General features: G+C 68.5%; 112 protein-coding genes, 1 tRNA gene, 1 other RNA gene and 1 riboswitch (2 of these 115 cut by a window edge). Of the genes, 77 read left to right on the top strand and 37 right to left on the bottom strand.

Annotated features, from left to right (window positions below; translation table 11 throughout):
- The 3 genes in view from sigE to AB7I40_RS01665 are tightly spaced (each overlapping or abutting the next) and all read left to right on the top strand, a layout consistent with a single transcriptional unit that may run on beyond the window.
- On the top strand, positions 1 to 302 hold the 3' portion of the coding sequence (gene sigE, locus AB7I40_RS01675; RefSeq protein WP_428346662.1) for an RNA polymerase sigma factor SigE. 289 nt of this gene lie to the left of the window's left edge; only the last 302 of its 591 coding nucleotides appear in the window; its start codon lies off the left edge, out of view; its stop codon occupies positions 300 to 302.
- Positions 299 to 799 carry a hypothetical protein gene (locus AB7I40_RS01670; RefSeq protein WP_428346663.1) on the top strand — a complete coding sequence of 167 codons (501 nt, stop codon included), beginning with the start codon at positions 299 to 301 and terminating at the stop codon, positions 797 to 799. The genes sigE and AB7I40_RS01670 overlap by 4 nt, the downstream gene beginning before the upstream one ends.
- Complete coding sequence (locus AB7I40_RS01665; RefSeq protein WP_428346664.1) at positions 796 to 2214, top strand: S1C family serine protease; 1419 nt, start codon at positions 796 to 798, stop codon at positions 2212 to 2214. The genes AB7I40_RS01670 and AB7I40_RS01665 overlap by 4 nt, the downstream gene beginning before the upstream one ends.
- Before the next feature lie 12 nt (positions 2215 to 2226).
- Here AB7I40_RS01665 and AB7I40_RS01660 read toward each other — a convergent pair whose 3' ends face one another.
- Complete coding sequence (locus AB7I40_RS01660; RefSeq protein ID WP_428346665.1) at positions 2227 to 2469, bottom strand: helix-turn-helix domain-containing protein; 243 nt, start codon at positions 2467 to 2469, stop codon at positions 2227 to 2229.
- 125 nt (positions 2470 to 2594) lie between these two features.
- On the opposite strand from AB7I40_RS01660, the gene AB7I40_RS01655 reads away from it, so the two are divergent.
- Both AB7I40_RS01655 and AB7I40_RS01650 read left to right on the top strand, forming a co-directional pair.
- Positions 2595 to 3263, top strand: coding sequence for a hypothetical protein (locus AB7I40_RS01655; protein ID WP_428346666.1), 669 nt, complete (start codon positions 2595 to 2597; stop codon positions 3261 to 3263).
- Between the two features lie 28 nt (positions 3264 to 3291).
- Complete coding sequence (locus tag AB7I40_RS01650; protein ID WP_428346667.1) at positions 3292 to 4536, top strand: AAA family ATPase; 1245 nt, start codon at positions 3292 to 3294, stop codon at positions 4534 to 4536.
- Here AB7I40_RS01650 and AB7I40_RS01645 read toward each other — a convergent pair.
- Positions 4499 to 5830 (bottom strand): hypothetical protein, encoded by a 1332-nt coding sequence (locus AB7I40_RS01645; protein ID WP_428346668.1) that lies wholly within the window; start codon positions 5828 to 5830, stop codon positions 4499 to 4501. The genes AB7I40_RS01650 and AB7I40_RS01645 overlap by 38 nt on opposite strands.
- On the bottom strand, positions 5827 to 6195 hold the full coding sequence (locus tag AB7I40_RS01640) for a hypothetical protein (protein ID WP_428346669.1): 369 nt from the start codon (positions 6193 to 6195) through the stop codon (positions 5827 to 5829). The genes AB7I40_RS01645 and AB7I40_RS01640 overlap by 4 nt, the downstream gene beginning before the upstream one ends.
- Positions 6196 to 6276: 81 nt before the next feature.
- Between AB7I40_RS01640 and AB7I40_RS01635 the strand changes: the two genes are divergently transcribed.
- The 4 genes from AB7I40_RS01635 to AB7I40_RS01620 are packed head-to-tail and all read left to right on the top strand — an operon-like array spanning position 6277 to position 9914.
- Complete coding sequence (locus AB7I40_RS01635) at positions 6277 to 7704, top strand: WS/DGAT/MGAT family O-acyltransferase (protein ID WP_428346670.1); 1428 nt, start codon at positions 6277 to 6279, stop codon at positions 7702 to 7704.
- Positions 7701 to 8051: a DUF6912 family protein gene (locus AB7I40_RS01630; RefSeq protein ID WP_428346671.1), complete on the top strand. Its 351-nt coding sequence runs from the start codon at positions 7701 to 7703 to the stop codon at positions 8049 to 8051. Before AB7I40_RS01635 ends, AB7I40_RS01630 begins: the two co-directional genes overlap by 4 nt.
- A gap of 31 nt (positions 8052 to 8082) precedes the next feature.
- A complete protein-coding gene (gene pruA / locus AB7I40_RS01625) occupies positions 8083 to 9729 on the top strand; it encodes an L-glutamate gamma-semialdehyde dehydrogenase (RefSeq protein ID WP_428346672.1) in 1647 nt (548 codons plus the stop codon).
- Positions 9726 to 9914 carry a hypothetical protein gene (locus tag AB7I40_RS01620; RefSeq protein WP_428346673.1) on the top strand — a complete coding sequence of 63 codons (189 nt, stop codon included), beginning with the start codon at positions 9726 to 9728 and terminating at the stop codon, positions 9912 to 9914. Before pruA ends, AB7I40_RS01620 begins: the two co-directional genes overlap by 4 nt.
- On the opposite strand, the gene AB7I40_RS01615 is transcribed toward AB7I40_RS01620, so the two are convergent.
- Positions 9907 to 10389 carry a DUF2505 domain-containing protein gene (locus tag AB7I40_RS01615; RefSeq protein WP_428346674.1) on the bottom strand — a complete coding sequence of 161 codons (483 nt, stop codon included), beginning with the start codon at positions 10387 to 10389 and terminating at the stop codon, positions 9907 to 9909. The genes AB7I40_RS01620 and AB7I40_RS01615 overlap by 8 nt on opposite strands.
- A 58-nt stretch (positions 10390 to 10447) precedes the next feature.
- On the opposite strand from AB7I40_RS01615, the gene AB7I40_RS01610 reads away from it, so the two are divergent.
- Genes AB7I40_RS01610 through AB7I40_RS01590 form a run of 5 tightly spaced genes read left to right on the top strand, consistent with a single transcriptional unit; the run spans position 10448 to position 19410 of the window.
- Positions 10448 to 11263, top strand: coding sequence for a tryptophan 2,3-dioxygenase (locus AB7I40_RS01610; protein WP_428346675.1), 816 nt, complete (start codon positions 10448 to 10450; stop codon positions 11261 to 11263).
- Between the two features lie 59 nt (positions 11264 to 11322).
- Positions 11323 to 16158, top strand: a complete 4836-nt coding sequence (locus AB7I40_RS01605; RefSeq protein WP_428346676.1) for an NAD-glutamate dehydrogenase — start codon at positions 11323 to 11325, stop codon at positions 16156 to 16158.
- A gap of 17 nt (positions 16159 to 16175) precedes the next feature.
- Positions 16176 to 17075 carry an ATP-binding cassette domain-containing protein gene (locus tag AB7I40_RS01600; RefSeq protein ID WP_428346677.1) on the top strand — a complete coding sequence of 300 codons (900 nt, stop codon included), beginning with the start codon at positions 16176 to 16178 and terminating at the stop codon, positions 17073 to 17075.
- Positions 17072 to 18133 (top strand): ABC transporter permease, encoded by a 1062-nt coding sequence (locus AB7I40_RS01595; RefSeq protein WP_428346678.1) that lies wholly within the window; start codon positions 17072 to 17074, stop codon positions 18131 to 18133. Before AB7I40_RS01600 ends, AB7I40_RS01595 begins: the two co-directional genes overlap by 4 nt.
- On the top strand, positions 18130 to 19410 hold the full coding sequence (locus AB7I40_RS01590; RefSeq protein WP_428346679.1) for an ArgE/DapE family deacylase: 1281 nt from the start codon (positions 18130 to 18132) through the stop codon (positions 19408 to 19410). The genes AB7I40_RS01595 and AB7I40_RS01590 overlap by 4 nt, the downstream gene beginning before the upstream one ends.
- A 3-nt stretch (positions 19411 to 19413) precedes the next feature.
- Here the strand turns inward: AB7I40_RS01590 and AB7I40_RS01585 are convergent, their stop codons facing one another.
- A complete protein-coding gene (locus AB7I40_RS01585; protein ID WP_428346680.1) occupies positions 19414 to 20172 on the bottom strand; it encodes a VOC family protein in 759 nt (252 codons plus the stop codon).
- 96 nt (positions 20173 to 20268) lie between these two features.
- Positions 20269 to 21174: a Ku protein gene (locus AB7I40_RS01580; protein WP_428346681.1), complete on the bottom strand. Its 906-nt coding sequence runs from the start codon at positions 21172 to 21174 to the stop codon at positions 20269 to 20271.
- 102 nt (positions 21175 to 21276) lie between these two features.
- Here AB7I40_RS01580 and AB7I40_RS01575 point away from each other — a divergent pair, with 102 nt between their 5' ends.
- The 7 genes from AB7I40_RS01575 to AB7I40_RS01545 all read left to right on the top strand — a co-directional run bounded on the left by AB7I40_RS01575 (position 21277) and on the right by AB7I40_RS01545 (position 26589).
- On the top strand, positions 21277 to 22230 hold the full coding sequence (locus AB7I40_RS01575; RefSeq protein WP_428346682.1) for a DNA ligase: 954 nt from the start codon (positions 21277 to 21279) through the stop codon (positions 22228 to 22230).
- Positions 22227 to 22991 carry a L,D-transpeptidase family protein gene (locus AB7I40_RS01570; protein ID WP_428346683.1) on the top strand — a complete coding sequence of 255 codons (765 nt, stop codon included), beginning with the start codon at positions 22227 to 22229 and terminating at the stop codon, positions 22989 to 22991. The genes AB7I40_RS01575 and AB7I40_RS01570 overlap by 4 nt, the downstream gene beginning before the upstream one ends.
- Positions 22992 to 22995: 4 nt before the next feature.
- A complete protein-coding gene (gene ligD / locus AB7I40_RS01565) occupies positions 22996 to 23892 on the top strand; it encodes a non-homologous end-joining DNA ligase (RefSeq protein ID WP_428346684.1) in 897 nt (298 codons plus the stop codon).
- A gap of 18 nt (positions 23893 to 23910) precedes the next feature.
- Positions 23911 to 24705 carry an HAD-IIA family hydrolase gene (locus AB7I40_RS01560; protein WP_428346685.1) on the top strand — a complete coding sequence of 265 codons (795 nt, stop codon included), beginning with the start codon at positions 23911 to 23913 and terminating at the stop codon, positions 24703 to 24705.
- Positions 24706 to 24750: 45 nt separating this feature from the next.
- On the top strand, positions 24751 to 25044 hold the full coding sequence (locus tag AB7I40_RS01555; RefSeq protein ID WP_428346686.1) for a putative quinol monooxygenase: 294 nt from the start codon (positions 24751 to 24753) through the stop codon (positions 25042 to 25044).
- A gap of 86 nt (positions 25045 to 25130) precedes the next feature.
- Positions 25131 to 25481, top strand: a complete 351-nt coding sequence (locus AB7I40_RS01550) for a UBP-type zinc finger domain-containing protein (protein ID WP_428346687.1) — start codon at positions 25131 to 25133, stop codon at positions 25479 to 25481.
- A gap of 19 nt (positions 25482 to 25500) precedes the next feature.
- Positions 25501 to 26589, top strand: coding sequence for an alkaline phosphatase family protein (locus AB7I40_RS01545; RefSeq protein ID WP_428346688.1), 1089 nt, complete (start codon positions 25501 to 25503; stop codon positions 26587 to 26589).
- A 27-nt stretch (positions 26590 to 26616) separates the two neighbouring features.
- Here the strand turns inward: AB7I40_RS01545 and AB7I40_RS01540 are convergent, their stop codons facing one another.
- Positions 26617 to 27171 (bottom strand): CGNR zinc finger domain-containing protein, encoded by a 555-nt coding sequence (locus AB7I40_RS01540; protein ID WP_428346689.1) that lies wholly within the window; start codon positions 27169 to 27171, stop codon positions 26617 to 26619.
- Positions 27172 to 27263: 92 nt separating this feature from the next.
- Here AB7I40_RS01540 and AB7I40_RS01535 point away from each other — a divergent pair, with 92 nt between their 5' ends.
- From AB7I40_RS01535 to AB7I40_RS01495, 9 genes are all read left to right on the top strand, one after another.
- Positions 27264 to 27431 carry a hypothetical protein gene (locus tag AB7I40_RS01535; RefSeq protein WP_428346690.1) on the top strand — a complete coding sequence of 56 codons (168 nt, stop codon included), beginning with the start codon at positions 27264 to 27266 and terminating at the stop codon, positions 27429 to 27431.
- On the top strand, positions 27428 to 27811 hold the full coding sequence (locus AB7I40_RS01530) for a VOC family protein (RefSeq protein WP_428346691.1): 384 nt from the start codon (positions 27428 to 27430) through the stop codon (positions 27809 to 27811). The genes AB7I40_RS01535 and AB7I40_RS01530 overlap by 4 nt, the downstream gene beginning before the upstream one ends.
- Positions 27812 to 28462: 651 nt before the next feature.
- Positions 28463 to 28621, top strand: coding sequence for a hypothetical protein (locus AB7I40_RS01525; RefSeq protein ID WP_428346692.1), 159 nt, complete (start codon positions 28463 to 28465; stop codon positions 28619 to 28621).
- Entirely contained in the window at positions 28591 to 28797 is a 207-nt protein-coding gene (locus AB7I40_RS01520; protein WP_428347910.1) for a hypothetical protein, read from the top strand. The genes AB7I40_RS01525 and AB7I40_RS01520 overlap by 31 nt, the downstream gene beginning before the upstream one ends.
- A gap of 27 nt (positions 28798 to 28824) precedes the next feature.
- On the top strand, positions 28825 to 29559 hold the full coding sequence (locus tag AB7I40_RS01515; RefSeq protein ID WP_428346694.1) for a hypothetical protein: 735 nt from the start codon (positions 28825 to 28827) through the stop codon (positions 29557 to 29559).
- Between the two features lie 89 nt (positions 29560 to 29648).
- Positions 29649 to 32459: a hypothetical protein gene (locus AB7I40_RS01510; protein WP_428346695.1), complete on the top strand. Its 2811-nt coding sequence runs from the start codon at positions 29649 to 29651 to the stop codon at positions 32457 to 32459.
- 202 nt (positions 32460 to 32661) lie between these two features.
- Positions 32662 to 33405 (top strand): hypothetical protein, encoded by a 744-nt coding sequence (locus AB7I40_RS01505; protein ID WP_428346696.1) that lies wholly within the window; start codon positions 32662 to 32664, stop codon positions 33403 to 33405.
- A complete protein-coding gene (locus AB7I40_RS01500; RefSeq protein WP_428346698.1) occupies positions 33402 to 33902 on the top strand; it encodes a Pycsar system effector family protein in 501 nt (166 codons plus the stop codon). The genes AB7I40_RS01505 and AB7I40_RS01500 overlap by 4 nt, the downstream gene beginning before the upstream one ends.
- Positions 33903 to 34001: 99 nt before the next feature.
- Entirely contained in the window at positions 34002 to 34358 is a 357-nt protein-coding gene (locus tag AB7I40_RS01495; protein ID WP_428346699.1) for a TIGR02391 family protein, read from the top strand.
- Between the two features lie 1222 nt (positions 34359 to 35580).
- Here AB7I40_RS01495 and AB7I40_RS01490 read toward each other — a convergent pair.
- A tRNA-Ser gene (locus AB7I40_RS01490) sits at positions 35581 to 35650 on the bottom strand.
- Between the two features lie 621 nt (positions 35651 to 36271).
- Between AB7I40_RS01490 and AB7I40_RS01485 the strand changes: the two genes are divergently transcribed.
- The gene (locus AB7I40_RS01485) at positions 36272 to 38200 is read left to right on the top strand and encodes an AAA family ATPase (RefSeq protein ID WP_428346700.1); all 1929 of its coding nucleotides are present in this window, start codon (positions 36272 to 36274) and stop codon (positions 38198 to 38200) included.
- 227 nt (positions 38201 to 38427) lie between these two features.
- Here AB7I40_RS01485 and AB7I40_RS01480 read toward each other — a convergent pair whose 3' ends face one another.
- Together AB7I40_RS01480 and AB7I40_RS01475 are read right to left on the bottom strand one after the other, a co-directional pair.
- A complete protein-coding gene (locus tag AB7I40_RS01480) occupies positions 38428 to 38673 on the bottom strand; it encodes a recombinase family protein (protein ID WP_428346701.1) in 246 nt (81 codons plus the stop codon).
- Positions 38674 to 38680: 7 nt separating this feature from the next.
- Positions 38681 to 39745, bottom strand: a complete 1065-nt coding sequence (locus AB7I40_RS01475) for a hypothetical protein (protein WP_428346702.1) — start codon at positions 39743 to 39745, stop codon at positions 38681 to 38683.
- A 111-nt stretch (positions 39746 to 39856) separates the two neighbouring features.
- Between AB7I40_RS01475 and AB7I40_RS01470 the strand changes: the two genes are divergently transcribed.
- From AB7I40_RS01470 to prfB, 3 genes are all read left to right on the top strand, one after another.
- Complete coding sequence (locus AB7I40_RS01470; RefSeq protein ID WP_428346703.1) at positions 39857 to 41755, top strand: alpha-amylase family protein; 1899 nt, start codon at positions 39857 to 39859, stop codon at positions 41753 to 41755.
- A 64-nt stretch (positions 41756 to 41819) separates the two neighbouring features.
- Complete coding sequence (locus AB7I40_RS01465) at positions 41820 to 42299, top strand: CAP domain-containing protein (RefSeq protein WP_428346704.1); 480 nt, start codon at positions 41820 to 41822, stop codon at positions 42297 to 42299.
- Positions 42300 to 42356: 57 nt separating this feature from the next.
- Positions 42357 to 43469: a peptide chain release factor 2 gene (gene prfB / locus AB7I40_RS01460; protein ID WP_428346705.1), complete on the top strand. Its 1113-nt coding sequence runs from the start codon at positions 42357 to 42359 to the stop codon at positions 43467 to 43469.
- A 3-nt stretch (positions 43470 to 43472) separates the two neighbouring features.
- Here the strand turns inward: prfB and AB7I40_RS01455 are convergent, their stop codons facing one another.
- The 5 genes from AB7I40_RS01455 to AB7I40_RS01435 are packed head-to-tail and all read right to left on the bottom strand — an operon-like array spanning position 43473 to position 52013.
- Positions 43473 to 44543: a zinc-binding metallopeptidase family protein gene (locus tag AB7I40_RS01455; RefSeq protein ID WP_428346706.1), complete on the bottom strand. Its 1071-nt coding sequence runs from the start codon at positions 44541 to 44543 to the stop codon at positions 43473 to 43475.
- Between the two features lies 1 nt (position 44544).
- A complete protein-coding gene (locus tag AB7I40_RS01450) occupies positions 44545 to 45459 on the bottom strand; it encodes a transglutaminase family protein (RefSeq protein ID WP_428346707.1) in 915 nt (304 codons plus the stop codon).
- Positions 45456 to 47975 (bottom strand): circularly permuted type 2 ATP-grasp protein, encoded by a 2520-nt coding sequence (locus AB7I40_RS01445; protein ID WP_428346708.1) that lies wholly within the window; start codon positions 47973 to 47975, stop codon positions 45456 to 45458. Before AB7I40_RS01445 ends, AB7I40_RS01450 begins: the two co-directional genes overlap by 4 nt.
- Positions 47972 to 51319, bottom strand: coding sequence for a DUF2126 domain-containing protein (locus tag AB7I40_RS01440; protein WP_428346709.1), 3348 nt, complete (start codon positions 51317 to 51319; stop codon positions 47972 to 47974). The genes AB7I40_RS01445 and AB7I40_RS01440 overlap by 4 nt, the downstream gene beginning before the upstream one ends.
- A 52-nt stretch (positions 51320 to 51371) precedes the next feature.
- Positions 51372 to 52013 carry a hypothetical protein gene (locus AB7I40_RS01435; protein ID WP_428346710.1) on the bottom strand — a complete coding sequence of 214 codons (642 nt, stop codon included), beginning with the start codon at positions 52011 to 52013 and terminating at the stop codon, positions 51372 to 51374.
- An 86-nt stretch (positions 52014 to 52099) separates the two neighbouring features.
- Here AB7I40_RS01435 and ftsE point away from each other — a divergent pair, with 86 nt between their 5' ends.
- The 7 genes from ftsE to ssrA all read left to right on the top strand — a co-directional run bounded on the left by ftsE (position 52100) and on the right by ssrA (position 58422).
- Positions 52100 to 52789 (top strand): cell division ATP-binding protein FtsE, encoded by a 690-nt coding sequence (ftsE, locus tag AB7I40_RS01430; RefSeq protein WP_428346711.1) that lies wholly within the window; start codon positions 52100 to 52102, stop codon positions 52787 to 52789.
- 29 nt (positions 52790 to 52818) lie between these two features.
- Positions 52819 to 53730 (top strand): permease-like cell division protein FtsX, encoded by a 912-nt coding sequence (gene ftsX, locus AB7I40_RS01425; protein WP_428346712.1) that lies wholly within the window; start codon positions 52819 to 52821, stop codon positions 53728 to 53730.
- A gap of 110 nt (positions 53731 to 53840) precedes the next feature.
- Positions 53841 to 55115, top strand: a complete 1275-nt coding sequence (locus tag AB7I40_RS01420) for a murein hydrolase activator EnvC family protein (RefSeq protein WP_428346713.1) — start codon at positions 53841 to 53843, stop codon at positions 55113 to 55115.
- 44 nt (positions 55116 to 55159) lie between these two features.
- Positions 55160 to 55636: an SsrA-binding protein SmpB gene (gene smpB / locus AB7I40_RS01415; protein ID WP_428346714.1), complete on the top strand. Its 477-nt coding sequence runs from the start codon at positions 55160 to 55162 to the stop codon at positions 55634 to 55636.
- Positions 55637 to 55678: 42 nt separating this feature from the next.
- The gene (locus AB7I40_RS01410; protein ID WP_428346715.1) at positions 55679 to 57064 is read left to right on the top strand and encodes a M15 family metallopeptidase; all 1386 of its coding nucleotides are present in this window, start codon (positions 55679 to 55681) and stop codon (positions 57062 to 57064) included.
- The gene (locus tag AB7I40_RS01405; RefSeq protein WP_428346716.1) at positions 57064 to 57924 is read left to right on the top strand and encodes an amidohydrolase family protein; all 861 of its coding nucleotides are present in this window, start codon (positions 57064 to 57066) and stop codon (positions 57922 to 57924) included. The genes AB7I40_RS01410 and AB7I40_RS01405 overlap by 1 nt, the downstream gene beginning before the upstream one ends.
- Positions 57925 to 58052: 128 nt before the next feature.
- Positions 58053 to 58422: a transfer-messenger RNA gene (ssrA, locus tag AB7I40_RS01400) on the top strand.
- Between the two features lie 79 nt (positions 58423 to 58501).
- On the opposite strand, the gene AB7I40_RS01395 is transcribed toward ssrA, so the two are convergent.
- Positions 58502 to 59581, bottom strand: coding sequence for a TDT family transporter (locus AB7I40_RS01395; RefSeq protein ID WP_428346717.1), 1080 nt, complete (start codon positions 59579 to 59581; stop codon positions 58502 to 58504).
- Between the two features lie 93 nt (positions 59582 to 59674).
- Here AB7I40_RS01395 and AB7I40_RS01390 point away from each other — a divergent pair, with 93 nt between their 5' ends.
- Both AB7I40_RS01390 and AB7I40_RS01385 read left to right on the top strand, forming a co-directional pair.
- Positions 59675 to 60613 carry a LysR family transcriptional regulator gene (locus AB7I40_RS01390; protein WP_428346718.1) on the top strand — a complete coding sequence of 313 codons (939 nt, stop codon included), beginning with the start codon at positions 59675 to 59677 and terminating at the stop codon, positions 60611 to 60613.
- Positions 60610 to 61020, top strand: coding sequence for an HIT family protein (locus AB7I40_RS01385; protein WP_428346720.1), 411 nt, complete (start codon positions 60610 to 60612; stop codon positions 61018 to 61020). Before AB7I40_RS01390 ends, AB7I40_RS01385 begins: the two co-directional genes overlap by 4 nt.
- Here AB7I40_RS01385 and AB7I40_RS01380 read toward each other — a convergent pair.
- Complete coding sequence (locus AB7I40_RS01380; RefSeq protein WP_428346721.1) at positions 60987 to 62054, bottom strand: phosphatase PAP2 family protein; 1068 nt, start codon at positions 62052 to 62054, stop codon at positions 60987 to 60989. The genes AB7I40_RS01385 and AB7I40_RS01380 overlap by 34 nt on opposite strands.
- A gap of 117 nt (positions 62055 to 62171) precedes the next feature.
- Here AB7I40_RS01380 and AB7I40_RS01375 point away from each other — a divergent pair, with 117 nt between their 5' ends.
- The 7 genes from AB7I40_RS01375 to AB7I40_RS01345 all read left to right on the top strand — a co-directional run bounded on the left by AB7I40_RS01375 (position 62172) and on the right by AB7I40_RS01345 (position 68161).
- A complete protein-coding gene (locus AB7I40_RS01375; RefSeq protein WP_428346722.1) occupies positions 62172 to 62924 on the top strand; it encodes an SDR family NAD(P)-dependent oxidoreductase in 753 nt (250 codons plus the stop codon).
- A gap of 89 nt (positions 62925 to 63013) precedes the next feature.
- Positions 63014 to 63169, top strand: a riboswitch (cyclic di-AMP (ydaO/yuaA leader).
- A gap of 5 nt (positions 63170 to 63174) precedes the next feature.
- Entirely contained in the window at positions 63175 to 63693 is a 519-nt protein-coding gene (locus tag AB7I40_RS01370) for a C40 family peptidase (protein WP_428346723.1), read from the top strand.
- Positions 63694 to 63811: 118 nt separating this feature from the next.
- Positions 63812 to 64813 carry a DUF3048 domain-containing protein gene (locus AB7I40_RS01365; RefSeq protein ID WP_428346724.1) on the top strand — a complete coding sequence of 334 codons (1002 nt, stop codon included), beginning with the start codon at positions 63812 to 63814 and terminating at the stop codon, positions 64811 to 64813.
- A 30-nt stretch (positions 64814 to 64843) separates the two neighbouring features.
- Positions 64844 to 65413 carry a YqgE/AlgH family protein gene (locus tag AB7I40_RS01360; protein ID WP_428346725.1) on the top strand — a complete coding sequence of 190 codons (570 nt, stop codon included), beginning with the start codon at positions 64844 to 64846 and terminating at the stop codon, positions 65411 to 65413.
- A gap of 29 nt (positions 65414 to 65442) precedes the next feature.
- A complete protein-coding gene (locus AB7I40_RS01355; protein ID WP_428346726.1) occupies positions 65443 to 65712 on the top strand; it encodes a DUF3039 domain-containing protein in 270 nt (89 codons plus the stop codon).
- A complete protein-coding gene (locus AB7I40_RS01350; protein ID WP_428346727.1) occupies positions 65709 to 67505 on the top strand; it encodes a DEAD/DEAH box helicase in 1797 nt (598 codons plus the stop codon). The genes AB7I40_RS01355 and AB7I40_RS01350 overlap by 4 nt, the downstream gene beginning before the upstream one ends.
- Before the next feature lie 20 nt (positions 67506 to 67525).
- Positions 67526 to 68161, top strand: a complete 636-nt coding sequence (locus tag AB7I40_RS01345) for an IclR family transcriptional regulator (protein WP_428346728.1) — start codon at positions 67526 to 67528, stop codon at positions 68159 to 68161.
- Here AB7I40_RS01345 and AB7I40_RS01340 read toward each other — a convergent pair.
- Positions 68137 to 68634 carry an Lrp/AsnC family transcriptional regulator gene (locus AB7I40_RS01340; RefSeq protein WP_428346729.1) on the bottom strand — a complete coding sequence of 166 codons (498 nt, stop codon included), beginning with the start codon at positions 68632 to 68634 and terminating at the stop codon, positions 68137 to 68139. The two genes, AB7I40_RS01345 and AB7I40_RS01340, sit on opposite strands and share 25 nt — an antisense overlap.
- Before the next feature lie 80 nt (positions 68635 to 68714).
- Between AB7I40_RS01340 and hppD the strand changes: the two genes are divergently transcribed.
- Complete coding sequence (hppD, locus tag AB7I40_RS01335; protein WP_428346731.1) at positions 68715 to 69944, top strand: 4-hydroxyphenylpyruvate dioxygenase; 1230 nt, start codon at positions 68715 to 68717, stop codon at positions 69942 to 69944.
- A gap of 40 nt (positions 69945 to 69984) precedes the next feature.
- Positions 69985 to 70767: an RDD family protein gene (locus tag AB7I40_RS01330; RefSeq protein WP_428346732.1), complete on the top strand. Its 783-nt coding sequence runs from the start codon at positions 69985 to 69987 to the stop codon at positions 70765 to 70767.
- Between the two features lie 7 nt (positions 70768 to 70774).
- On the opposite strand, the gene AB7I40_RS01325 is transcribed toward AB7I40_RS01330, so the two are convergent.
- From AB7I40_RS01325 to AB7I40_RS01305, 5 genes are all read right to left on the bottom strand, one after another.
- Positions 70775 to 71998, bottom strand: coding sequence for an MFS transporter (locus AB7I40_RS01325; protein ID WP_428346733.1), 1224 nt, complete (start codon positions 71996 to 71998; stop codon positions 70775 to 70777).
- Positions 71995 to 72429 carry a MarR family winged helix-turn-helix transcriptional regulator gene (locus AB7I40_RS01320; protein ID WP_428346734.1) on the bottom strand — a complete coding sequence of 145 codons (435 nt, stop codon included), beginning with the start codon at positions 72427 to 72429 and terminating at the stop codon, positions 71995 to 71997. Before AB7I40_RS01320 ends, AB7I40_RS01325 begins: the two co-directional genes overlap by 4 nt.
- A 92-nt stretch (positions 72430 to 72521) precedes the next feature.
- Positions 72522 to 73277 (bottom strand): amino acid ABC transporter ATP-binding protein, encoded by a 756-nt coding sequence (locus AB7I40_RS01315; protein WP_428346735.1) that lies wholly within the window; start codon positions 73275 to 73277, stop codon positions 72522 to 72524.
- Positions 73277 to 74071 carry an amino acid ABC transporter permease gene (locus tag AB7I40_RS01310; RefSeq protein ID WP_428346736.1) on the bottom strand — a complete coding sequence of 265 codons (795 nt, stop codon included), beginning with the start codon at positions 74069 to 74071 and terminating at the stop codon, positions 73277 to 73279. The genes AB7I40_RS01315 and AB7I40_RS01310 overlap by 1 nt, the downstream gene beginning before the upstream one ends.
- A 55-nt stretch (positions 74072 to 74126) precedes the next feature.
- Positions 74127 to 74918, bottom strand: coding sequence for a transporter substrate-binding domain-containing protein (locus AB7I40_RS01305; protein WP_428346737.1), 792 nt, complete (start codon positions 74916 to 74918; stop codon positions 74127 to 74129).
- Between the two features lie 93 nt (positions 74919 to 75011).
- Between AB7I40_RS01305 and AB7I40_RS01300 the strand changes: the two genes are divergently transcribed.
- The gene (locus AB7I40_RS01300; protein ID WP_428346738.1) at positions 75012 to 75551 is read left to right on the top strand and encodes a DUF1697 domain-containing protein; all 540 of its coding nucleotides are present in this window, start codon (positions 75012 to 75014) and stop codon (positions 75549 to 75551) included.
- 49 nt (positions 75552 to 75600) lie between these two features.
- Positions 75601 to 77451 carry a bifunctional metallophosphatase/5'-nucleotidase gene (locus AB7I40_RS01295; protein WP_428346739.1) on the top strand — a complete coding sequence of 617 codons (1851 nt, stop codon included), beginning with the start codon at positions 75601 to 75603 and terminating at the stop codon, positions 77449 to 77451.
- On the opposite strand, the gene AB7I40_RS01290 is transcribed toward AB7I40_RS01295, so the two are convergent.
- The 4 genes from AB7I40_RS01290 to AB7I40_RS01275 all read right to left on the bottom strand — a co-directional run bounded on the left by AB7I40_RS01290 (position 77438) and on the right by AB7I40_RS01275 (position 83254).
- Complete coding sequence (locus tag AB7I40_RS01290; protein ID WP_428347909.1) at positions 77438 to 79339, bottom strand: glycoside hydrolase family 13 protein; 1902 nt, start codon at positions 79337 to 79339, stop codon at positions 77438 to 77440. The two genes, AB7I40_RS01295 and AB7I40_RS01290, sit on opposite strands and share 14 nt — an antisense overlap.
- Positions 79336 to 80259, bottom strand: a complete 924-nt coding sequence (locus AB7I40_RS01285) for a sugar ABC transporter permease (RefSeq protein ID WP_428346576.1) — start codon at positions 80257 to 80259, stop codon at positions 79336 to 79338. The genes AB7I40_RS01290 and AB7I40_RS01285 overlap by 4 nt, the downstream gene beginning before the upstream one ends.
- A gap of 13 nt (positions 80260 to 80272) precedes the next feature.
- Positions 80273 to 81892 carry an ABC transporter permease subunit gene (locus tag AB7I40_RS01280; RefSeq protein WP_428346575.1) on the bottom strand — a complete coding sequence of 540 codons (1620 nt, stop codon included), beginning with the start codon at positions 81890 to 81892 and terminating at the stop codon, positions 80273 to 80275.
- 78 nt (positions 81893 to 81970) lie between these two features.
- Positions 81971 to 83254: a sugar ABC transporter substrate-binding protein gene (locus tag AB7I40_RS01275; protein ID WP_428346574.1), complete on the bottom strand. Its 1284-nt coding sequence runs from the start codon at positions 83252 to 83254 to the stop codon at positions 81971 to 81973.
- Positions 83255 to 83455: 201 nt separating this feature from the next.
- Between AB7I40_RS01275 and AB7I40_RS01270 the strand changes: the two genes are divergently transcribed.
- Both AB7I40_RS01270 and AB7I40_RS01265 read left to right on the top strand, forming a co-directional pair.
- A complete protein-coding gene (locus AB7I40_RS01270; RefSeq protein WP_428346573.1) occupies positions 83456 to 84484 on the top strand; it encodes a LacI family DNA-binding transcriptional regulator in 1029 nt (342 codons plus the stop codon).
- A 32-nt stretch (positions 84485 to 84516) separates the two neighbouring features.
- Complete coding sequence (locus AB7I40_RS01265) at positions 84517 to 85800, top strand: alpha-amylase family glycosyl hydrolase (RefSeq protein WP_428346572.1); 1284 nt, start codon at positions 84517 to 84519, stop codon at positions 85798 to 85800.
- Positions 85801 to 85806: 6 nt separating this feature from the next.
- On the opposite strand, the gene AB7I40_RS01260 is transcribed toward AB7I40_RS01265, so the two are convergent.
- Genes AB7I40_RS01260 through AB7I40_RS01245 form a run of 4 tightly spaced genes read right to left on the bottom strand, consistent with a single transcriptional unit; the run spans position 85807 to position 89229 of the window.
- On the bottom strand, positions 85807 to 86574 hold the full coding sequence (locus tag AB7I40_RS01260; RefSeq protein ID WP_428346571.1) for an enoyl-CoA hydratase-related protein: 768 nt from the start codon (positions 86572 to 86574) through the stop codon (positions 85807 to 85809).
- Positions 86567 to 87142, bottom strand: coding sequence for an isochorismatase family protein (locus tag AB7I40_RS01255; protein ID WP_428346570.1), 576 nt, complete (start codon positions 87140 to 87142; stop codon positions 86567 to 86569). The genes AB7I40_RS01260 and AB7I40_RS01255 overlap by 8 nt, the downstream gene beginning before the upstream one ends.
- Positions 87143 to 87152: 10 nt before the next feature.
- Positions 87153 to 87929 (bottom strand): alpha/beta hydrolase, encoded by a 777-nt coding sequence (locus AB7I40_RS01250; protein WP_428346569.1) that lies wholly within the window; start codon positions 87927 to 87929, stop codon positions 87153 to 87155.
- Between the two features lies 1 nt (position 87930).
- Positions 87931 to 89229 carry a nicotinate phosphoribosyltransferase gene (locus AB7I40_RS01245; protein WP_428346568.1) on the bottom strand — a complete coding sequence of 433 codons (1299 nt, stop codon included), beginning with the start codon at positions 89227 to 89229 and terminating at the stop codon, positions 87931 to 87933.
- Between the two features lie 26 nt (positions 89230 to 89255).
- On the opposite strand from AB7I40_RS01245, the gene clpS reads away from it, so the two are divergent.
- Genes clpS through AB7I40_RS01205 form a run of 8 tightly spaced genes read left to right on the top strand, consistent with a single transcriptional unit; the run spans position 89256 to position 94092 of the window.
- Complete coding sequence (gene clpS / locus AB7I40_RS01240) at positions 89256 to 89552, top strand: ATP-dependent Clp protease adapter ClpS (RefSeq protein ID WP_428346567.1); 297 nt, start codon at positions 89256 to 89258, stop codon at positions 89550 to 89552.
- A complete protein-coding gene (locus tag AB7I40_RS01235) occupies positions 89549 to 90133 on the top strand; it encodes a DUF2017 domain-containing protein (protein WP_428346566.1) in 585 nt (194 codons plus the stop codon). Before clpS ends, AB7I40_RS01235 begins: the two co-directional genes overlap by 4 nt.
- 60 nt (positions 90134 to 90193) lie before the next feature.
- Positions 90194 to 90634 (top strand): Mov34/MPN/PAD-1 family protein, encoded by a 441-nt coding sequence (locus AB7I40_RS01230; RefSeq protein ID WP_428346565.1) that lies wholly within the window; start codon positions 90194 to 90196, stop codon positions 90632 to 90634.
- The gene (locus tag AB7I40_RS01225) at positions 90634 to 90909 is read left to right on the top strand and encodes a MoaD/ThiS family protein (protein WP_428346564.1); all 276 of its coding nucleotides are present in this window, start codon (positions 90634 to 90636) and stop codon (positions 90907 to 90909) included. The genes AB7I40_RS01230 and AB7I40_RS01225 overlap by 1 nt, the downstream gene beginning before the upstream one ends.
- 3 nt (positions 90910 to 90912) lie before the next feature.
- Entirely contained in the window at positions 90913 to 91860 is a 948-nt protein-coding gene (locus tag AB7I40_RS01220) for a PLP-dependent cysteine synthase family protein (RefSeq protein WP_428346563.1), read from the top strand.
- On the top strand, positions 91857 to 92525 hold the full coding sequence (locus AB7I40_RS01215) for a lysophospholipid acyltransferase family protein (RefSeq protein ID WP_428346562.1): 669 nt from the start codon (positions 91857 to 91859) through the stop codon (positions 92523 to 92525). Before AB7I40_RS01220 ends, AB7I40_RS01215 begins: the two co-directional genes overlap by 4 nt.
- 11 nt (positions 92526 to 92536) lie before the next feature.
- Positions 92537 to 93337 carry a glutamate racemase gene (gene murI, locus AB7I40_RS01210; RefSeq protein WP_428346561.1) on the top strand — a complete coding sequence of 267 codons (801 nt, stop codon included), beginning with the start codon at positions 92537 to 92539 and terminating at the stop codon, positions 93335 to 93337.
- The gene (locus AB7I40_RS01205; RefSeq protein WP_428346560.1) at positions 93334 to 94092 is read left to right on the top strand and encodes an MBL fold metallo-hydrolase; all 759 of its coding nucleotides are present in this window, start codon (positions 93334 to 93336) and stop codon (positions 94090 to 94092) included. Before murI ends, AB7I40_RS01205 begins: the two co-directional genes overlap by 4 nt.
- A gap of 16 nt (positions 94093 to 94108) precedes the next feature.
- On the opposite strand, the gene AB7I40_RS01200 is transcribed toward AB7I40_RS01205, so the two are convergent.
- On the bottom strand, positions 94109 to 94774 hold the full coding sequence (locus AB7I40_RS01200; RefSeq protein WP_428346559.1) for a response regulator: 666 nt from the start codon (positions 94772 to 94774) through the stop codon (positions 94109 to 94111).
- The gene (locus AB7I40_RS01195; protein ID WP_428346558.1) at positions 94771 to 95934 is read right to left on the bottom strand and encodes a sensor histidine kinase; all 1164 of its coding nucleotides are present in this window, start codon (positions 95932 to 95934) and stop codon (positions 94771 to 94773) included. The genes AB7I40_RS01200 and AB7I40_RS01195 overlap by 4 nt, the downstream gene beginning before the upstream one ends.
- Positions 95935 to 96062: 128 nt before the next feature.
- On the opposite strand from AB7I40_RS01195, the gene AB7I40_RS01190 reads away from it, so the two are divergent.
- From AB7I40_RS01190 to rdgB, 5 genes are all read left to right on the top strand, one after another.
- Positions 96063 to 96980, top strand: coding sequence for an ABC transporter ATP-binding protein (locus AB7I40_RS01190; RefSeq protein WP_428346557.1), 918 nt, complete (start codon positions 96063 to 96065; stop codon positions 96978 to 96980).
- A complete protein-coding gene (locus AB7I40_RS01185) occupies positions 96977 to 97789 on the top strand; it encodes an ABC transporter permease (RefSeq protein ID WP_428346556.1) in 813 nt (270 codons plus the stop codon). The genes AB7I40_RS01190 and AB7I40_RS01185 overlap by 4 nt, the downstream gene beginning before the upstream one ends.
- On the top strand, positions 97789 to 98604 hold the full coding sequence (locus tag AB7I40_RS01180) for an ABC transporter permease (RefSeq protein ID WP_428346555.1): 816 nt from the start codon (positions 97789 to 97791) through the stop codon (positions 98602 to 98604). Before AB7I40_RS01185 ends, AB7I40_RS01180 begins: the two co-directional genes overlap by 1 nt.
- 64 nt (positions 98605 to 98668) lie before the next feature.
- Complete coding sequence (rph, locus tag AB7I40_RS01175) at positions 98669 to 99373, top strand: ribonuclease PH (protein WP_428346554.1); 705 nt, start codon at positions 98669 to 98671, stop codon at positions 99371 to 99373.
- Entirely contained in the window at positions 99366 to 100010 is a 645-nt protein-coding gene (gene rdgB / locus AB7I40_RS01170; RefSeq protein WP_428346553.1) for an RdgB/HAM1 family non-canonical purine NTP pyrophosphatase, read from the top strand. The genes rph and rdgB overlap by 8 nt, the downstream gene beginning before the upstream one ends.
- Here the strand turns inward: rdgB and AB7I40_RS01165 are convergent.
- Entirely contained in the window at positions 99997 to 100548 is a 552-nt protein-coding gene (locus tag AB7I40_RS01165) for a GNAT family N-acetyltransferase (RefSeq protein WP_428346552.1), read from the bottom strand. The genes rdgB and AB7I40_RS01165 overlap by 14 nt on opposite strands.
- A gap of 3 nt (positions 100549 to 100551) precedes the next feature.
- Positions 100552 to 101103 carry a DUF937 domain-containing protein gene (locus tag AB7I40_RS01160; RefSeq protein WP_428346551.1) on the bottom strand — a complete coding sequence of 184 codons (552 nt, stop codon included), beginning with the start codon at positions 101101 to 101103 and terminating at the stop codon, positions 100552 to 100554.
- A gap of 140 nt (positions 101104 to 101243) precedes the next feature.
- Here AB7I40_RS01160 and AB7I40_RS01155 point away from each other — a divergent pair, with 140 nt between their 5' ends.
- From AB7I40_RS01155 to AB7I40_RS01130, 6 genes are read left to right on the top strand one after another with little or no spacing between them, the layout of a single operon-like run.
- Positions 101244 to 102272 carry a rod shape-determining protein gene (locus tag AB7I40_RS01155; RefSeq protein WP_428346550.1) on the top strand — a complete coding sequence of 343 codons (1029 nt, stop codon included), beginning with the start codon at positions 101244 to 101246 and terminating at the stop codon, positions 102270 to 102272.
- Positions 102272 to 103177, top strand: a complete 906-nt coding sequence (mreC, locus tag AB7I40_RS01150; protein ID WP_428346549.1) for a rod shape-determining protein MreC — start codon at positions 102272 to 102274, stop codon at positions 103175 to 103177. The genes AB7I40_RS01155 and mreC overlap by 1 nt, the downstream gene beginning before the upstream one ends.
- Positions 103174 to 103698, top strand: coding sequence for a rod shape-determining protein MreD (mreD, locus tag AB7I40_RS01145; protein ID WP_428346548.1), 525 nt, complete (start codon positions 103174 to 103176; stop codon positions 103696 to 103698). Before mreC ends, mreD begins: the two co-directional genes overlap by 4 nt.
- A complete protein-coding gene (gene mrdA, locus AB7I40_RS01140; RefSeq protein WP_428346547.1) occupies positions 103698 to 105815 on the top strand; it encodes a penicillin-binding protein 2 in 2118 nt (705 codons plus the stop codon). Before mreD ends, mrdA begins: the two co-directional genes overlap by 1 nt.
- Entirely contained in the window at positions 105812 to 106996 is a 1185-nt protein-coding gene (gene rodA / locus AB7I40_RS01135; protein WP_428346546.1) for a rod shape-determining protein RodA, read from the top strand. The genes mrdA and rodA overlap by 4 nt, the downstream gene beginning before the upstream one ends.
- 18 nt (positions 106997 to 107014) lie before the next feature.
- Positions 107015 to 108673: an MDR family MFS transporter gene (locus tag AB7I40_RS01130; RefSeq protein WP_428346545.1), complete on the top strand. Its 1659-nt coding sequence runs from the start codon at positions 107015 to 107017 to the stop codon at positions 108671 to 108673.
- On the opposite strand, the gene AB7I40_RS01125 is transcribed toward AB7I40_RS01130, so the two are convergent.
- The gene (locus tag AB7I40_RS01125) at positions 108670 to 109311 is read right to left on the bottom strand and encodes a class I SAM-dependent methyltransferase (protein WP_428346544.1); all 642 of its coding nucleotides are present in this window, start codon (positions 109309 to 109311) and stop codon (positions 108670 to 108672) included. The genes AB7I40_RS01130 and AB7I40_RS01125 overlap by 4 nt on opposite strands.
- A gap of 10 nt (positions 109312 to 109321) precedes the next feature.
- Entirely contained in the window at positions 109322 to 110434 is a 1113-nt protein-coding gene (locus tag AB7I40_RS01120) for a calcium:proton antiporter (protein ID WP_428346543.1), read from the bottom strand.
- A gap of 126 nt (positions 110435 to 110560) precedes the next feature.
- Here AB7I40_RS01120 and AB7I40_RS01115 point away from each other — a divergent pair, with 126 nt between their 5' ends.
- The gene (locus AB7I40_RS01115; RefSeq protein ID WP_428346542.1) at positions 110561 to 111517 is read left to right on the top strand and encodes a calcium-binding protein; all 957 of its coding nucleotides are present in this window, start codon (positions 110561 to 110563) and stop codon (positions 111515 to 111517) included.
- Between the two features lie 37 nt (positions 111518 to 111554).
- Positions 111555 to 111727 carry the 5' end (the start) of a TIGR03960 family B12-binding radical SAM protein gene (locus AB7I40_RS01110; protein ID WP_428346541.1) on the top strand. The gene runs 1816 nt beyond the window's last position, so only the first 173 of its 1989 coding nucleotides appear in the window; it begins with the start codon at positions 111555 to 111557; its stop codon lies beyond the right edge, outside the window.

The raw sequence follows: 111727 nt of genomic DNA, 5'->3' as shown, positions 1-111727 counted from the left end.
CGAACCTCTCTCCTGACGAGGCCTACGCCGAGCGCAGCTTCGACGACGACGTGGAGCGTGCGCTCGCCCAACTCCCTCCCGACTTCCGGGCCGCCGTCGTGCTCTGCGACGTCGAGGGCCTGACCTACGAGGAGATCGCGGAGATCATGGATGCCAAGCTCGGCACCGTGCGCTCTCGCATCCACCGCGGCCGTGCCATGCTGCGCGACGCGCTTGCCCACCGCGCCCCCGCCGAGGGGAGGACCCGCTACTCCGGCCCCCGGATCCCGCGCCCGCGTCTCACCAAGCTGGCGACCTCATGATGCATCTGGGCGCCCGGGTGGGCGCGCTGGTCGACGGCCAGATGGGTGCGGCCGAGGAGGAGCGTGCGTGGGCTCACGTGCACACGTGCGCCACGTGTCGGGCCGCGGTCGAGCGCGAGGGATGGATCAAGCGTCAGCTCCTCGGGCTGTCCCTGGCCCACTCCGGTGAGGCACCGCAGGGACTCAAGGGCTCGCTGTGCAGCCCGGCCGCCCTGGCTCGCTACCCCGAGCACGCCGCCGAAGCGGTGCGCAACCGACGCTTCGGTGGCCTTGCCGCGATCGGAGCCGGCACCGTCGGCGCCGCCATGTTCGGGGTGCTGGCGTTCAGCGCCGCCCCGGCCCAGGCGCCCACGATCGAGCGGCGACTTCCGCCGGCGAGCCTGCTCAGCACGCCGGGTGTGCAGCCCGGGCGGCCCAGCACCGGGACCGACGTCAGCGACCGTGAGGCGAAACAGATGATCCGCAAGGTGGCGAACACGTTCAGGATGGGTCTGTGACCGATCAGAGCAACCAGCCGCCCCACGGGGACGGCCACGAGCACACCCAGCCGCTGAGCTGGGGCGCGCCTACGCCGTCCGAGCCCCCGGCAGACCCGCCTGCCGATCAGCCCGCTGAGCTGCCTGCCGACCTGCCGGCGCCGTACGCCGGAGCGTCCTACCCCTCGCCCCAGCAGCCCTCGGAGGCGCCCACCTCGACCTGGGGCTATCCGGTGGCCGGACAGGGCTACGGCCAGGCATACGGCCAGAGCTACGAGCAGGCCTACCAGGGGTACGACCAGCCCTCCCACACATCGGCACCCGTGCGAGGCAAGGTGTCGCGCTGGGTCTGGCCCGGCGTGGCCGCACTGGCCCTGGTCGTGGGACTTCTCGGCGGTGCGCTCGGTGGCGCCGCCGTCCAGGCATTGCAGGACGCCGACGACAACGGGACGGTCAACAACGGGATCAACGGTGTCGACACGGTGTCGGTGCCGCCGATCGAGGCCGGCAACGAGTCGGTCGCGGCCGTCGCGAAGGCCCTGTTGCCCAGCACCGTGCAGATCATGGCCGACCTCGACGGCCAGCCCCTCGGCGCCACCGGCTCGGGCTGGGTGTTCGACAAGCAGGGGCACATCATCACCAACAACCACGTGATCGCGGGCGCGGCCGACGGTGGGGACATCGAGATCGTCGACCACAGCGGTCGTCAGTACACCGCGGAGCTGATCGGGCGCAGCTCGGTCTACGACCTCGCGGTGCTCTACGTGCCGGAGGCCAAGAAGTTGCAGCCGGTCTCACTGGGGGCCTCCAAGGCGATGAACGTCGGCGACCAGGTGGTCGCCATCGGTTCTCCGCTGGGGCTCAACGAGACCGTCACCTCCGGCATCGTGAGCGCGCTCAACCGCCCCGTCACCACCGGAGACAGTGCTGACGACACCTCCTACATCAACGCCGTCCAGACCGATGCGGCCATCAACCCCGGCAACTCCGGCGGGCCTTTGGTCAACATGCAGGGCCAGGTGATCGGGGTGAACTCGGCCATCGCCACCACGGGCGGCAGTTCCACCGGCACCCAGTCCGGCAACATCGGGGTCGGCTTCGCCATCCCCGTGGAGCAGGTCATCACCACGGCCGACCAGATCCTGAAGACCGGCAAGGCGCAGTACCCGGTCATCGGCGCCAAGGTGCTCACCGGAGACCAGGATGGGAAGCGGGGCGCGGTCATCGACGAGGTGATGTCGAACACCCCCGCTGACGACGCCGGGCTCGAGAAGGGCGACCTGGTCACCGCCGTCGACGGTCAGAGCATCACCGACGGTGCCTCCCTCATCGTCCAGATCCGCACCCACCGTCCAGGCGACACCATCACCCTCACCGTGGACCGTGACGGGGACACCCGCGACGTCGAGGTCACTCTGTCGGGTGAGGACGGCTGACCGCTCGACGGTTCAGAACTCGGACTTGGACTCGGACTCCAGGAACGGGTGCTCGGCCACGAACGTGGCGGCATCGTTGTAGGCGCGTTCGATGTAGGCCTCGAGTTGGGACGACTCCACCCGCCACTGGCCGCGGCCGCCGATCTTGATGGCGACCAGGTCTCCTCGACGCACGAGCGCGTAGACCTGGGCGCTCGACGTGCTGAGGATCTCGGCCACGTCGGCCAGGGTCAGGAAGCGCGGCGAACCGGTCATGACGACAACTCTGCCATGAGGAGTCCACCCCAGCCCCACACAACTCGGGGCATTGTGGACAGCCGATCCCCAGCTTGTGGAAAGTGGGGGTGACCAATCAGTGCTGACCTTGCATGATGCTCTCCGTGAGCACGAATCCCGGGTCAGATCTCACCCCCTCAGCCCACCGAGTCACCCGCCCCGGTTGGCGAGATCCACGCCTCTGGACGGGGCTGGCGATCGTGGCTGCCTGTGTCGTCCTCGGCTCCAGGGTGCTGGCGAGCGCCGACGACACGGTTGCGGTGTGGGCGGTCTCCCACGACGTGGGGATCGGGGAGGTCGTGCAGGAGGACGACCTGACGGCCCACGACGTGCGCTTCGTCGATCCAGCGGATGCTGACCGTTACCTCAGCGCCAGCGCGCCGCTGCCCGATGCGGCCACCCTCGACCGGCCGGTGGCAGCCGGCGAGCTCCTGCCGAGGGCGGCGCTCGGGGTCGCCGCCGACACGGCGCAGCGCACCGTGACCGTCCTCTTCACCGGCCCGGGCGTTCCCGCCGGACTGGCCACCGGTGACCTCGTCGAGGTCTACGTGACCTCAGTGGAGAAGCAGCAGTCCGGCCAGACGGACGCTCGGGCACGCCTGGTGCTGGGCGACGTACTCGTGACCGACCTGGCAACCGCTGCCGACAGCCTGGCCGGGAGCGGGGCGCGGGCCGTGACCGTGGCGATTCCGGCCGACGTCGACCCGGACCACCTGGCCGTGATGGTGCAAGCCGCCAAGACCGACAACCTCTACCTCGTCAAGCGCGGCTGACCGTCTCGTGGACAAGGTGTGCGTCCTCATGGTCGCGTCGGGAGCGGCGTGGGAGTCGGCAGCCTTCGGACTGCTGACGGGGCAGCCTGGGGTCGTGGTGCTGAAACGGTGCGTCGACGTCAACGAACTTCTCGCGGCTGCGACGGCCGGACAGGCTGACGTGGCCGTCGTCGGGCTGGAGTCACACGGCCTCGACGCGGCAGCCGTCGAGCACCTGCGCCGCCACCGGGTGCGCACGGTGGCCGTGGTGGCAGGGCTCGACGACACTGCCTCCGCGCGTGCCGCCCGGGTCGGGGTCACCACGCTGATCACCCAGGATGACCTGGCCAGGCTTGCCGAGGCGGTGTTGCACCCCACGCAGGAGCCGGCGCCCGGGTCCGGGGTGGAGCGTCCCACGGACGCCGTCGAAGCGGTGCCCGACCAGGAGTCGCCTGGACGGGTCGTCGCGGTCTGGGGGCCCGGCGGTGCACCGGGACGGACCACGGTGGCGCTGGCCCTGGCAGCTGTGCTGGCGCACCGCAACCTGCCGGCGCTGGTGGTGGACGCGGACCCTTACGGCGGCGCGGTGGCGCAGCACCTCGGGATCATGGACGAGGTCTCCGGCCTGTTGTCGTGTGCCCGGTGGTCGGCCGCCGGCGATCTGGAGGGCCGGTTCCCGGCTGCGCAACGCAAGGTGTCGGACCGGCTGCACGTGATCACGGGGTTGCCGCGACCTGACCGCTGGACGGAGGTGAGGCCGGGTGCGATCGAGCACGTCCTCGAGATCGCGAGTGCTGGATCCCACGTCATCGTGGACACCGGCTTCTCCTTGGAGACCGAGCCCATGACCGACTTCTCCACGGTGCCCGGTCGCAACTCGATGACGCTGGGTGGGCTCGCCGCCGCGGACGAGATCGTCGTGGTGGGAGCGGCCGATCCAGTGGGCCTCTCCCGGCTCGCGCGGGGGCTCGTCGAGCTCAAGGAGGTCACCCGGGGCGGCCCGGTCCGGGTGGTGATCAACCGGATGCGCTCCAGCCTCGGCTGGTCGGAGGCCGACATCGCCGGCATGGTCACGGGCTTCTCGCGGGTCAGCGGCCTGCACTTCCTGCCCGACGACCGGATCGGTGTCGATCGTGCGCTGATCGCGGGACGGACCCTGGTCGAGGCCGGCGACTCGGCGCTGGTCCGCGCGGTGGAGGCCGTGGCCGGTGCCCTGTTCGCGGACCTGGCTCCCACGCGGCCGCAGGAGCGCCGGCTCAGGCTGCGAAGAGCAGGTAGAGACCCGAGATCGTGAACCCGACCATCACGATCAGCAGGGGCAGCTGACCGGTCAGCTGGTGGCGTCTGGGCAACAGCTCGATGGCCCGGTCGTGCGCGGCGACCACCCCCAGGACGTGTCCGACCACCACCGCCACCACCTTGGTCGTGGCCAGCAGCGTCGGCTGCTCCGACAACCAGTAGCTGACCGACCAGTTCGCCGTTCCCAGGTAGTTGTCGCCCCGGGTGAACGGGTCGCTGAGCTGGATCACGGTCAGTTGGCCCACCTCGATCAGATAGCTGAGGTAGTGGGCCGCGATGTAGCCCACCACGATCGGCACCATCGAGTGCGCGAACAGCGAGGGGAGTTCGGAGCGGCGCTGGCCGGCCTCCACGCCGGTCGCTGCCGTGGCCACCGAGAACAGCACGCCCACCACGAGGCAGAACGAGATCAGCATCAGGTTGTTCTGCACGAACGGCGACACCGACGAGTCCTGGATGTGGCGCAACCAGACGTTCGAGTCCTTGAACGAGTCGAAAGCCGTGCTCCCGAAGAGCACCGAAACGACGGCGACCAGCCCCGGCAGCGGCGGCACCCGAGCCAGGTTGGCCATCGGGACGCGGATCACGAGTCGGCCGTCGTCGTCGCGACCCCAGATCGAGAGATGACCGACCAGGGTCGAGTAGACCTCGAAGGGGTCGGCGCGTTCGTAGAAACGGTTGCCGAAGAGGGCGCCACCGATCAGCATGACTGCCACGTACAGGGCGAACCACAGGCGGACCGGCCCGAGCTCGGTGGAGGAGGGGTAGACCAGCTCCATCCAGACGAAGGCGAACAACCCGGCGGCTGCCGGCCACTGGCCGAGGCGCTCGGGATAGCGGAACAGCCCCTCCTCGGGGTCGCCACCGGTGACCTTCGCGAAGAGCAGGTTGATCGTGCGCACCGGACTGACCGCCCGGTAGAACGGGCCCAGCACCAGCGACAGGGGCACGACCGCCACCCACAGCAGCACGTAGAACATGCCCAGGAACGGGTTGATCGCGACGTCCTTGCCGAAGACGGCCGCCATCATCGCCCAGGCGAAGACCAGGAATCCGAACCCCCGCGCGAGGATGGCGAACGCAGCGGAGTCGACGCCGGCGCTCAGCCACTCGGGCACCGGGTGGGAGCGCGACCGACCGAACCGCGGCGTGCGCCAGGCAAGGGCCAGCACCGTGAACGAGACGGTCAGGGCCGCGACGGCACCGGCGATGGCCAGTTCCGTGGGGATCGGCAGGTCCTTGGCCCCGCCGATGCCGTGCGCCAGCAGCCGCTCGCCGCTGGTCGTCACTTGACCTCGAGTTGGACGATGACCTTGTCGAGGTTGTGCGACTCCACGTCGACGACGCCCGGCTGGTCGATGGTGAAGGTCACCGTGGAGTCGCCGGCGTCGTACTCGAGCTCCTGCTCGGGGGAGGAGTGGACGTGGATCTCGCCCGCCTCGTCGGCGGTGACCTCGAGCTCGATCTCCTGGCCGGTCGCCACCTCGATCCGCTCGCCGTTGGGTGTCACGGAGTCGCCGTCGAAGGTGACCTCGATCTTCTTCGGTGCGGCATCGGCTCCGGCTCCGCCCTCGTCATCACCGCCACACGCCGTCAGGGTGACGGCCAGTGCGAGCGCGCTCAGGGTGGCAGCGATCTTGCCGGGACGTGTCACGATCTCTCCTGCGGGGGATGAGGGGCGTTTCCTCTGTCAGAATCCCATGACGAGCAAGCGAACACCGACCCGAGGGGGGACATGAGCGATCGACTGCGACGACGCGACGTGGCCCTGCTGGCCGCGGAATCCCCGACCACGCCCATGCACAACGCGACGGTGGAGATCTTCGACCCCGGGACGTCCGGGTTCGACCACGATGCCCTGGTCGCCCTGATCGCCGACCGGATCGCGTTCGTGCCGCGCTATCGACAGCGCCTCCAGTTCGTCCCGGCCCGGTTGGCCAACCCTGTCTGGGTCGATGACCCCGACTTCGACCTCGCCTTCCACGTCCGCCGCTCAGCCCTGCCCCGACCGGGCTCGATGGACCAGTTGCGCGACCTCGTGGGGCGGATCGTGTCGCGCCCGCTCGACCGGCACCGGCCGTTGTGGGAGGTCTACTTCATCGAGGGACTACGGGACGGTCGGGTCGCCCTGCTCTCCAAGTCGCACGAGATCCTGGTCGACGGCGTCGAGACCGTGGACCTCGGGCAGGTGCTCCTCGACGTGAGCCCGCTGCCCAAGGAGGTCCTGCACGACGACTGGCGACCACGCCGGCTGCCCTCGGCCACCTCCCTGATGGTCGACGCCGTTCGCGAGTCCATCGACGAGCCGCTGACCGCCGTACGCACTGCGAGGAGCAACGTCGACTCGGCGTTGAGAGGCCTGCCACTGCCTTCCCTGCCACTGGGCCCGGCCCGGCGCCCTGTTCCGGAGTCGCCGCTGAACCGGGAGCTCTCCGAGCAGCGACGCTTCGTGGCGGTGCGCACCGACCTCGAGGACTACCGCAAGATCCGGACCGAACACGGGGGGACCGTCAACGACGTCATCCTGGCGACGATCACCGGGGCGCTGCGCGCCTGGCTGATGACGCGCGGACGCTCCATCGGCGGCCATCGCTCCCTGCGGGCCATGGTGCCGATGTCGGTGTTCGACGACGAGCTCGAGGCCACGTCGCTCGGGTCTCAGATCACCGGACACCTGGTGGACCTGCCCATCGGGGAGGTCAGCCCGGTGGTCCGCCTCCACCAGGTCTCCTACGCCTTCAAGGCGCACGCCGAGACCGGCCGCGCCGTGGCGGCCAACCGGCTGGCTGGGGTCTCCGGCTTCGCGCCGACCACGTTCCACGCCCTGGGTGCGCGGGTCGCCTTCACCCAGTTCCGCAAGGGTTTCAACCTGTCGATCACCAACGTGCCTGGCCCGCAGTTCCCGCTCTACGCGGCAGGCGCCGAGATGGTGGAGACCTACCCGGTCCAGCCGTTGCTGCCGGGGCAGGCCCTGGCCATCGGGGTGACGTCCTATGACGGCAGTGTCTTCTACGGGATCACGGCGGACCGGGATGCGCTGCCCGACATCGAAGTGTTCGGGCACTGCCTGACCGAGGCCCTCGAGGAGCTCGTGGAGTCCGCGAGCAGCAGCCGACCCCGCGCTCCGCGCGGTCGCAAGAAGCCCCGCAAGGACGACACGTGAGTCCCCGGCTCTACCTGCCGGGGACCCTGCAGCGGCTGGTGTTGCTGAGGAGCGAGGGCCGCATCGACCTGGCTGGCGCGCTGGAGGCGCCTGATGACTCCGAGGAGGGCGAGTACGCCGCCCTGATGGAGGCCGCCGACGCGTCCGCGGGGCTCGTCGCCGGGCTGGAGGACGGGCGACGACGGCGCGTGGTCGTCGTGGTCGAGGCCGACCCGGATGCCCGGCTCGCCTCCCTGCAGCAGGTGGTCGCCGTCCATGTCGACACCACGGACGATGCCGATCCCGAGGACGACCTCGCCTGGTTCGCGACCCAGGAGATCGAGGCGCTCCTGCCACCGGGCATTTGAGGGTCGGCTGCGGGTCTGACACGATCCGGACATGGACGCGATCACCTTCCCACCGGCCCCGGTCAACGAGACGAACCTGACCTACGCCCCGGGCAGCCCCGAACGGGCCGCCCTGGTCGCCGAGCTCGACTCACTCGAGCGCACGCAACGCACGTTCAAGGCCCACATCGGTGGCGAGCAGAAGTCCGGCGGGGGCGCCGAGATCAAGGTCGTCCAGCCCCATGACCACCAGCACGTGCTGGGCACCCTGAAGAACTCGACCCAGGCCGATGCCAAGGCGGCGGTCGCTGCGGCCGCAGCGGCAGCCCCGGCCTGGCAGGCGCTGGCGTTCGACGAGAAGTGCGCGATCATCCTCAAGGCGGCCGACCTCCTGGCCGGCCCGTGGCGACAGCGGATCAACGCCGCGACGATGCTGGGTCAGAGCAAGACCGCCTTCCAGGCCGAGATCGACTCCGCCTGCGAGCTGATCGACTTCTGGCGCTTCAACGTCCATTACGCCAAGCAGATCCACACCGACCAGCCGATCGCGAACAGCCCGGGCATCTGGAACCGCACCGACCACCGACCGCTCGAGGGCTTCGTCTACGCGATCACCCCGTTCAACTTCACCGCCATCGCGGGCAACCTGCCGACCGCACCGGCTCTCATGGGCAACACGGTGATCTGGAAGCCGTCGCCGACCCAGCAGCTGGCGGCGTCCTTGACGATGGAACTGCTCGAGGAGGCAGGCATGCCTCCGGGTGTGATCAACATGCTGCCCGGCGACGGTCTCGACGTCTCGAAGGTCGCCCTGACCCACCCCGACCTGGCGGGCATCCACTTCACCGGGTCGACGCCGACCTTCCAGCACCTGTGGGCCACCGTGGGTGCCAACATCACCAAGTACCGCTCCTACCCGCGGATCGTCGGGGAGACCGGAGGCAAGGACTTCATCGTCGCCCACCCCAGTGCTGACCCGGACGTGGTCCGGGTGGCGATGATCCGCGGTGCCTTCGAGTTCCAGGGCCAGAAGTGCTCGGCCGCCTCCCGCGCCTACATCGCCCGCTCGGTGTGGACCAAGCTGAAGGACCAGTTCCTGGCCGAGGTCGACGCGATCTCGATGGGCGACGTCACGGACTTCTCCCACTTCATGGGTGCTGTCATCGACGACCGGGCCTTCGCCAAGCACAAGGCGGCGATCGCCCGGGCGAAGCGCAACAAGCACCTCACGGTGCTCGCGGGAGGTCAGGTCGACGACTCGGTGGGCTACTTCGTGCGCCCGACCGTCGTGGAGTCCACCGACCCCACCGACCAGATGTTCAACACCGAGTACTTCGGCCCGATCCTCGCCGTGCACGTCTACGAGGACGGGGACTTCGAGCAGGTCGTCACGCAGCTGGAGTCGTTCGCGCCATACGCCCTGACCGGGGCGATCATCGCCCAGGACCGCGGCGCCATCGCCTGGGCACGCCAGGCGCTGCGGTTCGCGGCCGGCAACTTCTACGTCAACGACAAGCCGACCGGTGCCGTGGTCGGACAGCAGCCCTTCGGTGGGGGCCGGGCGTCGGGCACCAACGACAAGGCCGGGGCAGCGGTCAACCTGCTGCGCTGGACCAGCCCGCGCTCCATCAAGGAGACGTTCGTGCCGCCCAAGGACTATCGCTACCCCTACATGGACACCCCGACAGGCGACCAGTGATCCAGCCGCTCCACATGGGTGCGCTGCACCCGTTCGAGCAGGTGCTGGTGTTCCTGCTCGCCTTCGGGCCGTTCGCGGCTCTGGCGATCGTCGTGTACGTCGTCCGCAAGCGCGACGCGGCAGGCGAGGAGGAGGACGACGAGTCCGGGTCGGCGAGCACGGACCCGGATCGGGACCTCACGTAGCCAGCCAGGTCCTGCCGACCTCGTTCTCCTTGGACAGCGCGGAGCCCATCAGGTCCACGAGCAGACTCTCGACCTTGCCGCCGACGAAGGGGATGCTCACGCTGATCTCCAGGACGACAATCTCCACCACGGCCCCACCGCTATCGACCACGCTGATGGATCCGGCCATGTCGGCCGGCTTGCCGGGCAGGCTGACCGTGACCGCGGCGGCGGTGTCGGAGGACCACGTCTCCTCCGTGACGATGGTGATCTCGTCGCCGACCAGCTTCTTGGCGAATCCGGGGATGCCGGTGCTCGCCTGCACCTGCTCCTGCCGCACGCGCATGCCGGCCCCGGCACCCTCCACGCTGACGCTCCTGCGCAGCACCCGCTGGGCATCGCAGACCGCCTCGCGATAGGCCGGATCGGCGAGCATCGCCACGACCTGGTCGAGGCTGGCACCCGGATAGGTGAGCTCGTGGGTCAGCTTCTTCATCTGCGGGTCCCTTCAGGCAGGCGGGTGTCTCGCGGCTCATCATGGCAGGGTGTCGGACATGACCCAGGAAGAGACCTTCGTTTCGTTCGGCGAGCAGGGCGCCCAGCTCACCTACGGCTCCTACCTCCGGCTGCCGCAGCTGTTGGACTCCCAGCACCTCGAGTCCGACCCGCCTGCCCACGACGAGCTGCTGTTCATCACCATCCACCAGGTCTACGAGCTGTGGTTCAAGCAGCTGCTGCACGAGGCGGGGGCCGCGCGCGACGCCATGATGTCGGCGACCGGCGCCAGCTCGGACCGGGTCTGGTGGGCCCAGCACCTGCTCAACCGGGTGCACGTCATCGAGCGGGTCCTGGTGCACCAGGTCGACGTGCTGGAGACCATGACCCCCCAGGACTTCCTGGAGTTCCGCCAGCGGCTGGCACCGGCCAGCGGCTTCCAGTCGGTGCAGTTCCGTGAGCTGGAGTTCCTCTCCGGGGCCAAGGACGCCTCCTACGTCGAGCGCTTCCGTGGCATCACCGCCCAGGAGCAGCAGCACCTGGATGCCCGCCTGGCCGAGCCCAGCCTCTGGGACGGTTTCGTGCACGTGCTGGGCGCCCGCGGACTGGCTGCCGGCACCGACGACGAGATCCGTGACTCGATGCGCACCGCCGCCCACAACCGCTCCGCCTACGCCGAGGTCTGGGCACTGTCCGAGGCCCTCCTGCAGCACGACGAGCTGGCGGCCAGCTGGCGGGCGCGACACGTGGTGATGGTGGAGCGGATGATCGGCGCCAAGTCCGGCACCGGCGGATCCAGCGGCGCGACCTACCTGCGCAGCCGGTTGCCGATGCAGTACTACCCGCTGTTGTGGGAGTTGCGTTCAGCGCTGTGACGCAGGTTGTTCAGGGGGCCGTGTTGTGGCCGTCGCACCTGCGGATCTAGTGTCGCAATGTGTCCTCAACGCTCGAAGACAACAAGTCCGACCTGATCGCGCGCGCCACTGACCTGGCCACCCATCGAACAGGCACCGGTGGCCCGCCTCACGACACCGTGGGGGCGCTGCTCAAGGCCTACTACCGCCACGTCGCCCCCGAGGACGTCTGCGACCGCTCCGAGGTCGATCTCTACGGCGCTCTGGCCTCTCACTACCGGATCGCCGGCAACCGGCCCCAGGGCACGGCGCAGGTGCGCGTGTTCACCCCGACGGTCGCCGCCAACGGCTGGTCGGCCGGTGGCCACTCGGTGGTCGAGGTCGTCACCGACGACATGCCCTTCCTCGTCGACTCGCTGACGATGGCGCTGGCGGGCGAGCAGCGCAACGTCCACGTGGTGGTGCACCCCCAGTTCGACGTCGAGCGCGACATCACCGGCGAGCTCAAGGACGTCCGGCCCGCCGACGACGCCAGTCGCGGCGACGGCCTGCGGCTGCGCGAGTCGTGGATGCACATCGAGATCGACCGGGTGCCCGACGACGCGGAGTTCTCCGAGCTCGAGGCGGTCATCCAACGCGTGCTGCGTGATGTGCGCGAGAGTGTCGAGGACTGGGACCGGATGCAGGCACGCGTGCGCAGCATCGTCGACGAGCTCGACGCCAGCCCGCCGCCGCTGTCGGACACCGAGCTCGAGCAGAGCAAGGAGCTGCTCTGCTGGCTGGCCGACGACCACTTCACCTTCCTCGGCTACCGGGAGTACCAGCTCGAACGACACGGCGAGGACGACCAGCTGCGCGGCGTACCAGGCACGGGGCTCGGCATCCTGCGCGCGGACCCGGACATGAACGCCGGTTCGGGCAAGCTGCCCCCCATGGTGCAGGCCAAGGCCCGCGAGAAGACGCTGCTGGTCCTCGCGAAGGCCAACTCACGCTCGACGGTGCACCGTCCGGCCTACCTCGACTACGTCGGGGTGAAGGCGTTCGACGAGGCCGGCGAGGTGGTCGGTGAGCGGCGCTTCCTCGGACTGTTCTCCAGTGCTGCCTACACCGAGTCGCTGACCCGGATCCCGCTGCTGCGCGAGAAGGCTGCCGACGTCCAGCGACTGGTCGGTTTCGAGCCCAACAGCCACGCGGGCAAGGCGCTCATGGACACCTTGGAGAACTACCCGCGCGACGAGCTCTTCCAGACCCCGGTGGCCGAGCTGGCCCCGATCGCCGAGGCCGTGATGTACACCCGCGAGCGCCGTCAGCTGCGGCTCTTCATCCGGCGCGACGCCTATGGGCGCTACCTGTCCTGCCTGGTCTACCTCCCACGGGAGCGCTACAACACCGGGGTCCGCGAGCGCATCAGCGCCATCCTGAAGGAGAGGTTGGGCGGGGAGTCGGTCGAGTTCACCACCAGGATCAACGAGTCCGCCACCGCCCGGGTGCACTTCGTGGTCCGCCCACCCAAGGGTGAGCTCATCGGCGAGGTGGACATCGAGGACCTCGAGCGCCGGCTCACCGAGGCTGCGCGTTCGTGGCGCGAGGACTTCATCAACGCCGTCACCGCCGAGTACGGCGAGGAGGCCGGTGCCCGTCTGGCGCGCACCTACGCCGACTCGTTCCCCGAGGCCTACAAGGAGGACTTCGCACCTCGCACCGGCTCGGTGGACCTGGGCCGCCTGGAGGCAATCAGCGGGGACCTGGGCATCGACCTGGCGCTCTACGAACAGCTCGACGCCGGTCGGGGCGAGGCACGGCTCAAGGTCTACCGCATCGGCAACCCGCTCTCCCTGAGCGAGGTGCTGCCCATGCTGTCCTCCATGGGGGTCGAGGTCGTCGACGAGCGGCCCTACCAGCTGGAGAACCTGCCGCGTCCCAGCCGCATCTACGAGTTCGGGCTGCGCTACGGCAAGGCGCTGCCGGCAGACTCCCGTGGTCGGTTCCAGGACGCGTTGCGCGCCATCTGGGACGGCCACAACGAGATCGACGGGTTCAACTCGCTCGTGCTGTCCGCAGGGCTGACCTGGCGCCAGGCCACGGTGCTGCGCGCCTATGCGAAGTACATGCGTCAGGGCGGCACGCCGTTCGCCCAGGACTACATCGAGGACGCCCTGCGCAACAACGTCGACATCACCCGGCTGTTGGTGACGTTGTTCGAGGCGCGCTTCGACCCCGATGTCAGCGACCGGGACAGTCGCTGCGAGGCGGCGGAGAAGCGGATCGCCCGCGCCCTGGACGACGTGGCGAGCCTGGATCACGACCGCATCCTGCGCTCCTACCTGACGATCATCCGGGCCACCCTGCGCACCAACTACTTCCAGTCGGCCGGCACCGGCGAGGTGCATTCCTACATGTCGTTCAAGCTCGAGCCGTCGGCGATTCCCGACCTGCCCGAGCCCCGGCCGAAGTACGAGATCTTCGTCTACTCGCCCCGCGTCGAGGGTGTCCACCTTCGCTTCGGTGCCGTGGCGCGCGGTGGTCTGCGCTGGTCTGACCGACGCGACGACTTCCGCACCGAGGTGCTCGGTCTGGTGAAGGCCCAGATGGTGAAGAACACGGTGATCGTGCCGGTCGGCGCCAAGGGAGGCTTCTTCGCCAAGCAGTTGCCGGACCCCGCTGACCGCGAGGCGTGGATGGCGGAGGGCATCGCCAGCTACACCACGTTCATCTCCGGCCTGCTCGACATCACCGACAACCTGGTGGAGGGCCAGAACGTTCCCCCCGAGCGGGTGGTCCGGCACGACGGCGACGACTCCTACCTGGTGGTCGCTGCCGACAAGGGCACAGCGACGTTCTCCGACATCGCCAACGGGGTGGCCCAGGCCTACGGCTTCTGGCTGGGCGACGCCTTCGCCTCCGGGGGATCGGTGGGCTACGACCACAAGGCCATGGGCATCACCGCCCGCGGCGCCTGGGTGTCGGTGCAACGCCACTTCCGCGAGCGCGGCATCGACTGCCAGAGCGAGGACTTCACCGCGGCCGGGATCGGCGACATGTCCGGTGACGTGTTCGGCAACGGGATGCTGTGCTCCGAGCACACCCGGCTGGTGGCCGCCTTCGACCACCGCGACATCTTCCTCGACCCCACTCCCGATGCGGCAGCCTCGTTCGCCGAGCGCAAGCGGCTCTTCGGGTTGCCGCGCTCGTCGTGGCAGGACTACGACACCTCGCTCATCTCCGAGGGTGGCGGGGTCTTCTCCCGCTCACTGAAGGCGATCGCGCTCAACGACGCGGTCCGCGCGGCCCTGGGAATCGACGCCGACCGGGTGAGCATGACTCCGGCCGAGCTGATGCAGGCCATCCTCCAGGCCCCGGTCGACCTGCTCTGGAACGGTGGCATCGGCACCTACGTGAAGGCGGCCGACGAGACGCACGCCGAGGCCGGCGACAAGGCGAACGACGCCATCCGGATCAACGGTCGTGACCTGCGGGCCAAGTGCGTCGGCGAGGGCGGCAACCTGGGCCTGACCCAGCGGGGCCGCATCGAGTACGCCGAGCGTGGCGGGCGGATCAACACCGACTTCATCGACAACTCGGCCGGGGTCGACACCTCCGATCACGAGGTCAACATCAAGATCCTGCTCGACCGGGTGGTGGCCGAGGGCGACCTGACCGGCAAGCAGCGCAACCGGCTGCTGGCCTCGATGACCGACGAGGTCGCGGCCCTGGTGCTGCGCGACAACTACGAGCAGAACCTGGCGCTGGCCAACGCCTCGGCCAACGCTCCCTCGCTGCTGCACGTGCATGAGGACTGGATGAAGCAGCTGGAGCGACGCGGTGTCCTCAACCGCGAGCTCGAGGGCCTGCCCACGTCGCGTCAGGTACGGCGTCGGCTGGAGCGTGGCGAGGGCCTGACGACCCCCGAGCTGTCGGTGCTGCTGGCGTGGACGAAGATCGTGCTCGCCGACGAGCTCATCGACTCGGACCTGCCCGACGACCCCTACCTGCGCAGCGACCTGTTCGCCTACTTCCCGGCCGGGATGCGACAGGACTACCGGGCGGCCATGGAGGACCACCCGCTGCGCCGCCAGATCATCGTCACGCAGGTGGTCAACGACTTCATCAACGGCGCGGGGATGACCTTCTGGCCACGGCTGGCCGGGGAGACGGGTGCCAGTCCTGCGGAACTGACCCGCGCCAACTTCGTGGCCCGGGAGATCTTCGGGTCGCTGGCCATGCGCGAGGAGCTCTCCACCTGGGACAACCGGATCCCGGCCGAGCTGCTGACCCGGATGCGGATCGAGATGCGCACGCTGGTGGAGCGAGCCAGTCGCTGGCTGGTCAACAACCGGCGCCCTCCGCTCGACAGCGAAGGCACCGTGGAGTTCTTCAGCGTCCGCGCGCAGAAGGTGATGGCCGAGCTTCCCGACCTGATGGGTGGTCGCGAGCTCCAGTCGTTCATCGACCGACGCGACGCGCTGACCAAGCTCGGCGTACCGGAGGAGCTGGCGACCAAGGTCGCGGTGCTGCCGTCGGCCTACGCGACCCTGGGCATCATCGAGACCGCGGATCGAGAGGGTCTCGACCCTGTCGAGGTGACCAAGGTGCACTTCGCCCTCGGTGAGCGGTTGGGCCTGCCGGGGCTGGTGTCGCGGATCCTGGCGCTGCCGCGCGACGACCGCTGGCAGACCATGGCCAGGGCTGCCCTGCGCGACGACCTGCACGGCGTCCACGCCCAGCTGACGGCCCAGGTGCTCACGAGCACACCGCCCGATGACTCCGCCGAGGTCCGGGTCGCCGCGTGGGAGGACGCCGACGGCCTGGTGGTCAGCCGCGCCGCGGCGACGCTGCAGGAGATCTGTGCGGAGGAGAACCCGGACCTGGCCCGGATGTCGGTGGGCCTGCGGGTGGTGCGCGGCCTCCTGGCCTAGACCGCTAACGTGGCGGCATGGGAGCTATCGAGGTCACCGACCTCCGGATGTCCTATGGGGAGCTGCGCGCAGTCGACGGGGTGAGTTTCGAGGTTGCCGAAGGTGAGTTCTTCGGGATCCTGGGTCCGAACGGAGCCGGGAAGACCACCACGCTGGAACTGATCGAGGGCCTCCGCAAACCGGACTCGGGGGAGATCCTGTTGCTGGGCGAGCGCCCCTGGCCGCGCAACGACCGGCTGCTGCCGCGCCTCGGCGTCCAGCTGCAGGCCTCGGCCTTCTTCGAGCGCCTGACCACGCGCGAACAGATCCGCACCTTCGCCGCCCTGTACGGCGTCGCTCCCACGATCGCCGACGAGTGGCTCGAACGGGTCGGTCTCGCGGACAAGGCCGACACCCGCACCGAGGACCTGTCCGGAGGGCAGTCCCAGCGGCTCTCGATCGCCATCGCGCTCGTGCACGACCCCGAGGTGCTCTTCCTCGACGAGCCCACGGCCTCGCTGGACCCGCAGGCGCGACGCAACCTGTGGGACCTGCTCTCCTCCCTCAACGAGTCGGGACGCACGGTGGTGCTGACCACCCACTACATGGAGGAGGCCGAGGCCCTGTGCGACCGGGTCGCGATCATGGACCACGGCATCCTGCTCAAGCTGGACAGCCCGGCGGCCCTGGTGCGAGGACTCGACGCTCCGGTGCGGATCTCGGTCGGGGCCGGTCAGCTCACCGCGGCCGAGGGTGCGGCACTGGAGGGGGTCGACTCGGCTGACGAGGAAGGCGGAGGGCTGGTGCTCACCACCCGCCAGCCCTCCCAGGTCCTGACCCGTCTCGCGGCCGACAACCGTCTCGACGGCCTGCAGGTCAAGGCCGCGACGCTGGAGGACGTGTTCCTCGACGTGACCGGGCGGGAGTACCGCGCATGACGGCGTTCATGGCCCTGGCGGCCGCCATCCTGCGCGGCTTCATCCGCGACCGCACGTCGGTGTTCTTCGCGATCGTCTTCCCCTTGATGTTCCTGGTGCTCTTCGGGGCGATCTTCACCGACACCGGGGCGTCCAAGATCGACCTCGTCCAGGTGGGTGACGTGGCGCTGGTCGACGACCTGCCAGCTGGTGCGAAGCAGGCCTGGGACGACACCTTCGACGTGACCCGGGAGACGGATCTCGACGCAGCGATCGCGGAGGTCCGCAAGGGCGATGCCGACGTCGCCATCGAGCAGCGGGGGGACACCCTGATCGCGCACTACACCGAGACCGACCAGGTCAGGGCGGCGATGACCCAGGGTGCGCTGGACGCGTTCGTCAACGGTGCCAACATCGCGGCCACCGGGCAACCGCCGACCTATGAGCTCCAGGTGGTCCGGGTCGAGGACGAGTCCCTCAAGGTCATCGACTTCGTGACCCCGGGGCTGCTCGGCTGGGCCATCGCGATGAGCGCGGCGTTCGGGGCAGCCACGACCCTGCAGGGCTGGAGACAGTCCAAGCTGTTGCGCCGCCTGCAGCTCTCGCCGGTGCCCACCCGCACCATCGTGGGGGCCCGGATCGTGGCCACTCTGCTGATCGCCTTCGTCCAGACCGCCATCTTCCTCGGCCTGGGCACGGTGGCCTTTGGGCTGACCCTGAGCGGTGCCTGGTGGATGGCGGTGCCCCTGGTGGCCTGCGGCACCTTGTGCTTCATGGCGCTGGGCCTCTTCGCCGGGGCGATCGCCAAGACGACCGAGGGCGCTGTCAACGTGGCCAACTTCCTGGTGCTGCCGATGGCCTTCCTCAGCGGGTCCTTCTTCCCCCTGGACGGCGCCCCCCAGTGGCTCCAGGTGATCTCCAAGGCCATGCCGCTGCGGCACCTCAACGACGCCATGCTCGACGTCATGGTGCGCGGCGAGAGCCCCAGCACCGCCATCGTCCCGATGCTGATCCTGCTCGCGTTCGCGGCGGCCCTGACGCTGATCGCGGCCCGTCTGTTCCGCTGGGACACCGTGTGAGTGGAGAGCTGACCGATCTCGAGCGACGAGTGCTCGCCCACCTCGACGAGGACCTGCTCGTCGAGCGGCTCGCGGCCCTGGTCCGGGTCCCGAGCGTCTCGGGCACCTTGGCCGAGGTGGAGGTCCAGGAAGTGGCCGCGGACCTGATGCAGTCCGAGGGTCTCTACGTCGACCACTGGGAGATCGACCTGCCCGAGCTGCAGGCCGACCCGTGGTTCCCGGGTGCGGAGGTGGAGCGCGAGGCTGCGTGGGGGCTGGTCGGGTCGACGGCTCCCGTCGAGCGGGTCCCGGCGCTGGTGCTGCAGAGCCACCTCGACGTCGTACCGCCGGGCGACCCGGAGTCCTGGCACGGCCAGGACCCGTTCTCGGCCGAGATCAACGGTGGGCGCCTCTACGGCCGGGGCAGCTGTGACATGAAGGCCGGAGCGGCTGCGAACCTCGGGGTCGCCCAGGCGTTGCGAGCCGCCGGCGTCACCCTGGACAGTCCCCTCGGGCTGCACTTCGTGGTCGGTGAGGAGGACGGTGGGCTCGGAGCCTTCGCGACCCTGCGCCGCGGCCACCGTGCCGACGCGGCGGTGATCACCGAACCCACCGGAGGGCGTCTCGTGGTCGCCAACGCCGGGGCCCTGACCTTCCGGATCGAGATCTCCGGCCGCTCGGCCCACGGATCGATGCGCACCACTGGGGTCAGCGCGTTCGACAGCTTCCTCCCGGTGCATGCCGCGCTGATGCGGCTCGAGGCTGCTCGCAACGCGTCCGTGGACCCGCTCTTCGGTGACATCAGCCATCCCTACGCCCTGTCGGTGGGGATCGTCTCTGCAGGGGACTGGGCCAGCAGCGTGCCCGACAAGCTGGTCGCCGAGGGACGGTACGGCGTGCTGCTGGACGAGGACCCGCGGATCGCGCGCACGGCCTTCGAGGATGCCGTCACCGAGGCCTGCCTGGCCGAGCCCTGGCTGCGTGAGAACCGTCCGGTCGTGACGTGGCCGGGTGGGCAGTTCGCGTCGGGCCGTCTCGACGTCGGCCACCCGTTGGTCGGTGACGTGCAGGACGCCGTACGCGCCACCGGTGGGGTGGCCGGGGAGCCGTGTGCGGCGGTCTACGGGAGCGATCTGCGGCTCTACTCCGGCATCGGAGGCATCCCCACGCTGCACTACGGGCCGGGCGACCAGCTGCTGGCCCACGCGCCCTTGGAGCACGTGGTCATCGAGGAGCTGATCGCTGTGACCCGGTCCCTGATCGTCCTGGCGCTGCGACGATGTGGCAGTCGCGACTGAGGATCACCCCCGGTTGGGTCCCATGATGCTGAATGCGACCCCGGCGGGGTCGATGAGCGCCCCCAGCCGGCCGTAGGGAGTGTCCTCGACCGGCTGGGCCAAGGCGGCACCGGCAGCGATCGCCTGGGCGACCACGGCGTCGGTGTCGGCCACGGCGACGTAGAACTGCCACCGCGAGGGGGAGTCGCCCAGGAAGCCGGAGGCATCCATGATCCCCGCCTTCGCGTTCTCGTCCGCACCGAAGGTGCTGTAACGGAAGTCCGCGGTGTCGCTCATCGTGTGCACGTCCCAGCTGAAGACGTCGCGGTAGAAGGGCACGGCCGCGTCGTAGTCCTTGCTCAGGGTCTCGAACCAGGCCGGCGAGTTGTCCTCGCCGGTGGTGGCGAAGCCCTCGTGCGCCAGCGGCTGCCAGACGCCGACGGCTGCTCCTGCCGGGTCGACCACGAACGCCATGTGCCCCAGGCCGGTCACCTCGATCGGACCGGCCACCACGCTCGCGCCGGCTGACGTCGCCTTGTCGAGGGTCGCGCCCAGGTCATCGCTGGAGAGGTAGACCGACCAGGCGTTGGGACCCATGGAGCCGTCGTTGGCCATCATCCCGGCGATCGGCGCGCCGTCGCGCAGGAAGTTGCGGTAGCCGCCGTACTCCTCGGACGCGGCGGTGCAGTCCCAGCCGAACAGGGCGCCGTAGAAGGACGCTGCGGCATCGGTGTCCGGGGTGAACAGCTCGATCCAGCAGGGCGCGCCAGGTGCGAATGTCATCGAAGTTCCTCCTCATCGGGTCGGCCGCCCGGCTGCGTGGAGCGGGCGTCACAGTGTCGACACCGGTGAGGCGGGAAAGTCATCGGCGTGACGGGGTCAACTGGCCTTCTTCTTCGCGACCTTGCGGGTGGCCGCCTTCTTGGCCGTGGTCTTCTTCGCGGTCTTGCTCGCCGCGGACTTCTTCGCCGCCGCCCCGGACTTCGCCGGCTTCTCGGCGGGGGCATCTTCGCCGCGGGCGGTCTTCGCGGCCTCGACCGAACGCTGCAGCGCGGCCAGCAGGTCGACGACCTCCCCGGAGGACTTGGCCGCCGTCTCGGTCTTCTTGACCTCGCCTCCCTCGACCTTGGCCTTGACGAGCGTCTCGACGGCCTCGGCGTAGTCGTCGTCGTAGTCACTGGCGTCGAAGTCCCCGGCCAGGGTCTCGACGAGCATCTGGGCCATCTTGACCTCGGCGTCCTTGATCTCACCGGTCTCGATGGTGAAGTCGGGTTGGCGCACCTCGTCGGGCCACATCATGGTCTGGAGCACGATGACGTCGTCGCGCACGCGCAGCACCGCGACCGAGGTGCGCTGACGCAGCGCCACGGTGACCACGGCCATGCGGTCGGCATCGAGCAGCGCCTGACGCAGCAGCGCGTAGGGCTTGGCGCCGGTCTTCTCGGGTTCGAGGTAGTAGGACTTCTCGAACAGCATCGGGTCGATCTGGTCGGTGGGCACGAACTTCTCGACCGCGATCTCACGGCTGGAGGTCACCGGCAGCTGCGCCATGTCCTCGTCGGTGAGGATCACCATCTCGCCGTGCTCGGTCTCGTAGCCCTTGGCGATGTCGGCGTAGGCGACCTCCTCGCCGTCGATCGAGCAGACGCGCTGGTATTTGATCCGGCCACCGTCCTTGGCGTGCACCTGCCGGAACGACACGTCGTGGCTCTCGGTGGCGGAGTAGAGCTTGACGGGCACGCTGACCAGTCCGAAGGACACCGCACCCTTCCAGATCGCACGCATGGGATGCCTCTCTCGTACGCCGGCCGACCGGCCCTGTTGTCACTCCAGTATCAGGCAGGTCGCCTCGTCGCGCACCTGGCGGCTACCGACACAATGGTCGCCATGCGTCCGATGCTCGCCACCCGTGGCAGCCATGTACCCACTGGCAGTCAATGGATCCACGAGGTGAAGTGGGACGGGATGCGGGTCCTCGCCGACGTCACCGCCCGCCGCTCCCCGGGTGGGCCCGGGGTGTGCCTGACCAGCCGCAACGAGAACGACGTGAGTGTCTCCTTCCCCGAGCTGGCCGGGCTCGCGGGCAGGGACCTGCTCCTCGACGGCGAGATCGTGGCCTTCGACGCCGGCGACGGGGGCCGGCCGAGCTTCGCCCGCCTGGCCGAGCGCATGCACGTGGGCAACCCGCGGCGCGCCGCGGCGCTGGTCGACGTCACGCCGGTCACCTTCCTGGTCTTCGACCTGCTGCGCCTGGACGGTCACGACCTCACCGGGGAACCGTTGGCCCAGCGTCGTGAACAGCTCGAGGCGCTGGGCCTCGCGGACGTCCACTGGCAGGTGCCGGCGACGTACGACGACGGCGCGATGCTGTTCGGGGCCACCGAGCAGCAGGGTCTCGAGGGGGTGGTCAGCAAGCTGCTGACCTCCCGCTACGTGTTCGGCACCCGGACCAAGGACTGGCTGAAGTTCCCACACCGCCGCCGCACCAGCTGGGTGGTCGGGGGCTGGCGTCCCGAGGTCGGCTCCGAGACCCGCCTCGGTGCGGTGCTGGTGGGGGAGCCGACGGCGCAGGGGCTGCTCTACCGTGGCCGGGTCGGCAGCGGCATCGCCGGCAAGGTGGGCCCGTTGCTGCGCGAACTCCTCGAGCCCCTGTCCCGGGCGGACTCCCCGTTCGTCGACGAGGTGCCCCGGCTGGACGCCCTCGGCACCCGCTGGGTGGAGCCCGTCCTGGTCGTCGACGTGGAGTCCCTGGGCTTCTCCGGGCAGGGCCGGCTCAGGCAGCCGTCGTACCGTGGCCTGCGCGACGACCTCACCCCTGACGACCTGAAGGAGCAGTCGTGAAGCGATTCCCCCTGGCGATCCACCTGATGGCGGTGCCGTTGCTGGCGACCGGGCTCCTGGTGCCCGCCTCCGCACCGGCCGCCCCGAGCCCGGCCACCGGCCCGACTCACGGCCCGGCCGCGAGTTCGACCCTGGCGGCGACCACGGTGCGACTCGACGGGGTCCGGGTGGGCCTGCGACCCGGCACCACCCAGGTGGTGACGGTCAACCACACGACCGGCTACCGGGCCCGGTTGGTGTTGTGGCGCAAGGGCGCCGGCGGGTGGGAGCGACGCCTCGAGGCGAAGGGCCGGATCGGGTACGGCGGCCTGGTGCTCGGGACCCGACGCAAGCAGGGCACCGGCACCACGCCGCTGGGCACCTACCGGCTGCTCTCGAGCTTCGGCACCCACGCCCAGCGACCCGGGTGGGACCTGTCCCACCGGGTCATCCGGGCCGGGGACTACTGGGTGCAGGACAACCGGTCGGCCTACTACAACCGCTACCGCAACAAGGCCCAGGGCGGGTTCCGCTGGTGGTTGCCCTCGAGCAACGACAACTCCAGCGAGCGGCTGCGCGACTACCGCCAGCAGTACGAGTTCTCGCTCGTCACCGGATTCAACTACGCCGGCCAGGTGCGACACCGGGGCTCCGGCATCTTCCTGCATGTCAACGGCAGCGGGGCCACCGCGGGCTGTGTGAGCGGGCCGCGCCCCTTCCTCAAGGCACTCATGGTCCGGCTCGACCCGGCACGGGTGCCCGTGATCGCGATCGGTCGCTGAGCCGGTGAGCGAGATCCAGGTCGACGTGGAGGGTCGCACGCTCAAGCTGAGCAACCTGGACAAGGTCCTCTATCCGCGCACCGGCACCACCAAGGGGGAGGTGCTCAACTACTACGCCCGGATCGCACCGGTGCTGCTGCCGCACCTCGCGGACCGGGCGGTGACCCGGATCCGGTGGCCGCACGGTGTGCAGGGGCAGTCGTTCTACGAGAAGAACGTGCCGGCCGGCTGCCCGCGCTGGGTGCGCACCGCCGACGTACCCACGACGGGGTCGCGGGCCGCCACCCACGACTCCGACCACCTGGTCTTCCCGATCATCGAGGACCTGGCCACCTTGACCTACCTGGTCAACCTGGCCAGTCTCGAGCTCCACGTGCACCAGTGGACGGTCACCAAGCAGGGCAAGCCGCGCAAGGCCAACCGGCTCGTGATCGACCTCGACCCGGGGGAGCCGGCGGGCCTGCACGAGTGCGCCCGGGTGGCGCTGCTGGTGCGCGACAAGCTGGCCGAGCGTGACCTGGCGAGCCTGCCGGTCACCAGCGGCAGCAAGGGGCTGCACCTCTACGCGCATCTGGGCTCCAGGATGGATCCGGAGGAGACCACGGCGATGGCCCGCGAGGTGGCCGAGGAGCTCCAGGCCGAGCACCCGACCCTGGTCACCGCGACGATGACCAAGTCGAAGCGCTCGGGCAAGGTCTTCCTGGACTGGTCGCAGAACTCCGGGAGCAAGACCACCATCTCGCCCTACTCGCTGCGAGGGCGCGAGAAGCCGTGGGTGGCCACCCCGCGCAGCTGGGCGGAGATCGAGGAGGGGGCCGAGGACGAGTTCGCGCTGGAGCACTGCCGGTTCGAGGAGGTGCTCGACCGGGTCGCGGACCTGGGGGACCTGTTCGCCGGCTGAGTCCGACACAATGGCCGCATGACCCTGCCACGCCCGATCGAGACCTGGCTGACCGACATGGACGGCGTCCTCGTGCACGAGGAGGACCCGATCGCCGGGGCCGCCGAGTTCGTGGAGAAGCTGAAGTCCTCCGGCCGACCGTTCCTGGTCCTGACGAACAACTCGATCTTCACCCCGCGCGACCTGCGGGCCAGGCTGCTGCGCAGCGGGATCGACGTACCGGAGGATGCCATCTGGACCTCGGCGCTGGCGACCGCCAAGTTCCTCGACGACCAGCGTCCGCACGGCTCGGCGTACGTCGTGGGGGAGGCCGGCCTCACGACCGCCCTGCACGACATCGGCTACGTGATGACCGACCACGACCCCGACTACGTGGTGCTCGGGGAGACCCGCACCTACTCGTTCGAGGCGATCACCCGCGCGATCCGGCTGGTGGACGACGGGGCGCGGTTCATCGCCACCAACCCCGACGCGAGCGGCCCGAGCCATCAGGGGAAGCTGCCCGCGACCGGTTCGGTGGCCGCCCTGATCAGCACGGCCACCGGACGACGGCCCTACTTCATCGGCAAGCCGAACCCCCTGATGATGCGCAGCGCGCTCAACCGGCTGGAGGCGCACTCGGAGACCACGGTGATGATCGGCGATCGGATGGACACCGACATCATCAGCGGCCTGGAGGCGGGACTGCGCACGGTGCTGGTCACCACCGGGTCGACGCGCCGTGAGCAGATCGAGACGTTCCCCTATCGACCGACCAAGGTGGTGGACTCGATCGCCGACCTCATCGACCTCATCGATGACACCTCGCTCTAGCGGGTCCGGTCTAGGGTGGGACGACCCTAGCGAGAGGCACGTCACATGAGCGATCTCCACGTCGTTGCGACCATCCCGGCGAAACCCGGGTCCGAGGCTGTCGTCAGGGACGCCCTGACGACCCTGGTGGCCGCGACCCGCGGGGAGGAGGGCTGCGTGGAGTACGACCTGTTCGAGTCGCTGTCGGCTCCGGGGACGTTCGTCATGGTCGAGTCGTGGCGCAGCCAGGCCGACCTCGACGCCCACATGGCCTCCGCGCACATCGCGGCCGCCATGGGCTCGACCGCCGACCACCTCGCGGGGGACATCGCGATCCACCCGTTGGCCCACGTCGGCTGAGGTCCTCGTGCTCCGCCTCGACGACCGGTGGATCTGCGTCCTGGTCGCGGATCCGGCGTACGCCGGGGCGCGGTAGCGTCGTCGCCATGAGTGACGAGGGGCAGATGAATCTGGAGGTCGGGCCCAGCGGCATCGGCTGCGCCGAGTGCGAGGCCGCCGGCGGCTGGTGGGTCCACCTGCGCCGCTGTGCGGCGTGCGGGCACGTCGGCTGCTGCGACACCTCCCCGGGCCAGCACGGCACGGCGCACTTCCAGGCGACCGGTCATCGGTTCATGCAGAGCTTCGAGCCGGGCGAGGACTGGTTCTGGGACTTCGAGGACAGCGTGGCGCTCGACGGCCCCGAGCTGGCGGAGCCGACCAGCCATCCCGCCGACCAGGGGGTGCCCGGCCCCAGGGCGCGGGTGCCGGCTGACTGGATGGAGCACGTGCACCGCTGAGTGGTGGGAGGATGAACCGGTGACGACCCCGCCGGCATCCCTGCGAGCCCTGATCGCCGCGACGGTCCTGGCGGTCCTGGCGGGCTGTTCGAACGACTCGTCGGATGCTGTGAGCCCCGTGCCGGGCAACCGCACCGAGCCGCAGGTGGTGTCCGAAGCCGCCAAGCCGGCCACGATCGTCGTGGCCATCTCGGTCGACGGGTTCAACCCCCGGTCTCTTGCCGTGCTGGGTGCGGCCAAGACGCCGGGCTTCCAGCGGCTGCGCAACCACGGGGCCACGACCCTGGGCGCCCGCACCGCGGTCGAGATCACCAAGACCCTGCCCAACCACACGGGGATGATGACCGGGCGCCGGATCCTGGGCCCCGACGGACACCACGTCACGTTCAACGAGGACAACGGCGCCACCCTGCGCAGCACGGCGGGGCACTACGTGGCCGGCATCTTCGACGTCGCCCACGACCGGGGCCGTTCGACGGCGCTCTACACCTCCAAGGACAAGTTCGGCTTCCTGGTGCGCTCCTGGGATGCCCGCCATGGGGCCCTCGACCGGGTGGGCGCAGACGACGGTCGCAACAAGCTGACCCGTTTCGACTTCGCGGACCCTGACGTCCTGGTGGCCGACCTCGTGGAGCAGCTGGTCAAGGACCCTGACGACCTGAGCTTCCTGCACCTGGCCCTCCCGGATGCGGCCGGTCACGACTACGGCTGGATGTCGCCTGAATACCTCGCCGCCGTCCGGCAGACCGACGCCCAGGTCCGCACGGTGCTCAGGACGATCGCGGGGGACCCGTGGCTCAAGGCGCACACGGTCGTGGTGTTGACCGCTGACCACGGCGGGCCGAAGGGCTCGTTCAGCCACAGCGTCCCGACGCTGCTGGCCGACTACCGGGTCCCGTTCATGGTGTGGGGGGCCGGGGTCGCCAAGGGGGTCGGCCTCTACGGTCTCAACCCGGCACGCAAGGCGCCTGGCTCCGGGCGGCCGTCGTACGCCGGGAGGCAGCCGATCCGCAACATCGACGTGGCCGGACTGGTGATGAAGCTGTTGGGGCTGCCGCAGGTGCCGGGTGGGACGCTGCCGCGGATGAAGCCGCTCAACGTCTCCTAGGTCTTCGCTCCTGGGTCTCCTGGGGGCTCAGGTCGCGGAGCGCTGGCGGGCGCGGTAGGCGCGGGTCTTGACCTTGTTGCCGCAGCCGTATTCGCACCAGTTGCGCGAGCGGTTCTTGGAGTGGTCGTAGTAGGCCCAGGCACAGTCGTCGGCGGCGCAGATCTTGAGACGCCACCACTGGTCGTCGACAGCAGCGGTGTGCGCTGCCAGGCCGATCGTCGCGAGCGCGCCGAGAACGCCGGTCGCGGTGCTCGTCAGGGTCGGTCCGGCCTCGGTCCAGGTCAGGGTGATCGGGAGCTCGGCGAGGACCGCGGCCAGGGCCGGGTCGGGGTCGGTCAGTCCCTCGTGGTTGCGTTCGAGGGCGCGCCGCAGGCCGGCGCGCAGGCGCAGGGCGAGTGCCCACTCGTCCTGCGTGGCTTCGCGCCGGGGGGAGAGCCGGCCCTCGGCGTGCAGCCAGTCGCTCAGGTCGGCCGGTGTCGTGAGGTCGTCCGCGCCGGTCTCGTGATCGGTCGTGTTGACGAAGTCCCGGACGACCGCGATAGCGGCCGGCACGTCGGGACGAGGGAGGTCGTCAGGGGCCATGTCACCAGTGTAACGGTTTTGGTGGTTGCATGAACTGCGACACCGCTGTAGCGTGATTGGTGGTGTTGCAGACGAGGCGTTCGGAGGTAGTGATGAGTCACTGGGGCTATGTGGTGGAGCAGTTCATCCGGATCGACGAGGAGTCGATCGAGCGGGAACGACGCCGGCAGCGGCGCCGTAGTCCACGCCGGGCTGGTCGCGGCACCGCGTACGAGATCACGTGTGCCAGGGCGGCGGGGATGTCGCGGAGCCTGGCGTGATCAGGGCCTCGGCGGTCGTGATCGATGTCAACGACCTGGCGGGCGAGACGGAGTTCTGGGCGGGTCTGCTGGGGTCGAGTCCTGTTCGGTCCGGCGCGGAGGACTGGCTGGACGTGGCACCGCTGGGTGGTGGACTCATGCTGAGCCTGCAGCTCGTGGGGGAGCGCAAGACCCACAAGAACCGGCTTCATCTCGATCTGGAGGTGGCGGACTTCGCGGCCACCCGGGACCTGGCCGTGCGGCTGGGGGCGCTGCCGGTCTCTGACGTCCACGAGCCGGGGCAGCCCTGGCAGGTCTTCGCCGACCCTGAGGGCAACGAGTTCTGTCTGATCAGCGTGGCGGCTGTGGAGCCGGACGATCTGCCCGTGGCGGTTGAGTAGGGGGCGTTCAGCCGTCGGGCGCGGTTGGGGCAGGGGGCCACTGCGAGCTTCGGTCCTGCCTGGTCAGGCTGCAGTCGGATCGTGCACCCACAAAGCAGACATTGGTCGGGTGTGGGGTTGAAGCTTTTCCCGTCACAGTCCTTGAGAATCCGTTCATGGAATCCCAAGCACGATAGGACTCGAGGCAACGGCTCTGAATGAGGCACGTCCATGAACCGACGCGGAGCCAATGAATATGGCGCCCGAACTCTCCGAAATGTTCCTTTTCCACCTCCGAGGTAATTGCGTCACACGTTGCGACGCCGTCACGTGCGAGGATCTCTAGGTCGCTCCCTCAGTTGTCCGAGATGGGCGCATGGCTTCCAGGGCGATCGCCAGAACGCCGTTGGCCATTCGCGCGGCGCAATTGCCGATTCCCATGACGATCTTGTCCCTGCGAATGCGGCCCCGAGGTGTGACCATTCTATGACAGCCGACCCCAGGGTTTTCGGCGTAATTGTTCGACCATGAAACCGCCATAACGGGAGATACCTGTCGCAACCGCCAGTCACATGGTCGGGTTGTCCACAGTTTCGGTTGCTCAGGTGTTTTCAGATCGCACTTCCTTGGTTTAGATGAGGCGCGGACCTCACGATTCGGGGAAGGGGACCCATGACCGCGACCTATGCGGAATCGCACGAAAGCCTGATCGAACAATTGGATGCCCGCGTGCGGGAGCAGGTGCGTCATGAGGGGGTTGACAGCAGGAGGCAGGGCTGGTTCGGCGGATCGCCGAAGGCGTGGTGCGGGACCACGACGAGCGCAGCCTGACCGGTGCGGTGGTGCCGGTCCCCGATCCGGCCACGATGGTCGGCGAACTGGTGGCCCGGGTGAGCGGTTTCGGGCCGCTCCAGGGCTTCCTTGACGACCCGACCATCGAGGAGAAGTGTACGTTCCCACAGCGTTCTCGCGGGATGAGGCACGAGCACCGTCCCAACATCGGCTAGCTTCAGCATCTCGGCGATTGGGGGACGATGAGCAACGGCGATGGGGTCGACGTATCCCAAGCTCTTGAGCCGGTCGACGGCCTCTGGATAACCCGTAGGCGCCGTCTCCAAGGTGCGTTGGCGCAGCGTGACGAGCTGTTCGCGGACCTCTACGGCCGTGCAATCGATGCCCTTGGAGAACAACCGCTGCGGCGTGGATCTTTGGTGATCGCGGGTCACTGCATCCGCGACCTAGTAAATGGACTTCCCGACGTCCTGACGGACGTCGAATCTGTTCCCGCCTACAGCGACATGACAACGCCCTCCCGCGACCTGTCAGACGCGTGGGCGAAGCATGAAGACATCCTTGGCTCCGGCGACCTGGAGGAAAGCTCCCCGGCTGGGGACGGCCCGGCGCCGGACGTCCGGGTGACCGTTCCGAGCGTGATCATGCGCGCCGCCAGGCGCGTGGTAGCAGCTAGTCGCGCGGCGGACCTCAATGCACGTCGACGCCACAGTGCCCTCGTGCTAGGGCGGGTGGAGGTCAGACAGGATCCGACCGTAAAGGTCTTCCGCGAGAGCGTCGCGGTCTTCGAGCGTCTGAGGCATCCCCAGCGCGGTCGGGAAGTGATCATCGCCGAAGACACGCTTCCGCGGCTACTGCGATCCTTGGAAATCATCGAAGGAGCTCTCGAAGGCCGCATGGGTAGCTTCTTCGCGACGGTCGAAGACCTAATGGACGTGCTCGGCGCTGCGAATGAGCGGGAGGTGGACGGTCAGTGACAGCCGATGACTTGTCGGGCTGGCGAGTGCCCGACGCAGACCTGGTTCAGACTGCTTTGTCGAGAATCGGGGACCAACAGCATCGACGTGTGTTCTTCGAGCGTCTGGAGAACCCTCAGTGGGTCACGGCCCTCGACGTCCAGCACGTATTCGACTCTCCGCCAGACACGGTCGTCGACGCTGCCGGACGCGAGGTGTGGACACCTTGGCCCGAGGGCGAGTACCTCGTGAGAATGGCGCCACTCGCGCCCGGGGCGGTCAGTCGAATCTTGAGCCGCGTGACCGAGAGCGCTAACCCATACGTCCATGACTTGGTGCTCCAGGCGGCGCTCGCGCTTCCACCGGACGAGGCGCGAGCGCTCGTGCCTGCCATTGATGGGTATCTGACCGCTGGCACGCTGCGAAACGGCGAACAGGTCGTGACCCTGGTTGAGGGGCTCGCGACCGCGAGGCTTCGAAAGCCCGCCGTCCGTCTCGCCCAGGCTGCTTTTCGACCCAGGTCGGTCGATGTACCGGACGGTGTAGACCGGCCCCTTCGACGGACCGTGACAGCCGGTTTGGAGCGGTACTGGTACGAAGAGCTCCTACCCAGGGTCGCGGAGGCACTTGACCCCGTGTTGGGTGACGGCGTGCTAACGATGCTTGCAGCGTGGCTGGAGACGTTCCAGGAGGTCTCGGGGGAGTACAACGTCGAGACCGGCAACGATCTGAGCTTTGTCTGGCGTCCGGCCATCGGCGATCACTCGCAGAACAACCGCTACCATGAGCTCGGTGACCCTCTCGTGGAAGCCGTGCGCAATCGAGCGTTGGCCGACATAGCACGTGGGCGTCCCGTGGCCGAGGTCCTGGCGACCTTGGAAAGGTCCGGGCAGCCGCTCCTTCGGCGGATCGCGATGCATGTGCTGGCTCGCACTGCGCCGGAATCAGAGGCTGCCCGCGAGGACGGCCTCCAGCGTCTTATGGAGCCGACGCTCATGGATGACACGGCCTATCGACACGAGTATGCGGAGCTCGGTCGGGCTGTCGTTCCGCTCCTTACGCCCGCGGAGCTGGAGGGCTGGGAGGCACTCGCGTTAGACGGCCCGCCCGTGAGCAGTGAGGCGGTCAAAGAGCGGGCCCAGCGCCGCCTGCAGCCTGACGAGAACTTGGACGAAGTTGTTGAGCGCTATCGGGAGGTGTGGCAGCTCAACTTGCTCAGTGGGATTGGGGCCGAGCTCTTGCCCGGACGGGCGGCCGCACGCCTGGGTGACCTTGTAACCAAGTACGGAGAGCCGGAACATCCGGAATTTCCTAGCTACATGAGCTCATGGTCAGGCCCCAACAGCCCTGTGACACAGGAGGACCTGGCCGAGAGAGACGTTTCTGACATTCGAGCGTTTCTGAGCACGTGGGCACCCGAGGGCGACGAGCCGTGGGGTCCATCCGTTGAGGGGCTTGCTCGCACACTGCAGGGCGTGGTCGCGAGTCGACCACAGGAGTTTTCTGCGGCGGCCCCGGACTTTGCCGACCTCGACCCGACCTACGCCCGAGCCTTCTTCTCGGGTCTAGCGGATGCAGTGACGGCCGGAGCCAACATCGATTGGCCGTCCGTGATCGATGCTGCTCGGCTGGTTTCGCTGAACAGCGACGACGGGGCGGACTTCGATGGGGGGATGGACCAGGACGTTGTCTGGCGCTTCGCGCAGAGGAGTATCGCGGCGCTCGTGGAGCAGGGTTCCACGGGAGACGTCGAGAACGGTCTCCCAGCCGAACTCTTGTTGCGTGCGGTTGATGCCATCGCACCTCTTGCCCACCATCCCGATCCAACCCCTGAGCACGAGGAGCAGTACGGCGGTTCCAACATGGACCCGCTCACCTTCTCCCTGAACACGACGCGTCCGGCTGCCGTGCGTGCGCTAGCTCGCGTCATGAGCCGCGCGAAGGAGCTTGAGGAGCGCGAAGGTGCTGCTGATTATTCTCGGTCGGCAATTGCTGCGGCTCTTCCGCTTCTCGACGACCGGCTGCGTCCAGACCGGGATGAGAGCCTGGCGACCGCGGCTGCCTTCGGCGAGGCCCTGGGGCGATTGATCTGGGTGGATCGTGAGTGGACCGTGGATCGCGCAGGGGAGCTGCTCACCGACGACGCGTGGGGTGACGTTGTCCTTTCCGTAGCGCTCTCCACCTATCGACCCTCACGTGCCATTGTCGAAGTGGTCGGGCCAGCCGCTCGCCGGGTGATTGCGCGCGTGGCCGCCGGAGGCACTGCGGTTCCTGGGTGGCGCACCGATCGCTCGCCGGTTGAGCTTATCGGTGACGCTCTTGTGCTTCTCCGGATTCAAGGAGTCATCGAGCCGAACGACTCTCTGCTGACCTACTTCTTCGCAACGGCGCCTGTTCGCTCGCGAACCAGGGTCCTCGGTCATCTCGGTTGGCTGCTCATGCAATCTGATGACGTTCCAGGTGAATTTCTCGACCGAGCGCGGGAGCTCTGGGAGAGCCGCGCTCAGGCAGTTGAAGCGGGCCAGACGAGAATCGATGAGCTCGCTGACTTCTACTGGTGGGTCCGCTCGGACAAGTTCGACCGTTCCTGGTGGCTGCCTCGTCTGTTGCAGGCGCTGGCGTCCGACGAGTTCGACGCAAAGGGAATGCTCGGAGAGGTCCTGGAAGAAGCCGCACCTAGCGCGCCGGGGCCAGTGGCCGAGATTCTTGAACGTCTGCTCACCAAACGTGGGGAGCAGCCCTTCGCCCGATACGACCTTGTGGAGCATGCCCCAGCGGTTGTCGCCGAGGCTCTGGACAGTGCGGACTCTGAGGTGAGAGCTACCGGGGAGCGGATCATGGACCTCCTCGGTAGAGGGGGTCATCTGCGGATCGCCGAGCTGGTCGAGCAGCGAAGGTCCCGTCGGGGAGCCACCGACTGATGGGGCCTAACTCGACCATCGACGGCGATCTCTATGCCCGTACATAGTCCGAGGCGCTATGCCGTACCGGACGCAATACACGCCCCCGGGGGGAGGAGGTCCCCAGGGGAGTGTCACCAGGTTGCGAGTCGCGATTTGCCGGCCAGTGCCGGCCTGCCCACATAGCATCAGTGCACTCGTATCAACTTGCAAAGGGGAACCTGTGTCGGCCTTCTCGGACAAACTCACTCAGTCGATGTCAACGATCATGATGACGCCTTGGGACGTGGACGAGGAGGACGAGGTCCCGAAGACGGCGGAGGTCAAACTGTCCGACGGCGCGGTCCGGGTGGAAGCGGCGTACTTGTATGCCGACCTAGGGGAGTCGACCCTCCTGCAAAAGCGCTACAAGAACACCTTCGCCGCCAAGGTCATTCGAATGTTTCTGAACGGGTCCAGTCAGATCATTCGTGAGAACCACGGCCAAATCAAAAGCTTCGACGGCGACCGCGTCATGGGTGTGTTCGTGGGCGGGAGTAAGCGGAACAACGCTGCCAACGCAGCGTTGAAGATCAACTGGTTGGTTAGCCAGTCCATCAATCCCATTGTCGCCAAACGGCTGGACGATACCAAGACCGATGCAAAGTGGACGGTCAGTCATGGGGTCGGCGTCGATGTTGGCGAAGCGTTCATTGCTCGTGCCGGGGTGCGCAACTCAAAGGGAGAGACAACGCACAACGACCTGATATCTATCGGGCGCGCGCCGAACGTCGCGGCCAAACTGAGTGCTGTTCGCAACCTGCACAAGGGTCCCTCGATCATCACCTCAGACGTCTATGACTACCTGAAGGATGCGCAGAAACTCGGGGGCGCGGACAAAGAGCCGATGTGGACAGGTCCGCATAGGAAGTCCGTCGGTCCCTACACGATGAGTCTTTATGCCAGCACGTGGTGGAGGCAGCCATGACGGATCCGGTGGAGCAAGCGTGGAAGATTCACGCCGCTCAGGTTGATTGGACGGGCAAGGTTGATGCGAAAGCCTCGTTCGCGTTCGCCATCGAATCAGCCGCGCTCGGCGCCACTGTCGCGCTGAGCGCAAGTGGGCGGCTTTTCGCCGAGGTAGATGGGCGTCTGTCGAGCGTTCTCTACTGGCTCGGGTTAGCCGCGCTCTTCGTGGGGGCTGCCTGCGCTCTTCTCGTAGTGCTCCCGCGCCTTCGTGGGGCTGAGACGACGACACGCGAGGCTGGAGACAACTTTATTTACTTCGGGCATCTACGGCATTGGGACCCCCGGGACCTCGCCAAGAAACTCGAAGAGGGTGCGATCCTTGACGTCCTCTCCCGACAGTGCGTCACGATGGCGGGAATCGCCTGGCGAAAGCACCGTCTAGTGCAGGCCGCCATGATTGTTGGGGCCTCAGGGATCGCCCTCCTCGTGGTTTGCGGAATTCTTATCACAACCTAGTTTCAATGCGCCTGACTGAGGCGGACGGTCCTACGCGGACAGGGGCGCCCGCCCCGGCAAGTGTGTCAAGAGCGACGGACCTTCGCCAGGGCGTCCTGGATGCGGGCCTCTGCGCGGGCGCAGGCTGCGATCCGGATCAACGCGGAGACGCGGGCGAAGTTGTGGCGCGTGGACGCCTCGGAGGTCACGTTGTTCAATGAGGCATTCTCTCTCGATGCCCCGAAGGCAGGAGCTTCACGGCTCCGGCTGGCGTCGGACGACGGCGGTAAGACATATCAGAACCTGCACCGGGGTGCCCGGGCCTTCGCAGACGGGCTCTACACCGCGATCCGCAACCCAGGCATGCACAAGCCACAGGAGAGCCACGGTGGCGAGGAGCGACTCGCACTGGAGCAGTTGGCTGCGTTCAGCCTCCTCGCCCGTTGGGTCGATCAAGCAGACGTGGAACTAGTCTGAGCGGGGATGTCGCTGCGTGGCACTAGCGTGGCCACATGGTTGTCGCTGCCTTCGTAGGCTCGCTCGTCGCGCTGGGACTTGTCCTGTCTTTCTGCCCTCATGCGAACACGCAGGCAAACGCTGCCAAGAGCGCCGGACCTCAGAGCGCGACTTCCGGCGCTCAACGTGACCTTGAAGGAGAAAGTCTCTAGTCCGGAGACGACAGCCCTGTTCTACGTGGAGAACTGCGGTACCGAAGACTTGGATTCGGTCGTCGTGTTCCGTCCGGTCACACTAGATCTGGATGCGCGGCCGAGTGGTGAGAACGAACTCCGCTGGCTCGGGACCCTCAATAGCGTGGCGCAAAATCGACACATTGGCTATTGCAGTTCCCTTGTCTCAGAACCCCGCATCTCCGTGTGGGGTTCTTCCAGTTGAGGGACGGCCGGGCGACGCCACTGTCTCAACTCTGGTCCGGCAACGCTGATCGATTTGGCAAGGATCCAGACTGCCCCTGACAGCGCAACGACGCATACAACCCAAGCGGGAGCGTCACTAAGGTCGATCGGCCACACGACGCGCGCTCCTCACTTGGGATCGACAAAGTAACCGGACTGTCCGGTGTCAGTTAGATGGACTATGACCCCCACCGCGGGGGGTGAGTCAAGCAATGCTTGCGTAGGCATGCAGAGACCGTTTGAGGTACTAAACGCTGTCTAAGCTCCGAGGCATCTGGTGCACCTGCATCCTACCGCGCAGCGCTGCCGCTCGTCTTGCGATCATGAGGGGCTGCACGCGTCATTGGGCCCCTGACCTGCGGAAACGCGTCAGTGCGGCAGTGAACACAGATGCAATATTAGATGCATTGGTCATCAAGGGTCCAAGGGACTCTCTCGTCAATGATGCTTTACGCAAGGCACTTCTGAACTTATCTATCAATCCTTATGGTAACGAGTGGCGGCGCATTCTAGTCGATGCGAAGAAGATGCACACTCCTGCTTGCCACATCTGCAGACAGCCGATCGACTTGAGGCTGACTGGTCGCGATCCCAAAGGGTGGAGCCTCGACCACTTTGACCCGTGTCTGCCGTTGGCGCAGCAGTCCCCAACATTCAGCGAGTGCGCCCGGCCCACATGGGGTGTAACAGCAGGCGCGGTAATGGGCCGATGCGGGTTAGTCCGCGATCCAGGGTGTGGTGACATTGGGAAAGGCGCGGGGTCCTATGACTGCTCCGCGCGTCCCAAAACCGCGAGGGAATCGAACCCTCGACCTCCCCATTCTTAGGGGGCGCTCTCCCCTGAGCTAGCGGCCCAACGCGCAGAAGCGTAGCGGGCGTTCAGGCTTCGCGTTGAGGTACATCGCCTTGCTCCAGCGCGCAACCGCCAACGGTGCAGTGCGCCTTGACGATTGCCCAGCCACAGGCTGGGACTGCTCGGCCACGTAGATCGGCTTGTCGACCACCTCGACCCCGCCGCCACAGTGTGGGCAGGTCTCGGCTCGCATCGCATAACTCATGTCGGTCAGTCCTCAACCTTGTGCGCACCCGTGTAGATCCAGAACGGGAGCCAATGCTCACCGTCTCGCTTCTCGATTCGGACCGCATCCCGCATCCCCTACGCTCGCACCCCACTCGATGCCTGACTCGCCCTCGGACAATGTCACATTGCCGATCTCGATCCCGTCCTTGTCTAGTGCTCGGTACTGAGCTATGCCGTCCCCTCGGGTCTAGTGCGATTCGATGCACTGGATGGTCCCAGTTCTTTGGCTCCCTGCCCATCGACCTTGCCTACCGAAAAACGCGGTGACGCTTGATACGTTGGCTGTCGCCCCAGCGGCGGAATCAGATAGTGCGCACAGACTCGCTACCTAGGTACCGGCGACTGTCCTAACCATGTCGGAAGATGGGGTCCGCACTCCGAGGAGCGAGGACCCCATGCACTGCACGAGGATTGAGGTCAAGGGCTACAAGCGCCTGGCCGACACAAGCACGAGCCTGCATCGGCCCCTGACGGCAGTTGTTGGTCTCAACGAAGCCGGCAAATCGAGTCTGCTGCAGGCGTTGCGTTGGCTCTCATCAGGCGGCTCGCTTCCCACCACCGCGTACAACAGGTCGCGTCCACCAGCGCCGGGAACCAAGGTAGTTAGGGCTCACTTTGCTCTGAGTGACGATGACCTCGAACTGATTGCCGACATACCGAGTGATGTACAGCCCACATCGCTGGTTGCGTGGCGACAGACAGACGGGGGCCAAGGCTATGAGTTGGTGCCGGGACCGCGACGTCCACGAAGGCCATTTGACAGGGCAGCCTCTCAGCTAGCCACCACGATGAATCGGTTCGCTGGCGCGACCGCCGCTGCGGCAGACGACGAGGACGAAGAAGCAGGGCCAGAGGACTGGGCAGACCTGCTAGGACGTGCGCTCGCTGAACCGGACGAGGCTTGGGATGACGAGGACAAGGGGGCCTTGCTCAGCCTCGCGACGTGGCTAGATGAAGTCCCATCGGGTCGGACAACCCTTCCTCGGAATCCACGCTTGGCCGGGTTGCTCCGTGAGGTCCATGCCAGCGTCAGTGCCGACCATCCATATGACGCTGCCGGGAGCGTGCTGTGGCAGCGAGTGCCCAGATTCGTCCTGTTCGAGGACGATAACCGAGTCCTTGAATCGGTCCATGAGCTTTCGGACGAGGACGTGCGGACTAATCCAGCCCTGGCGCTCCGAGACTTGCTGCTCATCGCTGAGTTGGACCTAGACGCCCTCTGGACGCACATCCAAAACGAAGACAGCTCGAACCGAGCAACCGCTTTGGAACGAGGCAATGACAAGCTCCTAACCTTCTTCTCTCAGGCTTGGAACCAGTCCAACATCGCTGTTCGGCTCAATGTCCACGGCACCCGGCTGGAAGTGTTGGTCAAGGAACTTGACGACTCGGGCGACGTCACGAACATCGATGAGCGAAGTGATGGTCTTCGGACGTTCGTGGCTCTGGCTGCCTTCGTCGCGTCAGGTGGCTACAGGGTGCCGCCAATCCTGCTTATCGATGAAGCCGAGACGCACCTACACCTCAACGCACAGGCTGACCTGGTCGCGGTGCTTCTCAAGAGCCTGGACGCCACGCAGGTCATCTACACCACGCACTCGCCAGGCTGTTTGCCATCTGACCTCGGGACCTCCATACGGCTGATGTCGCGTGACCCTGAACATGGAGACGCAAGCTTGCTCAAACACGACTTCTGGACCAACAACGAACCGGGCTTCTCGCCAATCCTCTTCGCCATGGGAGCCGAAGCAGCAGCGTTCTCGATGTGTCGCAATGCGGTGCTGGGCGAGGGCCCTACCGACATGATTTTGCTGCCATCCCTCATTAGGCTGGCCGTGAATGTCGATGACTTGCCTTATCAGATTGCCCCAGGGCTGGCGACCGTCAGTCCGAAGGCGCTCGTTGCCGGTGACATCGCGACAAACCTGCTGTATCTCGCGGATGGCGATGCAGAAGGCCACGGCTATGTGAGCAAGCTCAGAGAGCGAGAGGTGGCGCGAGAGCGCATCTTCACCCTTCCCAAGGGAAAGGCACCTGAGGACCTTGTCCTGCGCAGCCAATACGTTGACGCGGTCAACGGGCTTCTAGACGCGATGGGCCAGACCCAGCGCGTGTCGGCGAGTGACTTGGCGGGCAAAACGACTGTCGCCAAGGCACTCGTGGACTGGGGAGCCTCCAATAAGGTTCGGCTGCCATCGAAGGTTGACGTGGCGTACGCTCTTCTGGAACGAGGAAGAAACTTGGAGTTGACGCGGTCGGGAAGCCAGGCGCTGGTCCGGTTGCACCAGCAACTGATAACGGCCTTTGCAGTTCGCAGGCCTTAGCCCAGCCTTAGCGGCACTCACTTCGTCGGCGAGCGCCATGTACAGCGTCTGACGTCTCGCGCCCAGGTCTCTGGCGACTACTGCCTTGGGAACACCGTCCGCGACTCGCTGACGGGCTGCTCAATCTGGTCGGTCGTGAGGGCAGGCTTCCGACCCCTGTAGCTGCCCCTGGCCTTGGCGATTGCGATGCCTTCGGCTTGACGTTCGCGGATGCGCGAACGCTCGAACTAGGCGAATGCGCCCATGACGGACAGCAGGAGCTTTGACATTGCAGAGTCTTCACCAGTGAAGGTCAGCCCCTCCTTGATGAACTCCACTCGTACGCCCTTGATGCTGAGGGTCTCGACCAGTCGGCGAAGATCGTCGAGGTTCCGAGCCAGACAGTCCAGGCTCGCAACGCGCACGGTGTCACCCTCGCGGACGTAGGCCAGCATCTCGGTCAGGGCCGGGCGGTCACTGCTCTTGCCGCTCATCTTGACGTCACTGACCACCGGCCGACGTGGGACGTCGCGTCCGCATCCCCATCAACCGACGCAGCGCCTCCCACCAGAACGGCGCCCCGAAGAGCAACGCCACCATCGTCAGACCCATCCCCACGACATGACCCGGGTCGCGCACCTGGCGGCCCCACACCGACCAGTTCCACCTCACCTGGGCGTCAGCGCCCGTAGGGGAGAACCGCACCAACGAGGTGTCGAACGCATCCGCCAACGCCGGGTTCCCGATCACCGCCGAGAAACACTTCACCGTGTCGCTCTCCCCGATCTCCGTGCACACCGACCTGAGCGCCGTGTCGTCTGCGCTCGACGCTGCCGCCACGATCTGCTCACGCTTCGCCTGGTCGTCCAACAACGAACCCGCGAAAGCCGTCGCATCGAAACCCACGAACAGCGTGACGAACACCGCGAACGACGCGATCACCCACCGCGTGTGGCGTCGATACACCGCCGTCAACCGGTTCATCTCCGAGTCGAACCACGACTCGACACCGTCGCGGACCCGGTCGCGATCCCCACCAGCCCCCGCGACGATCGCCTTCAACGGCGCGAAGAACGGGCTCTTCGCCCGCTCCAACCCTGCCAGCAGGTCCTCCACCCTGCCGTCGTACGACCCGTCGACCACCTCCATGACCGCCAACGCCAACCGCTTCGGCGGCACCTGGTTGATCGTGGTGCGCCGGGCCCGGTCGGCCGAGAAGCCCAGTTTTCGGCTGCCGAAGTCGATCCCACTGATCCGGTCGTGCAACGCAGCCGTCAGCTGCGCCGGCTCAGCAGCACGCGGCTCGGGCACCGTCGGGAACTCACGAAGGCTGGGACGACGGTCCCGGCTCGGCAACAACGAGAACCCCACGATGTCCAGCACGCCGCTCGGCGTCCGACTCCGCTCGCCGGGCCGGTCCAGCAGATCCTCCAACGAGGCCCACAGGAACTTGGCCCGGACACCGAGGATGCGCACCATCAGTTCGTTGAGGCCACTGACCAGCAGCGAGAGCAGGAAGAACGCGAGCGCGAGACCGATGGCGAGGTCGATGTAGGCAGAGTTCATGGTGGCTCCTGAGGCTCCGTTCGACGTTAGCGGCACCTAGCGGTGCGGCGTAAGGCCCGGATCGTGGGTCGGTCCTATGCGGCAGTGCGCCCGGTGCGCTTGAATTCGGGCATGGTTGCTCCCCACGACGTGCAGGCCCGGGCCGCACGCCACCTGGCCGGACTCAGTGCGGGGCGCCAACAGAGCTTCGCGCTCCGCCTCGACCGGTGGTGGGAGGACCTCTACACCGCCCTCGCCGCCACCCACTCCCAGCCCGACGCCGTCGCCCTACGCCTCGTGGAGAGCGCGGCAGCGGCGTACGCCGCCCGGTCCGAGGACCTGCACCGCCTCGACGAGCAGCGCCTGCTCACCCCCGACTGGCTCCAGCAGCCGCGCATGTTCGGCTACGCCGCCTACACCGAGCGCTTCGCCGAGGACCTCGCCGGCATCACCGACCGCCTCGACTACCTCGAGGACCTGGGCGTCACCTACCTCCACCTGATGCCGTTGCTGCAACCGCGCCCCGGCGACAACGACGGCGGCTACGCCGTGGCGGACTACCGCACCGTGCGACCCGACCTCGGCACCACCGACGACCTGCGCGAGCTCACCGCCACGCTGCGCGAGAAGGGCATCAGCCTGGTCATCGACCTCGTGCTCAACCACGTCGCGCGCGAGCACGACTGGGCCGCCAAGGCGCGCGCCGGCGATCCCACCTACCGCGACTACTTCCTGATCCACCCCGACCGCACGCTGCCCGACGCCTACGAGGCCACGCTGCCGGAGGTCTTCCCCGACTTCGCCCCCGGCAACTTCACCTGGGACGAGGAGACCCAGGGGTGGGTGTGGACCACCTTCAACGAGTGGCAGTGGGACCTCAACTGGGCCAACCCCGACGTCCTGGTCGAGTTCGCCGACATCATCCTGTTCCTGGCCAACCTCGGCGTCGAGGTGCTGCGACTCGACGCCATCGCCTTCATCTGGAAGCGCCTGGGCACCAACTGCCAGAACCAGCCCGAGGTGCACGCCATCACCCAGGTGCTACGCACCGTCGCCCGGATCGCCGCCCCCGCCCTGGTCTTCAAGGCCGAGGCGATCGTCGGCCCGCGCGACCTGGTGCAGTACCTCGGACTCGGCGCGCACGCGGGACGGGTCAGCGACCTGGCCTACCACAACAGCCTGATGGTGCAGATCTGGTCGATGCTGGCCACCCACAACACGGTGCTGGCCCGCCAGGCCCTGGGCGCCCTCCCACCCACCCCCACCACCGGCACGTGGATCACCTACCTGCGCTGTCACGACGACATCGGCTGGGCCATCGACGACGGCGACGCGGCCGCCGTCGGCCTCAACGGCTACGACCACCGCCGCTTCCTCGCCGACTGGTACGACGGGGACTTCCCCGGCTCGTGGGCCGACGGACTGGTCTTCCAGTTCAACCCCGACACCGGCGACAAACGGATCAGTGGCACCGCGGCCTCCCTCATCGGACTGGCCCACCCGTCTGCGGCGGGCCTCGCCCGGATGTTCCTCGCGCACGCCATCGTCGTGGGCTGGGGCGGGGTGCCGGTGATCTGGAGCGGCGACGAACTGGCCCAGCCCAACGACCCCTTCTGGCGCGACGAACCCGGCCACGAGGACGACAACCGCTGGGCCCACCGCCCGCGCCTGGACCGGGACCGCGCCGATCAGCGCGCCGACCTCGACACCGTGGCCGGCAAGGTCTTCCAAGGGATCGCCCACCTGGCCCGGGTGCGCGCCCGTCTGCCGCAGCTGCACGCCTCGGCCTCCAGCGAGGTCCTGCCCGACACCGACGACGGTGTCCTCGCCGTCGTCCGCCGCCACGCCAGCGGCACCCTGGTCGGCCTCTACAACGTCACCCCCGAGGCCCGGGCCTTCCCCCTGCACCGCCTGCACGAGCTCGGACTCGACGCGCCGTACGACGCGATCGGGGCCCACCAGATCACCGCCGGCGCCGACGGCCTGATCTGGTTGCCCGCGTACGCCGCCTGGTGGGTCGTCGAGGCCTGATCTCCGTTCCGGCCCGCGAGTGCGGCACCGGCGTTAGGGTGGATCATCGACCCGAGGGAGTGACATGACCCGTGTGATCTCAGGCCTCGTCGGGATCCTTGCCGCTGGAATGGTGACCGCGACCCTGTCCGCGATCCCGGCCAGCGCCAGCCGACCGCCGCTGGCGCGCAGCGCCGCCACCTATGCCCAAGCCGCCTTCGACGCCACCAACGCCGCCCGCGGCCGCCACGACCGACGGGCCTTGAAGAAGGGCGCCTGCCTGCAGCGCTACGCCGTGCGACAGGCCACCCGTCAGGCCCGACAGGACCGGATGTTCCACCAGGACCTCGGCGCCATCCAGCGTGCCTGCAACATGGGCTGGGTGGGGGAGAACGTCGCGGTCGGCTACCCATCGGGTCGCTCGCTGGTGAACCAGGGATGGATGAGGTCCTCGGGCCACCGGGCCAACATCCTCAACCGGCACTTCACCCTGATGGGCCTCGCGGCGCGGCAGAGCGCCGATGGCCGGTGGTACGCCGCGCAGGTGTTCGGCCGTCGGATGTGAGTGCTGCGGGGAGCCGGGTTTCGACACCCCTTCGCGCGGCCCGTAACCTTGCTCCTTGTGGCAGGCCCCGATTTCGATCACGACATCAAGCAGCTCCAGGCGACGATGCACACCATCGAGCAGGTGCTCGATCTCGACTCCATGCGCGTCGAGATCGCCGACCTCGGCGAGCAGGTGGCCGCCCCCGACCTCTGGGACGACCAGGAGAACGCCACCCGGGTGACCGGGCGGCTCTCGCTGCTCCAAGGTGAGGTCGACCGCTTCACCGCGCTCTCGGGTCGCATCGACGACCTCGAGATCATGGTCGAGCTCAGCCAGGAGGAGGGCGACTCCGAGGCCCTCGCCGACGCCGAGCGCGAGCTGGGCCGGATCAAGAAGGCCGTGGAGTCCCTCGAGATCCGCACCCTGCTCTCAGGTGAGTACGACGTCCGCGACGCCCTGATCACCATCCGCTCCGGCGCCGGCGGCGTCGACGCCGCCGACTTCGCCGAGATGCTGATGCGGATGTACATCCGCTGGGCCGAGCAGCACAAGTACGCCGTCGAGGTCTTCGACACCTCCTACGCCGAGGAGGCCGGGCTCAAGTCGGCCACCTTCGCCATCAAGGCGCCGTACGCCTACGGCACCCTGAGCGTCGAGGCCGGCACCCACCGCCTGGTGCGGATCAGCCCCTTCGACAACCAGGGCCGCCGCCAGACCAGCTTCGCCGCCGTCGAGGTGGTGCCGGTGCTCGAGCAGACCGACGAGATCGACATCCCCGACGAGGACATCCGCACCGACGTCTACCGCTCCGGCGGACCCGGTGGCCAGTCGGTCAACACCACCGACTCCGCGGTCCGCCTCACCCACATCCCCACCGGGACCGTGGTCAGCTGCCAGAACGAGAAGAGCCAGTTGCAGAACAAGGCCAGCGCCATGGTGGTGCTCAAGGCCAAGCTGCTGGCCCTCAAGAAGGCCGAGGAGAAGGCCCACCTCGACGGCATGCGCGGGGACGTCCAGGCATCGTGGGGCGACCAGATGCGCAACTACGTGCTCAACCCCTACCAGATCGTGAAGGACCTGCGGACCTCCTACGAGTCCGGCAACCCCTCCGCCGTGTTCGACGGCGACCTCGACGGCTTCATCGAGGCCGGCATCCGCTGGCGTCGGGGCACCGACAGCGCCAACTGACGCTCACGTGCCGGCGATCAGGTCGTGCACGAAGCACAGCTTCTCGATGACCGGGCGGCTGAGCACGAACGGGTACAGGTCGTCGTTGCCCATGCTGCGGCTCATCGCGTTGAGGGCATAGCTGATCGGCAGCCACCGGTCCACGATCTCCTGCCCGTTGCCCAGGGAGGCGACCTCGTCGACCGGCTCCGCCTCCAGCACCCCGGCCCGGGCGACCGGGAGGCCCGGACCCTCCACGCTCACGCCGTACGCCGCGGCCGACTGCAGGGTGTCGGTGATGTGCAGGTAGTGCGCGAACGTCTCGGCCCAGTCCTCGAACGGGTGCGCGGTCGCATATTCGCTCACGAAGCTGGTGCGCCAGTCGGGCGGGGCTCCCTGCTCGTAGTGCCGGGCGAGGGCCTCGCCGTAGTCGGCGCTCGGGTCGCCGAAGAGCTCGACGTAGCGCTCACTGCTGGCCGCCTGCGCGACCCACGGACGATGGCCCGACACCGTCGAGGACCAGCCCGACTGCGGCGACATCCCGTCGACGAGCACCTGCTGGTAGTAGTGCCCCGTCTCGTGGCGCAGGTGGCCCAGCATCGTGCGGTAGGCCTCGCCCATCTGCACCCGCATGGCCTCACGGTGGGGATCCTCACCCTCAGCCAGGTCGATGGTCACGACCCCGTCGGCGTGCCCGGTGATGACCTTCTCGCGGGCGCTGGAGAGCAGGTCGAAGGCCAGCCCGTGCGGGTCGTCGTCGGCGGCGACCACCGGGAGGTTGAGGTCCACCAGCTGGTAGATGAGGCGCCGCTTCTCCGCCTCGGTCCGGGCGTACGACGCCATGCCGGCCAGGTCGTCATCGGCCGGCCGGGTCCGGGTCAGCCGGCAGGACAGGCACAGGCCGCCCGGCTCGGTGACCAGCCAGCTGCACCCGGCGACGGTCAGGTTGGCGCACGGCACCAACGAGCCGTCGCGGGGCACGGCGAGCACGTCGAGCTGCGGCAGGAAGAACCCCTGAGGGGTGCCACAGGTGACGCACACGGAGTTCTCGAAGATCAGCAGGCTGCCACAGACGCTGCAGGAGAAGGTGCGCATGTCAGAACCCCGGGAGCGCGTCGCCGAGCCGGATCACGTCGACGCCCACCTCGAGGGTGCTCTTCTTGCCCTCGGTGAAGATCACGCCCTTCATCGGCGTCACGTCGGCATAGTCCCGGCCCCAGGCGGCCACCACGTAGCGGGAGTCGGGCTGTTGGTCGTTGGTGGGATCGAGCTCGTACCACTCGCCGTCCGGCGCCAGCACCGACAGCCACGCGTGCGATGCGTCGGCACCCTCCAGGCGGGCGGCGCCGGCAGGTGGCTGGGTCTCCAGGTAGCCGCTCAGGTAGCGGGCCGGCAACCCCACTGAGCGCAGGCAGCCGATCGCCAGGTGGGCGAAGTCCTGACAGACGCCCGCCCGTTCCTCCAGCAGTTCGTCCAGTGTCGTCGACACAGAGGTCGCTCCGCTCTCGTAGGTGAAGCCGTCGTGGATGCCGTGGACCAGCGCAGCCAGTGCCTCGCCCAGTGGTCTGTTCGTACCCAGGATCGTGCGCGCGTACGCCGCCACCGCTGCGGTGGGTGCGACCAGTGGTGAGGGCAGCGCGTAGGTGACCGCGTCCAGGCGGTCGGGCTGGTCCGCGTGCGCAGCCACGGCCCCACCCACCGTCCACCGGTCCAGCTGCGCCAGGTCCGGAACCGGCCGGCGCACGATGACCGTGCTGACCGACGTGATCACGAGCTCGGTGTGCGGCGTGCGCACCTCGACGTAGTGGCTCGCGTTGCCGAAGTGGTCCACGTGCGACGTCGTCAGGTCGGGATGCGGCGCGATCTCCAGCCGGGACGAGGTGCAGCTCTGGGTGCCGAGGTCGCGCGGCGTGAGGTGGGTCCGTCCGTAGGAGCCGGTGACCGGCTGGTCGTAGCGGTAGTGCGTGCGGTGGCGGACCTCGTAGGTGCGCGCGGTGTCGTGCGGGCTCATGACGGCACCCACGTCGCTGCCCACTGCGGACCCCAGGTCCCCGGCAGCGCATGCTGCGGCGCCTTGTGCACGAAGTGGGCCCGCTCCACAGCGCGGGAGAGCTCGCGCAGGTCGGTGTCGAGGCCGCCCAGCCAGTCCGCAGACGGGGGCAGGTCGGGGTCGAGAGCGGTGAGCCGGACCGTCAGGTCATGGATGAGTACGCCGACCCGGTCGCTGCCGGTGGCGGGCAGCTGGATCAGGTCGGCCTCCAGCCGCTCCAGCTGGAACGCCAGCCCCCTCGGGTTCGTGACGTCGAGCAGCAACAGGTCGAGCACCAAGGCCTGGGGCGACCGGCTCAGTGGTCCGGCCGCCTCCCGACGGCGGTGCGTGATGACGCTCTCGCCCACCATCAAGACGGCTTCGAGCACGCGTGGCTCGACGGGCGGCTGCTCGCCGGAGCGGCCGAGCGTGTGCCGCACCAACCCGACGAGGTGCTGGGCGCGCTCGAGTCGGCGGCCGGCGTCGAGGAAGTGCCAACCCTGGTCCCGCACCAGACTCTCCGCAGCCAGTCCCGAGAAGGCGAGCATCGACTCCACCGTCTGGGCCAACACGGGTTGCAGGGAGGTCTCGGTGTCGTGGTTGTCGAAGGCGCGCTCGAGTCGACCCAGCACCAGCCAGGTGTCGAGCGAGAGCTGCTCGCGCAGCGCCTGGGCCAGCGAGATCGTCCTGCGCGCGGCGTACAGCACGCTGCCGGGCAGGGCGGGGTCCATCGCCAGGCGCTGAAGCACGCGATCGGGGGGGAGGTCGGGCCCACCCGGTGCGCCGGTCAGCCGGGTGACCGCCTCGAGGAGCACCATCAGGGTGGCGTGCCCGCTCGTTCCGGGGCGACCCGCGAAGTCCTCGGTGAGGTCGTCGGCGACCCGCAGCAGGCGCGCCGTACCCTCGGCTCGCTCGGCGTAGCGGCCGAGCCAGAACAGGTCCTCCGCGGTGCGCGGCGACAACCCTCCGGCCAACGCCGGCACCTCGAGGGCCGGTGGGGCCAGGGTCGGGTCGGGCTGCCAGGCGTCCGGCTGGCTGCCTTCGGGCGCCAGCACCCACACGTCCTTGGTGAGGGCTCCGGACAGGTTGGAGACCAGCTGGGATCCAGCCGACGGTGCCACTCGGGCCAGGCCGCCGCGCATCATCGTGTAGGAGCCGCCGCGCGCGACGCCGAACGTGCGCAGCACCACGTCGCGCGGTTCCATGCCGAGCGGGGTGACGACCGGCGTCGTCGACTTCTCGAGCAGTTCCTGCGCCGCCCACGCCCAGGGCTGTGCCTCGATCGCGCGGCGCAGCACGTCGCGGTCGTCGGCGCCCAGCTCGGTCCCGAACCGGGCGGTGACGCCCACCCCACGCGTGATCGGCTTGATCACCAGCGAGTCCAGGTTGGCCAGCACGTGTGAGCGCTGGGCCGCATCGCCGCACCACCACGTGGCCACCGACGGCAGCTCCAGGTCGGTGCCGAGCAGGGCGCGAGCCGCGGCAGGCAGGAACGGGAAGAGTCCCGGGTTCTCCAGGACACCGGTCCCGAACGTGTTCACCACGGTGACCGTGCCCTGTCGACTGGCCTCCAGCAGACCCGGCACGCCGAGGCGTGACTCGGGACGCAGCTCCAACGGGTCGGTGTAGTCGGCGTCCACCCGGCGCAGCAGCACATCGACCGGCTCGAGGCGGCCCAGGTTGCGCAGGAAGACCTGGCCGTCGGAGACGATGAGGTCCTCGGCCTCCACGAGCGGGAATCCCAGCAAGGTGGACAGATAGGCCTGGTCGAAGGCCGTCTCGCTCTCCGCGCCGGGTGTGAGCAGGACGATCCGGGGCGCCTCGACGTGGCGCGGCGCCACCTCGTGCAGGGCCATCCGGACGCTGTGGAAGAAGTCCCGCAGGGCCGACAGCTCGGTGTTGCGGCGCAGACCGGGGAACACCTTCGCCACGACGCGCCGGTTCTCCATGGCGTAGCCAGCGCCCGACGGGGCCTGGGTCCGGTCGCTCAGGACGTGCCAGCGCCCGTCGCGGTCACGAGCCAGGTCGGTGGCGGTGAAGAACAGCTGCCGCCGGCCGGGCACCCGGATGCCGTCGGCCTGGTGGACGAACCCGCCGTGCCCCAGCACCACCTCGGGCGGGATCACCCCGCGGCGCAACAGCTCGCGGGGGCCGTAGAGGTCGGCGAGCACCAGGTCCAGCAGCTCGGCGCGCTGGACCAGTCCGCGCTCCAGGCCGGCCCAGTCGTCCGCCGCGATCATCAGCGGCAGGGGATCCAGTCGCCACGACGCGTTGGCGGCACCGCCGTAGGTGACCCCGTCGTCCTGAACGAAACGGCCCGCTTGGGTGCGGCGGTCGAGCAGGCCGCGCAACCCGATGTGGTTCATCCGGGAAGCCAGCTCCACGCTCGCGGGCCGCACCCCGGAATCGTCGACCAGCTCGTCGAACCCGTGGCCCGGATCGAACTGGGCGCGGTAGTCGTCCAGCAGGCTGGGCAGATCGCTGGGCTGCTCTGTCACCGCCCCATCCTGCCGGATCGGCGCAGGTCGAGGGTGCACGGGTACTCACCCCCGGACGGTCCGTGGGTGACGTCGGCGCTCGACCAGGCCGACACGTCCACCGGCCCGGGGGTGTGCCCGTCTGCCACGAAACGTCCAGCGCGCCGGGCCTCGGCCTCCATGGCATTGACGGGGTAGCGCTCGTAGGAGCGGCCCCCGGGGTGCACCACGTGATAGGTGCAGCCGCCCAGTGATCGTTCGTTCCACAGGTCGACGACGTCGAAGACCAGCGGGGACTGCACGCCGATCGTCGGGTGGAGAGCCGAGTGGGGTGCCCACGCGCGGTAGCGCACCCCGCCCACGAAGCCCACGCCGGGAACGGCTGGGTCGGCGAGCGGCACCATCGGCATCGGTACGCCGTTGCAGGTCACCACGTGGCGCCCTTCCACCAGCCCGGAGGCCGCCACCTCGATCTTCTCGACCGAGGAGTCCACGTAGCGCGCCGTGCCGCCCAGCGCGACCTCCTCGCCGAGGACATGCCAGGGCTCGACCCCGGATCGCAGCTCGAGGTGGACGCCCGCGACCTCGGTCTCGCCGATCCGGGGGAACCGGAACTCCACGAACGGGTCGAGCCAGGCTGCCTCGAAGGCGATGCCGTGAGCGTTGAGGTCGGCCACGACCTCGCGCAGGTCGGCCGCCGCGAACGACGGCAACAGGTAGCGGTCATGCAGCAGGCTGCCCCAGCGCACCAACGGCCCGGCGTACGGCTCGTCCCAGAACCGGGCCACGAGCGATCGCACCAACAGCGCCTGGACCAGGGCCATCCGCGCGTGCGGTGGCATCTCGAAGCCGCGCAGCTCCAGCAGCCCGAGCCGCCCCCGGTCGGAGTCGGGTGAGTAGAGCTTGTCGATGCAGAACTCGGAGCGGTGGGTGTTGCCGGTGATGTCGGTGAGCAGGTGTCGCAACAGCCGGTCCACCAGCCAGGGACCGGGCTCCAGGGGCTGGCCGTCGGGACCGTTCGCCTGGGCCGTGCCGTCGATCACCCGGTCGAGCTCGGCGAAGGCGATCTCCAGCTCGTAGAGGGTCTCGTGCCGACCCTCGTCGACCCGCGGTGACTGGCTCGTGGGCCCGATGAACCGCCCCGAGAACACGTAGGACAGGGCCGGGTGGTGCTGCCAGAAGGTGATCAGGCTCCGGAGCAGGTCGGGGCGGCGCAGGAGCGGCGAGTCGGCCGGCGTGGTGCCGCCCAGCGTCAGGTGGTTGCCGCCGCCCGTGCCGGTGTGCAGGCCGTCGAGGTCGAACTTCTCGGTGGCCAGCCGGGTCGCGCGGGCATCGTCGTAGAGCGTCGTGACCAGGTGGGTCAGCTCGGGCCAGTTGCCCACCGGCTGCACGTTGACCTCGATCACCCCGGGGTCCGGGGTGACCGTGAGGGTCTGGGTGCGTGGGTCGCCGGGCAGGGAGTATCCCTCCAGGACCACCGGCACGCCGACCTCGACCGCGGCCGCCTCGACCACGCCGAGCAGCTCGACGGCGTGCTCGAGGTGGGTCAGCGGGGGCAGGAAGACGAACAGGTGACCCTCGCGCATCTCCACCGACAGGGCCGTGCGCGGCGCGTCCTCGATGTCGAGCTCGGTGGCCGGCGTGACGGGTTCGGCCGCACCGGACAGGTCACCGCGGGCCTCGAACGGGGAGCGGTCGGGCTCGTACGGCGCTCCCTGCCAGGCCAGGGACGACAAGGGCAGCCGCAACCCCATCGGGGACGTGCCCGGGGTCAGGAAGAGATGAGCGCGGCGCAGTCGCCACCGCGCCGTACCCCAGCCCTCGAGATCGGGATGCCGGAAGACCGGCACGACCCAGCCAGCCGGTTCGCCGGGCTCGGCGTCGAAGCGTCCCGTGCCGCTCTCGTGCGGCTCGGCGTCATCGGCCGGCGGCTCTCCGGCAGGTCTCGACGCCTCCGTCCACAGCGCGTGCAGCCGGTCCTCGTGGGCCGGCAGGCAGAAGTCGTCAGGGACGCCCAGGCGTGCGGCCACCGCGCGAGCCATCCGCTCGACGACGGCGGGGGCCGCCTCGGCGGTCAGCGTGCCCGGTGACCACGGCGTGTCGAGGAGGCTCTGGTCGCGCCACAGGGGGGTGCCGTCGCTGCGCCAGGTCAGTCCGATCTGCCACCGGGGCAGCGGCTCGCCCGGGTACCACTTGCCCTGACCGTGCTGGACCACGCCGTCAGCGGCCCAGCGCCGTTTGAGGGTCTCGGCGAGACGGAGCGCCAGCTCTCGCTTCTCCTCTCCGTCGGCGTCGGTGTTCCACTGCGCTGTGGAGGTGTCGTCGGCGGAGACGAAGGTGGGCTCCCCACCCATCGTCAGGCGTACGTCGCCGGCCTCCAGGAGGGCGTCGACCCGGTGGCCCAGCTCGTCGATGCGTGACCACTGCTCCTCGCTGTAGGGCCGAGTGACCCGGATGTCCTCGTGGACCCGGGTCACGGTGTTGTGGAAGGTGAACTCCACCACTGCGGGATCGATGGCTCCCGCGATCGGGGCCGACGTCGCCGGGTGCGGGGTGGCGGACAGCGGGATGTGCCCTTCGCCGGCCAGCAGCCCCGACGTCGCGTCGAGGCCGACCCAACCGGCGCCCGGGATGTAGACCTCGGCCCACGCGTGCAGGTCGGTGAAGTCGGCCACCGGGCCGGCCGGCCCGTCCAGGGGCTTCTCGTCCGGCGCCAGCTGCACCAGGTAGCCGGAGACGAAGCGGGCGGCCAGTCCGAGCTCGCGCAGGATGGCGACCAGCAGCCACGCGCTGTCGCGACAGGATCCCAGTGCCCGGTGGAGGGTGACGTCCGGGGTCTGAACGCCGGCCTCCATCCGCACCGTGTAGTCGACGCTGTCGCGTACGGCCTGGTTGATGAAGACCAGGAAGTCGACGATCGGCATCCCGTCGGGGGGCAGCACGGCCCTGGTGTCCAGCCAGGCGCGCAGGAGGGGGCCGATGCCGCTGCCCGGAGTCTCCTCGACCGTTCGCAGGTAGGGCTCCAGGTCCGAGCGGGTGCCGGCCGGATAGCTGAATCCGAAGCGCTCGGCGTAGTCCTCGACGAAGAAGTCGAAGGGGTTGATGACCGTCATGTCGGCGACCAGGTCGACGGTGATGTCGAGCTCGGTGACCGGTTCGGGGAACACCAGACGGGCCAGGTAGTTCCCGAAGGCGTCCTGCTGCCAGTTGATGAAGTGCGCGGCCGGCGAGATGTTGAGGGAGTACGCCGCGATCGGCGTGCGCGAGTGGGGCGCGGGTCGGAGCCGGACGATGTGCGGGTGCACGGTGATCGCCCGATCGAAGGTATAGGTGGTCCGGTGCTCGATGGCGACCTTGATCGTCATGGGGACCGAGCGTAGGGACGCTGTGAGTCGGGAGTGTTACGGCGTCCGGTGGTCAGGACGACTGGCTGGCCTGGTCGATCGACTGCGCCACCTGCACACACCACTGACCGGTGCGATCGAGCAGTGCCGAACCGGTGCCGGGCGCCCCGGTGAGCGAGCAGCTGAGCCAGGCGTCGACGAACAGCCCGTGGAAGGCGGCCTCCAGCCCGGTGTCCGAGGTGCACACCGTGGCCACCGATGGCGTGCCGAAGTCCGGGGCGTCAGGCGTGTCGCATCGTCGCTGGTCACGCAGGTCGCGCACCAACCCCCGGGCCGCCTTGGGAGTCACCGGGGGTGCGAACACCCAGGCCCGCGCCGTGGTGCCGTCCTCCGCGACCCAGGTGCAGCTGTACTCGTGGGCGACATCGCGCACCTTCGGGGTGATCGGCGCGCGCTCCCCGTTGACGTAGTCGGTGGTCGAGGCGAACGGCCCCCCGAGCGTCTGCTCCACCGCGAGCTCGGGGACGAGGCTGCAGAAGTCGTCGCGCGCGACGACCACCGAGGCCGTGTCGAAGCCAGCCAGGGGAGTGGCGCTGGGGGTCGGTGTGCCGGCCGGCCGCTCGGCTCCGTCGTCCTTCGGGCCGTCCCCCGAACCGGTGCAGGCGGCCAGGCCGCCGAGGGCCAGCAGCAGGGCGGTCGCTGCGGAGAGACGCATGGCGTCGAGGGTATGCCACGCTGCGCGGCGCGACCGGACACGCCGCCTCCCGGCTCGGTGCCCATGGGTCGACTAACCTCAATCCAGTGATTCGCTTCGAAAAGGTCACCAAGACCTATCCCGGCCAAGCTCGGGCCGCCCTCGACCAGGTGTCTGTCGACATCGAGAAGGGCGACTTCGTCTTCCTCGTCGGCACCTCCGGCTCCGGCAAGTCCACGTTCCTGCGCCTCGTGCTGCGTGAGTACCGTCCCAGCACCGGTCGGGTCTACGTCGCCGGCAAGGAGATCAACAGGCTCGCCGGGTGGAAGGTGCCCGGCCTGCGTCGCCAGATCGGCACCGTGTTCCAGGACTTCCGGCTGCTCCCCAACAAGACCGTCAGTGAGAACGTCGCGTTCGCGCTGCAGGTGATCGGCAAGCCCCGCTCGCACATCAACGCCATCGTTCCCGAGACCCTGGAGCTGGTCGGGCTCGACGGCAAGGGCGACCGGATGCCCGACGAGCTCTCCGGTGGTGAGCAGCAGCGGGTCGCGATCGCCCGGGCGTTCGTCAACCGGCCGATGATCCTGATCGCGGACGAGCCGACCGGAAACCTCGACCCGACCACCTCGGTGGGCATCATGAAGCTGCTCGACCGGATCAACCGCACCGGAACCACGGTGGTGATGGCCACGCACGACTCCTCCATTGTCGACCAGATGCGCAAGCGCGTCATCGAACTCGAGGACGGCCGTGTCGTCCGAGACCAGACCCAGGGCGTCTACGGCTTCCAGAAGTGACGCTCCTTCCCCGATAGCAAGAGGTTCACATGCAGTTGCGCTATGTCTTCTCCGAGCTCGGTCAGGGGCTGCGACGAAATCTGTCGATGCACGTCGCCGTGATCCTGACCCTGTTCGTCTCCCTCACCCTGGTGGGCACGGGTGTGCTCCTGCAGCAGCAGGCGGCCAAGGCGGCTGACAACTGGGGCAACGAGCTCCAGATCACCGTGTTCCTGTGCAAGGACCAGGACGAGAACCCGCGCTGTGCCGGTGAGGTCACCGATGCGCAGAAGACCGCGATCGAGCAGGTCGTGGAGGAGAACCCCGAGGTCTCGGCCTGGCACGTGGAGTCCAAGGAGCAGGCCTTCGAGAAGGTGAAGGCGCTCTTCGAACCCGGCAAGTTCGACGGACCCAACTCCCCGGTCACCGCCGAGGCGATGCCGGAATCGGTCTGGATCACGTTGAAGGACCCTCGTGAGTTCGAGGGTGTGCTCAGTGCCGTCCAGGGGCTCGACGGAGTGTCGGACACCCGGGACCTGCGCGACGTGCTCAAACCGATCTACGACTCGATCTCGGTGCTGACGTGGGGAGCCTGGCTCATCTCGGGCTTCCTGGTCGTGGCGGCGCTGCTGCTGGTGGGCAACACGATCCGGTTGGCGGCCTTCGCCCGCCGACGCGAGATCGGCATCATGCGACTGGTCGGCGCCTCGACCCTCTACATCGCGCTGCCGTTCCTGTTGGAGGCCCTGGTCACGGCCGCGCTCGGCGTACTGCTGGCGGCCGGCGCCCTCGGCGCGCTGTGGGGGTTCGGCGTGCGTGACGTCCTGGCCAGCAGCCTGGGCTTCATGCCGTGGATCGGGGTCGAGTCCTACCTGCTCTCGGTGGTGGTCATCGCCGTGCTCGGCCCGCTGCTCACGTTGTTGCCGACCCTGGTGCTGACCCGCAAGTACCTCAAGGTCTGAGCACTCGGGTCACATCCGACACACGTGCCCCACCGCAAATGCCCGGATGCGGGCGCGTGCTCGGTTAACGTCGAGGTGTTCACTTCCCCGAACAACCAAAGGCAGACCCGGTGCGCTTCTTCCCCCGCGCCCAACGACGCCATGCGGCTGTCGTCACCGTTGCCGGTGCGATGGTCCTCGCGTTGCTGGCGAACCCGTTAGCGTCCGCTCAGGACGACGACCACCTCAAGGCTGAGCAGAAGCAGGTCAAGCACGACCTCAAGGCCGCCAGCGGCGATCTCGAGGAATCGAGTGCGCAGTTGCGCGCCGCCACGGCGAAGCTGGTGGCCGCCCGGGCCCAGTTGGCGACCGCCCAGGACGTCCTGGCCACGGCGCGCGCCAAGGTCAGCGCCGCCCGCCTGCTCGACCAGCAGATGCAGGAGCGGCTGCAGGCTGCCGAGGAACGGCTCGAGACGGCTCGTCACGACCTCGAGGTGGGCCAGGCCCAGGTGGAGGACCAGCGCACCGACGTCGTCAACCAGGTCACCGACTACTACCAGCAGGGCGACCCGCGCCTGCTCGGCCTGGTCTCGGTGCTGGACTCGAAGGACCCGGCCGACATCACACGCCGGCTGTCCCTGATGGACACCGTGGTGGGCCAGGAGAACCAGGCCTACGACGACCTCGCGGCTGCCGAGGTGCTCCTGACCGTCCGCGAGACCCAGATCGAGGCCGCCAAGCGTGAGGTGGCCGAGCGTCGCAGGGAAGCGGCTGCGCACCTGACGCAGATGCAGGGACTCGAGGAGGAGGCCGAGAGCGCGGCTTCGTCCGTGCGTGCCTCGGTGGCCGCCCGTGCCGACGCCATGACCGAGGCGCGCAGCGCCCGGCGCGCCGACCAGGCCAAGCTCACCGCGCTGAAGGCACGGGAGAACCGCATCAAGCAGCGGATCCTTGCTGCCGCCGCAGCGGCCGCCCGTAAGGGATCGGGCTACAACGGGCGGACCGACGGGTTGTTCAACATGCCCGTCAGTGGACCGATCACCTCGCCGTACGGCTATCGGGTCCACCCCATCTACGGCTACTACAGCCTGCACGACGGCACCGACTTCGGGGCTGGCTGCGGGCAGAGCCTGTGGGCCGTGGCCAACGGCACGGTCACCGACGAGTACTACTCCGACGTCTGGGGCAACCGGCTCTACGTCAGCCTGGGCAACTACAACGGCAAGAACGTCACGGTCATCTACAACCACCTCAGCGGCTACCGGGCCTCGGTGGGTGAGCGGGTCTCGCGCGGCGAGACCATCGGGTACGTCGGCACCACCGGCTGGTCGACCGGCTGTCACCTGCACTTCACGGTGATGGTCAACGGGAACCCCGTCGACCCGATGAAGTGGATCGGTTCCTAGCCGCGATTGCGCAAACTCGTTGCCGCGCCTGAGAGACTGGGGGCATGGTGAAGGAGAAGGGCCGCAAGCTCGTGGCGCAGAACAAGAAGGCGCGTCACGACTACCACATCGACGACACGTGGGAAGCCGGCATGGTGCTCATGGGCACCGAGGTGAAGTCCCTGCGTGCCGGGCGCGCCTCCCTGGTCGACGGCTTCGCCGAGATCGACGATCACGAGGTGTGGCTGCACGGGGTGCACATCCCCGAGTACACCCAAGGGACCTGGACCAACCACTCCGCCCGGCGCAAGCGCAAGCTGCTGCTCAACCGGGCCGAGATCGACAAGCTCGAGCGCAAGGTCGGGGACAAGGGCTACACGATCGTCCCGCTGTCGATCTACTTCAACGACGGGCGGGCCAAGGTCGAGATCGCCCTGGCTCGCGGCAAGAAGTCGTGGGACAAGCGGCACTCCCTGGCCGAGCGCCAGGCCACCCGCGAGACGCAGCAGGCGATCGGCCGACGACTGAAGGGCATGGACTGACTCGGTTCGGATACTTCCCTGCTGTCAGGCAGGATGTCCGGTATGTCTCTCGGGTCCGTTGTTACCGCTGTTGTCCTTCCCATCATCCTGGTGCTGGGTGGTGGACTCCCCGCGTACGCCGCGGAACCGCTGCCGACCACCGTCAGTCTCACCGGCTCCTCGGTGTACGCCGATGCCACCTCCGTCCTGCAGATCGGCCTGACTGACTCGACCTCCGCCCCCGTCACCGGCGCGCAGGTGAGCATCGAGCGGCGCACCGGCGGAGTCTGGAACGTCATCGGCAGCGTCGTCACCGACCAGGCGGGGGAGGCCCGGCTGTCCTCGGTGCTCTCGAAGGTCGCGGCCGACAACGTCTTCCGGGCGTCGTACGCCGGGGACGCGGACCACCTCGCGTCGAGCTCACCCGCGGTCGGTGTCGCGCTGAAGCGTCGCGCGAGCGTTCTCACCCTCGGGGCCCCCGCGTCAGTGGTGGATGAACGCTCGGCCACCTTGCGGATCCGGTGGGCGACTCGCAGCGGGCTGCCGGTCTCCGGCGCGGTCCGGGTGCAGCGCAGGGCTCCCGGTGGCAGTTGGACGCTGGCCGCCACGCTGCGGACCGGGGCCGAAGGGCGGGCGCAGCTGGTGATCACCCCCCGAGTGGACACCCGGTGGCGCCTGCGGGCAGCCGCCCTGGACTGGGTGGAGGGTGCTGCCAGCGGTGTGCGGCGCATCGACAACCTGCCGCCCAATCGGCCGGTCACTCTGCCGGCTGCGGCGCCGAGTCCTCGCGTGCAGGTCCCTGCGCAGCCACGGGCGACCGGCGGCGGTGCCAACGCCCAGGTCAGCCGGATCCCCGATCCGGTGTGGTCGCGGATGACGGGGGTGTCCTGGCATCGTGGTTGCCCGGTCGGCCGCGCAGGGCTGCGCTACCTGACGATCAACTACTGGGACTACGACGGCTACCGTCGCCGGGGCGCCCTGGTGGCCAACGCGGACGCCGTCCAGCAGATGGCAGGAGCCCTGTCGGAGATGTATCGGCGCGGACTCCCGCTCCGCTCGCTTTATCCCGTGGACCGGTTCGGCTACTCGAAGCGTCTGCACGGGGGCAACGACTACCGGTCCATGGCCGCGGGCAACACCTCGGCCTTCAACTGCCGCAGTGTCGTGAACAAGCCCGGGGTGCGCTCGCCGCACAGCTGGGGGCGTTCGCTGGACGTCAACACCTGGGAGAACCCCTACCGGTCGGCGACCGGACTGGTGCCCAACTCCTGGTGGCAGGGGCACTCGCACCCGCGGGTGGCCTGGCGCAGCCGCTCGCATCCCGTGGTCGAGATCATGGCCGCCCATGACCTGCGGTGGACCTACGGGCTCGGCGACACCCAGCACTTCGACGCTCCGGCCGCCAACGGCCGCGTCCTGGTCGTTCCCGGCTGCGAGGCGTGCGACTGATGCCCGGTTCGGCGCTGGCCGACCGGCTGGGGCTTCCGGGACTCTTCGACGTCCACGTGCACTTCCTGCCTGAGCCGGTGCAGCGCAAGGTCTATGCGGTCTTCGACCAGGCCGGTGCCAAGATCGGCCGACCCTGGCCGATCCGCTACCGGGGGACCCATGCCGAGCGCGTCGAGCAGCTGCGCTCGTTCGGCGTGCGTCGGTTCACCGCGCTGCCCTACGCCCATCGGCCGGGCATCGCCGGCTACCTCAACGACTGGGCACGGGAGTTCGCGGCCGGAGTTCCGGAGTGCCTGTGGTCGGCGACGTTCTATCCCGAACCTGAGGCCGCCCGCTACGTCGCCGACCTGGTGGAGGGCGGTGTCGAGGTGTTCAAGATCCACGTGCAGGTGGGCGAGTTCCTGCTCGATGACCCGCTGCTCGATGAGGTCTGGGCCACGCTGGCCGATGCTGGCACCCCGATCGTGATCCACGCCGGGTCCGGCCCGGTCGGCAATGCCTTCACCGGCCCCGACCCGTTACGCCGCGTCCTGGAGCGCCACCCCCGGCTCACGGCGGTGGTGGCCCACCTGGGCGCACCGGAGTACGCCGAGTTCCTGACGTTGGCCGAGACCTACGAACGCACCCATCTCGACACCACGATGGTGTTCACCGACTTCTTCAGCGAGGCGGCGCCGTACCCCTCCGACCTGCTGCCGCGACTGCGTGACCTGGGCTCCAAGGTGTTGCTGGGCAGCGACTTCCCGACCATCCCCTATCCCTACGAGCACCAGCTGGAGTCGCTGGAGCGGATCGGTCTGGGCGACGACTGGCTGCGCGCGGTCTGCTGGGAGAACGCCGCGGCGCTGTTCGCGGAATAACGGATGCGGCAATGGCGGTTGGACCGACTAGAGTGAACAACGGTGGTCGAGCTTGGTCCACCTCGGTGGTCGAGCTTGGTCCACCTCGGTGGTCGAGCTTGTCGAGACCATCGCTTGACAATTCAAGAGGGGCTGATCGGTTTCGACTTGGGACGATCTGTTCCAGGGGAAGCGGGTCGAGAAGCCAACGTCATCTCGTTAACGTTCGTTGGAAACTACAAGTGCCAACTCTAAGCGCACTGACTTCGCTCTCGCTGCCTGAGCAGTGATCGAAGGGTCAGACCGGGCATCTGCCTTCGTCCCGGATCCTGGCCTCATCTAGAAGGCTTGCTGATCAATCCGCGTCGCGGAGGTTGATCGGGACTTTTCCGTGACTGGGCCTGTCGGCGACGTGTCAGTGCGAGCGCCGGGGCCGAGAAAACGACATCACTGACTGCACCCGGAGAAGACCTGGTTCGACGCTCGAGGACGCGGGTTCGATTCCCGCCAGCTCCACCTGATCACCTCTTGAAGACGACAACGTGGTTGATCGCAGTCACCCAGTGACTGCGATCAACCACGTTGTCGTTGTTGCCTCTCACAGCGAGCCTCGGCGGACGCCATTGAGCGTGCGGGTGGCCACCACGGCCCACGCCACCACCAGGGCGGCGTACAGGACCCCTGCGGCTACCTGCAGGAACACCGCCTGCGTGATCTGGGCCAGCCCCGAGGTGCCGGTCACGAACGTCCCGACCGGGAACGTGAACGACCACCAGGTGAGGGTGAACGGCAGTCCGTCGCGCACCGTTCGCACGGTCAGGGCAAGCGCCAGCGCGCACCACAGCGCAGCGAAGCCCCACACCGGGAGCCCGTAGACCAGCGCGAAGGCGCCGAAGGCGCTGCCGTACGGCGCGTCCAGCACGTACGGCGCCGTCGCCCCCAGGTGGTGGGCGGCGGTGATCGACTGACCGAGCGGGCCGAGCACGATCCACAGGGTCGGAACGGCGGCCGCGGCACCCACCTTGTGCTGGACGAGCCGGCTCCAGATCAGGGTGATGATCACCAGGCTGGCCACCAGGCTCAGTCCGAACATCATCGTGCAGACCAGCTGGAGGCTGAGCTGCCACTGGCCCGCGGGCAGATGGGGGATCAGCAGCGGGCCGGTGGCCGCTGAGACCATGGGCGGGACGACGGGCATCAGCCATCCCCCGAAGGCACTGTCGGCGTCGACGGGGTGGGTGGTGAAGGCCTGGATGGGCACCAGCACCGCTGTCGCCAGGCCGAGCGCCGTACCCAGGACCCAGAGCGTGCCGGCGACGCCCACGGCGAGCCGGTCCCCGAGCACGGGCGTGCCGACGAGCAGCGATCCGGCCCCCACCGTCAGGAGCGCCATGGCCGGAGCGCCGTAGAAGTGCGCGAGCACCGGGTCGTGGAGGTGGCCCCGGGCGACCTCCGGGTGCAACGCCCACTGCAGCAGCGTGGCCGTGGCGAGCACCACCAGCAGCAGGCCGGCCAGCAGCCACAGGCCGGTCGTGGCGACCGTGAGTCCGGGGATGTCGAAGGGGAGAGTGGCGCCGGCGATGGCCACGATGCCGGTGCCCATGACCGAGGCGAACCAATTCGGGCCGATGCACGCGAGGGCCGCCCTGCCGGGCGTCGCGGGGGCGTAGGTGGTCATGGGTCCAGCCTCCCCGGGCTCGTGCGGACTGAGTAGTCCACTCATCCCTGTGTGTCCACAGGAAGAACCTGTGGCCAGCGTAAGGTTGAGCCTGTGACCACTCATGTTCCCGACCTTCCCGCCCTACGACTGCTCGTCGGGGTGGCCCGGCACGGAAGCATCGGAGCAGCCGCCCGGGAGGCGGGGGTGACCCAGCAGGCCGCGTCGGAGCGGCTGCGGGCCGTCGAGGCCCAGGTGGGGCTCACCCTGCTGCAGCGAGGAGCGCGCGGATCGCGGTTGACCGCGGCCGGGGTCGTGCTGGTGGAGTGGGCAGGTCAGTTGCTCGAGGTCGCCGACGAGCTCGACACCGCTATCGAGGGACTGCGCGCCGAGCGTGGTCGCGACCTCAATGTGCACGCCAGCATGACGGTCGCCGAGACTCTGCTGCCGCGCTGGCTGGTGCTGCTGCGCCAGCGTCAGGTGGCCGGAGGACTGCGTCCCACAGCGGTCAGCCTGACCGCGACCAACAGTCAGCAGGTGGCGCAGGCGGTGCGCGAGGGCAGCGCCCACCTGGGGTTCGTCGAGGGGCTCACGGCGCCGGCCCAGCTCCGTTCCGCGAAGATCGCCGACGATGACCTGGTCCTGGTGGCGCCGCCCGGCAGTCCGCTGACCCGGCGCCGCACCGCGATCACGCCCGAGGAGATCTCCGAGCTGGCGCTGACGAGCCGCGAAGCCGGGTCGGGGACCCGGCAGGTCGTGGAGGCGGCGCTCGATCGGCACCGGCTCGCGATGGCCGCTCCGAGCGTGGAGCTCACGACCGCGACCGCCGTGCGCGAGGCCGTCCGGGCCGGCTCGGCGCCGGCGTTCCTGAGCCGACGAGTGGTCGAACGCGACCTGGCGGCCGGTCAGCTGGCCGAGGTCCCGACCACCGGGCTGATGCTCAGGCGCACCTTCCGGGCCGTCTGGGTGGGCTCGGCGACTCCCGCAGCAGGCCCCGTCCGCGACCTGGTGGCCATCGCCCGGGGGGCGCACTCCACTAGCCTCGCAGGGTGAGCGACTGTGTGTTCTGTGCCATCGCCTCGGGTGCCGCCGATGCCGACCGGGTGCTTGAGAACGACGACTTCGTGGGCTTCCTCGACCTGCGCCCGGTCTTCAAGGGTCACGTCCTGCTCATCCCACGACAGCACGTGCTGACGCTTCCTGACCTGCCCGCTGAGCTGCGCGACGGGTTCATGGAGGCCGGACAGCGACTGGCCAGCGCCATGATCGTCGCTCTCGGCGCTCAAGGCTCGTTCGTGGCGATCAACAACACCGTCAGCCAGTCGGTCCCACACCTGCACCTGCACGTCGTACCGCGCACGAAGGGTGACGGCTTGCGAGGCTTCTTCTGGCCGCGCACGAAGTACGCCGCCGACGAGTCGCGCGACTACGCCGAGAGGTTGCGCGTCGCGCTGGACTGACTGGCAGGTTCAGGGCGGTCCTCGGCACGGACGACGAGCTTCGGCCAGCCACGCTCGTGGTTGCCCGTGGCCAGGGCGGCCACCCACACGGTGAACGCACCGACTGCCGCGCCGGCGATCGTGTCGACGAAGAAGTGCCAGCCCAGGTAGACGGTGGCCAGGACGGTCAGGGCGAGGAACACCCAGCTGGCGATCTTGAGCCAGCGCGGCAGGCCGATGAAGTGCACGATCAGGCAGATCGTCACCATGATCCCGACGTGCAGTGAGGCGAAGGCGGCGATCGTCTGCACCACCTGAGTGTGGTGCGGGTCGGCGAGGACCTCGATCCGGTCGTTGATCATCGACTCCTGGAGACCCGACACGGCGGTGTGGGACAGGCCGGCGAACTGCCCTGGGTCGGAGTAGATCGGCCCCACCGTCGGCACCGCGAAGTAGATCGCGACACCCACCACCCAGTCGAGGGTCACGGCGGTCACGAACCACGCGCCCGCGCTGACGTGGCGCGTCCACATGAGGGCAACGGCCAACGTCACCGGGACCAGGACGATCCACGCGATATAGACGAAGGAGAAGAACTGGGCCGCCCAGCCGGTGCCGAACACGGAGTGCAGCACGCTCGCCGGATCGTTGCCGAGCCACAGGATCCGGTCGTAGCGCGCCAGGGTGGTGTCCCACAGGTTGTCGTTGACCATGGGCACGTAGCTCTTGAGGTTGCGGAAGGCGACGTACGCGAGGTACCACACCCCCAGGCCGGAGAACGCGAAGAAGAGGTGTCGCGGCCCCCACCGTTCCCGGGTCACCTCGGCACAGCCACGCAGCATCGCCATCGGGGAGGGCCAGTGCCGGCTGATCGCACGCGGCACCACGTCGATCAGGAAGGCGAGCAACAAGATGGCCGGCAACCGGACGTACGTCGGCATGCCGGCGCCGTCGGGATCACGGATCGGGAGGTCGTAGGCAAATGCCACCAGCGCCATGGCCACCGCAAGAAGTCCGGCGGCCACTCCGGCGAAGAAGAAGTTTGGCTTGCCCATTGCACATATCGTAGATGCCTCGGGGGCCGGACGCCGAACTGATTACGCCCCAGTCCTAGAGTGAGGCGTCGCCGCGGACAGCCGTCGGCTCGCCGAACAGGAGCAGAGGACACGAACATGGGTCGATTCGACGATCGAGTTGCCGTCATCACCGGAGCCGCCCGCGGCATCGGCTTCGCCACAGCCCAGCGCTTCGCCGCCGAGGGCGCCGCAGTCGCCATCCTGGACCTCGACGAGGCTCAGGCCGCCGACGCCGCCGCCCGCATCGAGGGCACCGCGATCGGGATCGGCTGCAACGTGAGCGACGCCGCCAGTGTCGAGGCAGCCGTGGACCGGGTCGTCGCCGAGCTCGGTGGGATCCACATCCTCGTCAACAACGCCGGCATCACCCGTGACAACCTGCTCTTCAAGATGACCGAGGAGGACTGGGACCTGGTCATGGGTGTCCACCTCAAGGGTGCGTTCCTGATGACCAAGGCAGCCCAGAAGCACTTCGTCGCGCAGAAGTACGGCAAGATCGTCAACCTCTCCAGCGTGTCGGCCCTCGGCAACCGTGGGCAGGCGAACTACTCGGCAGCCAAGATGGGTGTGCAGGGCTTCACCCGCACCCTGGGCATCGAGCTGGGTCCCTTCGGCGTGAACGCCAACGCCGTCGCCCCTGGATTCATCGCCACCGACATGACCGACGCCACGGCTGCCCGGGTGGGCATGGACGTCGAGGACTTCCGGGCCGCGGCAGCCGAACGCAACCCGGTTCGCCGGGTCGGTTTCCCTGACGACATCGCCGCCGCGGCGGCCTTCCTGGCCAGTGACGAGGCGTCCTACATCACCGGCCAGACCCTCTACGTCGACGGTGGCGCCACGCTCTGAGTTGGATTTCGCCGGCTCCGCATGCCTACGCTGCGGGGTCGGCGCAGTGCCGGCACGCTTCGGGCTTCGCCGAGTCCTGCCCGTCCGGAGCGTTCCCGTAGCAGCAGTCTGGGCAGGAGTGGGGGACCCACAGGTTCCACGCGGTCGCTGGTGACAGCGACCGCTCGGGGTGAAGGCAGATCATGCCGGAGCACTTTCCAGCTCCAACCCGACAGCTCACCTCACAGGCGCGGGAAAGGAACGCTTCGCCATGCCTGTTTCTCGACTTCGCAGCCTCGTCGTGCTGCCCTTCGTGCTGGTCGGCCTTCTCGCCCTCAGCACCCCGAGCACCGCCAGCGCCCCACCGGCTGCCGGCCACCGGGCCGCCGCCACCCAGTCCAGCGCCCAACTGCGGGCGGCTCGGATCGACCGCGCCGTCTCGGTCGCCGTGCGCCAGATCGGCGACCGCTACCGGTACGGCGCCGCCGGACCGCGGGCGTTCGACTGCTCCGGGCTGTTGAACTACAGCTTCCGCAAGGCGGGCTTCCGCAAGGTCCCGCGGACCTCCGACGCCCAGGCCCGCTGGGGCCACCGGGTCAAGAAGTCCCACCTGCGCCGCGGCGACCTGATGTTCTTCCACGACGGCGGCAACGTCTACCACGCCGCGATCTTCCTGCACCGCACGAAGCGCGGCGCCGTGGTGATGCTGGACTCCCAGCGCCCAGGCACCAGCGTGCACCGTCGCCACCCGTGGACGAAGGCCTGGTTCGGGCGCTCCCTGCGACGCTGAGAGCCGATGGCCGAAAGCGGTCACTTACCCTGATGTGAAGGCGCGCCTCCCCAGATTCCACCGGCGCGCCTTCACCATGTTTGAAGTAGACCGTTTCACTCGATGTTGAGGAGCCCTTGTGCGCCGCGCAAGCCTGTCCATTGCCCTGATTGCCGCCGCCAGCCTGCTGCTCGCCGCCTGTGGCGGTGACGACAAGGAGTCCAGCGACACCCCCGACCCGCAGTCGACGGCCGGCGGGCAGAGCTTCGAGAGCACCTGGCCCCTGACCGGACTCCCGGCGCAGGCCGGTGAGGATCCCGCCCTGGACCACCCGGTCGTCGTGGCCAAGGTGGACAACTCGGGCTCGGAGTTGCAGGCCGGCCTCAGCAAGGCAGACCTCGTCGTGGAGGAGCTGGTCGAGGGCGGCATCACCCGCCTGGCCGCGTTCTACTACTCCGACCTGCCCGCCCAGGTCGGCCCGATGCGGTCCATGAGGTTCAGCGACATCGGCATCGTCAAGCCCGTCGACGCCGTGATCGCGACCTCCGGTGCGGCCCCGGTCACGATTCGCAAGATCCAGGACGCCGGGATCACCTTCTTCGGCGAAGGAGCCAAGGGCTTCAGTCGCGACAGCAGTCGCTCGGCGCCGTACAACCTGATGGCCGACCTCGGCCAGGTGACGTCCGGCATCAAGCAGGAGGCGGCCCGACCCGACGACTACCTCACGTGGGGCGAGGCGGACGCCGAGGTCGGTGGCCAGAAGGCCAAGAAGTTCTCGGCCAGCTTCTCCGGAGCACACACCTCGGAGTGGAAGTACGTCGCTGGGCACTACAAGCTGCTGAACTCCAACGCACCCGAGAACGACTCGTTCCAGCCGGACACCGTGCTGGTGCTGCGCGTGAAGACCACCGACGCGGGCTACAAGGACCCCGCCGGCAACCCGGTGCCCGAGACGCACTTCACCGGCAAGGGTGCCGCGATGGTGTTCCACGGCGGCAAAATGCTGCGCGGGACCTGGACCAAGGACGGTCTCGACGCCCACCTGACGCTGTCCACCGCGAGCGGTGAGGTCAAGATCCCAGCCGGACACGTCTGGATCGAGCTGGTGCCCACCGACGGCGGGGATGTCACTTTCAAGTAGATCGCGCCGTGGTCGGGGCAGAATGGTGACATGAGCAGTGACCCCGTCGGCATCCGACCCGGAGTGCTGCTGGTTGCTGCCCCGATCCTGATCGACCCCAACTTCGCCGACACCGTGGTGCTGATCCTGGACACCGACACCAACGGGGCGCTCGGCGTCGTGCTCAACCGGCCCTCGCCGGTGCCCGTGATCGAGGTCCTGGGTGACTGGGTCGACGTGGTCACCGATCCGGACGTCCTCTACCGAGGTGGCCCGGTCAGCACCGACGGCGCCCTCGCGGTGGGTCGCCTCGTGGACCCTGCCGACGAGCCGGTCGGCTGGCGGGTCGTCTTCGGTGACGTCGGCATCCTCGACCTGGACACCCCCGTCGAGCTCGTCGACGGCATGCTCGACGGGCTGCGGATCTTCGCAGGCTATGCCGGCTGGGGTGCCGGGCAGCTGGAGCGCGAGATCCACGAGGGCAGCTGGTACGTCGTGGACTCCGCGCCGGAGGACCCGTTCGCCGAGGACGTCAGCGATCTGTGGCGGGAGGTGCTGCGCCGCCAACCGGGCGAACTCGCCTGGATCTCCACCCGGCCGGCAGACCCTGCACTGAACTGACCACCGTCTGATCTAAACTCGGGACCATCATGAGCAACCCCATCGGATTCACCGACACCGACGTCCTCGAAGACCGCCGTACGGTCCCGACCGACCAGGGGGACCATGAGCGCTTCAGCCACTACGTGCCGAAGGAGAAGCTCACCGAGGCCATGGTGATGGGCACTCCGGTCATCGCCCTGTGCGGCAAGGTGTGGGTCCCCAGTCGGGCGCCGGAGAAGTTCCCGGTCTGCCCGGACTGCAAGGAGATCTGGGAGTCCATCAACCCGGGCAAGCCCGGCGGAGGAGAGGGCGAGTGAGCGGACGGCCACCAGCCGATCATCCTGCCCACCTCGACCTCACTCCCGCTCTCTCCCCTGCGTGGCCCGACCGGGCCGCCTGGGGCACCGCTCCGCTGCTGCGGGCCTGGCAGACAGCAGCGCTCCAGCGCTACCTCGAGGCCTCGCCGCGCGACTTCCTCACCGTCGCCACCCCGGGTGCGGGCAAGACCACGTTCGCCCTCACGGTGGCTGCGGAGCTGCTCGGGCGCAGGATCGTGGACAGGATCACGATCGTGGCCCCCACCGACCACCTCAAGACCCAGTGGGCCGAGGCCGCGGCACGAGCCGGTATCCCGATCGACCCGACCTACTCCGCGGGAGCCGGCAAGATCTCGAAGGACTTCGTCGGGATCGCGGTGACCTATGCCGGGGTCGCGGTGAACCCGCTGGCGATGCGGATCCGCACCGAGCGGTTCAAGACCCTCGTGATCCTCGACGAGGTGCACCACGCCGGTGACGCCCTCTCGTGGGGAGAGGGTGTGCGCGAAGCCTTCGACCCGGCAACGCGACGTCTGGCCCTGACCGGCACTCCGTTCCGCTCCGACGTCAACCCGATCCCGTTCGTCACCTACGCCCCCGGGGACGACGGCATCCCCCGGTCGGTCGCCGACCACACCTACGGCTACGCCCAGGCGCTGGCCGATCACGTGGTGCGCCCGGTCATGTTCCTGGCCTACTCCGGGGAGATGCAGTGGCGCACTCGGGCCGGTGACGAGATCGCCGCCCGCCTCGGCGAACCCCTGACCAAGGACCTCACCGCCCAGGCCCTGCGCACTGCGCTCGACCCCCAAGGGTCGTGGATGCCCGCCGTCCTCGCCGCCGCCGACCGCCGACTCGCCGAAGTCCGCCGCCACGTGCCCGACGCCGGCGGCATGGTGATCGCCAGCGACCAGGACTCGGCCCGGGCCTATGCCAAGCTGCTCAAGGCGATCACCGGCGAGCCGGCCACCGTCGTGCTGTCCGACGAGAAGGGCGCATCGAAGAAGATCAGCGCCTTCAGTGCGGGTGACTCCCGCTGGATGGTCGCGGTGCGCATGGTCTCCGAAGGGGTCGACGTGCCCCGTCTCGCGGTGGGGGTCTACGCGACCGTGACCTCGACACCTTTGTTCTTCGCCCAGGCCGTCGGCCGCTTCGTCCGAGCCCGCAGGCGTGGGGAGACCGCCTCGGTGTTCCTGCCGTCTGTGCCGTCGCTGTTGGGCTTCGCCTCCGAGATGGAGGTCGAGCGCGACCATGTGCTCGGCCGTCGGATCACCGACGAGGACGACATCTTCGCCGCTGAGAACGACCTGTTGGCCCAGGCCAACGCCGGTGAGTCGGCCAGCGGGGAGCTGGAGATGGCCTTCGAGGCGCTCGGATCGGAGGCCACCTTCGACCACGTCCTGTTCGACGGCGCCACCTTCGGGCACGCAGGTGAGGTGCACGTCGGCTCCGAGGAGGAGATGGACTTCCTCGGGATCCCCGGCCTCCTCGAGCCCGACCAGGTCCGCGAGCTCCTGCACACCAGGCAGAGCGAGCGCGCCCGCAAGCAGAAACGGGACCGTCCCGAGCCCACGGTGGCCGAGTTGACCACCCATGAGCAGTTGGCGGTGCTGCGACGCGAGCTCAACGGGCTGGTGGCCGCGTGGAACCACCGCACGGGACAACCTCACGGGGTCACCCATGCGGCCCTGCGCAAGGAGTGTGGGGGACCGGCTGCCGCGGTGGCCACGGCCGAGCAGCTGCACGCCCGCGTGGACAAGATCCGGGAATGGGCCATCAAACCGACAGCCTGAGCGGGCCTACACTCGTCGTCATGGCGACGGAGACCTCGCAGACGCTGGACCGGGGACTGCGGGTGCTCCGGGTCCTGGCCGGCACGCCGGCTGGCCTGACCGTCACCGAGCTCGCCGCCGAGCTGGGCGTCAACCGGACGGTCGTCTACCGACTGGTCACCACGCTCGAGCAGCATGCGCTGGTACGCCGCGATGCCCGTGGCCGCCTGTACGTCGGACTCGGGGTGCTGCACCTGGCCTCAGCGGTCCAACCCGTGCTGCGCGACACGGCCGTGCCGGTGCTGCGCGAACTCGCCGAAGCCGTCGGTTGCACGGCGCACCTGACCATCGCCGATGGTGACCAGGCCCTGGCGCTGGCCGTCGTGGAGCCTTCCTGGACCGACTTCCACGTGGCCTACCGGGTGGGTGCCCGCCACCGCCTCGACCAGGGCGCAGCCGGCCGGGCGATCCTGCTGGGCCGGTCCGCGCGCAGCGATCCCTACGTCGTCACCACCGGTGAGCTGCAGCCCGGGGCGCGCGGATTGGCGGCACCCGTGCGCGGCGTCGACGGCCTCGAGGCCTCGGTCGGAGTGGTCACGCTCGGCGACTTCGCCCTCGACGTGGTCGCCCCCCGCGTGTGCGCAGCTGCGGCTCAGGTTGCCGCCAGGCTGTCCTGAGCCTCACTTGGAGCACCGGCTTCACTTGCGACCAGGGGCAGGGTGCGAAACGGCACCTGCTCGGCCAGCGCGATCACCGTCGTGGACCGCTCGATCGAGGAGGAGCCCAGGACCAGGTCGATGACGCGCTGCAGGTCGGTGTTCGACCGCGCGACCACGCGACACCACATGTCTCCGGCCCCGGTGATCGTGAAGGCCTCCAACACCTCGGGGACCTGGGCCAGGTGGCGCGCCACCACGTCATGGCCGCTGCCCTGGCGGATCTCCAGCGTCAGGAAGGCGGTGACCGGGAAGCCGATGGCGGCGGGGGAGAGGTCCGGGCCCCAGCCCCTGATCACGCCGGTGGACACCAGTCGGTCGATGCGCGCCTGCACGGTGCCCCTGGCCACCGACAGTCGCCGTGAGGCCTCCAGGACTCCGATCCTCGGCTCGTGGGCGAAGAGTTCGATCAATCTGCCATCCAACGCGTCCATGGCCGCCCCTCAATCAGACATATTGTCCAGTGCTGGCGGCAACTGTTGCACAGGATGTCTCCTCAAGACACCCTTGGGCCATGACTGAGATCCTCTCGCACGGCGGCGCCCTGACCATGGACGAGATGAAGGCCGACCTCACCCTGGACCAGCTGCACCAGCTGGTGGGCCTGGTGGACTACGACGCCGACCATGACGCCTTCCCGGTCACCGGCTGGGACGCGATCGTCTTCGTCGTCGGCAACGCCACCCAGACCGCGCACTACTACGCGAGCGCCTGGGGCATGGAGCTGGTGGCCTACTCCGGTCCTGAGAACGGCAACCGGGACCACAAGTCGTTCGTGCTGCGCTCCGGCTCGATCAAGTTCGTCATCAACGGCGCCGTGGACCCCGAGAGCCCGCTGGTGGCGCATCACGCGCAGCACGGCGACGGGGTCGTGGACATCGCCCTCGAGGTGCCCGACGTCGACCAGTGCATCCGCCAGGCGCTCTCCGCCGGCGCGAGCGTCGTCCGCCAGCCAGAGACGCTCACCGACGAACACGGCTCCGTGCGGATCGCGGCCATCGCGACGTACGGCCAGACCCGGCACACGCTCGTCCAGCGGGTCGTCGACGGCGCGACGTACGCCGGCCCCTACCTGCCCGGCTACACCCCGGCGGCGCCACGCTGGACCAAGCGCGAAGGCGAGCCGAAGCGGCTGTTCCAGGCGCTGGACCACATCGTCGGCAACGTCGAGCTCGGCAAGATGGACCAGTGGGTCGACTTCTACAACCGGGTCATGGGCTTCGTGAACATGGCCGAGTTCATCGGTGACGACATCGCGACCGACTACTCGGCGTTGATGTCGAAGGTGGTGGCCAACGGCAACCACCGGGTGAAGTTCCCCCTCAACGAGCCGGCCGTTGCTGCCCGCAAGTCCCAGATCGACGAGTACCTCGACTTCTACCGCGGCCCCGGCGCCCAGCACCTGGCCGTGGCCACCGGCGACATCCTGGCCTCGGTGGACGCTCTGCGCGCCAACGGGGTCGAGTTCCTGAACACCCCGGACTCCTACTACGAGGACCCCGAGCTGCGCGAGCGGATCGGCAAGGTCCGGGTGCCGATCGAGGAGCTCCAGAGCCGCGGCATCCTGGTGGACCGGGACGAGGACGGCTACCTGCTGCAGATCTTCACCAAGCCGATCGGGGATCGACCGACGGTCTTCTTCGAGCTCATCGAGCGCCACGGCTCCCTCGGCTTCGGCAAGGGCAACTTCAAGGCGCTCTTCGAGGCGATCGAGCGCGAGCAGGACAAGCGCGGAAATCTCTGATCGCCTGTGATCGGCGGGCTCGCGGGTTAGGGTCCGCTGCATGAGCCCGATGCCCGCCGGTTGGTACCCCGACCCGTCGACCACCCCGCCCGGCATCGAGCCCGGACTGCGTTGGTGGGACGGCCGCAACTGGACGGCCCACATGCAGGCCGCCCCCCAGCCGGTGACGCTGGAGAAGGCTGACCAGGGGCAGGTCCAGGTCCAGGTCCAGCCTCAGTCGTACAGCGGCTATCCCAACGGCCAGCAGCCGGTGGTGGCCGCCGGGCCGCGCCTGACGCCCGATGGTCAGCCGATCGGGTCGTGGGGGAGACGACTGGCGGCCTACCTGATCGACAGCCTGGTCACGATCCTGGTCTCCGCGCTGGTGTCGCTGCCCTACTGGCGACAGGTCTTCGACTACGTGCGCGTGGTCGTCGACGACGTCCTCGCCCAGGCCGATCGCGGGGTGCAGAACCCGGTGATGCCGACGGACTCGGAGATGTTCTCGGCGCTCTGGGAGCCCTTCCTCGCGATCGCGGTCATCGGCTACCTGGTCAGCCTGCTCTACCACGGGGGCTTCCTGGCCTGGCGGGCCGCGACTCCGGGCAAGATGATGCTGGGGCTCCAGGTCAGGCTGCGTGAGCGTCCCGGACCGCTGCCGTGGGGCACGATCCTGGTCCGGTGGACGGGGCAGTTCGGTGTCGGCGTCCTCGGGTTCCTGCCGGTGGTCGGCCTGGTCGCCTATCTCTATCCGTGGCTCGACGGGCTGTGGCCGCTGTGGGACGGCAAGCGCCAGGCGCTGCACGACAAGCTCGCCAGGACCAACGTGGTCCGGGTCTACTGAGCCCAGCTCAGGCTGCGTCCGCCGCGGCCAGTGCCTCGGCCTCGCGACGGCTGTGGGCCCCGGGAGCGGGCAGTCCGCTCAGGTGTCCGCGACCGGCGGTCAGGATCGCCAGACCGACCAGAACGGCGGCAGCGCCCATCCAGAACGGCGCGTGGATGCTGACCTCCTCGCCCAGTCGACCGGCGGCGTACGGCGCGATCGCGCCGCCGGAGAACCGGACGAACGAGTACGCCGCCGAGGCGACCGGTCGTTCGACCGGCGCGGCGCCCATCACAGCCTCGGTGATGAGGGTGTTGTTCACCCCGAGGAAGGCGCCGGCGAGCACCACGCCGAGGACCAGCACGGCTCGGGAGTCGGTGAACACCGCCATCATCATCAGGTCGAGGGCGAACAGGCTGAGAGCGCCCATCACGCTCGGCACGGTGCCGAAGCGACGCTGCAGGGCCGGCGCCGTCCACACCGAGGTGATGGCGAGCAGGATGCCCCAGCCGAAGAACACCCAGCCGACCTGGGAGGCGGACATCGCCAGGGGGAAGGGCGTGAACGCGAGCAGCGTGAAGAAGCCCATGTTGTAGAACAGGGCGGTCAGCGCGATCGTGAGCAGGCCGCGGTGGCGCAGGGCCTTGAAGGGCTCCACGATCGAGGTACGTCGGGCGGCCACCGGGGTCCGGGGCAGGAAGACGGCGGTCGCGACCAGGGCGATGGTCATCAGGACCGCCACCCCGAAGAACGGGGCGCGCCAGGAGATCGAGCCGAGCTGACCGCCGACGATCGGGCCCATGGCGATGCCGAGGCCGAGGGCGGCCTCGAAGAGGATCACGGCCTGAGCGGTGGAGCCGCGCGCTGCCATCACGATGGTCGACAGCGCGGTGGCGATGAACAGGGCGTTGCCCAGACCCCACCCGGCCCGGAAGCCGACGATGGCGCCGATCGAGTCAGAGGCTCCGGCCAGGGTGGCGAAGACGATGATGAGCGCGAGGCCGACGAGGAGGGTGTGCTTGGCCCCGATGCGTGAGGACACGACCCCGGTGATCAACATGGCCACACCCATGACGGCCATGTAGCTGGTGAACAGCAGCGACACCTGACTGGGCGAGGCGCCGAGCTCGTCGGCGATCGGTTTGAGGATGGGGTCGACCAGACCGATGCCCATGAAGGCGATGACGCAGGCGAACGCGACCGCCCACACGGCGCGGGGCTGGTCGAAGAACGAAGGCTGAGGGCTGTTCACAGGGACCCTTCCGTGGGGTGGGGCAGCAGGTCGCGCAACACGGCCACTGCAGTGGCGAGATCGCGGACGTCGTGGTCGGGCAGCGTCGCGAACCGGGCGGCCACGGCGTCCGCGTTGAGGCTGCGGACCCGGGACAGCTCGGTGCGACCGGCTTCGGTCATCGTGACCCGGGTGGCCCGGGCGTCGTCGGGATCGGGTGTCTTCGCCACCCAGCCGCGTTGGACCAGGGAGTTCACGGCACCCGACATGGTCGGTTGGCTGCAGCGATCGATCCGGGCGAGCTCGCCGACCCCGAGGGGCCCGTGCTCGTCCAGGAGCGAGATCACCCGGATCGCGGCGCCGGGGGAGTCGCTCAGGCGACGGACTGCGCGCACCAGACGGGCGGCGTAGACGACCAGCTCTCCGCTGAGATCATGCACTTCATCGGACACGCAGCCGAGGTTACATCGGAAACCTATCTAAATGCGAGCAGCACCAAGCCGTGTGGGCCACCTCACGGTGGCGCACACGGGCTGGTGATGGATCAGAGGACCTTGGAGAGGAACAGCTGGGTGCGCTCGTGCTGCGGGTTGCCCAGCACCTCGGTGGGCAGTCCTTCCTCGACGATGACGCCACCGTCCATGAAGACGAGGTTGTCACCCACCTCGCGGGCGAAGCCCATCTCGTGGGTCACCACCATCATCGTCATGCCCTCCGTGGCGAGGTCCTTCATGACCTGCAGCACGTCGCCCACCAGTTCGGGGTCGAGGGCTGAGGTGGGCTCGTCGAAGAGCATCATGTCGGGCTCCATCGACAGTGCGCGAGCGATGGCGATGCGCTGCTGCTGGCCGCCGGACAGGTGGGCCGGATACGCGTCCTCGCGGTGCGCGAGGCCGACCTTCTCCAGATTCTTGCGGGCGATCTCGACCGCCTCGCCCTTGTTGCGCTTCTTCACCTTGACCTGCGAGATCGTCAGGTTGTCCAGCACCGTGAGGTGTGGGAACAGGTTGAACTGCTGGAACACCATGCCGATCCGGCTGCGCAGAGCGTCGACGTTGACGTCGGGATCGGTGATCTCGATGCCCTCCACGAAGATCTTGCCCTCGGTGGGCTGCTCGAGCAGGTTCACGCAGCGCAGCAGGGTGGACTTGCCCGAGCCCGAGGGCCCGATCACGCAGACCACCTGGCCCCGGTCGACGTGGAAGTCGATCCCCTTGAGCACCTGGTTCTCACCGAAGTACTTGTGCAGCTGCTGGACGTCGATCGCGGGAGCGTTCTTGTCGAGCGTGATCTCGGACATCAGCGGGCCCTCTCGGCTCGGGCTTCCATGCGCCTGACGACGATGGACAGGGGAACGGTGATGATGAGGTAGCACATCGCGGACAGGAAGATCGGCGTCAGGCTGGTGAACGTGCTCAGGCCGTCCTTGCCGAACGACGTCAACTCATACTCACTGAGGCTCAAGCCCAGCACGTAGACCAGCGAGGAGTCCTTCGTCAGGAGGATCAGCTCGTTGGTCAACGGCGGCAGGATGATCCGGAACGCCTGCGGGATGACGATGGAGATCATCGCCCGTCCCTGAGTCATGCCCAAAGAGCGGGCTGCCTCGAGCTGACCCTTCGGGACGGCCTGGATGCCGGCGCGGATGGTCTCGGCCATGTACGCCGCACCCACCAGGCCCAGAGCCACCGTCACCGTGCCGAACGTGCCACCCGGCAGCGATCGGCCACTGAAGGCGAGCGGGATACCGAAGGCGAACCCGATGAAGACGATCAGTGCGGGCACGCCGCGGAAGAACTCCACGACGAGCGTGGCGAGCCACCGGTAGGGCCCGACCGACGACAATCGCATCAGCGCCAGGATCAGACCGAAGATGAGCCCGAAGGTGAACGCTCCGGCCGTGTACAGGATCGTGTTCTTCAGGGCGATGGTGATGACGTCCGGGAACTGGGCCTTCAGGATCCGCCCGTTCAGGAACTTGTCCTGCAGGGTCCCCCAGTCCGCGACCACCAGCACCACGAGGACCGCGACGGCGAGCACCGCGTATTGGATGTAGCGGCTGACCTGAGCACGCTTGCGGGGGCTCATCGCCATGTCAGGCTCCTTGGAGATGGTTCATGGTCGCGGACTTGGGGATGCTGGCGCTCGATCAGCTCTTCGGCGCGCTGCCGAACCAGGTGGTGTAGATCTCGTCATAGCTGCCGTCGCTCTTGGAGTCGGTGACGACCTTGTTGATCGAGGTCAGCAGGTCGTCGTTGGCGTCCTTCTTGACCGCGATGCCGTACTGCTCACCGGTGTCGAACTCCGCGGTGACGAAGGTCCCCGGGTTGGCCTTGGCGTAGTCGAGCAGCGGACCGTTGTCCTGGATCGCGGCGTCGATCTGGCCAGCGCTCACCGCGGCGGCCTGGAGACCGAGGTCCTCGAAGGTCTTGATGGTCACGCCTGCAGGAGCGTTCTCCTTGGCGTAGAGCGCGCCCGTCGTGCCGGCCATGACCCCGAGCGACTTGCCGTCGAGGTCGTCGAGGCTCTTGAGGCTCTCGTCGTTGGTCAGCAGCGCCTGGGTGGCGTCGAAGTAGGGGTCGGAGAAGTCGATGACCTTGGCACGCTCATCGGTGATCGTCATGCCCGCGATCGCCATGTCGCACTTGCCGGTGTTGAGGGCCTGGCCGGACTGGATGCCCTCGAACCCGGTGACCACGACGTTGAGCGTGAGGTCGTTGGCGTCGGCGACCATCTTGGCCAGGTCCATGTCGAAGCCGACGATGTCCTCGCCCTGCTTGAACTCGAAGGGCTTGTAAGGCAAGGAGGTGCACACGGTGAGGTCCCCGTCCTTGATGACGTTCACCCCGCTCTCGGTCTTCGTGGTCTCCTGGGCACAGGCGGTGAGGCTGGCGGCCAGCGCAGCGACGGACAGGGCGGCAACAAGGTTTCGGGTCTTCATGCGTTGCACCCTAAGCGCGTGAGGCGCCCGAGGTCACGCACAAACAGGTCTCGGTTCGGCTTCGCTGCTGTTTTTGTCCGACAAGATGGGCACATGCCGTCCTACGTCGCATTCCTGAGGGCCATCAACCTGGGTGCCACCCGCAAGTTCCCCAAGGAGGCCATCAAGGCCTGTGCGGAGTCCGTGGGCTGCACCGGGGTCGCCACCCACATCAACACCGGCAACGTCCTGCTCACCACGCGCCTGCGTTCGCGGGCGAAGCTCGAGCAGGTTTTGGAGGAGGCGTTCGTTGCCGACCGCGGCTTCGAGGTGCCCACGATCGCCTTCACCCTGGCCGAGCTCGTCGATCTGGCCGACGATATCGACCGCCTCGCCGTACCGGGCAGCGATCGCCAGTACGTCACCCTGCTCAAACAGGAGCCGTCCGCCGAGGCAGCCCGGGCGCTCGCCGCGCTGGAGTACGACGGGGAGCACGGTGAGGTCTCCGGTCGGGCCGTCCACCTGAGCTTCACCGAGACCGCCTACCACTCGGTCAAGTTCAACAACGCCACTCTCGAGAAGCTGTTCGGGGTCGCCACCACCCGTGACGCGAAGGTGATCCGCGCGCTGGCCCAGAAGTGGGGAAAGGGGTAGAAAGGTCGGGTCGTCCAGACCGACTCCAGCAACGCCTCTCGGAGGAACCATGACCCTGCCCCAGCTGCCCTCGGCCACACCCACCAGCCGCCGTACGGTGCTCACCGGAGCGGCGGCGCTCACCGCGGCCGGCTTCGTGGCCACCCCGGCCGAGGCCGAGGCCGGCCACCACGGGAGTCATCACGGCCGACGGCATCGCACCCTGCTCACTGTGCTCGGCACCACCGACCTGCACGGCAACGTCTTCAACTGGGACTACTTCAAGAACGCCGAGTTCGACAACACCGCCCACGACGACATCGGGATCGCCAAGGCCGCCACGCTGATCAAGGCCGTGCGCGCCCGGCGCCGGGGGCAGCCGATCGTCACCCTGGATGCCGGCGACACCATCCAGGGCACCCCGCTGGCCTACTACTACGCCAAGATCGATCCGATCACCGGGGGCTCCACCCACCCGATGGCCAACGCGATGAACCTCGTCGGCTATGACGCGGCCGCGCTCGGCAACCACGAGTTCAACTACGGCATCGAGACGCTGCGCACCTTCGAGTCGCAGCTGAACTTCCCGCTGCTGGGCGCCAACGCCGTCGATCCGGCGACCAAACGCCCGGTCTTCGCGCCGTACCACGTCGTGACGGTCCGTCCCCGTCGCGGTCCGAAGGTCAAGGTCGGCATCCTCGGGCTGACCAACCCCGGCATCGCCATCTGGGACAAGGCGAACGTCGAAGGCCGCATGGAGTTCCCCGGTCTGGTCGAGCAGGCCAGCATCTTCGTGCCCCGACTCAAGCGGATGGGCTGTGACGTGGTGATCGTCGCCGCGCACTCGGGCGCCACCACCTCGTCGTCGTACGGCGATGCGCTGCCCTACCCCGAGAACGCCGCCAGCCTGGTGGCCGAACAGGTCCCCGGGATCGACGCGATCCTCGTCGGTCACGCGCATGTGGAGATCGCCCAGAAGTACGTCAGGAACACCGCGACCGGGCGCGACGTCCTGCTCTGCGAGCCCCTCTACTGGGGCATGCGGGTCGCGGTCATGGACCTCGCGCTCGAGCACCGCAGGGGCCGCTGGCACGTCACCTCGGCTACCTCGCAGACCCTCAACTCCAACACGGTCTCCGCAGACGCGGGGGTGCTGGCGGCGGTGCAGGCTCAGCACGATCAGGTGGTCGACTACGTCAACTCCCCGATCGGCACGTCGACGACGGCACTCTCCGCGGCCCGCGCGGTCGTCGAGGACGTCGCGATCATCGACTTCGTCAACTTCGTTCAGGCCGATGCGGTGAAGGCCGGCCTCACCGGCGCCGACGCGGCGCTGCCGGTGCTCTCCATCGCGGCTCCCTTCAACCGCGGTGCATCGTTCCCTGCCGGCCAGGTCACCGTCCGCGACGTGGCCGGGCTCTACATCTACGACAACACCCTGCTCGGGGTGAAGGTGACCGGAGCCCAGGTGAAGGCCTACCTGGAGTACTCCGCCAACTACTTCAAGCAGGTCAGCGGTCCCGGGCCCTTCGCCATGGCCGACGTCACCAACGCGGTCACCGCGACCGCACCCAACGGGACGCCCGACTACAACTTCGATTCGGTTGCCGGCCTTGACGCACCACTGACCTACGACATCGACATCGCCCAGCCGCCGGGTTCGCGCATCCTGGCTCTGGCGTACGGCGGGGTGCCGGTGGGCGACGATCAGGAGTTCGCGATGGCTGTGAACAACTATCGTCAGTCGGGTGGAGGAGGCTTCCCGGCGGTGTCGACGGCGCCGGTCGTCTACAACCGGCAGAACGAGATCCGGCAACTGCTGATCGACTGGGTGACGGCGAACGGCACGATCGACCCGGCACAGTTCGCCTCGTCGGACTGGCGCCTGGTCTCCGGTGGTCAGCCGATCACGGTGACGTGACGGTGTAGAGGCTGACCCCCGCAGCACCGGGGAGACTGACCTGGTCCCCGGTGACCGAAGCCGCGCTGCCGACCACCGTCGGCAGCGCGGCAACCCCCGGCCCCAGGGCCTGCGTCGGGACCACGACCGGATCCGTCGCCACGCGGTTCGCGTGCACGAGCAGGGTCTGGTCGTGGTGCTCGCGCAGAAAAGTCAGCGTGTCGCCGCTCGCGTGCAACCAGCGCATCCCACCGCGGCGCAGCGCCACGTGCGCGTTGCGCAGTGCGATCCACTCCCGGTAGGCATCGAGCGTGGGCGTGTCCCAGGTCTCTGGCCGGTTCCAGGGATAGGGGGTCCTCGCGTGCTCTCCGTCGACGCCGGTGAGGCCGAGTTCGTCGCCCATGAAGACCACGGGCACGCCAGGCATCGTGAACTGCAGGGCCAGCCCGATCAGGTGCGCATCACGGCCGTGCCCGGCCTGGTCGATGCCGCCGTCGACCCCGCCACCGGTGACGGTGCGGAAGCGGGGAGTGTCGTGGGAGTCCAGGTGCATCGTGCAGCTCGTCCACGAGCCCCACGGCATGGAGCCATGCACCTCGCGCATGGTCGCGACCGCCGCCTCGGCCGGCAGCACGGGAATGTCGATGGGCAGGCCGAGGTAGTCCAGGCCGTGCTCGATCCCTGCCCCCGCCGTGGCCGCTCCCGGTGCACCGCCGTTGAGCCAGCACCACAGGGGACGGGTGAACCCCGCATAGTCCATGGTCCCGTGCCATCCGGGGCCGGTGAGGTCCTGGCTGGCGTCGTGCCCGTGCTCGGCCAGCAGCCAGCCGTCGGGGCGTACGTCGTCCATGGTGTCGCGGATGGCGCGGGCCACCGCGTGGGCATGGTCGTCGGCCCCGAGTCGACCCGTCATGTTGGCAACGTCGATGCGCCAGCCGTCCAACCCCTGCTCGAGCCAGCGTGCGACGACCGAATCCGGCCCGGCGTACAGCCTGGAGGCGAGCTCGGCCGAGGAGTGGTCGAGCTTGGGCAGGCTCGAGATGCCCAGCCAACTGACGTAGTCGTCCCCCTCGAAGCGGTAGAAGCCTCGCTCGACGCTCGTCGGATCGGCCACCGCCTGGAGGAACCAGTCGTGGAAGTCCCCGGTGTGGTTGGTGGTCAGGTCGCCCACCACGCGCAGCCCGAGCTCGTGGGCCCGTGCCAGCAGGCGCTCGAGTGCGGCGTCACCACCGAGCAGGGGGTCGACCCGGTCGAAGGAGATCGCGTCGTAGCGGTGGTTGGAGCGGGCTTCGAAGACGGGGGTGAGGTAGAGCAGGTTGGCCCCGAGGGACGTGACGTGCTCGAGCCGCGCCGCCACCCCGTCGAGGGTGCCGCCGTACACCTGGACGGGGACCTCGGGGCCCTTGTGCACCACCGGGTCGTCCCACTGCGCGGCGCGGGCCCAGTCGGGCAGGGTCGCCCCCACGTCGGTCTTCTCGAAGCGGTCGGGGAACACCTGGTAGCCGATCTGGTCGGGCACCCAGGCGGGCAGGTGATGCTCGGTGCTGATCTTGAAGTCACCGGCGTCGGTGACATCGCGCCGATGGATGCCGGTGGCGGTGAGCCAGCGGTAGTCGTCCGGGCCGCGGGAGACCAGGAACCGGTACGACGTGAGGGGGTTGACCAGGTCCAGGTCCACCTCCCACCAGGCACCCGCGGCGTCGGTGCTGACCTGCGTTGCCCTGCGGATGGCGGGTTCGCCGTCGCGGACCGAGCGCAGCACCACCTCGACGGCCCCCGGAGCCCCATCGCGGCGATGCGGAACCCGGACCCGGAGGGGGACACGCCCACCGAGGACGGGTGCCTCGGTGCGCGTGTAGTAGGGCGAGCCGTCGTGGTGCGGGTCGAGCGGGTCGACTGCGGAGGTCATCCCTTGACACCACCGGCGGTGATGCCGCCGACGATGAACTTCTGGAGATAGAGGAACAGCAGGATCACCGGGATGGCGATCAGCATGCCGCCGGCCGCGAACACCCCCAGGTTGTTGGAGCGGTCGCTGTCGATCAGGCCGTAGAGGCCGGTGGCCAAGGTCTTCTTGTTGTTGTCGGTGAGGAAGATGGAGGCGAGCAGGAACTCACCGATGACGCCGACGAAGACCAGCAGGCCACACACCGCGAGGATGGGCGTCACCAGCGGCAGGATGATCCGGAAGAACACCTGCACATGGCTGGCCCCGTCGATCGTGGCCGCCTCGTCGAGGGACTTGGGGATGGAGTCGAAGAAGCCCTTGATCAACCAGACCTGACCCAGCGATCCACCGCAGAGCACAAGGATGTAGCCCAGCAGCGTGTTGAGCCCGACGCCGGGGATCACCTCACCGATGTCGGTGAACAGGGTGAACAGCGCGACCGCGGCCAGGAACTGCGGGAACATCTGGATCAGCAGCAGGGACAGCAACCCTCCGCGACGGCCCTTGAAGCGGAACCGCGAGAAGGCGTAGGCGCCCATGGCGCTGAAGAGCAGCTGCACGAAGACGACCGCGACACACACGATGAGCGTGTTGAGGTACCACCTGTCGAACGGGATCGAGGGCGTGGTGAACAGCTTCTTGTAGTTGTCGAGGCTGAACGCGTTGGGGATCATCGAGGTCGACACGACGCTGCCCAGCGGGTTGAGCGACGCCGACAGGATGTAGGACACCGGGAACAGTGCCCACAGCACCGCCAGGACACCGACGACGTGTCGCCAGCCGATCTCCCTGAACCAGCGGGAGAACCCCATCTTGATCCGAGGTGGCTGCGCAGCCTTGCGGCTCTTTGCTGCCTTGCGCTGCGCCGTTCGTTCTGTCATTTCCTGGGCCATGTCAGTTCACGTCCTCGAGCGCCTTGGTGTAGCGGAACTGGATTGCCGCGATGATGCCGGTGATGACGAAGAGCACCACGGAGACGGCGGAGGCGAAGCCGATCTGCGCGCCGCCGGCTCCGAATGCGAGCCGGATGGTGTAGCTGATCAGGATGTCGGTCCCGCCGGCCGTGGGGTTGTCCGGACTGAAGGGGCCACCCTCGGTCAGCAGGAAGATCGCGTTGTAGTTGTTGAAGTTGAAAGCGAACGTCGAGACCAGCAGGGGTGCCACGGTCACCAGCAACAGCGGGAAGGTGATCCTGCGGAACCCGGCGAAGCCGCTGGCCCCGTCGATCCCGGCGGCCTCCTTCAGGTCCTCAGGGATGGCCTGGAGGGCGCCGGTGCAGACCAGGAACATGTAGGGGAAGCCCATCCACAGGTTCGTCAGCAGGACCGCGAACCGGGCGGTGGAGGTGTGGCCCAGCCAGTTGACGCTCAACCCGGTCAGGTCGTTGATGAGGCCGAAGTCGGTGTTGTAGAACCCCGACCACAGCAGCAGTGAGATGAAGCCGGGAATGGCGTAGGGCATGATCAACAGCGCTCGGTAGACCTTCTGCCCGCGCACGCGTGGGTCGTTCAGCGTGATCGCGAAGGCCAGCCCGAGCAGGAACGTCGAGACCACCGACACGGTGGCGAAGACCACGGTCCAGATGAAGATCCCGATGAAGTCCTTGCTGATCCGTTCGTCGGTGAAGACCTTCTTGTAGTTGTCGAAGCCGACGTTGGCCGTCCAGGACTGGTCGGAGACCCGGTTGCCGGCCTCGTCGACGAAGAAGTCCTTGTCGCCCTGCCGCTGCACCGTGTAGACGGTGTCGGTCTTGGTGTCGGTGATGGTGTCGGCGGCCTTGTCGTAGACCAGCGTCGTGGTGCCCTCGAAGGCCGTGCTCACGCCGTTGGCCTGGATGGCGCCGTTCTCGGTCGGGACGGTGAAGCCCTTGAGCGCGTCCTGGGCGGCGTTGACGTCCTTGATGCCGAGGAGCTCGTAGCCGTCGACGGCGGTGACCTTGTCGTCCTCGATCGTGGCGGTGCTCGTGTCCAGCGGTTCGAGGCCGTCAGCGGTGCCGGCGAAAGCGTCACCGGTCGCGGGGTCCACCAGGAAGTAGGTGAACGGTCCGGTGGTCTTCGAGCCGTCGGTGCCGATTGACAGGTTGTAGCGGGGGGAGTTCTCCGTCTGGACGACCGAGGCGCCCACGATCTGGGCGATCGAGGTCTCCTTGTCGGACCTGGTCCCGTCGCCGTAGTTGGTGAAGGAGGTCTTGGCGGTGAGCAGGATCGGGTAGACCACGAACAGGGTGAGCATCAGGGTGCCGGGCACGAGGTACTTGGCCGGCAGTGCTCGGCCGGTGGCATAGGTGGCGGTCAGGATCGCGGCGATCAGCCAGATGGCGATCAGGAAGAACCACTGGTCCTCGCCGATGAGGGAGGGAGTCAGGGCGATGGCCGTGCCGATCACGACCCCGAGGAAGCCGATCTTGATGATGAGGGCCAGGACGCCGGAACGGGCTGGTTGGGTGAAGCCGGATTTCTTCGTGGGTGTCTCAACGCTGGTCGCGGCATTGTTCCCCTTGTCGTGGGTGCTCACCGAGGGAGTCGTCGGGGCTTGCTTGAGGTGGACCGGTGGGCGGGTCGACCGCCCACCGGTCCAGTTCTGGAGAGGCCGCTACTGCTTGGCGATCTCGTCGTTGATCGTGCTGCCGGCGGCCTTGATCGTCTTGGTGGGATCGGCCCCACCCACGATCGCGGAGTAGGCCTTGCCCAACGGCGCCCAGACCGTCGCCATGGCGGGGATGGCGGGCATCGGGGAGGCAGCGTTGGCGGCGTCGGCGAAGACCGCGATGTTGGGGTCGTCGACCTTGTCCTGCACCGAGGTCATCGCCGGGGGCAGCTTGGTGAGGTCGAAGAGCGTGGTCATCGCTTCCTCACTGTTGACCCCGGTGTTGATGAACTCCTGGGCAATGGCCTCGTTCTTGGCGCCGGAGGCCACCATGAACGCCTGGGCGCCCATGAACGGGGCAGCGGGCTGCTGACCGGCGAAGCCGGGCACCGGCTGGATCGCGTACTTCATCCCGCTCTTCTGCACGTCGGCCAGGGCCCACGGGCCGGAGACCAGGAACGCTGCCTTGCCGGCGGTGAACAGCGCGATCGAGTTGTCCCCGCTGATGGAGGTGCGCAGCACCTTCTGCTTGGCGAGCTCAGAGATCTTCTTCGCAGCCGAGATCGAACCGTCCTTGCCGATGCCGACGTCCTCGGGCAGGTAGGCGCCGGTGTCGTCCTGGGCGAAGATGTAGCCGCCCATGGACGTCAGGATCGGCTCCATGTGGTAGGCGTCACCGAGGTCGCCGACCGGCAGATTGAGGGCGGAGTCGACCTTCTTGGCCTTCACCGCGGCCAGGCCGGCGTCGATGGCGTCGTCCATGGTCTTGGGCTCGTCGGGAGCGACGGCGGTGTTGCGGTAGAGCGCCAGGGCCTCGATGCCGTACGGGACGCCGTAGAGCTTCCCGTCGTACGTCGTGGCCTGGACGGCCTTCTCGGAGTAGCCGGCCAGGTCGGCCGGAGCCAGCTGGAGCGGGTTGATGGAGCCGTTCTGGACCAGGTTGCCGATCCAGTCATGGGCGCCGACGACGATATCGGGGCCGTTGCCGGCCGAGTTGGCGGTCACGAAGTTGGTCTGGAGGTCAGCCGAGATGGCCTGGACCGAGACGGAGACATCGTTGGCGCTGGCGAAGTCGTCGGCCACCTTCTGGACTCCGGCGAGCTTGATCGGGTCGGTCCAGATCACGAGGTCGGCGTCGCCACGTTCGGGCAGGGCCGTCGAGGACTCATCGGCCGACGGGGACGCGCTGTCGGATGCGTTGGAACTGGGGGCGGGGTCACCGCCGCACGCAGCGGCGATGAGAGCGACTGCAACAAGTGCCGGCGCTAGCGTTCGGGTGATCTTCAGCATGGGGTGGGGCTCCTCCTCCTGAGGCCTTGTGTGAGGCGCGCCACACGTTAGCAGCGTTCTTGCAAGGGAGAAAGAGTCCTGCAAAAAGTTTCCAAAAGTGATGCCGATCACTACCCTGATCGTTATGCAGGTCCGCGATGGGGCGTTCACGATGCGTGCGAACGCGCCCGCATGGTGGCCGATCTCACTAGGATCGGGGCCATGAAGGTGCGTCTCACCGAGATCGCCCAACGTGCGGGCGTGAGCGTGAGCACGGTGAGTCGAGTCCTCAACGAAAAGCCCGGGGTCAACCAGCACACCCGGCGCCAGGTGCTGACCGCGATCGACGTCCTCGGCTACGACCGCCCCTCACGGCTGCGACCCCGAGCAGCCGGGCTCGTGGGCCTGATCGTGCCCGAACTGGAGAACCCGTTCTTCCCCCGGTTCGCGCAGCTGGTCGAGAGCAATCTGGCCGGCTTCGGCTACACGCCGGTGCTGTGCAGCCAGAGCCTGGGGGGCGTGCACGAGGACGACTACGTGCAGATGCTCCAGGAGCATGCGGTGTCGGGGATCATCTTCGTCTCCGGGATCCACGCCATCCACGACTCCGATCCGTCTCGCTACTCCCGGCTCGTCGAGATGGGACTGCCCATCGTCCTGGTCAACGGCTACCTGGCCGGCGTCCCGGCTCCGTTCCTGTCCACCGACGACGCCCGCTCGGTGGAGCTGGCCGTCAACCACCTGCGTCAGCTGGGGCACGACCGGATCGGGATCGCCCTCGGCCAGGCCCGCTACACCCCGGTGATCCGCAAGGCAGCAGCCTTCACGTCCCTGATGCGCCGGTCCGAGGCGGTGCTGGCAGACGAGGAGATCGAGACGCTCATCAGCCGCACCACCTACACCGTCGAGGGTGGGGTGGCCGCCGCCCAGCGACTGCTCGACGTCGGAGTCACCGCGATCGTCTGCGGCTCCGACGTGATGGCCCTGGGGGTGATCCGCGCCGTGCGCGCGGCAGGACTGCGGGTGCCTGAGGACGTATCGGTGGTCGGAAGTGACGACAGCCTGATGACCGAGTTCACCGATCCGCCACTGACCACCGTTCGGCAACCCGCCGCAGGCCTGGCCACGGCCGCCTGCCGCACCCTGCTCGACCAGATCTCCGGACATGCCGTCACCCCCGGAGACGTGATCTTCCAACCCGAGCTCGTGCTCCGGGGGTCGACGGCCAAGGCCCCAGCCCCCCTCGCCTGAGCAGCCCGCCCGTCGACGACCCGAGGAGCCGCATGCAGCACCCCGACTGGTCGCAGAGTGCTGCGATCTATCAGCTCAACCAACGCCAGCTCACCCCCGAAGGCACGTTCCGGGCCGCCGAGGAGCACCTGCCACGGATCCGCGATCTCGGCGTGGAGATCATCTGGTTGATGCCGGTGCACCCGATCGGCGAGGTCAACCGCAAGGGACGGCTCGGCAGCCCCTACGCGGTGCGCGACTACCTCGCGGTCAACCCCGAGTTCGGCACGATCGAGGACCTGAGGCACTTCGTGGCGACGGCCCACGAGCTCGGCCTCAAGGTGATCCTGGACTGGGTGGCCAACCACACGGCCTGGGACAACGTCCTGGTCGAGCAGCATCCCGAGTGGTACGCCCGGGACTGGAAGGGCGACTTCCGACCGACGCCCTGGTGGGACTGGGACGACATCATCGACCTCGACTACGACCATCCCGAGCACGGCGGGGCCCTTCGCGAGTACATGGCCCAGGCCCTGGAGTTCTGGGTCCGTGAGTGTGACGTCGACGGCTACCGCTGTGATGTGGCCGGCTTCGTCCCGCTGAGCTTCTGGGAGGCTGCCCGGGCTCGGCTCGACGCGATCAAACCGGTGTTCATGTTGGCCGAGTGGGAGACCCGGGACCTGCACAACGCCGCGTTCGACGCCTCGTACGCGTGGTCGTGGAACGAGTCCCTGCACCTGATCGCAGCCGGACAGTGCCCCACCATCGAACCGCTGCGAGTCTTCTACGCCTGGAACGAACGCTCCTGGTCGCACGACTCGATGCGGATGACCTTCGTCAGCAACCACGACCACAACCACGCGGAGGGCACCGAGTACGAGCGCTTCGGCGATGCCCTTCCCGCGGTGACCGTGCTGTCGGTGATCGGTTCTGGGATCCCGCTGGTCTACACGGGCCAGGAACTGGGCAACCGTCGGCGACTGGAGTTCTTCGACAAGGACGTGGTCTCGGGCGACAACGAGCAGCAGGCGGGCCTCTACCGGGCCCTGTTCCGGCTCAAGAAGCAGCTGCCCGCGCTGTGGAACGGTGGTTGGGGTGCGCGGATGGTGCGGGTCGTCAACGACCAGGAGGACCACGTGCTCAGCTTCGTGCGGGCCGATGACGCCAGCCGGGTGCTCGCGGTGTTCAACCTCAGCCCGGAGCGACGCTCGGTGACCCTCGGCGCCGGGCCGCACCCGGGTGAGTGGACCGACGCGTTCTCGCAGCGCGCCATCACGTTCTCGCAAGGCAGCCAGATCGATCTTCCGGCCTGGGGCTGGCGGGTCTTCACAGGTTGACCCGGGTCAGTCGCCCCGGAACACCGGGGCGCGCTTCTCGTTGAAGGCGCGCATCCCCTCGGCTGCGTCGTCGGTGCGCAGCAGCAGGCTCTGGCCGCGCCTCTCGCGGACGAACGCGTCCTCGAGGTGGGCCAGGGTGGCGGCGTTGACCGCCTTCTTGGTGGCAGCCAGGGCAAGGGGTGGTCCGGCGGCCAGCCGCCGGGTCAGCTGCGCGACCACGTCGTCGAAGTCGTCGTCGGCAAGGTGGGTGACCAGCCCGGCGTCGTACGCCTCCTGCGCGGTGAGCGCCTCAGCCAGCAGTCCCATCCGCATGGCCCGGGCCCGCCCGATCGCGGCGGCGGCGGTCACCGTGGCGCCGCCGTCGGGCATCAGGCCGATCCGGGCGAAGGCGAGCAGGAAGCTCGCCCGTGGTCCGGCAACGATCACGTCACATGCCAACGCGATCGAGCAGCCGACACCCGCTGCCACGCCGTGGACTGCGGCGAGCACCGGCTGGTCGAGGCCGGTGACCGCCCGCACCACCCGGGCTGCGCGATCCAGCGACGAGGCGTCGAACCGGTCCTGGGCCTGCGCCCCGCCGATGTCGGCCCCGGCGCAGAAGGCCGGTCCGTTCCCCGAGAGCACGACCACCCGGACGTCGTCCCTGCCCTGGGCCTGCTCGAGCCGGCTCGCGAGCAGGTCGGTCATCTCGGCGTCCAGGGCGTTGTGGGCCGCCGGACGATTGAATCGCAGGTGCAGGACCGCCCCCTGCTGGTCGACCTCGAGGTCAGCCAACGCTCACGCCGGCCCGACGCAGGTCGACCAGGGCGGAGTCGGTGCTGCCCGGGGCGACGCCCGCACACAGGGCGAGCAGGACCCGGGTGCTGAAGCCGTTGCTCGCCGCGTCGAGGGCTGTTGCCTTCACGCAGTAGTCGGTCGCGATCCCGCAGACGTCGACCTCGGTCACGCCGTGCCCGCGCAGCCAGCCCGCCAGGTCGACGCCATCAGTGGACCTGCCTTCGAACCCGGAGTACGCCGCGCCGTGCTCGCCCTTGAGAAACACCGCGTCGAACGGCTGCGGATCGAGGTTGGGGTGGAAGGCCTCACCGTCAGTGCCCACCCGGCAGTGCACCGGCCAGGAGGAGGCGAAGTCGGGTTCGCTGGACCAGTGGTCGCCCGGGTCGATGTGGTGATCCTTGGTAGCCACGACGTGGGCGTAGTCGGCGGCCCCGGGCGTGCCGGCAGACCAGTGGTGCAACAGGTCGGCGACGTCGTGGGCCACCTGGGCGCCACCGGCCACCGGCAGCGAGCCGCCCTCGCAGAAGTCGTTCTGTACGTCGACGACGATCAGTGCACGCACCATGACGACAAGGTTAGCGAGCCGGGGTCTCGCGCGGCAGCCACGCGATGACGTCCTCGATGACACGGTCCCACAGGCCCCACTCGTGGGCGCCGGGGGCGAAATCGGTCGTCACCCGCGCGCCGGCCTCGGTGGCGGCAGCGACGAAACGACGGTTGGCGGCCACCAGAGGGTCTTCCGTGCCACAGGAGACGTGCAGGGCCGGGAGCTCGCTGCCTGTGGCGGTCGCCAACAATGCGAACAGGTCGTCGGCCGGGCCCACAACCCCGTCGAACACCCTCTCGAAGAGGGCGCGGCGCTCGCCCAGGGTCGAGAGCGCCACCACGTCCAAGGCACCCGACAGGCTCGCAGCCGCGGCGTACCGCTCCGGATAGGTCAGGGCGAGCTTGAGCGCGCCGTAGCCGCCCATGGACAGCCCGGCCACGAAGGTGTCCTCCGGGGCGGTCGAGATCCGGAAGAACGACTGCACGAGCGCGGGCAGCTCCTGCGCGACATAGGTCCAGTAGCGGTGGCCGTGGCGCTCGTCGGCGTAGAAGCTGCGACCCACCGCCGGCATCACCACCGCCAGTCCGGCGGCCGCGGCGTACCTCTCGATGGAGGTGTAGCGCTGCCAGGCGCTGTGGTCGTCGGACAGACCGTGGAGCAGGTAGAGCACCGGGAAGCCGGCGCCGTCGGGACCGTCTGCTGCCTCGACCCCGATCTGGGACTCGGTGGCTTGGGGGAGCACCACGGTCATGGAGGTGCCCATCTCGAGGGACTCGGAGAAGAAGTCGCAGGTCAGCACTGCCATGTCAGGCCTCCAGGTGAAGGGTCTCGAGCACGGGGGAGCCCTTGGACAGCTGCTGGGCTGCCAACGGGAGTTCGGCGCGCGTCACGCGGTGCCGCTCCCGGGCGGCCTCCAGGGGCTCGCGTCCCACGATCTCGCCGGCGCGCACCAGGGGCACCAGCAGGGGCCGGTCGTCACCGTCGTCGACGGGGGGCTCGCCGATCCCCACGACCTCCGACTCGGCCACCCCCTGCGCGTCGCGTCGGCGGAGGGCGAACTTGCGCCCCCCGATGGAGATCTTGTCGGTGCTCTTCTTCGCGACGTCGATCATCGTGCCGGCATCGTCGGCGCGCGAGACCAGCTTGTAGACGAAGCCGCAGGTCGGGTGCCCGCTTCCGACGACCAGTTGGGTCCCGACGCCGTAGCCGTCCACCGGCGCTGCGGCGAGCCCGGCGATCGCGAACTCGTCCAGGTCACTGGTCACGATGATCCGCGTGCCGGTGGCACCCAGGCCGTCGAGCTGCTCGCGCACCTGGTAGGCCAGGACGCCCAGGTCCCCCGAATCGATGCGCACCGCGCCGAGCGCCGTGCCGGCGACCTCGACGCCGAGACGCACGGCCTCGGCGATGTCGTAGGTGTCCACCAGCAGCGTCGTGCCGGTCCCGAGTGAGGTGACCTGGGCCCGGAAGGCCTCCTCCTCGGAGTCGTGCAGCAGGGTGAAGCTGTGTGCACTGGTGCCGTTGGTGGGCACGCCGTAGCGCTGGCGCGCGGCCAGGTTGGAGGAGGAGGCGAACCCGCAGATGTAGGCCGCCCGCGCACTGGCCACCGCGGCCTCCTCGTGCGTACGCCGTGAGCCCATCTCGATGCAGGGCCGCTCACCGGCCACCTGGGTCATCCGTGAGGCTGCGGACGCGATCGCGGAGTCGTGGTTGTAGATCGACAACAGCAGCGTCTCCAGCACCACCGCCTCCGCGAAGCTCGCCTCCACCACGAGCAGGGGGGAGTAGGGGAAGTACATCTCGCCCTCGGCGTAGCCCCACATGTCACCGGTGAACCGGTAGTCGGCCAGCCAGTCGAGGGTGCGGGCGTCGACGACGTCGCGCAGCACGGCGAGTGCCGCCTCGTCGAAGCGGAAGTCCTCGATCGCGTCGAGGGCGCGCCCGACGCCGGCGACCACGCCGTAGCGGCGGCCGTCGGGGAGCCGCCTGGGGAAGAGCTCGAACACCGAGCGGCGGTGGGCGGTGCCCGACTCCAGCGACGCCTGCAGCATCGTGAGCTCGTAGTGATCGGTGAGAAGGGCCGTCGAGGCTGCTCCGTGAGTCACAGGGATCACTGTGCCACGATGGTGCGGTGTCAACCGCTTCCCCCGTCACCGCCGATCCCAGCCTTGCTCCGGACGACATCACCTTCCTCTCCCGGCCTTGGGTCACCATCGTGTGGAACGACCCGGTCAACCTGATGAGCTATGTGGCCTTCGTGTTCACCAAGTACTTCGGCTACGACAAGGCGAAGGCCGAGAAGCTGATGATGGAGGTGCATGAGGAGGGCAAGTCCGTGGTCAGTTCCGGGACCCGCGAGGAGATGGAGCGCGACGTCCAGGCCATGCACGAGTACGGGCTCTGGGCCACCATGGACAAGTCCTCGTGAGCGGATTCGCCCGGCATCGCAGGAGCCGCCTGGTGATCGCCAACTTCACGGGGTTCGAGGCAGACCTGCTGCGCTCGCTGGCCTCGCAGATCGTCGAGCTGCTGCGCAACGAACGTGCCGTCCCCGACGACGGTCGTGATCCGTTCGAGGCGCTGATGGACTTCTCCGGTCCCACCTCGGAGCCCGAGGACCCGGTGCTCGCCCGGCTCTTCCCTACTGCCTACCCCGACGACCAGGAGGCGGCCGCGGAGTTCCGCCGCTTCACCGAGGGCGGACTGCGCGACGGCAAGGCGGCAGCGGCGGGGGCGATCATCGACTGCCTCGAGGAGGCAGGCCTGCCGGCGCAGCTGACCGAGGACGGGCTCCACGTCGACGTGGAGCTGACCGAGGACGAGGCCGAGACCTGGCTGCGTTCGTTCACCGACATCAGGCTGGCGCTGGCCACCCGCCTCGAGATCACCGACGGCGACGAGGAGTACTGGTACTCGCTGCCTGACGAGGATCCACGCTCCCAGGCCCACGACATCTATGAATGGGTCGGCTACCTGCAGGAGACGCTGGTCAGCGCCCTCATCGACTGACCGGTGGTCCGGACGGTGGCGCGAATCGGGATGAGCGCTCAGACCGCCTAGGCTTGGCCTGTGTTGACCATCGACCAGGCGACGTACGACGCCATCATCGCGCATGCCAAACGGGACCATCCCGACGAGGCCTGCGGGATCGTGGCGGGACCTGAGGGCAGCGACCGACCCGTCCGGCTGATCGAGATGATCAACGCGGCCGGCAGCCCGACGTTCTACGAGTTCGACTCCACCGAGCTGCTCGCGCTCTACAAGGAGATGTGGGCCAACGACGAGGAGCCCGTCATCGTCTATCACTCCCACACCGCCACCGAGGCCTATCCCAGCCGCACCGACATCAATCTGGCCAGCGAGCCGGGAGCGCACTATGTGCTGGTCAGCACACGTGAACACGGGAATACTGACGGCCCCGTGGAGTTCAGGTCCTACAGCATCATCGACGCAACCGTGACCGAGGAAGAGGTCGTGGTCGTCCCCGAACTGAGCAGGAGTATTGGCTGATGGCCATCGAGGTCCGTATCCCCACCATCCTTCGCACCTACACCGACGGTGAGAAGGCCGTGTCCGCACAGGGTGCGACGCTGACCGCCCTCATCGACGACCTGGAGAGCAACCACCCGGGCATCAAGGGACGCCTGATCGACGGGGAGGACCTCCGCCGTTTCGTCAACGTCTACATCAATGACGAGGACGTGCGCTTCATCGGCGGACTCGACGCGACCCTGGCCGACGGCGACCAGGTCGTCGTGCTGCCCGCGGTCGCCGGCGGTTCCTGACCCATGCGCTACGACAGCCTGCTCGCCTCCGTCGGCAACACGCCGCTGGTGGGGTTGCCGAGGCTGTCGCCGAGCCCCGACGTACGTCTCTGGGCGAAGCTCGAGGACCGCAACCCGACCGGGTCCATCAAGGACCGTCCGGCGCTGAAGATGATCGAGCAGGCCGAGAAGGACGGGGTCCTGAGGCCCGGGCAGACCATCCTGGAGCCGACCTCCGGCAACACGGGCATCTCGCTGGCCATGGCCGCGAAGCTCAAGGGCTACCGCATCGTCTGCGTGATGCCGGAGAACACCAGCGAGGAACGTCGCCAGCTGCTGCGGATGTGGGGCGCGGAGATCGTCTCCTCGCCGGCCGCAGGCGGGTCCAACGAGGCTGTGCGGGTGGCCAAGCGCGTCGCTGCCGAGCACCCCGACTGGGTGATGCTCTATCAGTACGGCAACGCCGCCAACGCGCTCTCCCACGAGGAGGCCACCGGTCCCGAGCTGTTGGCCGACCTGCCGAGCATCACGCACTTCGTCGCCGGACTCGGCACCACCGGCACGTTGATGGGCGTCAGCCGCTTCTTCCGAGCCGCCAAGCCGGACGTCCGGATCGTCGCCGCCGAGCCGAGGTACGGCGAGCTGGTCTACGGCCTGCGCAACCTCGACGAGGGGTTCGTCCCCGAGCTCTACGACGCGAGCCTCATCGACTCCCGGTTCTCGGTCGGGCCGCGCGACGCCGTCCGCCGGGTCCGCGAGCTGCTCGAGCTCGAGGGCATCTTCGCCGGCATCTCGACCGGCGCCATCCTGCACGCCGCCCTGGGCCAGGCGGCCAAGGCGATCCAGGCCGGGCAACGCGCCGACATCGCCTTCGTGGTCTGCGACGGCGGCTGGAAGTACCTGTCGACCGGGGCCTACGAAGGCACCATCGACCAGGCCGAGGACCGGCTCGAAGGGCAGCTCTGGGCATGATCTACGAGCTCGCCGCCACGGTGATCGTGCCCGCCGCCAAGGCGTACTGGCGACCGCACGTCGAGGGTCTGGACAACGTGCCACGCACCGGTGGGGTGCTGATCGCCAGCAACCACATCGCCTTCACCGACAGCGTGGTGATCCCGATCGTGGCGCCGCGCAAGGTGGTCTTCCTGGCGAAGAAGGACTACTTCGAGGGCACCGGGATCAAGGGCAAGCTGATCAAGACGTGGTTCGAGGCGATCGACATGGTGCCGGTGGACCGCAGTGACACCAAGGCAGCGATCGACTCGCTGGACATCGCGCTCGACGTCCTCAGCCAGGGTGACGCCTTCGGCATCTATCCCGAAGGCACCCGCTCGCGCGACGGGCTGCTCTACCGGGGTCGCACCGGGGTGGCGCACCTGGCGCTCACCGCAGGCGTTCCGGTGGTGCCGGTCGGGGTGCAGGGCACCGAGCACATCCAGCCGCCCGGTTCCTCGTTCCCGCGCCGGGTGAAGGTCACGGTGAAGTTCGGCAAGCCGATCGACTTCGCCGGCCGGTTCGAAGGAGTGCCCCTGGGGCGGGCGCGCCGCGAGGCGACCGACGAGATCATGGCCGCGATCCAAGAACTCTCCGGCCAGGTGCCTGCAGGTCGCTACAACGAGCCGCCGGCCACCGCCTAGATTTGTCGTCTGTGACAGAGCGGCCGATCGGCATCTTCGACTCGGGCTTCGGTGGACTCACCGTGGCCCGTTCGGTCATCGACCAGTTGCCCCACGAGTCGATCCTCTACGTCGGCGACACCGCCCGGATGCCCTACGGCCCCAAGCCGATCGGTGAGGTGCGTGAATACGCCCTGGAGTGCCTGGACCACCTGGTCTCCCAAGGCGTCAAGGCGCTGGTCATCGCCTGCAACAGTGCCAGCGCAGCCATGCTGCGCGACGCCCGCGAGCGCTACGACGTGCCGGTGGTCGAGGTCATCTACCCCGCGACCAGACGCGCGGTCGCTGCCACCCGAAGCGGCCGGATCGGGGTGATCTGCACGCAGGCGACAGCAGACTCCCTGGCCTACGAGGACGCCTTCGCCGCGGCGCCGCAGGTCCGGTTGTCGACACGGGCCTGCCCGCTGTTCGTGGACTTCGTCGAACAGGGGGTGACCGGTGGCGCCGAACTGCTGGCCGCGGCCCACTCCTACCTCGACCCACTGGTGGCCGACGGGGTCGACACCCTGATCCTGGGCTGCACCCACTATCCACTGCTCACCGGCGTGATCTCGTTCGTGATGGGCGACCAGGTGACCCTGGTCAGCAGTGCCGAGGAGTGCGCCAAGGACGTCTACAAGATGCTGGTGCGTGAGGACCTGATGAGCAGGGGAGGCCCGGCGACGTACACCTTCCTGACCACCGGCAACCCGGCCGACTTCGAGGACATCGGGCGCCGCTTCCTCGGCCCCGAGCTGCACATGGCCAGCCAGTTCGCGGGAGGTATGTCGTGAGACTGACCGTCGTCGGTTGCTCGGGGTCCTATCCCGGACCCGACAGTCCCGCCAGCTGCTACCTCGTGGAGGCCGAGCAGGAGGGCCGGATCTGGCGGATCCTGCTCGACCTCGGCAACGGTGCCCTGGGGGCGCTGCAGAAGTTCGTCGACCCGTTGGTCATCGACGCGGTGTTGATCAGTCATCTGCACGCCGATCACTGCATGGACCTGTGCGGCTACTACGTGATGCGCAAATATCACCCGGCCGGCGCCGCACCGAGCATCCCGGTCTGGGGGCCTACGGGCACGGCGGACCGGATGGCCACGGCCTACGACCTGCCCCTCGATCCGGGGATGACCGCCGAGTTCGACTTCCGTGCCTATCCGGAGGAGGCGTTCTCCGTGGGACCGTTCACCCTGCAGGCCGTGCAGGTCGACCACCCGGTCCCGGCCTATGCGCTACGGGTGGAGGCCGACGGCCGGTTGCTGACCTACAGCGGTGACACCGGTCCGTGCGTGGCACTCGACCAGGCCGCCCTCGGGGCGGATCTGCTGCTCGCCGAGGCCAGTTTCGTCGAGGGATCAGCCAACCCGCCCTCGCTGCACCTCACCGGCAAGGAGTGCGGGGAGGCCGCGGCCCGGTCCGGTGCGGGCCGCCTGGTGCTGACGCACATCCCGCCGTGGCACGACCGGGCGGTCTGCCTCGACGAGGCACGAGCGACGTACGACGGGCCGATCGAGCTCGCTGCCACCGGGGCTACCTTCGTCGTCTGACCGGACGCCTCGGCGCTCAGACCCATCCGGCGTCGTGCACGCACATGGCGATCTGGACCCGGTTGGTCGCGTGCAGCTTGTCGAAGAGTCTCGACACGTGGGCCTTCACCGTCGGCACCGACAGGTAGAGCGTGGCGGCGATCTCGGCGTTGCTGAGGCCCTGACCCACTGCGACGGCCACGTGGCGCTCACGCTCGGTGAGCGTCTCGAGCCGGCGCTCGGCGTCGCCGACCCGGTCCGGCGAGGCAGCCTCGCGCACCTGCCTGATCAAGGTGGCGGTGGCGGTGGGGGACAGCATCGGCTCACCTGCGGCGACGCGCTGGATCGCCTCGACGATCCGTGGCGGTGGGGTGTCCTTCAGCAGGAACCCGTCGGCTCCCGCCGCGATGGCGTTGAGGACGTCGGCATCGGCATCGAACGTCGTCAGGACGATCACTCGCGGTGACTCGGCATCGGTGTGCAGCGCCCGAGTGGCCTCCAGGCCGTTGAGCACCGGCATCCGGATGTCCATGAGCACGACGTCGGGGTGCTCGCGGCGCGCCATCAGTACGCCGGCCTGACCGTCGGCGGCCTCCCCGATCAGCTCGATGTCGTCACGCCCGCCCAGCATCAGGCTCAGGGCGGAGCGGACCAGAGGATCGTCGTCGACCACCAGGACCCGGATCCGTGCAGGGGAGCTCACGCGGCCCACGGTATCCAGCCGTGCAGCACGAAGGTGGCGCCCTCCGTGCGATGCTCGAGCCGCCCGCCGCGCAGTTGCGCACGCTCCGACAGCCCCACCAGCCCCAGTCCGGCGCCCGGAGCGGCCGGCGTCTTGACGAACCCGATCGCGTTGCGCAGCTTGAGCTCGACGCCGTCATCCGGCGAGCCGCTGAGCTGCACTCGCACCAGGGCCCCCGGAGCGTGCTTGCGCGAGTTGGTGAGCCCCTCCTGGATGATGCGGTAGACAGTGCGTCCGACGGCCACCGGCACGCTGGACCCGTCCAGCAGCTGGTCGTCGTACTCCACGTTCATGCCTGCCTCCCGGGCCTCGTGGATGAGCGCCGGGAGGTCGTCGTACGTCGGTTGCGGGGCGTCGACCAGCTCGCCGGTCTCCGGAGCCCGGAGCACCCCGAGGACCGCGCGCAGATCGGTCAGGGCCTCGTTCGCCTTGGCCTGGATGACCGCGGCGCTGGAACGGACCTCGAGCGGGCTGAGGTCCTGGCGGAAGGCGAGCGCGCCGGCATGCATGGAGACCTGGGAGATGCGGTGCGCGAGGACGTCGTGCATCTCGCGGGCGATCCGGGCCCGCTCGGCGCTGCGCGCGCTGGACACCCTCAGCTGCTGCTCGGCCTCGGCGCGCTCGGCCCGGTCCCGCAAGGTCCACAGCAGCTCGCGCCGCGATCCGATGTACATGCCCCAGCCGAGCATGGCGATGGTGGCGATGACGTTGAGCAGCAGGCTGAACCACACAGGGTCCTGGGTCACCAGCTCCTGGGTGTCGGCGTACCCCTGGGCGGCGACGACCCCCAGCACGCCGACCACGATCATCCGCAGGTACTGACGGCGGGTGGCCAGTGACACCGCCGCGTGCGTGGCCGGACCCGCTGCACATCCCGACACCAGGGTGAGGGCCGTGGTCACCATCGCGATCGCGAACGGCCACCGGCGCCGGAACATCACCAGGACGAAAGCGGCGACGCCGCCCCCGGCATCGATCCAGAAGAGCACCCGGTGGTCCTGCCACTGCCCCTGCCATGCCTGACTCCACACCAGCCCGGAGAGCATCAGGCTCAGCAGCAGGCGCCAGGCGTGCGACCACCAGCGCAGGGGTGGTTGGTAGGCGTCGGGCGGGGTGGGCACTCCCCAAGGCTAGGCCGAACCGGACCTGAGCGCAGCGGACCCCCGAACCGGGTCACCCCCTACTTTCGTCTGGGCCAGACATCCCCTCGGTCATGGTCCCGGGCCGCCAGGGCCGACAGGATGGAGGCATGATCTCCGTCGAAGCACTCACCAGGAAGTACGGCAGCTTCACCGCCGTCGACAATGTCTCCTTCATCTGCGAACCGGGTCAGGTGACCGGGTTCCTCGGCCCCAACGGCGCCGGCAAGACCACCACCATGCGGATCATGGTCGGCCTCACCTCGCCCACGTCCGGCCGGGTCACGATCGGCGGGCACCTCTACAGCGACATCCCGAACCCCGGACGCCACGTGGGCGTCCTCCTCGATGCCTCGGCGCAGCACGCGGGTCGCAGCGGACGCGAGATCCTCGAGCTCGGCGCCCGCACCATGGGCCTCGCGAACTCACGCGTCGACGAGATGCTCGAGCTGGTGTCGCTGACGCCGGCGGAGGCCAAGCGGCGGCTGCGCAACTACTCGCTCGGCATGAAGCAGCGCCTCGGCATCGCCCATGCCCTGCTGGGCGACCCGTCGGTGCTGATCCTCGACGAGCCCGCCAACGGCCTCGACCCTGCGGGCATCCGGTGGATGCGCGGCCTGCTGCGGGGGTACGCCGAGCGCGGGGGCACCGTGCTCCTGTCGAGTCACCTGCTCAACGAGGTCGAGCTGATCGCCGACGAGATGATCCTCATCGGGCACGGCCGGATCGTCGCCCAGGGTGACAAGAAGACGCTGCTCGCAGGCGCCACGGGGTCGGCCTCGACCTTCGTGACCGCGCTCGACAACCAGAGGCTGGCCGACGCGCTCACCGCCAAGGGCTTCGTGGTGGCCGGAGCAGGGGAGGGCCTCCGGGTCGAGGTCGAGCCTGTCGAGGTCGGGCGCACCGCCCTCGAGACCGGCGTCGTACTCACCGACCTGCGTGCCGCTGAGGGCGGACTCGAGGACCTGTTCCTCGAGCTGACCTCGGACACCCAGCGCGAGGACCAGCTCGAGGGGGCGCCCCGATGAGCAACGCGATTCCCGCCTCCGGCCTGGGCCACGCGCTCGACATCGGCAGCACCGCGAAGATCCCCTTCCTGCGCCTGGTCGCGGTGGAGCTGCGCAAGACCTGGGACACCCGCGCCGGCCTGTGGCTGTTGATCAGCACCGCACTGCTCACCGCGGCGGTGATGGTCATCCAGCTGGCCGTGGTGGTCGCCCAGGACCTGAACGTCTCCTACAACGACTTCCTGACCTCGACCAGCTTCTCGATGGGGCTGCTGCTTCCGGTGCTCGGCATCCTGCTGCTGACCAGCGAGTGGAGCCAGCGCACCGCCATGGTCACCTTCTCCCTCGAGCCACGGCGACCGCTGGTGATCGCGGCCAAGTTCGTGGTCGGGATCGCCCTCGCCGTGATAGCGGTGGTGATCGCGCTCGGCCTCGCGACCGTGTGCAACCTCCTGTACGGCGCGCTGTCGGGCGCGACGGTGGAGTGGGATCTGGGCCTGGCCAACGTCGGCGGGTTCCTGCTGCTGCAGGTGATCGGCATGCTCACCGGGTTCGCGTTCGCGGCGCTGCTGCTCAACTCGCCGGCCGCGATCGTGCTCTACATGGTCTACTCGTTCGTGCTGCCCGGCCTGTTCGGTCTGGGGGCCGCACTGATCGGCTGGTTCGCGGACCTGCAGCCCTGGATCGACTTCAACTATGCGCTCACCCCGCTCATCGATGCGTCGATGACCGGTGAGGACTGGGCCCACTTCGCGACCTCGGGCCTCATCTGGCTCGTCCTGCCGCTGGCCATCGGCGTGTGGCGTGTCCTGCGTGCCGAGGTGAAGTGATGAGTGCGACGGCGCCGGTCGAGCGGCCCGGTCTGGGGCATGCACTGGACCTGTCCACCACGACCGCCACGCCCTTCCATCGACTGGTGGGGGTGGAGCTGAAGAAGTCCTACGACACCCGCGCCGGGTTCTGGCTGCTGGCCGTCATCGGCCTGCTGGTGCTGCTCACCGAGGGCATCGTGCTCGCGGTGACCGTCAGCCAGGACGAGCCGATGCAGTTCGGCGACTTCGTCGCGGCCGCGGCGTTCGTGACCTCGATCCTGCTGCCGGTGCTCGGGATCATGTTGGTGACCAGCGAGTGGAGCCAGCGCACCGGGATGGTGACCTTCGCCCTCGAGCCGCGCCGCCCGCGTGTGTTCGCGGCGAAGGCCGCGGTGGGGGTGATCCTCACCCTGGCCACCATCGCGATGGCCATCGTGGTGGGCCTGGTCTGCAACCTGATCTACGGCTCCCTCCAGGGTGGGGCCGACTGGACGTTCGGCTGGGCGGGGTTCTTCGGGTTCCTGATCACCCAGAACCTCGCGATGCTCGGCGGGTTCGCGCTGGCCACCCTGCTGCTCAACACCCCGGCGGCGATCGTGATGTTCTTCGTCTACCAGTGGGTGCTTCCCGGTCTGATCGCTGCGGGGGAGGCGCTGATCGGCTGGTTCGAGAAGGTGGCGCCGTGGATCGACTTCCAGTCAGCGCAGGCGCCGCTCTACGACATGTCCCTGTCGGGCTCGGACTGGGGCCACCTGCTGGTGTCGGGGTTCGTGTGGCTCGTCGTCCCGCTGTCGATCGGGGTCTGGCGCGTGCTCCGCGCCGAGATCAAGTAGCCCTCCGAGCGCTGGCCGCCTCCCTCCGCCGGGGAGAGGGAGGCGGCCAGATATCGTCGCGGTCATGACCCGTGCTGATGGACGTGCCGACGACGAGCTGAGACCGATCACGATCACCCGTGACTGGCTGGACCACCCGGCCGGCTCGGTCCTGGTGGAGTTCGGACGGACCCGGGTCCTGTGCGCCGCCTCCGCCACGCCCGGAGTGCCGCGCTGGCGCAAGGGGTCCGGGCTCGGCTGGGTGACCGCGGAGTACGCCATGCTTCCCGCCTCGACCAACACGCGCTCGGACCGCGAGTCGGTCAAGGGCCGGATCGGTGGCCGCACCCACGAGATCTCCCGACTGATCGGGCGCTCGCTGCGCGCGATCATCGACGAGAAGGCGTTGGGGGAGAACACGATCGTCATCGACTGCGACGTGCTGCAGGCCGACGGGGGCACCCGTACCGCAGCGATCACCGGCGCCTACGTGGCCCTGGCCGACGCGTGTGCCCACCTCGGGGTGCCCCAGGGGCTGACCGGCTCGGTGGCGGCGGTGTCGGTCGGGATCATCGACGGCGTTCCCCGCCTCGACCTCCCCTACGAGGAGGACGTCCGCGCCGAGACCGACATGAACGTGGTGATGACCGGCGAGGGCAAGTTCGTCGAGGTCCAGGGCACCGCCGAGGGCGCGGCGTTCGACCGCGCCGAGCTCGACGCCCTCCTGTCCTTGGCTGAGAAGGGCATCGCCGACCTCACCGTGCTCCAGCACGAGGCGCTCGGTGGCTGACCGGGACCGGCCGGATCGCCACACGGTCTTCCTGGCCTCGCGCAACCCCAAGAAGCTCGCCGAGATGCAGCGCATCCTGACCCAGCATGCCCCCGGCGTCGAGGTGGTCGGCCTGGACGACGTGGCGCCGTACGACGAACCGGTCGAGGACCGGCCCACGTTCGAGGGCAACGCCCTGCTCAAGGCGTACGCCGCCGTGGCCGCGACCGGGCTGCCGTCGATCGCCGACGACTCAGGGCTCTGTGTGGACGCCCTCAACGGGATGCCGGGCGTGCTGTCGGCGCGCTGGTCGGGCCCGCCGAAGTCGGACGCCCGCAACAACGAGCTCCTGCTCGCCCAGCTCGCGGACGTCCCTGACGCACGTCGTACGGCTCACTTCACGTGCGCCGTGGCCTTCTGCCACCCCTCCAGCTCGGGTGTAGTCGTCGAGCACGTCGTGCACGGTGAGATGTCGGGGCGCGTGCTGCGGGAGGTGCGGGGAAGCGGCGGTTTCGGCTACGACGTCCTGTTCGCCGCCGATGGGCACGACGTGACCACGGCGGAGCTCACCGTGGCCGAGAAGGATGCGATCTCGCACCGGGGCAAGGCGCTGCGTCAGCTCGCGCCCCTGGTCGCCGACGTGCTCAGCGGGGCCTAGGCCAGACCCAGTCCCGGGCCAGGAGGCCGAACAGTGCGGTGTCGGTGACCTGGTCCTCGACCCAGTAGTTCTCGCGCTGGGTGCCTTCGCGGGCGAACCCCAGTCGGGCCAGCACGGCGTTGGACGCCGTGTTGTCGGGGTGCGTGGAGGCCTCCAACCGGTGGACCCCCACCACCCGGACCAGGTGCTCGCACAGCGCTGCGGCGGCCTCCGTGGCCACCCCGGAGCCGCGTGCCCACGTGTGCAGCGTGTAGCCGACCTCCGCGGTGTGCCCGTCGGCCGACACCCGGGTGGCGACGTCGCCCAGGATCTGGTCGTCCGACGTGCGCACGATGGCCAGCTGGGTCCACTCACCGTGGGCGAACGGCTCATGGGCTGCGATCTCGGCGATGAGGTCGCGGGCCTTGGCCAGCGGGTAGGGGACCGACCAGGCCTGGTACTCGGCCGTGGCGGGGTCGGAGCGTCGTTCGGCGAGGTCCTCGGCGTCCTCCGGCTGCAGCGATCGCAGGCTGAGTCGCGGCGTGCGCAGCGGCAGCAAGGCTCAGCGCCGTCCGCCGCCGAGCAGGCCGCCGAGCACGTCGCCGAGGATCGAGCCGACGTCGGGGACCGCGCCGCTGCGACTGGTCGACCTCGTGCCCTCCGCCGCGCCACCGAGGACCTGGCTGAGGATCGTGCCGAGCACGTCGGAGCCGGCCGCGCTGGGAGCGCCGCTGCCGCCGGAGACCCGCTTGGCGACGTAGGACAGCACGATCGGCACGAGCATCGGCAGCAGCTTCTGGATCAGGCCGCTGTTCGCGCCGGTGCTGCCGAGCTGACTGATGACCTGGTCCTTGTTGCCCCCGAAGATGTGGGCTGCGGCCTTCTCCCCGTCGTTGACGTCCACGGTGCTCACGTCGACATCTCCGGTGTGCTGGTCGAGCGCCCCGAGCAGGGACGTGGCTCCTGCGGGGTCCGTCGCATTGGCCTGGAGGCCGCCGAGCAGCGCCGGCAGTGCGGCGTACGCCGCGTCGTGGACCTCGTCGGGACTGGCACCGAGCTGGTGGGCCAGCTGGTCGATCGGGAGGTTGTCGAGGATGTCGTCGATGGCACTCATGGCTGAAACCTAGCCCAGCCGAGGAGCGCACGGCAGGCGTGTCCTGCCACAGATCCACGCTCAGGACTCTTACCCTCGAACCGGGGTCGTCGTCACGTCAGCCCCATCTTCCCCACGAGTCGCAAACGAGGGTTGCCGCAATGGCGAACAGTTTCATCGGCCGAGACATGGCCGTGGACCTCGGGACCGCCAACACGCTGGTCTACGTCCGAGGCAAGGGTGTCCTGCTCGACGAGCCCTCAGTCGTGGCCCTCAACGCCACGACCAACGAGATCCTGGCCGTGGGGCACGAGGCCAAGCGGATGATCGGTCGCACTCCCGACAACATCATCGCGATCCGGCCCCTGAAGGACGGCGTGATCGCCGACTTCGACGCCACCGAGCAGATGCTCCGCTTCTTCATCCAGCAGGTGCACCGGCGCCGCTACTTCGCCAAGCCGCGGCTGGTGATCTGTGTGCCCAGTGGGATCACGGCGGTGGAGCAGCGAGCGGTCAAGGACGCCGGCTACCAGGCAGGCGCCCGCCGGGTCTACATCGTCGAGGAGCCGATGGCCGCGGCGATCGGCGCCGGGCTGCCCGTGCACGAGGCCACCGGCAACATGGTGGTCGACGTCGGTGGCGGCACCACCGAGGTGGCCGTCATCTCCTTGGGCGGCATCGTCACCTCGATGTCGATCCGCACGGCCGGCGACGACCTCGACCAGGCGATCATCGCGTGGATGAAGAAGGAGTACTCCCTGATGCTGGGGGAGCGCACCGCCGAAGAGATCAAGATGACCCTCGGCTCGGCCTTCCCGCTGCCCTCCGAGCCCGAGGCCGAGGTGCGCGGGCGCGACATGGTCTCCGGTCTGCCGCGCACCGTCACCGTGTCCAGCGCTGAGATCCGCAAGGCGCTCGAGGAGCCCCTGCATGCGATCCTCGACGCCATCCGCAGCACCCTCGACCAGACGCCTCCCGAGCTCGCCGGCGACATCATGGACCGAGGCATCGTCCTCACCGGGGGCGGAGCCCTGCTGCGTGGGCTCGATGAGCGGATCCGTCATGAGACGGGGATGCCGGTGCACGTGGCCGATGACCCCCTGACCTCCGTCGCGCTCGGTGCCGGCAAGTGCGTCGAGGAGTTCGAGGCGCTGCAGCAGGTGCTCGTGAGCGACCGCCGGCGGTACTGATGACGCCGGACAAGCACGAGAACCGCGACACCAGGCGCCCTGCTCGCTCCACGCTCGTCATGCTGCTGCTGGCGTGCGCCATCATCATCACTCTCGACTATCGGGGTGGCTCCGACTCCCCGCTGGAACCGGCACGGCGCGCGGTCGGCGAGGCGCTGGGCCCGGTCGAATCGGCCACCTCGGTCATGGTGGGGCCGTTCGTGGCCATCCCCGACTGGTTCCACTCCCAGAGCTCCCTGCGCGATGACGTCGAGGCACTCCAGGCCGAGAACTCCGAGTTGCGCCAGCAGGTCGAGACCGCCGACCTCGACCGCAACCGCCTCGCCGACTACGACGCCCTGACCCGCACCTCCGCCGACACCGGGTACTCGCTGGTGCCCGCCCACGTCATCGCCTACGGCCCGGGCCAGTCCTTCTCCCGCACGGTCACCATCGATGCCGGCACCCGTGCCGGGGTGAGTGCCGACATGACGGTGATGAACAACGACGGGCTCGTGGGCCGGGTCGTCCGGGCCACCCGGACCACCGCAACGGTCCTGCTGATCGTCGATGCAGACTCTGTCGTCGGCGGGCGCGTCGGGCGCAGCATGGAGGTCGGCTTCCTGCGTGGCCGCGGCCAGCTGGGCACTGAGGGCGACCTCGATCTGGACCTGGTCGACGATGCCGTCGTGCCGGCCCGCAACGACACCGTCGTGACGTGGGGCAGTGACGGAGGGGCGCCGTACGTCGCCGGGATCCCGATCGGCCGCGTCACCAGCGTGGTCAGCAGTCCGCGCGAGCAGTCCCAGCGCGCCGTGATCGCGCCGTACGTCGACTTCAGTGCCCTCGACCTGGTGGGCGTCGTCGTGGCGGCCGGAACGTCCAGTGACCGCAGCCTGGTCGAGGCCGGCGGGGTGACCCGATGAGTGCGCTGCGCGCCCTCGTGGCGTTCGTCGTGGTGCTCACCGCCGTCGTGCTCCAGGTGACCCTGTTCCCGCACTTCGCCTGGCAGGGCATCGTGCCCAACCTGGCGCTGCTCGTCGTCGTCGGTGCCGCGCTCGTGCGCGGTCCGCAGTTCGCCTGCACCCTCGGGTTCGTGGCCGGACTGGCGGTCGACCTGGCCCCGCCGGCCGACCACATCGCAGGTCGGTGGGCGCTCTCGTTCGTGATCGTCGGCTACCTGGCCGGCCGGATCCGCCAGGAGTCTCCCGACCAGGGCAAGCCCAGCCCGACCTCGGTCGTGCTCGCCGTGGCGGCCTCGAGCTTCGTGGCCACCTCGGTCTACGCGCTCGGCGGGCTGCTGCTCAACGACCCGCGGATGAACCTGTCCGACGTGATCACCACGATCCTGATCGCGGTGATCTGGGACGTCCTGCTCACCCCGTTCGTGCTGCCGCCCGTGATGCTGTTGTTCGCCAGGCTGCAGCCCAGTCGGGTGGCGTACTGATGGACTCGCGCAGCACCCCTGCCGCGCGCAAGAGCCGCCTGCGGCTCATCGTCGTGCAGGCCCTGGTCTTCTCGTTGTTCGCCACTCTTTTCGGCCGGTTGTGGTACCTGCAGGTGCTCAGCGGGGACGACTACCAGGCCCAGGCTGCGTCGCAGTCGGTGCGCGAGATCGTCGTCCAGCCCAACCGGGGCCTCATCGTCGACGCCGAGGGCCGCCCGCTGGTGGCCAACCGCACGTCCTGGGTCATCTCGATCGACCGGACCCTGCTGGGCAAGCTCGCGGTCGAGCAGCGCACCGCCGTGCTGCGCCGGGTCGCCGCGGCAGTCGGGGTGAAGCCCGCCAAGCTCGAGGCCCGGCTGCTCAACTGCGGCGACACCGGGAGCCGGGCCAGGACCTGCTGGAACGGCTCGCCCTACCAGCCCGTCCCGATCGCCACCGATGTCAGGCAACGCGTCGCCCTCGCGGTCCAGGAGCAGCCCGAGGACTTCCCGTCCGTGGTCGCCGAGCAGCAGAGCGCTCGCAGCTACCCCCAGCCCTACGGCATCAACGCCGCGCACATCCTGGGCTACCTGAGCCCCATCACCGAGGACGAGCTCGCGGCCGCCCAGAAGCGGGACGACACGTCGGTCAACGGCGCCTCCAGCGTCGGTCGGGCCGGGGTCGAGAAGCAGTACGACGCCTGGCTGCGCGGCATGCCCGGCTATCGCAACGTGGCGGTGGACTCGATGGGCCGGGTCCTCGGAGAGGACAGCGAGACCCTCAGTCAGCCCGGGAACACGCTGGTCACCTCGATCGATGCCAAGGTGCAGGGCGTCGTCGAGCGTCAGCTGCACCAGACGATCATGACCGCGCGCAAGACCTACGACGACGTCACGCACAAGAACTACGTGGCCGACTCCGGGGCAGCCGTCGTGATGGACGCCAAGACCGGACGCATCGTGGCGATGGCCAGCCAGCCGACGTACGACCCCGACGTCTGGGTCGGTGGGATCAGCGAGAAGCAGTTCCGCCACCTCTACTCCGAGAAGGCCGGCACCCCGTTGCTGTCGCGGGCCACCCAGGGTCAGTTCGCGCCCGGCTCCACGTGGAAGCCGATCATGACCGTGGGCGCGCTCAACAACGGCTTCTCTGAGGACACCAGCCTCAACTGCTCCGCCGGGCTCCAGGTCGGCAACCGCTGGTTCAAGAACTACGAGAGCGCCTCCGAGGGCAACATCAGCTTCGCCCAGGCCCTGCAGCTGTCGTGCGACACGTTCTTCTACCGGGTGGCAGTCCACTTCTGGCAGAAGTACGGCACCGACCCGACGGACGTGAAGGCGAAGGACCCGCTGATCGCCGAGGCAAAGAACTTCGGGTTCGGCTCGGAGACCGGCCTGGACCTCCCCGGCGAGGCCAGTGGCCGGATCGCCGACCGGCACTGGAAGCTCGAGTACTACAAGGCGATGAAGAGCTACTACTGCAAGATCGACAAGCAGCCCGGCAACGACTTCCTGCACCTGTTCGCCCACGAGTTCTGCCTGGAGGGCAGCTACTACCGCGAAGGCGACGCGGTGAACTTCTCCATCGGCCAGGGCGACACGATCGTGACCCCGCTCCAGCTCGCTCGGGCCTACGGGGCGCTCTCCAACGGGGGCACCCTGTGGAAGCCCCAGGTCGCGAAGGCCATCGTGAGCCCCGAGGGCGAGGTCCTCAAACGGTTCGCTCCCAAGGCCACCGCTCACGTCAAGGCCAGCAAGGCCAGCCTGAGGTACGTCGACGAGGCGCTCCTGGGGACCCCGAAGGTCGGCACGCTGGCCTGGAAGTTCCTGGACTTCCCGTTGGACAAGGTGCACATCCGGGGCAAGACCGGCTCGGCCGAGGTCTACGGCAAGCAGTCCACCTCGTGGGTTGCGACCTACGACGAGAACTACGTGGTGATCATGATGGTCAGCCAGGCCGGCACCGGCTCGGGCACCTCCGGCCCGGCCGTGCGCAAGATCTGGGAGTCGCTCTACGGCATCAAGGGCATGGAGGTCGACCCCGCCAAGGCCGCGATCGACGGCACCGTGCCGCCCACCAAGCTGCCCGTCTTCATGCGTGACGGGTCCATCCTGCCCCCAGCCGTGGAGGATCGATGAGTAGACTGCGCGCCCCCGGTCTCGACTGGGTCCTGATGCTGTCCGTCCTCGGTCTGCTCGGGGTCGGCTCGATGCTGGTCTGGTCAGCCACCGCTTCGCGTGACCTGCTGACCGGGGGCGACCCGACGGCGTTCGTCAAGAAGCAACTGGTCAACGTCGCCATCGCCCTGGTGCTCATGGTGATGGTGCTGGCCACTGATCACCGCTGGGTGCGCATCCTTGCGCCCTTGGTCTACCTCGGCTCGGTGATCGGGCTGCTGCTTGTCCTGATCATGGGCACCACCGTCAACGGGTCGCGCTCCTGGCTGATGCTCGGCGGCCTGTCGATCCAGCCTGCTGAGTTCGCCAAGCTGGCCGTCGTCATCGGGATGGCCCTGTTCGTCGCCGAACGCCTCGAGGGCAAGTGGCAGCGCCGGGTCGGCACCGTGGAGGTGGTCGGCATGCTGGCCATCGCCGGCCTGCCGGCGGTCCTGATCCTGCTGCAGCCCGACCTCGGGACGATGCTGGTGCTGACCGCAACGGTGTTCGGCGTGCTGGCCGTGGCCGGCGCCTCGCGGCGCTGGCTGGGGGCGCTGCTGGTCGGCGGCGTGCTCGCCGCGAGCCTGGCCGTCGTCGGCAACGTGCTCAAGCCCTATCAGATCGACCGGTTCATGGCCTTCACCAACCCCGGCCTCGACCCGCGGGGAGCCGGCTACAACGTCGAGCAGGCCAGGATCGCGGTCGGCAACGGCGGGCTCTTCGGCCAGGGGCTCTTCGGGGGGTCGCAGACCCGGTCCGGCTTCGTTCCCGAGCAGCACACCGACTTCATCTTCACCGTCGCCGGGGAGGAGCTGGGCCTGGTCGGGGCGGGGGTGCTGATCGCACTGCTGGCTGTCGTGATCTGGCGTGCGCTCTCGATCGCGCGCACCAGCGACGACCTGTTCGGGCGCGTGGCGGCTGCCGGCATCGCCTGCTGGTTCGGTTTCCAGGCCTTCCAGAACATCGGCATGTGCCTGGGGATCATGCCCGTCACCGGCGTACCCCTGCCCTTCGTGTCGTACGGCGGCAGCTCGATGTTCGCCAGCATGCTCGCGATCGGGCTGCTCCAGAACATCCACCTGCGCTCGACCGCCTCCATCCCCACCCGGTTCGCCTCCTCCGGCCGGACCCAGACCCGGACACTTTCTCGATCGATGTCATAAGCAACTAATCTGTTGGGCATGGCAAAGACCGACCCCACCCCGTCGGAGACCGGCGACTACACGCACGCCCAGATCCTCGCCGTCCTGGGTGGCCTGATGATGGGCATGTTCCTCGCAGCGCTCGACCAGACGATCGTCAGCACCGCGATCCGCACCATCTCCGACGATCTCAACGGTCTGTCGGTCCAGGCCTGGGTCACCACCGCCTACCTGATCACCTCGACGATCACGACGCCGATCTACGGCAAGCTGGGCGACCTCTACGGTCGCAAGAAGCTGTTCATGTTCGCGATCACGGTCTTCATCATCGGCTCGGCCATGTGCGCGTTCGCGACCTCGATGTACATGCTGGCCGTCTTCCGCGCGATCCAGGGGATCGGTGCAGGCGGGCTGTTCACTCTGGTCCTCGCGATCATCGGCGACCTGGTCTCACCACGCGAACGCGCCAAGTACACCGGCTACTTCATGGCCACCTTCGCCACCTCCAGCGTCCTGGGCCCCCTCATCGGGGGATTCTTCGCCGAGCAGAGCACCATCCTGGGTGTCACCGGCTGGCGCTGGGTGTTCCTGGTCAACGTCCCCATCGGCATCGCCGCCCTGTTCGTGGTCTCGCGCACCCTGCACCTGCACCACCTGCGGCGTGAGGCCCGCATCGACTGGTGGGGCGCCAGCCTCCTCGTGGTGGCCCTGGTGCCGCTGTTGACCGTTGCCGAGCAGGGCCGCGAGTGGGGCTGGACCTCGGGTCGCGTGATCGCCGGCATCGTCATCGGACTGGTCGGCATCGCCGCCTTCATCGAGGCCGAGCGGCGGATGGGCGACGACGCGCTCATCCCGCTGCGGATCTTCCGGATCCGGGCCGTGTCGGTCACGATCGGTGCCAGCGTCATCACCGGCATGGCGATGTTCGGCGGCCTGTTCATCCTTCCCCTCTACATGCAGATCGTGCACTCCGCCTCGCCCATGGAGTCGGGCTTCCTGATGCTCCCGATGGTGGTGGGCATGATGACCGGTTCGATCGGCTCGGGCATCATCACCTCGCGCACCGGCCACATCCGGGTCTTCCCGCGCATCGGGACCCTGCTCGCGGCCACCGCCCTGTTGTTGCTCTCCACGATCGATGCCGACACCCACCTGTGGGTGGTCATGGCCTTCATGCTGCTGCTCGGGTTCGGCCTCGGCAACTGCATGCAGCCGCTCACCCTCATCGTGCAGAACGCCGTCCCACCTCGGGAGATAGGCGTGGCCACCAGTGCAGCCACCTTCTTCCGGCAGATCGGCGGCACGGTCGGTGTCGCGATCTTCCTGTCCGTGCTCTTCGGCACCGTGGGCGGCAACATCGCCAACGCCTTCGAGACCGAGAGCACGACTCCGGCCTTCCAGCAGGCGGCCGCCGACCCCGAACTGCTGGCCAATCCCGTCAACAAGGCCGTGGTCGATTCCCTCCAGGGCAAGGGCGGTGGCATCTTCACCGAGGTGCAGGACGACTCCTCGGTGCTCGAGCAGATGGCCGACGTCTTCGCCCACCCGTTCCGGGCCGGCTTCGCGGAGTCGATGTCGACGGTCTTCCTGTACGCCGGGCTCGTGGGCCTGCTGGCGTTCGTGATCATGCTGTTCATGCCGCCGATCGAGCTGCGCTCGCAGTCGGGGCTGGCTGCTGCACGAGCCGAGACCCCCTAGCCAGGCGGTAGGGCTGGCTCGCGCCGCAGCACCGACACGGCGTACTCCCCGTCGGGGTCGAAGGCATGCAGGTCGTAGGTGGCGAACTGCGCCTCGATGCGCAGGCCCGCGGCGGCTGCGTCTGCAGCGAACTCGGTGGGGGAGTAGGCGCGGGAGCTGACGGGGCCGGCCTGGGTGTGGAAGCCGATGAGGAGCCGCCCCTCGTCGGCGAGCAGGGCGGCGAGGTTGGTCAGGACCCGTCGCTCGGTGTCCGGGGCCAGCAGGATCATCACGTTGCCCACGCACACGATCAGGTCGAAGGGCCCCGGTTCCCCGGCCGCGGAGAGCAGCGCGGCGTCGAGCAGGTCGAGGCGTCCCTGGATCACCGGCAGCTCGGGGTAGGTCCGACGTGACTGGTGCAGGAGATCGGCGTCGAGGTCGACCCCGACGACGCGGTGCCCGCGCAGCCGCAGGGCGTCCCCGACGCGTCCCATGCCGGAGCCGGCGTCCAGGATCCGGGCGTTGCGTGGGGCCAGGACGTCGGCGAGGCGAGCCTCGCCGTCGATGTCCTCCCCAGCCTCGCGCAGGGCGGCGAAGCGCAGCCCGTAGCCCGACCGGCGCTCGCTCGTCTCCCACCGGGTCAGCGGGGTCTCAGCCATGCTTGCTCCTTCAGGGTCGGATCGAGAGGAAGACGAAGGCCGCGAGCAACACCAGGTGCACGCCACCTGCGAGCGGCTTGGCCCGACCCGGGACGACGGTCAGGATGCCCACGACGACCGAGACGAAGAGCAACACGATCTGCGTGCTGTCCAGGCCCAGACGCAGCGGACCGTCGAGCCAGATGGAGGCCACCGCGATGGTCGGAATGGTCAGCCCGATCGACGCCATGGCCGAGCCGTAGGCCAGGTTGAGACTGATCTGGACCTTCTCTCGCCCCGCGGACCGGACCGCCGAGATGCCCTCGGGCAGCAGCACCAGCATCGCGATGACCACACCGACGACCGCGTGCGGGAACCCGAGCGCGGCCACGGCGTCCTCGATGGCCGGGGACTCGATCTTGGCCAGGCCGACGACGGCCACCAGGGCGACGAACAGCAGCACGAGGCTGATCTGGGTGGCCCGCAGGGAGGGCGGCTCGGCGTGGTGCTCGTCGCTGTGGTCCGCCTCGGCGTCGCTGGCCTCGCTGATGGTCGCGCCGTGCCGATCCACGGGCAGGAAGAAGTCGCGGTGGCGCACGGTCTGGGTGAAGACGAACATGAGGTAGAGCACCAGGGAGGCGACAGCCGCGAAGGCCAGCTGGGAGGAATCGAACTCCGGTCCCGGCTCGGAGGTGGTGAACGAGGGCAGCACCAGGCACAGCGACGCCAGGGCGATCACCGTGGCCAGGGCCGAGCCGGTGCCCTCCGGGTTGAACACGGCGAGCCGGTGCTTCAGCGCACTGATCAGCAGTGACAGGCCCGCGATGCCGTTGATGGAGATCATGACGGCCGCGAAGACGGTGTCGCGAGCCAGCGCCGAGGTGTCCTTGCCGCCGGAGGCCATCAGCGTGACGATCAGGCCCACCTCGATGACGGTGACCGCGACCGCGAGGATCAGCGAGCCGAAAGGCTCGCCGACCTTGTGCGCCACCACCTCGGCATGGTGCACGGCAGCCAGCACGGCTCCGACCAGCGCGAGCGCCACGATGACGAGGATGACCGCCCCCGGGTGCCGTCCCCAGGTGGCGACCAGGAGTACGCCGGCCAGCAGGGGAACCGCGGTGGTCCAGCGGAGTCGGCTCATGTGCCAACCCTAGGGGGAGGGGCCATCTGGGCCGTTTCGGTATCTCGCCAGACCTGCGAGAGTCCTGATGGGGGCACGGCGCGCTGGCTGTTGGAGACGGTTGCGCCTTCGACTAAGGAGAACACTGTGAACCGCAAACTGTTTGCCGCTGGCGCGTCCTGCGCCGTGATTCTCGGATCCCTCGGTGTGCTCGGCGCCACCACCAGTGCTCAGGCGGTGACCCCGACGAAGGTCACCGTCAGCTTCACCAGTGACACCCCAGGGGCCAAGCCGAACGGCTACGCCAGCCCGGACTCACCCTCCATGCTCTTCTTCGACACCATCGGCGCCAACCTGAACGTGACCGACTTCGGGGCCCAGAGCCATGGCCAGGCGATCGGCGTGAGCTCTGATGACGCCAGCGCGCTCGAGGTCAGGTTCACCAGCCCGACCACTGCGATCAGCATGTCCTTCGGCAATGACGACCCGATCGTGGCCAATGCCACCGACCTCGCCCAGCTCACGCTCTTCCGCGGCGCGACCCAGGTGGGTCAGGTCCAGGTCAACGTGAACGCCAACGACCTGATGGACCAGAAGATCTCGTTCGGGGCCGGCCCGCTGTTCAACCGGGCGGTCTTCCAGTACGTCAGTGCGGCCGGGACTCCGCTCGGCCTCATCGAGATCGTCGACGACATCGCGGTGAACCCGCTGTGCACGATCTCGGGGAACTCCCTGGCCAACACCCTGGTCGGCACGGCCGGTCGCGACGTGATCTGTGGTGACGCAGGTGGCGACATCATCAAGGGTGGCGGAGGCAACGACCTGATCTACCCGGGCAAGGGCAACGACACCACCAACGCTGGTGCCGGCAACGACACGGTGCTCGACAATGCCGGCAACGACATCATCATCGGCGGCGCGGGCAAGGACGACATCCGCGGCTCCAGTGGCAACGACCAGCTGCAGGGCGGCCCCGGTGCCGACCTGATCTCCGGTGCCACCGGACGCGACAGCCTGAACGGCGGACCGGGTGGAGACACCTGCAACGGCGGCTTGGCTCGCGACACCGCCAAGAACTGCGAGATCCGCATCCGCATTCCGTGAGTCGAGGGTGGGGGTGGATCCGACGTACGCTAGGTCGGTGTCCACCCCCACCTTTGTCTCCACCTCCAGCGCTGCGCCCGAGTCCGTCTTCGCACGGCTCGAACCCAAGCTGCCGTCCGTGCAGAAGCCGATCCAGTACGTCGGCGGCGAACTGAACTCCACGCTCAAGGAGTGGGACTGCGCCCCGGACGGGCCGACGGTCCGGTGGGC

This window comes from Nocardioides sp. (assembly GCF_050246775.1).
GTDB lineage: Bacteria > Actinomycetota > Actinomycetes > Propionibacteriales > Nocardioidaceae > Nocardioides.
This window is presented reverse-complemented; position numbering and strand designations above follow the sequence as displayed.

What these genes read in the sequence shown, in the direction of transcription:
- AB7I40_RS01670 (WP_428346663.1), top strand. Translation starts at nt 299, where the DNA reads ATGATGCATCTGGGCGCCCGGGTGGGCGCGCTGGTCGACGGCCAGATG.
- AB7I40_RS01660 (WP_428346665.1), bottom strand. Translation starts at nt 2,469, where the DNA reads ATGACCGGTTCGCCGCGCTTCCTGACCCTGGCCGACGTGGCCGAGATC.
- AB7I40_RS01650 (WP_428346667.1), top strand. Translation starts at nt 3,292, where the DNA reads ATGGTCGCGTCGGGAGCGGCGTGGGAGTCGGCAGCCTTCGGACTGCTG.
- AB7I40_RS01635 (WP_428346670.1), top strand. Translation starts at nt 6,277, where the DNA reads ATGAGCGATCGACTGCGACGACGCGACGTGGCCCTGCTGGCCGCGGAA.
- pruA (WP_428346672.1), top strand. Translation starts at nt 8,083, where the DNA reads ATGGACGCGATCACCTTCCCACCGGCCCCGGTCAACGAGACGAACCTG.
- AB7I40_RS01615 (WP_428346674.1), bottom strand. Translation starts at nt 10,389, where the DNA reads ATGAAGAAGCTGACCCACGAGCTCACCTATCCGGGTGCCAGCCTCGAC.
- AB7I40_RS01610 (WP_428346675.1), top strand. Translation starts at nt 10,448, where the DNA reads ATGACCCAGGAAGAGACCTTCGTTTCGTTCGGCGAGCAGGGCGCCCAG.
- AB7I40_RS01600 (WP_428346677.1), top strand. Translation starts at nt 16,176, where the DNA reads ATGGGAGCTATCGAGGTCACCGACCTCCGGATGTCCTATGGGGAGCTG.
- AB7I40_RS01595 (WP_428346678.1), top strand. Translation starts at nt 17,072, where the DNA reads ATGACGGCGTTCATGGCCCTGGCGGCCGCCATCCTGCGCGGCTTCATC.
- AB7I40_RS01585 (WP_428346680.1), bottom strand. Translation starts at nt 20,172, where the DNA reads ATGACATTCGCACCTGGCGCGCCCTGCTGGATCGAGCTGTTCACCCCG.
- AB7I40_RS01580 (WP_428346681.1), bottom strand. Translation starts at nt 21,174, where the DNA reads ATGCGTGCGATCTGGAAGGGTGCGGTGTCCTTCGGACTGGTCAGCGTG.
- AB7I40_RS01575 (WP_428346682.1), top strand. Translation starts at nt 21,277, where the DNA reads ATGCGTCCGATGCTCGCCACCCGTGGCAGCCATGTACCCACTGGCAGT.
- AB7I40_RS01560 (WP_428346685.1), top strand. Translation starts at nt 23,911, where the DNA reads ATGACCCTGCCACGCCCGATCGAGACCTGGCTGACCGACATGGACGGC.
- AB7I40_RS01555 (WP_428346686.1), top strand. Translation starts at nt 24,751, where the DNA reads ATGAGCGATCTCCACGTCGTTGCGACCATCCCGGCGAAACCCGGGTCC.
- AB7I40_RS01550 (WP_428346687.1), top strand. Translation starts at nt 25,131, where the DNA reads ATGAGTGACGAGGGGCAGATGAATCTGGAGGTCGGGCCCAGCGGCATC.
- AB7I40_RS01540 (WP_428346689.1), bottom strand. Translation starts at nt 27,171, where the DNA reads ATGGCCCCTGACGACCTCCCTCGTCCCGACGTGCCGGCCGCTATCGCG.
- AB7I40_RS01535 (WP_428346690.1), top strand. Translation starts at nt 27,264, where the DNA reads ATGAGTCACTGGGGCTATGTGGTGGAGCAGTTCATCCGGATCGACGAG.
- AB7I40_RS01525 (WP_428346692.1), top strand. Translation starts at nt 28,463, where the DNA reads ATGACCGCGACCTATGCGGAATCGCACGAAAGCCTGATCGAACAATTG.
- AB7I40_RS01515 (WP_428346694.1), top strand. Translation starts at nt 28,825, where the DNA reads ATGAGCAACGGCGATGGGGTCGACGTATCCCAAGCTCTTGAGCCGGTC.
- AB7I40_RS01500 (WP_428346698.1), top strand. Translation starts at nt 33,402, where the DNA reads ATGACGGATCCGGTGGAGCAAGCGTGGAAGATTCACGCCGCTCAGGTT.
- AB7I40_RS01495 (WP_428346699.1), top strand. Translation starts at nt 34,002, where the DNA reads ATGCGGGCCTCTGCGCGGGCGCAGGCTGCGATCCGGATCAACGCGGAG.
- AB7I40_RS01485 (WP_428346700.1), top strand. Translation starts at nt 36,272, where the DNA reads ATGCACTGCACGAGGATTGAGGTCAAGGGCTACAAGCGCCTGGCCGAC.
- AB7I40_RS01480 (WP_428346701.1), bottom strand. Translation starts at nt 38,673, where the DNA reads ATGAGCGGCAAGAGCAGTGACCGCCCGGCCCTGACCGAGATGCTGGCC.
- AB7I40_RS01475 (WP_428346702.1), bottom strand. Translation starts at nt 39,745, where the DNA reads ATGAACTCTGCCTACATCGACCTCGCCATCGGTCTCGCGCTCGCGTTC.
- AB7I40_RS01470 (WP_428346703.1), top strand. Translation starts at nt 39,857, where the DNA reads ATGGTTGCTCCCCACGACGTGCAGGCCCGGGCCGCACGCCACCTGGCC.
- AB7I40_RS01465 (WP_428346704.1), top strand. Translation starts at nt 41,820, where the DNA reads ATGACCCGTGTGATCTCAGGCCTCGTCGGGATCCTTGCCGCTGGAATG.
- AB7I40_RS01455 (WP_428346706.1), bottom strand. Translation starts at nt 44,543, where the DNA reads ATGCGCACCTTCTCCTGCAGCGTCTGTGGCAGCCTGCTGATCTTCGAG.
- AB7I40_RS01450 (WP_428346707.1), bottom strand. Translation starts at nt 45,459, where the DNA reads ATGAGCCCGCACGACACCGCGCGCACCTACGAGGTCCGCCACCGCACG.
- AB7I40_RS01440 (WP_428346709.1), bottom strand. Translation starts at nt 51,319, where the DNA reads ATGACGATCAAGGTCGCCATCGAGCACCGGACCACCTATACCTTCGAT.
- AB7I40_RS01435 (WP_428346710.1), bottom strand. Translation starts at nt 52,013, where the DNA reads ATGCGTCTCTCCGCAGCGACCGCCCTGCTGCTGGCCCTCGGCGGCCTG.
- ftsX (WP_428346712.1), top strand. Translation starts at nt 52,819, where the DNA reads ATGCAGTTGCGCTATGTCTTCTCCGAGCTCGGTCAGGGGCTGCGACGA.
- smpB (WP_428346714.1), top strand. Translation starts at nt 55,160, where the DNA reads ATGGTGAAGGAGAAGGGCCGCAAGCTCGTGGCGCAGAACAAGAAGGCG.
- AB7I40_RS01410 (WP_428346715.1), top strand. Translation starts at nt 55,679, where the DNA reads ATGTCTCTCGGGTCCGTTGTTACCGCTGTTGTCCTTCCCATCATCCTG.
- AB7I40_RS01405 (WP_428346716.1), top strand. Translation starts at nt 57,064, where the DNA reads ATGCCCGGTTCGGCGCTGGCCGACCGGCTGGGGCTTCCGGGACTCTTC.
- AB7I40_RS01395 (WP_428346717.1), bottom strand. Translation starts at nt 59,581, where the DNA reads ATGACCACCTACGCCCCCGCGACGCCCGGCAGGGCGGCCCTCGCGTGC.
- AB7I40_RS01380 (WP_428346721.1), bottom strand. Translation starts at nt 62,054, where the DNA reads ATGGGCAAGCCAAACTTCTTCTTCGCCGGAGTGGCCGCCGGACTTCTT.
- AB7I40_RS01375 (WP_428346722.1), top strand. Translation starts at nt 62,172, where the DNA reads ATGGGTCGATTCGACGATCGAGTTGCCGTCATCACCGGAGCCGCCCGC.
- AB7I40_RS01370 (WP_428346723.1), top strand. Translation starts at nt 63,175, where the DNA reads ATGCCTGTTTCTCGACTTCGCAGCCTCGTCGTGCTGCCCTTCGTGCTG.
- AB7I40_RS01360 (WP_428346725.1), top strand. Translation starts at nt 64,844, where the DNA reads ATGAGCAGTGACCCCGTCGGCATCCGACCCGGAGTGCTGCTGGTTGCT.
- AB7I40_RS01355 (WP_428346726.1), top strand. Translation starts at nt 65,443, where the DNA reads ATGAGCAACCCCATCGGATTCACCGACACCGACGTCCTCGAAGACCGC.
- AB7I40_RS01345 (WP_428346728.1), top strand. Translation starts at nt 67,526, where the DNA reads ATGGCGACGGAGACCTCGCAGACGCTGGACCGGGGACTGCGGGTGCTC.
- AB7I40_RS01340 (WP_428346729.1), bottom strand. Translation starts at nt 68,634, where the DNA reads ATGGACGCGTTGGATGGCAGATTGATCGAACTCTTCGCCCACGAGCCG.
- hppD (WP_428346731.1), top strand. Translation starts at nt 68,715, where the DNA reads ATGACTGAGATCCTCTCGCACGGCGGCGCCCTGACCATGGACGAGATG.
- AB7I40_RS01330 (WP_428346732.1), top strand. Translation starts at nt 69,985, where the DNA reads ATGAGCCCGATGCCCGCCGGTTGGTACCCCGACCCGTCGACCACCCCG.
- AB7I40_RS01315 (WP_428346735.1), bottom strand. Translation starts at nt 73,277, where the DNA reads ATGTCCGAGATCACGCTCGACAAGAACGCTCCCGCGATCGACGTCCAG.
- AB7I40_RS01310 (WP_428346736.1), bottom strand. Translation starts at nt 74,071, where the DNA reads ATGGCGATGAGCCCCCGCAAGCGTGCTCAGGTCAGCCGCTACATCCAA.
- AB7I40_RS01305 (WP_428346737.1), bottom strand. Translation starts at nt 74,918, where the DNA reads ATGAAGACCCGAAACCTTGTTGCCGCCCTGTCCGTCGCTGCGCTGGCC.
- AB7I40_RS01300 (WP_428346738.1), top strand. Translation starts at nt 75,012, where the DNA reads ATGCCGTCCTACGTCGCATTCCTGAGGGCCATCAACCTGGGTGCCACC.
- AB7I40_RS01295 (WP_428346739.1), top strand. Translation starts at nt 75,601, where the DNA reads ATGACCCTGCCCCAGCTGCCCTCGGCCACACCCACCAGCCGCCGTACG.
- AB7I40_RS01290 (WP_428347909.1), bottom strand. Translation starts at nt 79,339, where the DNA reads ATGACCTCCGCAGTCGACCCGCTCGACCCGCACCACGACGGCTCGCCC.
- AB7I40_RS01285 (WP_428346576.1), bottom strand. Translation starts at nt 80,259, where the DNA reads ATGACAGAACGAACGGCGCAGCGCAAGGCAGCAAAGAGCCGCAAGGCT.
- AB7I40_RS01275 (WP_428346574.1), bottom strand. Translation starts at nt 83,254, where the DNA reads ATGCTGAAGATCACCCGAACGCTAGCGCCGGCACTTGTTGCAGTCGCT.
- AB7I40_RS01270 (WP_428346573.1), top strand. Translation starts at nt 83,456, where the DNA reads ATGAAGGTGCGTCTCACCGAGATCGCCCAACGTGCGGGCGTGAGCGTG.
- AB7I40_RS01265 (WP_428346572.1), top strand. Translation starts at nt 84,517, where the DNA reads ATGCAGCACCCCGACTGGTCGCAGAGTGCTGCGATCTATCAGCTCAAC.
- AB7I40_RS01255 (WP_428346570.1), bottom strand. Translation starts at nt 87,142, where the DNA reads ATGGTGCGTGCACTGATCGTCGTCGACGTACAGAACGACTTCTGCGAG.
- AB7I40_RS01250 (WP_428346569.1), bottom strand. Translation starts at nt 87,929, where the DNA reads ATGGCAGTGCTGACCTGCGACTTCTTCTCCGAGTCCCTCGAGATGGGC.
- AB7I40_RS01225 (WP_428346564.1), top strand. Translation starts at nt 90,634, where the DNA reads ATGGCCATCGAGGTCCGTATCCCCACCATCCTTCGCACCTACACCGAC.
- AB7I40_RS01220 (WP_428346563.1), top strand. Translation starts at nt 90,913, where the DNA reads ATGCGCTACGACAGCCTGCTCGCCTCCGTCGGCAACACGCCGCTGGTG.
- AB7I40_RS01215 (WP_428346562.1), top strand. Translation starts at nt 91,857, where the DNA reads ATGATCTACGAGCTCGCCGCCACGGTGATCGTGCCCGCCGCCAAGGCG.
- AB7I40_RS01190 (WP_428346557.1), top strand. Translation starts at nt 96,063, where the DNA reads ATGATCTCCGTCGAAGCACTCACCAGGAAGTACGGCAGCTTCACCGCC.
- AB7I40_RS01185 (WP_428346556.1), top strand. Translation starts at nt 96,977, where the DNA reads ATGAGCAACGCGATTCCCGCCTCCGGCCTGGGCCACGCGCTCGACATC.
- AB7I40_RS01180 (WP_428346555.1), top strand. Translation starts at nt 97,789, where the DNA reads ATGAGTGCGACGGCGCCGGTCGAGCGGCCCGGTCTGGGGCATGCACTG.
- rph (WP_428346554.1), top strand. Translation starts at nt 98,669, where the DNA reads ATGACCCGTGCTGATGGACGTGCCGACGACGAGCTGAGACCGATCACG.
- AB7I40_RS01160 (WP_428346551.1), bottom strand. Translation starts at nt 101,103, where the DNA reads ATGAGTGCCATCGACGACATCCTCGACAACCTCCCGATCGACCAGCTG.
- AB7I40_RS01155 (WP_428346550.1), top strand. Translation starts at nt 101,244, where the DNA reads ATGGCGAACAGTTTCATCGGCCGAGACATGGCCGTGGACCTCGGGACC.
- mreC (WP_428346549.1), top strand. Translation starts at nt 102,272, where the DNA reads ATGACGCCGGACAAGCACGAGAACCGCGACACCAGGCGCCCTGCTCGC.
- mreD (WP_428346548.1), top strand. Translation starts at nt 103,174, where the DNA reads ATGAGTGCGCTGCGCGCCCTCGTGGCGTTCGTCGTGGTGCTCACCGCC.
- mrdA (WP_428346547.1), top strand. Translation starts at nt 103,698, where the DNA reads ATGGACTCGCGCAGCACCCCTGCCGCGCGCAAGAGCCGCCTGCGGCTC.
- rodA (WP_428346546.1), top strand. Translation starts at nt 105,812, where the DNA reads ATGAGTAGACTGCGCGCCCCCGGTCTCGACTGGGTCCTGATGCTGTCC.
- AB7I40_RS01130 (WP_428346545.1), top strand. Translation starts at nt 107,015, where the DNA reads ATGGCAAAGACCGACCCCACCCCGTCGGAGACCGGCGACTACACGCAC.
- AB7I40_RS01125 (WP_428346544.1), bottom strand. Translation starts at nt 109,311, where the DNA reads ATGGCTGAGACCCCGCTGACCCGGTGGGAGACGAGCGAGCGCCGGTCG.
- AB7I40_RS01120 (WP_428346543.1), bottom strand. Translation starts at nt 110,434, where the DNA reads ATGAGCCGACTCCGCTGGACCACCGCGGTTCCCCTGCTGGCCGGCGTA.